92 protein-coding genes and 1 other annotated feature (2 of these 93 running past the window's edge) are annotated in these 115343 nt (G+C 46.5%); of the genes, 26 read left to right on the top strand and 66 right to left on the bottom strand.

Annotation, left to right across the window (positions count from 1 at the left end; genetic code table 11):
* The 11 genes from AC3WU2_RS14520 to xylF form a co-directional block, all read right to left on the bottom strand.
* Positions 1 to 229, bottom strand: the 5' portion of a protein-coding gene (locus tag AC3WU2_RS14520; protein WP_492455231.1) for a YtxH domain-containing protein. It extends 107 nt beyond the left edge of the window; the window shows 229 of its 336 coding nt (coding positions 1-229); the start codon lies at positions 227 to 229; the stop codon falls past the left edge of the window.
* Positions 230 to 247: 18 nt separating this feature from the next.
* The gene (locus AC3WU2_RS14515) at positions 248 to 727 is read right to left on the bottom strand and encodes a DUF948 domain-containing protein (protein WP_492455229.1); all 480 of its coding nucleotides are present in this window, start codon (positions 725 to 727) and stop codon (positions 248 to 250) included.
* Between the two features lie 530 nt (positions 728 to 1257).
* On the bottom strand, positions 1258 to 6417 hold the full coding sequence (locus tag AC3WU2_RS14510) for a carbohydrate-binding protein (protein ID WP_492455227.1): 5160 nt from the start codon (positions 6415 to 6417) through the stop codon (positions 1258 to 1260).
* A 158-nt stretch (positions 6418 to 6575) separates the two neighbouring features.
* Entirely contained in the window at positions 6576 to 8165 is a 1590-nt protein-coding gene (locus AC3WU2_RS14505) for a response regulator transcription factor (protein ID WP_492455225.1), read from the bottom strand.
* Positions 8158 to 9606 carry a sensor histidine kinase gene (locus AC3WU2_RS14500; RefSeq protein WP_492455223.1) on the bottom strand — a complete coding sequence of 483 codons (1449 nt, stop codon included), beginning with the start codon at positions 9604 to 9606 and terminating at the stop codon, positions 8158 to 8160. Before AC3WU2_RS14500 ends, AC3WU2_RS14505 begins: the two co-directional genes overlap by 8 nt.
* 14 nt (positions 9607 to 9620) lie before the next feature.
* Positions 9621 to 10607 (bottom strand): sugar-binding protein, encoded by a 987-nt coding sequence (locus AC3WU2_RS14495; RefSeq protein WP_492455221.1) that lies wholly within the window; start codon positions 10605 to 10607, stop codon positions 9621 to 9623.
* 411 nt (positions 10608 to 11018) lie between these two features.
* On the bottom strand, positions 11019 to 15335 hold the full coding sequence (locus AC3WU2_RS14490) for a carbohydrate-binding protein (protein ID WP_492455219.1): 4317 nt from the start codon (positions 15333 to 15335) through the stop codon (positions 11019 to 11021).
* Positions 15336 to 15428: 93 nt separating this feature from the next.
* Positions 15429 to 16220 carry a helix-turn-helix transcriptional regulator gene (locus tag AC3WU2_RS14485; RefSeq protein WP_492455326.1) on the bottom strand — a complete coding sequence of 264 codons (792 nt, stop codon included), beginning with the start codon at positions 16218 to 16220 and terminating at the stop codon, positions 15429 to 15431.
* Positions 16221 to 16435: 215 nt separating this feature from the next.
* The gene (locus tag AC3WU2_RS14480) at positions 16436 to 17620 is read right to left on the bottom strand and encodes a sugar ABC transporter permease (RefSeq protein WP_492455217.1); all 1185 of its coding nucleotides are present in this window, start codon (positions 17618 to 17620) and stop codon (positions 16436 to 16438) included.
* A gap of 2 nt (positions 17621 to 17622) precedes the next feature.
* On the bottom strand, positions 17623 to 19134 hold the full coding sequence (locus tag AC3WU2_RS14475) for a xylose ABC transporter ATP-binding protein (protein ID WP_492455215.1): 1512 nt from the start codon (positions 19132 to 19134) through the stop codon (positions 17623 to 17625).
* Between the two features lie 70 nt (positions 19135 to 19204).
* Complete coding sequence (gene xylF, locus AC3WU2_RS14470; RefSeq protein WP_492455213.1) at positions 19205 to 20308, bottom strand: D-xylose ABC transporter substrate-binding protein; 1104 nt, start codon at positions 20306 to 20308, stop codon at positions 19205 to 19207.
* Positions 20309 to 21039: 731 nt separating this feature from the next.
* On the opposite strand from xylF, the gene AC3WU2_RS14465 reads away from it, so the two are divergent.
* On the top strand, positions 21040 to 23931 hold the full coding sequence (locus AC3WU2_RS14465; protein WP_492455211.1) for an endo-beta-N-acetylglucosaminidase: 2892 nt from the start codon (positions 21040 to 21042) through the stop codon (positions 23929 to 23931).
* A gap of 161 nt (positions 23932 to 24092) precedes the next feature.
* Here AC3WU2_RS14465 and AC3WU2_RS14460 read toward each other — a convergent pair whose 3' ends face one another.
* The 8 genes from AC3WU2_RS14460 to AC3WU2_RS14425 all read right to left on the bottom strand — a co-directional run bounded on the left by AC3WU2_RS14460 (position 24093) and on the right by AC3WU2_RS14425 (position 30414).
* Positions 24093 to 24356 (bottom strand): YqkE family protein, encoded by a 264-nt coding sequence (locus AC3WU2_RS14460; RefSeq protein WP_492455209.1) that lies wholly within the window; start codon positions 24354 to 24356, stop codon positions 24093 to 24095.
* Positions 24357 to 24440: 84 nt separating this feature from the next.
* Positions 24441 to 25094, bottom strand: a complete 654-nt coding sequence (locus AC3WU2_RS14455) for a helix-turn-helix transcriptional regulator (protein WP_492455207.1) — start codon at positions 25092 to 25094, stop codon at positions 24441 to 24443.
* Between the two features lie 97 nt (positions 25095 to 25191).
* Positions 25192 to 25626: a DUF86 domain-containing protein gene (locus AC3WU2_RS14450; protein WP_492455205.1), complete on the bottom strand. Its 435-nt coding sequence runs from the start codon at positions 25624 to 25626 to the stop codon at positions 25192 to 25194.
* A gap of 159 nt (positions 25627 to 25785) precedes the next feature.
* Entirely contained in the window at positions 25786 to 26073 is a 288-nt protein-coding gene (locus tag AC3WU2_RS14445; RefSeq protein WP_492455203.1) for a Dabb family protein, read from the bottom strand.
* 196 nt (positions 26074 to 26269) lie between these two features.
* A complete protein-coding gene (locus AC3WU2_RS14440) occupies positions 26270 to 26662 on the bottom strand; it encodes a phage holin family protein (RefSeq protein WP_018755865.1) in 393 nt (130 codons plus the stop codon).
* Positions 26663 to 26876: 214 nt separating this feature from the next.
* Positions 26877 to 28202, bottom strand: a complete 1326-nt coding sequence (locus tag AC3WU2_RS14435) for a 6-phospho-beta-glucosidase (protein ID WP_492455200.1) — start codon at positions 28200 to 28202, stop codon at positions 26877 to 26879.
* 220 nt (positions 28203 to 28422) lie between these two features.
* On the bottom strand, positions 28423 to 29394 hold the full coding sequence (locus tag AC3WU2_RS14430; RefSeq protein ID WP_492455198.1) for an N-acetylglucosamine kinase: 972 nt from the start codon (positions 29392 to 29394) through the stop codon (positions 28423 to 28425).
* A gap of 162 nt (positions 29395 to 29556) precedes the next feature.
* Positions 29557 to 30414, bottom strand: coding sequence for a helix-turn-helix domain-containing protein (locus AC3WU2_RS14425; RefSeq protein ID WP_492455196.1), 858 nt, complete (start codon positions 30412 to 30414; stop codon positions 29557 to 29559).
* A 217-nt stretch (positions 30415 to 30631) separates the two neighbouring features.
* Here AC3WU2_RS14425 and AC3WU2_RS14420 point away from each other — a divergent pair, with 217 nt between their 5' ends.
* Entirely contained in the window at positions 30632 to 31240 is a 609-nt protein-coding gene (locus AC3WU2_RS14420; protein ID WP_492455194.1) for an acetate uptake transporter, read from the top strand.
* A gap of 82 nt (positions 31241 to 31322) precedes the next feature.
* Here AC3WU2_RS14420 and AC3WU2_RS14415 read toward each other — a convergent pair whose 3' ends face one another.
* From AC3WU2_RS14415 to AC3WU2_RS14390, 6 genes are all read right to left on the bottom strand, one after another.
* A complete protein-coding gene (locus tag AC3WU2_RS14415) occupies positions 31323 to 31715 on the bottom strand; it encodes a hypothetical protein (RefSeq protein ID WP_492455192.1) in 393 nt (130 codons plus the stop codon).
* A 41-nt stretch (positions 31716 to 31756) separates the two neighbouring features.
* The gene (locus AC3WU2_RS14410) at positions 31757 to 32200 is read right to left on the bottom strand and encodes a helix-turn-helix domain-containing protein (protein ID WP_492455190.1); all 444 of its coding nucleotides are present in this window, start codon (positions 32198 to 32200) and stop codon (positions 31757 to 31759) included.
* Positions 32201 to 32406: 206 nt separating this feature from the next.
* Positions 32407 to 33831 carry a PAS domain S-box protein gene (locus tag AC3WU2_RS14405; RefSeq protein ID WP_492455188.1) on the bottom strand — a complete coding sequence of 475 codons (1425 nt, stop codon included), beginning with the start codon at positions 33829 to 33831 and terminating at the stop codon, positions 32407 to 32409.
* 108 nt (positions 33832 to 33939) lie between these two features.
* Entirely contained in the window at positions 33940 to 34272 is a 333-nt protein-coding gene (locus AC3WU2_RS14400) for a hypothetical protein (protein WP_018755873.1), read from the bottom strand.
* 22 nt (positions 34273 to 34294) lie between these two features.
* Positions 34295 to 34444 carry a hypothetical protein gene (locus tag AC3WU2_RS14395; protein WP_018755874.1) on the bottom strand — a complete coding sequence of 50 codons (150 nt, stop codon included), beginning with the start codon at positions 34442 to 34444 and terminating at the stop codon, positions 34295 to 34297.
* A 173-nt stretch (positions 34445 to 34617) separates the two neighbouring features.
* Positions 34618 to 37227 (bottom strand): GH116 family glycosyl-hydrolase, encoded by a 2610-nt coding sequence (locus AC3WU2_RS14390; protein WP_492455185.1) that lies wholly within the window; start codon positions 37225 to 37227, stop codon positions 34618 to 34620.
* 224 nt (positions 37228 to 37451) lie between these two features.
* On the opposite strand from AC3WU2_RS14390, the gene AC3WU2_RS14385 reads away from it, so the two are divergent.
* Positions 37452 to 38441 carry a LacI family DNA-binding transcriptional regulator gene (locus AC3WU2_RS14385; protein ID WP_492455183.1) on the top strand — a complete coding sequence of 330 codons (990 nt, stop codon included), beginning with the start codon at positions 37452 to 37454 and terminating at the stop codon, positions 38439 to 38441.
* A 64-nt stretch (positions 38442 to 38505) separates the two neighbouring features.
* On the opposite strand, the gene AC3WU2_RS14380 is transcribed toward AC3WU2_RS14385, so the two are convergent.
* Complete coding sequence (locus AC3WU2_RS14380; protein WP_492455181.1) at positions 38506 to 38994, bottom strand: DinB family protein; 489 nt, start codon at positions 38992 to 38994, stop codon at positions 38506 to 38508.
* Positions 38995 to 39137: 143 nt separating this feature from the next.
* Between AC3WU2_RS14380 and AC3WU2_RS14375 the strand changes: the two genes are divergently transcribed.
* Positions 39138 to 39701, top strand: a complete 564-nt coding sequence (locus AC3WU2_RS14375; protein ID WP_492455179.1) for a CGNR zinc finger domain-containing protein — start codon at positions 39138 to 39140, stop codon at positions 39699 to 39701.
* Positions 39702 to 39758: 57 nt separating this feature from the next.
* Here AC3WU2_RS14375 and AC3WU2_RS14370 read toward each other — a convergent pair whose 3' ends face one another.
* From AC3WU2_RS14370 to AC3WU2_RS14345, 6 genes are all read right to left on the bottom strand, one after another.
* Positions 39759 to 41039, bottom strand: coding sequence for a Gfo/Idh/MocA family protein (locus AC3WU2_RS14370; RefSeq protein ID WP_492455177.1), 1281 nt, complete (start codon positions 41037 to 41039; stop codon positions 39759 to 39761).
* 108 nt (positions 41040 to 41147) lie between these two features.
* Positions 41148 to 42815, bottom strand: a complete 1668-nt coding sequence (locus tag AC3WU2_RS14365; RefSeq protein WP_492455175.1) for a response regulator — start codon at positions 42813 to 42815, stop codon at positions 41148 to 41150.
* Between the two features lie 13 nt (positions 42816 to 42828).
* Entirely contained in the window at positions 42829 to 44562 is a 1734-nt protein-coding gene (locus AC3WU2_RS14360) for a sensor histidine kinase (protein WP_492455324.1), read from the bottom strand.
* A gap of 48 nt (positions 44563 to 44610) precedes the next feature.
* On the bottom strand, positions 44611 to 45495 hold the full coding sequence (locus tag AC3WU2_RS14355) for a carbohydrate ABC transporter permease (protein ID WP_492455173.1): 885 nt from the start codon (positions 45493 to 45495) through the stop codon (positions 44611 to 44613).
* A gap of 39 nt (positions 45496 to 45534) precedes the next feature.
* Positions 45535 to 46440, bottom strand: a complete 906-nt coding sequence (locus AC3WU2_RS14350; RefSeq protein ID WP_379349868.1) for an ABC transporter permease — start codon at positions 46438 to 46440, stop codon at positions 45535 to 45537.
* 68 nt (positions 46441 to 46508) lie between these two features.
* Positions 46509 to 48185 carry an extracellular solute-binding protein gene (locus AC3WU2_RS14345; protein ID WP_492455171.1) on the bottom strand — a complete coding sequence of 559 codons (1677 nt, stop codon included), beginning with the start codon at positions 48183 to 48185 and terminating at the stop codon, positions 46509 to 46511.
* A gap of 531 nt (positions 48186 to 48716) precedes the next feature.
* Between AC3WU2_RS14345 and AC3WU2_RS14340 the strand changes: the two genes are divergently transcribed.
* On the top strand, positions 48717 to 49565 hold the full coding sequence (locus tag AC3WU2_RS14340; protein WP_492455169.1) for a chitosanase: 849 nt from the start codon (positions 48717 to 48719) through the stop codon (positions 49563 to 49565).
* Here the strand turns inward: AC3WU2_RS14340 and AC3WU2_RS14335 are convergent.
* Positions 49522 to 50298 carry a glycosyltransferase family 2 protein gene (locus AC3WU2_RS14335; RefSeq protein WP_492455167.1) on the bottom strand — a complete coding sequence of 259 codons (777 nt, stop codon included), beginning with the start codon at positions 50296 to 50298 and terminating at the stop codon, positions 49522 to 49524. The two genes, AC3WU2_RS14340 and AC3WU2_RS14335, sit on opposite strands and share 44 nt — an antisense overlap.
* A gap of 159 nt (positions 50299 to 50457) precedes the next feature.
* On the opposite strand from AC3WU2_RS14335, the gene AC3WU2_RS14330 reads away from it, so the two are divergent.
* Positions 50458 to 51141, top strand: a complete 684-nt coding sequence (locus tag AC3WU2_RS14330; protein ID WP_492455165.1) for a polysaccharide deacetylase family protein — start codon at positions 50458 to 50460, stop codon at positions 51139 to 51141.
* A 73-nt stretch (positions 51142 to 51214) separates the two neighbouring features.
* Here the strand turns inward: AC3WU2_RS14330 and AC3WU2_RS14325 are convergent, their stop codons facing one another.
* The 3 genes from AC3WU2_RS14325 to AC3WU2_RS14315 all read right to left on the bottom strand — a co-directional run bounded on the left by AC3WU2_RS14325 (position 51215) and on the right by AC3WU2_RS14315 (position 53869).
* Entirely contained in the window at positions 51215 to 52096 is an 882-nt protein-coding gene (locus AC3WU2_RS14325) for a pirin family protein (RefSeq protein WP_492455163.1), read from the bottom strand.
* Positions 52097 to 52184: 88 nt separating this feature from the next.
* On the bottom strand, positions 52185 to 52634 hold the full coding sequence (locus AC3WU2_RS14320) for a MarR family winged helix-turn-helix transcriptional regulator (protein ID WP_492455161.1): 450 nt from the start codon (positions 52632 to 52634) through the stop codon (positions 52185 to 52187).
* Between the two features lie 137 nt (positions 52635 to 52771).
* Entirely contained in the window at positions 52772 to 53869 is a 1098-nt protein-coding gene (locus AC3WU2_RS14315; RefSeq protein WP_492455159.1) for an LLM class flavin-dependent oxidoreductase, read from the bottom strand.
* Between the two features lie 487 nt (positions 53870 to 54356).
* Between AC3WU2_RS14315 and AC3WU2_RS14310 the strand changes: the two genes are divergently transcribed.
* On the top strand, positions 54357 to 55001 hold the full coding sequence (locus tag AC3WU2_RS14310; RefSeq protein ID WP_492455157.1) for a transcriptional regulator: 645 nt from the start codon (positions 54357 to 54359) through the stop codon (positions 54999 to 55001).
* Positions 55002 to 55397: 396 nt separating this feature from the next.
* Here the strand turns inward: AC3WU2_RS14310 and AC3WU2_RS14305 are convergent, their stop codons facing one another.
* From AC3WU2_RS14305 to AC3WU2_RS14285, 5 genes are all read right to left on the bottom strand, one after another.
* Positions 55398 to 56261: an IS3 family transposase gene (locus tag AC3WU2_RS14305; RefSeq protein ID WP_492455322.1), complete on the bottom strand. Its 864-nt coding sequence runs from the start codon at positions 56259 to 56261 to the stop codon at positions 55398 to 55400.
* 11 nt (positions 56262 to 56272) lie between these two features.
* Positions 56273 to 56590, bottom strand: coding sequence for a transposase (locus AC3WU2_RS14300; protein ID WP_492455155.1), 318 nt, complete (start codon positions 56588 to 56590; stop codon positions 56273 to 56275).
* A gap of 449 nt (positions 56591 to 57039) precedes the next feature.
* A complete protein-coding gene (locus AC3WU2_RS14295; protein ID WP_492455153.1) occupies positions 57040 to 58728 on the bottom strand; it encodes a type 2 periplasmic-binding domain-containing protein in 1689 nt (562 codons plus the stop codon).
* 86 nt (positions 58729 to 58814) lie between these two features.
* Positions 58815 to 60443 (bottom strand): response regulator transcription factor, encoded by a 1629-nt coding sequence (locus AC3WU2_RS14290; protein ID WP_492455151.1) that lies wholly within the window; start codon positions 60441 to 60443, stop codon positions 58815 to 58817.
* Position 60444: 1 nt separating this feature from the next.
* The gene (locus AC3WU2_RS14285) at positions 60445 to 62274 is read right to left on the bottom strand and encodes a sensor histidine kinase (protein WP_492455149.1); all 1830 of its coding nucleotides are present in this window, start codon (positions 62272 to 62274) and stop codon (positions 60445 to 60447) included.
* Positions 62275 to 62465: 191 nt separating this feature from the next.
* Here AC3WU2_RS14285 and AC3WU2_RS14280 point away from each other — a divergent pair, with 191 nt between their 5' ends.
* From AC3WU2_RS14280 to AC3WU2_RS14270, 3 genes are all read left to right on the top strand, one after another.
* Positions 62466 to 63416 carry an ABC transporter permease gene (locus AC3WU2_RS14280; RefSeq protein WP_492455147.1) on the top strand — a complete coding sequence of 317 codons (951 nt, stop codon included), beginning with the start codon at positions 62466 to 62468 and terminating at the stop codon, positions 63414 to 63416.
* Positions 63417 to 63431: 15 nt separating this feature from the next.
* Positions 63432 to 64304 (top strand): carbohydrate ABC transporter permease, encoded by an 873-nt coding sequence (locus AC3WU2_RS14275; protein WP_492455145.1) that lies wholly within the window; start codon positions 63432 to 63434, stop codon positions 64302 to 64304.
* Positions 64305 to 64443: 139 nt separating this feature from the next.
* The gene (locus tag AC3WU2_RS14270) at positions 64444 to 65013 is read left to right on the top strand and encodes a superoxide dismutase family protein (RefSeq protein WP_492455143.1); all 570 of its coding nucleotides are present in this window, start codon (positions 64444 to 64446) and stop codon (positions 65011 to 65013) included.
* Between the two features lie 37 nt (positions 65014 to 65050).
* On the opposite strand, the gene AC3WU2_RS14265 is transcribed toward AC3WU2_RS14270, so the two are convergent.
* The 4 genes from AC3WU2_RS14265 to AC3WU2_RS14250 form a co-directional block, all read right to left on the bottom strand.
* The gene (locus tag AC3WU2_RS14265) at positions 65051 to 66244 is read right to left on the bottom strand and encodes an MFS transporter (RefSeq protein WP_492455141.1); all 1194 of its coding nucleotides are present in this window, start codon (positions 66242 to 66244) and stop codon (positions 65051 to 65053) included.
* A gap of 36 nt (positions 66245 to 66280) precedes the next feature.
* Positions 66281 to 68308: a DUF5107 domain-containing protein gene (locus AC3WU2_RS14260; RefSeq protein WP_492455139.1), complete on the bottom strand. Its 2028-nt coding sequence runs from the start codon at positions 68306 to 68308 to the stop codon at positions 66281 to 66283.
* A gap of 33 nt (positions 68309 to 68341) precedes the next feature.
* On the bottom strand, positions 68342 to 70696 hold the full coding sequence (locus tag AC3WU2_RS14255) for a glycoside hydrolase family 95 protein (RefSeq protein WP_492455137.1): 2355 nt from the start codon (positions 70694 to 70696) through the stop codon (positions 68342 to 68344).
* Positions 70697 to 70983: 287 nt separating this feature from the next.
* Positions 70984 to 72492, bottom strand: coding sequence for a sulfatase family protein (locus AC3WU2_RS14250; RefSeq protein ID WP_492455135.1), 1509 nt, complete (start codon positions 72490 to 72492; stop codon positions 70984 to 70986).
* Between the two features lie 114 nt (positions 72493 to 72606).
* Between AC3WU2_RS14250 and AC3WU2_RS14245 the strand changes: the two genes are divergently transcribed.
* Entirely contained in the window at positions 72607 to 73464 is an 858-nt protein-coding gene (locus AC3WU2_RS14245; RefSeq protein ID WP_492455133.1) for a helix-turn-helix domain-containing protein, read from the top strand.
* 64 nt (positions 73465 to 73528) lie between these two features.
* Here AC3WU2_RS14245 and AC3WU2_RS14240 read toward each other — a convergent pair whose 3' ends face one another.
* A complete protein-coding gene (locus AC3WU2_RS14240; protein ID WP_492455131.1) occupies positions 73529 to 75061 on the bottom strand; it encodes a 2-isopropylmalate synthase in 1533 nt (510 codons plus the stop codon).
* A 181-nt stretch (positions 75062 to 75242) separates the two neighbouring features.
* Positions 75243 to 75476 (bottom strand) — a binding site (T-box leader).
* A gap of 203 nt (positions 75477 to 75679) precedes the next feature.
* Here AC3WU2_RS14240 and AC3WU2_RS14235 point away from each other — a divergent pair.
* From AC3WU2_RS14235 to AC3WU2_RS14215, 5 genes are all read left to right on the top strand, one after another.
* A complete protein-coding gene (locus AC3WU2_RS14235) occupies positions 75680 to 76330 on the top strand; it encodes a cupin domain-containing protein (RefSeq protein ID WP_492455129.1) in 651 nt (216 codons plus the stop codon).
* Positions 76331 to 76500: 170 nt separating this feature from the next.
* Positions 76501 to 76869, top strand: a complete 369-nt coding sequence (locus tag AC3WU2_RS14230) for a GntR family transcriptional regulator (protein WP_492455127.1) — start codon at positions 76501 to 76503, stop codon at positions 76867 to 76869.
* Positions 76866 to 77567, top strand: coding sequence for an ABC transporter ATP-binding protein (locus AC3WU2_RS14225; RefSeq protein ID WP_492455125.1), 702 nt, complete (start codon positions 76866 to 76868; stop codon positions 77565 to 77567). Before AC3WU2_RS14230 ends, AC3WU2_RS14225 begins: the two co-directional genes overlap by 4 nt.
* The gene (locus AC3WU2_RS14220) at positions 77554 to 78222 is read left to right on the top strand and encodes a hypothetical protein (RefSeq protein ID WP_492455123.1); all 669 of its coding nucleotides are present in this window, start codon (positions 77554 to 77556) and stop codon (positions 78220 to 78222) included. The genes AC3WU2_RS14225 and AC3WU2_RS14220 overlap by 14 nt, the downstream gene beginning before the upstream one ends.
* The gene (locus AC3WU2_RS14215; protein ID WP_492455121.1) at positions 78219 to 78773 is read left to right on the top strand and encodes a class I SAM-dependent methyltransferase; all 555 of its coding nucleotides are present in this window, start codon (positions 78219 to 78221) and stop codon (positions 78771 to 78773) included. Before AC3WU2_RS14220 ends, AC3WU2_RS14215 begins: the two co-directional genes overlap by 4 nt.
* A 72-nt stretch (positions 78774 to 78845) precedes the next feature.
* On the opposite strand, the gene AC3WU2_RS14210 is transcribed toward AC3WU2_RS14215, so the two are convergent.
* The 3 genes from AC3WU2_RS14210 to AC3WU2_RS14200 all read right to left on the bottom strand — a co-directional run bounded on the left by AC3WU2_RS14210 (position 78846) and on the right by AC3WU2_RS14200 (position 82436).
* Entirely contained in the window at positions 78846 to 79157 is a 312-nt protein-coding gene (locus tag AC3WU2_RS14210) for a hypothetical protein (RefSeq protein WP_492455119.1), read from the bottom strand.
* A 125-nt stretch (positions 79158 to 79282) separates the two neighbouring features.
* Positions 79283 to 79771 (bottom strand): SRPBCC domain-containing protein, encoded by a 489-nt coding sequence (locus AC3WU2_RS14205; RefSeq protein WP_492455117.1) that lies wholly within the window; start codon positions 79769 to 79771, stop codon positions 79283 to 79285.
* A 211-nt stretch (positions 79772 to 79982) separates the two neighbouring features.
* Positions 79983 to 82436 carry a glycoside hydrolase family 38 N-terminal domain-containing protein gene (locus AC3WU2_RS14200; protein ID WP_492455115.1) on the bottom strand — a complete coding sequence of 818 codons (2454 nt, stop codon included), beginning with the start codon at positions 82434 to 82436 and terminating at the stop codon, positions 79983 to 79985.
* 279 nt (positions 82437 to 82715) lie between these two features.
* Here AC3WU2_RS14200 and AC3WU2_RS14195 point away from each other — a divergent pair, with 279 nt between their 5' ends.
* Positions 82716 to 83804 (top strand): serine hydrolase domain-containing protein, encoded by a 1089-nt coding sequence (locus tag AC3WU2_RS14195; RefSeq protein ID WP_492455113.1) that lies wholly within the window; start codon positions 82716 to 82718, stop codon positions 83802 to 83804.
* A 121-nt stretch (positions 83805 to 83925) separates the two neighbouring features.
* Here the strand turns inward: AC3WU2_RS14195 and AC3WU2_RS14190 are convergent, their stop codons facing one another.
* The 4 genes from AC3WU2_RS14190 to AC3WU2_RS14175 form a co-directional block, all read right to left on the bottom strand.
* Positions 83926 to 84666, bottom strand: coding sequence for a MerR family transcriptional regulator (locus AC3WU2_RS14190; RefSeq protein WP_492455111.1), 741 nt, complete (start codon positions 84664 to 84666; stop codon positions 83926 to 83928).
* Between the two features lie 122 nt (positions 84667 to 84788).
* Entirely contained in the window at positions 84789 to 84926 is a 138-nt protein-coding gene (locus AC3WU2_RS14185; RefSeq protein WP_492455109.1) for a dockerin type I domain-containing protein, read from the bottom strand.
* A 458-nt stretch (positions 84927 to 85384) separates the two neighbouring features.
* Positions 85385 to 86989 (bottom strand): S-layer homology domain-containing protein, encoded by a 1605-nt coding sequence (locus AC3WU2_RS14180; protein ID WP_492455107.1) that lies wholly within the window; start codon positions 86987 to 86989, stop codon positions 85385 to 85387.
* 312 nt (positions 86990 to 87301) lie between these two features.
* Positions 87302 to 87733, bottom strand: coding sequence for a DUF6526 family protein (locus tag AC3WU2_RS14175; RefSeq protein WP_492455105.1), 432 nt, complete (start codon positions 87731 to 87733; stop codon positions 87302 to 87304).
* Between the two features lie 310 nt (positions 87734 to 88043).
* Between AC3WU2_RS14175 and AC3WU2_RS14170 the strand changes: the two genes are divergently transcribed.
* Positions 88044 to 88934, top strand: a complete 891-nt coding sequence (locus AC3WU2_RS14170) for an ATP-binding cassette domain-containing protein (RefSeq protein WP_492455103.1) — start codon at positions 88044 to 88046, stop codon at positions 88932 to 88934.
* Entirely contained in the window at positions 88931 to 89719 is a 789-nt protein-coding gene (locus tag AC3WU2_RS14165) for an ABC transporter permease (protein WP_492455101.1), read from the top strand. The genes AC3WU2_RS14170 and AC3WU2_RS14165 overlap by 4 nt, the downstream gene beginning before the upstream one ends.
* 84 nt (positions 89720 to 89803) lie before the next feature.
* Here the strand turns inward: AC3WU2_RS14165 and AC3WU2_RS14160 are convergent, their stop codons facing one another.
* From AC3WU2_RS14160 to AC3WU2_RS14150, 3 genes are all read right to left on the bottom strand, one after another.
* A complete protein-coding gene (locus AC3WU2_RS14160; RefSeq protein WP_492455099.1) occupies positions 89804 to 90607 on the bottom strand; it encodes a TetR/AcrR family transcriptional regulator in 804 nt (267 codons plus the stop codon).
* Between the two features lie 105 nt (positions 90608 to 90712).
* The gene (locus tag AC3WU2_RS14155) at positions 90713 to 91447 is read right to left on the bottom strand and encodes a class I SAM-dependent methyltransferase (RefSeq protein WP_492455096.1); all 735 of its coding nucleotides are present in this window, start codon (positions 91445 to 91447) and stop codon (positions 90713 to 90715) included.
* Positions 91448 to 91515: 68 nt separating this feature from the next.
* Positions 91516 to 91824, bottom strand: coding sequence for an NUDIX domain-containing protein (locus AC3WU2_RS14150; protein ID WP_492455094.1), 309 nt, complete (start codon positions 91822 to 91824; stop codon positions 91516 to 91518).
* Positions 91825 to 92081: 257 nt separating this feature from the next.
* Between AC3WU2_RS14150 and AC3WU2_RS14145 the strand changes: the two genes are divergently transcribed.
* Positions 92082 to 92621: an NADPH-dependent FMN reductase gene (locus AC3WU2_RS14145; protein ID WP_018755923.1), complete on the top strand. Its 540-nt coding sequence runs from the start codon at positions 92082 to 92084 to the stop codon at positions 92619 to 92621.
* A gap of 153 nt (positions 92622 to 92774) precedes the next feature.
* Positions 92775 to 93572, top strand: coding sequence for an SDR family NAD(P)-dependent oxidoreductase (locus AC3WU2_RS14140; RefSeq protein ID WP_492455092.1), 798 nt, complete (start codon positions 92775 to 92777; stop codon positions 93570 to 93572).
* 57 nt (positions 93573 to 93629) lie between these two features.
* Here the strand turns inward: AC3WU2_RS14140 and AC3WU2_RS14135 are convergent, their stop codons facing one another.
* The 3 genes from AC3WU2_RS14135 to AC3WU2_RS14125 all read right to left on the bottom strand — a co-directional run bounded on the left by AC3WU2_RS14135 (position 93630) and on the right by AC3WU2_RS14125 (position 98849).
* The gene (locus AC3WU2_RS14135) at positions 93630 to 94712 is read right to left on the bottom strand and encodes a histidine phosphatase family protein (RefSeq protein WP_492455090.1); all 1083 of its coding nucleotides are present in this window, start codon (positions 94710 to 94712) and stop codon (positions 93630 to 93632) included.
* A gap of 243 nt (positions 94713 to 94955) precedes the next feature.
* Positions 94956 to 96623, bottom strand: coding sequence for a M20/M25/M40 family metallo-hydrolase (locus AC3WU2_RS14130; protein ID WP_492455088.1), 1668 nt, complete (start codon positions 96621 to 96623; stop codon positions 94956 to 94958).
* A 387-nt stretch (positions 96624 to 97010) separates the two neighbouring features.
* Positions 97011 to 98849: a UbiD family decarboxylase gene (locus AC3WU2_RS14125; protein ID WP_492455086.1), complete on the bottom strand. Its 1839-nt coding sequence runs from the start codon at positions 98847 to 98849 to the stop codon at positions 97011 to 97013.
* Positions 98850 to 98979: 130 nt separating this feature from the next.
* Between AC3WU2_RS14125 and shc the strand changes: the two genes are divergently transcribed.
* The 3 genes from shc (at position 98980) to AC3WU2_RS14110 (ending at position 102409) form a co-directional block, all read left to right on the top strand.
* The gene (gene shc / locus AC3WU2_RS14120) at positions 98980 to 100869 is read left to right on the top strand and encodes a squalene--hopene cyclase (protein WP_492455320.1); all 1890 of its coding nucleotides are present in this window, start codon (positions 98980 to 98982) and stop codon (positions 100867 to 100869) included.
* Between the two features lie 109 nt (positions 100870 to 100978).
* Entirely contained in the window at positions 100979 to 101509 is a 531-nt protein-coding gene (locus AC3WU2_RS14115; protein ID WP_492455084.1) for a hypothetical protein, read from the top strand.
* Positions 101510 to 101626: 117 nt separating this feature from the next.
* Positions 101627 to 102409 (top strand): arylamine N-acetyltransferase family protein, encoded by a 783-nt coding sequence (locus AC3WU2_RS14110; protein ID WP_492455082.1) that lies wholly within the window; start codon positions 101627 to 101629, stop codon positions 102407 to 102409.
* Positions 102410 to 102419: 10 nt separating this feature from the next.
* On the opposite strand, the gene sigJ is transcribed toward AC3WU2_RS14110, so the two are convergent.
* The 4 genes from sigJ to AC3WU2_RS14090 all read right to left on the bottom strand — a co-directional run bounded on the left by sigJ (position 102420) and on the right by AC3WU2_RS14090 (position 109643).
* The gene (sigJ, locus tag AC3WU2_RS14105; RefSeq protein WP_492455080.1) at positions 102420 to 103286 is read right to left on the bottom strand and encodes an RNA polymerase sigma factor SigJ; all 867 of its coding nucleotides are present in this window, start codon (positions 103284 to 103286) and stop codon (positions 102420 to 102422) included.
* Positions 103261 to 104562 carry a phytoene desaturase family protein gene (locus AC3WU2_RS14100; protein ID WP_492455078.1) on the bottom strand — a complete coding sequence of 434 codons (1302 nt, stop codon included), beginning with the start codon at positions 104560 to 104562 and terminating at the stop codon, positions 103261 to 103263. Before AC3WU2_RS14100 ends, sigJ begins: the two co-directional genes overlap by 26 nt.
* 128 nt (positions 104563 to 104690) lie before the next feature.
* A complete protein-coding gene (locus tag AC3WU2_RS14095; RefSeq protein ID WP_492455076.1) occupies positions 104691 to 108989 on the bottom strand; it encodes a collagen binding domain-containing protein in 4299 nt (1432 codons plus the stop codon).
* Between the two features lie 45 nt (positions 108990 to 109034).
* Positions 109035 to 109643 carry a class D sortase gene (locus AC3WU2_RS14090; protein WP_492455074.1) on the bottom strand — a complete coding sequence of 203 codons (609 nt, stop codon included), beginning with the start codon at positions 109641 to 109643 and terminating at the stop codon, positions 109035 to 109037.
* Between the two features lie 647 nt (positions 109644 to 110290).
* On the opposite strand from AC3WU2_RS14090, the gene AC3WU2_RS14085 reads away from it, so the two are divergent.
* Positions 110291 to 111682 (top strand): MFS transporter, encoded by a 1392-nt coding sequence (locus tag AC3WU2_RS14085; RefSeq protein WP_492455072.1) that lies wholly within the window; start codon positions 110291 to 110293, stop codon positions 111680 to 111682.
* Between the two features lie 82 nt (positions 111683 to 111764).
* Here AC3WU2_RS14085 and gap read toward each other — a convergent pair whose 3' ends face one another.
* The 3 genes from gap to AC3WU2_RS14070 all read right to left on the bottom strand — a co-directional run bounded on the left by gap (position 111765) and on the right by AC3WU2_RS14070 (position 114840).
* Positions 111765 to 112799 carry a type I glyceraldehyde-3-phosphate dehydrogenase gene (gap, locus tag AC3WU2_RS14080; RefSeq protein ID WP_492455069.1) on the bottom strand — a complete coding sequence of 345 codons (1035 nt, stop codon included), beginning with the start codon at positions 112797 to 112799 and terminating at the stop codon, positions 111765 to 111767.
* A 332-nt stretch (positions 112800 to 113131) separates the two neighbouring features.
* Positions 113132 to 113746, bottom strand: a complete 615-nt coding sequence (locus tag AC3WU2_RS14075; RefSeq protein ID WP_492455067.1) for a glycerol-3-phosphate acyltransferase — start codon at positions 113744 to 113746, stop codon at positions 113132 to 113134.
* Complete coding sequence (locus AC3WU2_RS14070; protein ID WP_492455065.1) at positions 113743 to 114840, bottom strand: glycosyltransferase; 1098 nt, start codon at positions 114838 to 114840, stop codon at positions 113743 to 113745. The genes AC3WU2_RS14075 and AC3WU2_RS14070 overlap by 4 nt, the downstream gene beginning before the upstream one ends.
* A gap of 118 nt (positions 114841 to 114958) precedes the next feature.
* Here AC3WU2_RS14070 and guaD point away from each other — a divergent pair, with 118 nt between their 5' ends.
* Positions 114959 to 115343, top strand: partial view of a guanine deaminase gene (gene guaD / locus AC3WU2_RS14065; protein ID WP_492455063.1) — the start only. The gene runs 980 nt beyond the window's last position; only the first 385 of its 1365 coding nucleotides appear in the window; its start codon is at positions 114959 to 114961; the stop codon falls past the right edge of the window.

The following is a 115343-nucleotide window of genomic DNA, read 5'->3' as shown; positions in this document are numbered from 1 at the left end:
ACTCGCGTAAATTGTTCACTTTGTCTTTCGCTGCTTCAACCCAGCCCGATGTATGTTCACCAACTTGCTTGATCACATTAGTCGTCTTCTCACTTACTTGGTGCGCTCCTTCTTTAATGTCTTGGCGCAGCTCACGGCCAGACTTGGGTGCAAGCAGTAGCGCCGCTACTGAACCAACAACACTCCCTACCAATGCACCTAACAGAAAGCTTTTTCTTTTCTCTGACATGTTGTCATCGCTCCTTTATTATGATCCTTCTTTACTCTCATTTGGATTCGCAGCTCGGGACTCCGTGTTAGCTGGGCGCACGGCTTGCCATTTCTCCCACAATCCAAGGCCTAGATCCATCCAATCGAACATATCGCCAATCCGCTCAATGTTATTGGCGTGCGCACGATTGACATGCGTTACGGCAGAGGACGTCAACGCTTCCGTGACCGAGGTTACCGAGGACGTGACATACCGCAGCGCCTCCCCTGTCTCGCGGATGGAATCGCAGAACGGTTCAAAGGCATCTACTTGCCGCTTCACCAATGCCGCTGTCTTCTGCGCATCTTGGACGAAGACGGATACTTCCCGGCCCAGCGCCGCCGTATCTCGCTGTAGCTGAAGAATCGTTACATACGCCTGGAGCACCGTATTTCTTACCGTAATAAGCACGACGATAGCTACGCTGACCAATATGACAAATGCAACCGCCATACTCACAACACTCCATTCAACCATCCACGATCACCTCGATTCACGTTGTTCCCGGGCGAATGCCCATTTTCTAATAACAGTATAAGAAGATTGGGCTTGACTTGACACAGCAGACAAACCAAAATTATTAAACTTTCGTCAAAAGCCTTGTGCGGCGGGGAGCCTTGCAAAAGCTCGACTTTAGTCATAAAGAGGGTATCTAACTGGAAAACAGTCACCATTGAATGTGAAAAAGCAATCAATCCTCCACTAAGGATCGACTGCTTTTTTAGCTGTACCATCCGCTTTACGTTTACTACGAAAGCAATGTAAGCTTGTCGTCGCATGCGGAATAAACCTCGCTATTTGGCTGCTGCCATACCGTGGAACCTCTTCATCTGTGTCTCGTTCCTTTTTTTCTAATATACAACAAACCCAGTACCGGCGTGGTACTGGGTTACTTTTTTACAATTACTGCATTCGTTTTGCAGGGCTACATGTAAAATTTGATTTTCACTGCATTTTTCCAATAATAAGGGAAACCTGATTCTACAAAATAATTGCAAATTAAGTTTTTATTTCAGAATCGCTTTAGCTCCGATTGCAAGGTCTTCAATGTCAACCTTGCCGTCATGATTGACATCCGCTTTCTCAATCCAGCCCTCTTGACCCTGTTGTTTGCCGTATGCTCCTGCAACAATCGCCAAGTCACCAATAGAAATACTTCCATCTCCATTGACATCTGCGGTTATTAGCTTGGTGTCAAACACTTGCATGGCTGCATCCAATGCCGCTTTCGCACTATCCACCTGCTGCTGAGTGGCATTCGAATCGTTTGCTGTCCTGCTAGCCGTATCGATAGCCAACTGCAATTGTGCTTTGGATCCCATCGCATACAGACCGTCCCCGTTGCCTTCCACTGCTGCATTATACTTCGCCTGAGCGCTTGCGATCGACGCATTCAATAGCGACTTATCTACAGGTACACTAGGTATGCTGATTTGTATCTCGCGGGAGGCTCCGCCTACCTGCAATTCATTCCCTTCTCCGTTGGCAATAATGACATTGCCCACAGAAATTGTCGTAGAGGTTGCCTGAGTTACAGATTTTGCTGTAAATTTGAATTTCAACAAATCGCCTTGGGTAAGCACTCCTTGGTTCGCTCCCACGCTGGCAGCCACAATCCGGATGTGCCCCGGTACTACCTCCTTTTGATCGATGATTCGAAATCCGTCTTTAAGTGAAGTAACCGAATCGAACTGCAAATTCGCCGGATCATAGTGAAGCATCAAATCTTGAGCATACATTTGCTGGTATACAGATTGCGTAACGTCAGTCAATCCCATCGTTACATCGAATGTTTGACCTGTGTTCACCTGCTGTAATCCCTTCAATGTAGATTGAGGTATTGTTGGCGCCGGCAGCACAGTCACGCTGATACTTGTTGTCAGTGCTATATTGTTCGGATTGACCACACCTGCTGGCAGGATTATTGTTCCATTCACAGTAAAGGTCTGTGCAGTCCTTAGAGCTGGATCATAGCTCGAAGCTCCTACATTCCATGTCACATCAGCGTTCATATTTCCTGAATTTGTGACTATAACTACTTGCTCAGGCAATCCAAGGGCTAACGCTGTCTTTGCTGTTCCGTTTGGCAATCCTGATATGTCTGTGGGTGCCATGATTTTTGTAATAGCAACACTAACCACTTCAAACTTAAACCAATCGATGTTGCATATATAGTTATTTGAAGACTTCATCACAAGGTATACATTATGAACACCTGTAACACTGGTGGTGATTGGGGTTGAAAGAGACTTATAATTCGTCCATCCGCCAGTATTACTGACATTAAGTGACCCAATTAATGTACCTGTCGGACTATCAATCCTTACTTCAATCGTACCACCTGCATTATTATCTGCAGATACACTTGCAATAAATTTTGAAGCAACATTGTTAAAGTCATAATTATTGTAAGCTAAATAATCGCCGTTTTTAATATAACCCACATTCTTTCCGCCGTCAGGGGTGTTATTTTCGATGGTTGCACTCCCTGACTTGGAATCAAAGGTTTCTGCTTCTATTTGATAGAAAGGGTTTCTGTGCGATAAAACAGTCACACTGACCTCATTCGATGCAGCACCTTCCCCGGCTGTGTTGCCAGCAGTTACAATATAATAGTAATTTGTATCCTTAACTGCCGTGATGTCTGTATAACTATTTCCAGCTAAATTATTCACGAGCACTGTGTAAGGCCCTCCCGGTGTAGTACTGCGCTTTACATTATAGTACATCCCAGCAACTGCAGTATTCCAGGTAAGTTTAACTTGTTTATCATCTGCCGCCGCGCTTAATTTGCTTGGGGCCGCCGGGATCGTATCTTGCGCATTCGAATTCCATACATTCAGCTCATAACACGTCCACCAATAACTGGCATCATTCTTGGTAAGTAATATCTTGATGTACCGTCCCGTTTGAGCGTTAAACGTAATTGTAGTCGTGTCGGTATCCGGATCTCCTTCACCTGATGCAATTTTGCTTCCGAAATTCGTACCGTCAGTTGATACGAACACATCGTACCCACGCGGATTATCTCCAGCCTTGTTATCGAGCGTAATTCTGTCAAAAGTTTTATTCGATTTCATATCGATTAAAAGATAGTCTCCAACTTTCTGAACCCCGGTATGCCAGTTGGAATCCCTACTTCCATCTAAAACATTATTTGCAAGGTCCGGATACGAAAGTGCTGTGGCAGTCCACCCTGTCCTGTCGAGCCTTCCATCTTGCAAAAACTTGATTTTGTCAATATTCATGAGGTTAGTACCCGCGGAGCCGTTAAACTTTAATATGACGTTATGTTGTCCTGTTGTTTTGGTTATTGGGCATGCCACTTCATACCACGCCTGATCACTACCCGTGTTAGGAATGAGGCAAGAGCCAATGACGCTTCCATCGATATTATCCAACACAATATCAATCCTTGACCCGTTAACATTGCTTGCAACATTTGCAACGAAGGTGTTGGAATAGACATCTTTAAAGTCTATGTTATCAAACTTGAGATAACCTAAGTTTTGAACGGATGTAATATACGACAACGTCGGTGTGGCAATGTCTACACCGGACATTTCGTTGGCATACTCCGCCTCAATATCGCTATACGCACTCATTCCTGAAGAACCTTGTAGACCATTGACTATAGGGAACGAATCCATTTTGGTAACCCCGTCAATCGTAACCGACGCGGTGATTGTCGTAACACCCGATTGACGGCCTCCCGATACTTTGCCCGTCGCGTCGACAGTAGCGATTCTTTCATCCGCACTTGAATACGTAACTTTTGCACGGTTAAGATCAAATACTTGTTCATTCGTCATAACAGCTGACAGTTGAGCATTCACTTCAATTTTGGGCACCAATTTTCCGCCAATGAAGGCAGAATAAACCCTCAAGCCTGTTGGAATCGCCTTAACCGTTTTTAATGCTACTTTTAGATCGCCCGTGACCGAAAAATCGGCTTTCAAAGCCTCCACATCATTAGCGTTTTTACCGATCATTACCGAGTATTTGCCGAGAGGGACATAGGTTTTCTGAGACGACTCGTCGAAAAATTTCATATCCTTAAGATCAAGATCAAACGATACAACTCGGGTTTCCCCTGCTTTCAGTTCGAGCTTTTCAAAGCCTTTAAGCTGCTTTAACGGGTATTGAACACCGTCCGCGCCTAGGGCTGACACATAAAGTTGTACTACTTCACTTCCATCCTTATTCCCCGTATTGGCAACATGAGCCGTGATCGTCAACTTATCGTTAACATCGACGTTACTTGAAGATATTTGTATATCAGAATAGGTAAATTGGGTATAGCTTAAACCGTACCCAAAAGGAAATACAGCATTGCCTTTATAATATTGATATGTACGCCCTGGGAATCCCGCACTGCTTCTAATACTATAATTATTGTAGTAACGAGTTATTCCATCCGAACCTTTTACTCCTGTTGTATTCAACGGCATAATCTTAAGATCGTCTGGTGCGTACCATGTCGTGGTAAGTCTACCGGAAGGGTTAGCTTGACCTGTAATAATTTTACCTAGAGCTTCTCCCTGAGTTTGACCGTTATACGATGTCCAGAGAACCGCTTTGGCGTTGTCGATGAAAGGCGATACGTCAATCTGCCCTACCGTCTGCATTGCAACGATTGTTTTCTGTGGATAAGCTTTAGTTACAGCATCCACATGAGATTGTGAGGCCGGCAGTTTGATACTACTTCGGTCATTTGATTCAGAGGAGTCCGAAAGTTCCGTCCCTGCATAAGCTATAATCACATCTGCGGCGTCAAGCTGTTGTTTATATTTATCGATAGAAAAATCATTTAAATAGTTTACTTTTGCATCCGGGTTTATTTTCGCAAGCTCATTGATCAATCCGGCGTAAGGAGTTGTTGTACGAACCGGTGTTCCAGAGTAATCCCCTAACACCATCTTATTGGCCAGAGGTCCGACCAAGGCGATATTTTTTGCACTAGCCGCTAAGGGAAGAATGTCATCCTTATTTTTCAATAATACCCAAGACTCTTCTGCGGCTTTCTCAGCAAAGCGAATATGTTCATTTGTTTCAATAACATCACTTTTGATATCCGAATATTTAGCATTCATATCGAATTCACCGGTGCGCATCCTTTGTAAAAACATTTCGTATACTGCTCGATCCAAATCGTCTATTGACATATAACCGTCTTTAACAGCAGCATATCCATTACTCTGCGACGCAGAACCACAATCCATGTTATTACCGGCTTTAATGCTTTTGGCAATCGTTGCAGATTGCGGTATCTTACTGATGTCTTGCCCTGGGAACAAGGCCTGCTTATAGGCAGCTATGCTATTAAGATCACCGACAGCACCGCAGTCTCCTGTTACATACCCGCTAAATCCCCAATCTCTCCTTAGAAGATCTGTCAAAGTATAGGGGTTAGCCGGTGAGGCGATATAGTCATACAGCGTGCTGCCGTTCCTGGTAACGGTGGTTGTGTTATATGAACTCATAATCGATGCTGGGTGTGCTTTTTCAACAATATTTTGGAATACTTTTCCGTAATTTTCTCTTAGTGTCCTTTCATCCATCACGGAAGATCCTTTTTCTCGTTCTGTTTCACTATTGTTAGCTAAGAAATGTTTGAGTGTTGCGATCGTCTTCAGGTACTTACTGTCATCACCTTGCATACCATTTACGAATTGAATTCCTAATTGCCCCGTCAAATAAGGATCTTCACCGTACGTTTCATCATTTCTTCCCCACCTCGGGTCTCTAGCCATGTTCACGGTCGGGCTCCAGTAAGATAAATTATACTTGGCGTTCTTTCCTCTTGCTTCTGTCGACGTTACATCAGCTGCACTAAAGATTAAATCCCTGTTCCACGTATTAGACATAGCAAGACTGATTGGGAAGCTCGTTGCTTGCCCCTGTCGAGCTACACCGTGCAAAGCTTCACGCCAATAATTGTAGTCATGCACTCCCAAACGCGAGACAGCTGGCGCAACGTTTCCGAGCTGAGCTACCTTTTCTTGAAGTGTCATTCTTGTCACTAAATCGGCTGCACGTTCCTCAAAGGTACGCGTCGTATCCTGATACGGCAAAATATTTTGCGCTGTCTCAGCACGAACTTGAGTCATAGGGAAAATCATTGACAATGACATTAGGACGGCCATTAGTTTTCGAATCTTCTTCATAAATAAGTCAAAACTCCTTTCTCTTTGTAAACTAGTAGCTCTTATGTTTATTTTATTTCAACAAAGTTAATAAATCTTATAGATCATTGTCACGTTCCTAGAAAAATTATACTTATTTGTTTGTTTCCAAAATGCAGTCTCTGCTTGATCTAGGAACCCTACTCCCACGTATTCTTACCTTCAAACAATATTTGACGGTATTCCGTAGGTGTCATGCCAGTCGTCTTTTTAAACATCCGGCTGAAGTAATTGGGATCGTTGTATCCTACCTCAAAGCAGATCTCTTTAAGACTCAGATCGTCATTGCCCAAAATGCTTTTAGCCTCTTCCATTCTAAGTCGGGTTACATAATCAGTGAAATTTTCCCCGGTATGCTGCTTAAACAGTTTGCTTAAGTAATAAGGACTTAATTTCACATACTCTGCTGTCTGCTCCATCGAAATCTCTGTCTTATAGTGCTCTCCTATATAAGCTTTGGCACTCTCGATTACGTGTCGTTGCCTGTTCTCTCGTCCTCCTATCCCCTCTTCAAGAAGCCTCTCCATCTGATCCTCTGCAAACTGGCGCAAAGCTCCTGCTTCTTGGGCGGCGGATATATGCATCATAAAATCAGGAGGTAACTTGAGAGAAATCTGTCTGGCCAACGTTATAAATAGCCCCATTAGCTCGTTCGCGCACCAAGTCGAGTCCCTATCTGCAAAGGGTAGAACCTTCTCCAAAAGATGAGCAAAGTGGTAGCGCACTTCCTGCCTATTGTGACGTCCAAGGGCACCCAGCAATCTTCGCTCTTCTTCTAATACCACCCCTTCCGCATTACAGCTTTGCTTCATGTCCTCTGAATGACGGATCCGGATATCTGCTGCAGCGTTCGTCGCTGCGGCTACAGCTGCTTGGTATGACCTTAGAAGTCCCTCAATTCCATCCTGCACCGGTCCAATTCCAATAACCGGCAACAGCTCCTGCCCAAATTTATCGTTGGCATATTCTAATAACCTCTCCCCCCATTGCACGGCTTTGACCCGCTGGGCAAACCCAGCCGCTTGACGTTCAGCGGGAACTAATATCATCATTTTGTTGCCGACCATCGGACTGACCAGGCATGAAATTTGTGCTTTCGCATACTCCCTCAAACTCTCATGAAGATCCTTACGGACGGCCTGGAACGCCTCCCAACCTTTCTCCTGAAAGGGGAATGAGAGCAGCATTGCATAGCCTTTATCCCATCTAAATTTCGTCAGCTCCCCTAGTTCCTGCAGGGTGGCGTCCTGGATACAATCGGTCATCAGCATGAGAGTTATTTCACTCTCAACCAGGGGCATGAGACGAGAGAGCCGTTCTCTCTGCTCTAGCTCCTCCATCCGCTTGCGTTTCTCCGTCTCTTTCTCATTCATCATGCGGTGAAGCACATCCAGAAGCTCTTCCCGTTTGGCCGGTTTTAATATGTAATCTGTGACTCCGAGAGAGATCGCTTCTTTGGCATATGAAAAGAAATCATGGGCTGTCACCAAAACGATCCGGCAATCTGACAGTCTTAGCTTAATTTCCCTGATCGCTTCAAGCCCTTGAATTCCCGGCATCTTGATATCCATAAAGATAAAATCGGGACGTTGTTCTTCTGCGAGCTGTATTGCCTTGCGTCCGTTATCCGCATGATAAAATATAAATTGCTCCGGCATCATACGTCTGAGCATCATCTCCAGGCCTTCTCGCTCCAGCGCTTCATCATCGGCAATAAGCAACTTATACATAGTTCGCTTCCTCCTTCTGAGGATCGTGACTGGCAACAGCAGGCAAAATAAACCGTACCGTGGTTCCTTGACCAATCTCGCTCACAACCTCAATTTCTTCCTTGCCGTCATAAAATAAATGCAGCCGTTTAAACACGTTTGCCGTTCCAAGCCCGGATGAGCCGCTCGTTCTGCCGGCCATTGGCCGCGTAGCTTCATCCCTTATGGAGTTCAGCAGTTGCAACCTAATATCTTCCTGCATACCAGCTCCATTATCCGAAATCTCAATTCTGACACGCCCCCTGTCAATGTGGATACCTATTTTCAGAACTGCCCCCTCCTCCATCCCCTCGATCCCATGGATCAGGGCGTTTTCCAGTATAGGTTGTAAGGTTAGACAAGGTACACTTTGGTTCATAGCCTTTTCATCATATTCCGTTATATATTTGATGCGTTCCCTGAAACGAGCCTTTTGAATCGCCATATATTCCATTGCATGCCCCACCTCATCCTGAAGGGTTACAGGATGATCGAGCTTTTGCAGATTATAGCGGAGAAGCCGGGAGACTGACACGGTTAAATCGCTCGTCTTCTCTGCTCCCTCGATATAAGCGAGCTTGGCTATGGAATTCAAGGTATTGAAAAGAAAGTGCGGGTTGATCTGGCTCTGCAGCGTCTTTAGTTCTAGCTCCTTTACGAGCCTGTCTTTCTCCATGCTTTTCACATTCTTCTCCATCAGATCCTGGATGTTGCTCAGCATTTGATTAAACGTTTGGCAAAGAATTCCGATTTCATCGAAAGTTCGCAGTTCAGGCGCCTTTGTATCCAGCTTTCCATTAGATATTTGCTTGGCCGTCAATACAAGCCGGCGGATCGGAATACTAATACTGGTGGAAAGCCATAGGGCAATAACGATGCTTAGAATGGCCACGGTAAATACCAGATAAATGCCTAGCGTGTTAATTTGTTTGGTTATTTGCATAATATCGTTATAAATGGGACGGTAATGTTCCAATTCAAGGTCAACTAAGGCTTGCCCGTCTTCTCCGATATATCGAGAGGTTTGCTCTGCTTGGAGATAGGCGCCGGCCATGCTTTTGGAATCCTGCCCCACGCTGGTCAGGAGATCCCAAGTTTGATTCAGGAAAGTATCCATCAAATTGATGTAATTTTGCAGGGGCAACGCATTGATCTCATTCGTTTCTAGTTCGCCAATTTGAATACGAAGTTCCCGTAGTACTTTCGTGTGTTGTTCTAAATTCGGATAACTTTCAGCATCCATCTGAATGACATACCGGTTTAAGTAACGCATTACCTCTTTGCTTTCCCTGTAAACCTGCTTATAAAGAAGAATGCGGTTCATTATAAGGGAGTAGCTTTCCTGTACATTTCTATTGCTAGTGAGTAAGAAGTAAGAAACGAAGCTCATTAACAGCACGAGCATTGGAATAAATATCAGCATTTTTTTGTGAATACTCATGGAGTTGTGCCTCCTTTTACCTTCGATATTCCAATGACATCCGCAGGAGTAAACAGTTGCGAAGGTATTACAAGGCCTTGATAATGGTCATTGAGCAGCTGCACTGCGAGCTCTCCCATTCTGTATGGCTGCTGGACGACCGTCGCTTCGATCTCCCCCTGACGGATCGCCTCCATTGTTTCCGGAAGATTATCGAAACCGATAATTCGAATGTCTTGGCGTCGCAAACTCTTCTTTGCCTGCAGGATACCCAAAGCATCCGTTGCACTGGTACCCACCATCGTGGTAATGTCCGGATGGTTCTGAAGCATTTCCACTGCTTGTTGTATAGCCTCCATCATAGAAATATTTGAAGGCCTTACCTCCTCAATCTGCAGTCCTTTGTATTCACTGATCACGCTTTTGATTCCTTCCAAGCGCTGTAGTTGATTCGCAGCCAAGTCGCTGCCGATAATAACTCCAATCTTCCCAGCCCCACCGGTCGTTTGAACAACCAGCTCTCCCAGTCGTTTACCCGCTTCGAGATTATCCGTGCCGACAAAAGATAATCGCTTGCTACGCGGGGCATCTGTGTCGATAGTCACAACAGGAATCCCCTGCTCCATCGCTTTGTTAATCACTGGCGTAAATTTAGCGTGATTCAAGCCCTGAACGATAATCCCGTCAACCTTGGAGGCAATAGCCTTATCCAGCAGCTTAAGCTGCTCCTCCAAGTTGTTCCGTACCGGGCCGACACATTCAATGGCAATGTTGTATACTCCCGCCGAAGCGAGGGCTCCCTTTTCGACAAGCTCCCAATACGGATGGCCCTGTTCCTGTTCGATAAGTATGATATGATGGGCCTTCTTCGTCTGCCCGGTTTCCTCATGAAGTCGATTTACGATGTGTTGAATTTTAATGGATTGATTGGCAAAGCTGACCATCAGATAAGTGAATACAGCCATTGCAACCAGGCTGCCAACCAACCACTTCTTATCTGTCATTCTTCTCCTCCTCATTCATTGCAACGATTTTACATACTACAGACCCGCTAATGAAAATTCACTCTCTTAGAAATGGAAACGCTATCAAACGATGTTTAAATAGGCATCTTGCCGTCGACACATCATCCCAATGAACCTTCGTAATGAGAATCCTATTCCATGCAATTTCACTTTAGTGAATCAAATTGATTTTGAATACAGGAAAAAGGTACTCTTTCTCAAAAAAATAAGGTTTACGTTTCTCTAAAAAAAGCACTATTCATTAAAATTGTGTTGTTTTTCAAGTCATCTATACCATTAGCTTCAAAATGAGAAAAACCGCCCGGACATCAGTCGTACATAAAAAAGAGAAGTCCAGGAGACTCTCTCCATGAACTTCTCTTTCCTTCACTGTTTAACTGCTCGCCCGTATTAATCGCCAAGAATCAGTCTTGCGACGATGGCCATGTCGGCTATGTCGATCACGCCGTCACCGTTGAGGTCGGCAATCTTATACTGACCCCAATCCGGATCTTTACTGGATATGCCATACCACTTAGCCATAATCGCCAAATCCGCGATCGACACTTTGCCATCCCCGTTTAAGTCTCCCAATATATTGGAAATTTTGGAAGCATTGAACACATCGAGCGCCGCGCTTAGCGAAGCTTTCGCTTGATCCGAATCGGCTTGAGAAGCGTCTGCGTTGTCAGCAACCGCTTTGGCGCTGTTAATTGCCGCTTGAAGCGCAGCTTTCGAGCCGGCCGGATACTGACCGATCTTCGTGCCTTCGACCGCCGCATTGTGCTCGGCTTGAGCGGTTACAATCAGGTCGTTCAATGCTGATTTGTCAATATTGGTAATCGCTATGTTATGCGAAACGCCCTCCAATTGTGTTTCTACTCCGTCGCCGTTTGAAATCGTCACTTTAGATAAGATGATTGCCGTTGCTGCAGATTCGCTGATCGTATTGGCTTTCCAATGAAGCTTCAGCAGATCGCCGTCCGCATTCACGCCCTTAGTCTCGCCTAAGCTTGCCGCAAGCAGGCGGACTTGACCCGCTTTGACGTCTTGACCCACGATGGCGAATCCTTCTTTCGTCGATTCCGCGGACAAGAATTCCACTTTCGCCGGATCGAATTGAATGGTCAGATTCTGGGCGTAAATGGTATCTTTCACATTCTGCAAACCGTAAGTCATGTCAAAGGAGGCGCCGGCATTGGTTTTGTCTGTACCCCTTAGCGAACCAGCCTGTTTCGCGATTGCATTTACAGTAACACGGATGCTTGTTGTCAATGCTACGCCATTAGGATTTTTCACCCTTTCAGGCAAGGTTACAGTACCGTTTACAGTAAAGGTCTGTGCTGTCTTTAATGACGGATCATAGCTTGAAGCATCTACATCCCATGTCACATCGGCATTCATGCTTCCTGCATCGGTTATCAGTTCTACGGTGGAAGGCAATCCGAGAGCTGCCGCCGTCTTGGCTGTTCCGTTCGCCACCCCTGTGATTGGCGCAGGTGCTGTTATTCCCACAAGCTGTTTGTCAGGTTCAACCTGTATGACTATCGCATTAATCATTGCAGTATCCTTAATAGCTGTAAAACCGATACTCAGGAATCCATCGGTTACAGAGTTTCCTGTGAATACCTTTTCAACACCTTTGTTTCCCCCGCCTGCCGCCGTGTAAATATCGAAATCACTTAACTTTGTGACACTGTTTACACTTACGTTGAACACCCTTTTGCCAGCGCCGGAAAAGTACGATTCCGCAAAATACAGCTTAACGGTATAGTTCCCGTTTTCGAGAGGGAATCTGTAATTAAATGTATTGCCATTTCTTTGGGTCTTGAAGGCATTCGGAAAACCATAATTCGGAGATACTGCCGCTTCCGAGGTGTAGGTTGATGTTGTACCTGAATATCCCCAACTACCGAATTTATAAGCCTGATCCGCTGTCAGCCCATCTGCGGCTACACCACCGGTATTCACTGCATAGGATGTCGGTCCATGCGCATAGAACCTGAACCAGTTTACATTAAACAAATATCCGCTCCCGCCGGTGAATTTGAGATACAGATTATGCTTGCCTGTTGCCCCGCTGACGGAACAGGATTGTGTTACCCATGTCTGCCATCCGCCGGTTCCGCTAACCGAGCATGTTCCGACCAATGTTCCGGACAAGCCGTCCAACCTTATTTCAATGTTACCGCCGCTTGCCCCGCTGGCAACTCTTGCTTCGAACCATGCTGCTCCGCTGCCAAAGTCGATATTGTCAAACTCTAAATAACTACCGTTTTGGATAAATCCTACATCTTCACCACAGTCAGCATCATTACTACAAGTTTCTAATTGAGTTCCTGACTGGTTCGTGTAGTCTGGCGCTTTGATTTTATCGAATGCGTTTCCGGGAGCTATGGCAAAATGTATTTTATACGTCTTAACTTGACTTCCTTCTTTAATAAAGCGTACAACAGCCGTGCCCTTCGGATTATCCGCCTGCGAAATACTTACTTTTACATCCTCATCGCTTGAAGAGGCTGTTACTATCGGCGCATCAGTTGTTCCGGCCGGAAGTTTATATTTTTTCTCATAGGTGCTATAATCATCATAAACAGACATTACAAAATTTTCCAATTGAACTCCGTTCACTGAAATACTATTTGTTGCCGGAACTGTTTCTTTTTCTTGGGAATTCTGCACCAGCACGCTTGAGATCTTTGCTGAAGATCCATCATATGAGAAAATACCTACAGTACCGATATCATGATCCTTATTTTGCTGCTGCAGTACGATTATTCCGTTGATGCGGACTGTAATTGTATTGTCTACTTTAGCTATTGAAACGGAAGCAGATTCATTTGTTTTAAATGCATTGGACGCCTTTTTCAAAACTGTCTTCGTGCCGTATAATACGCTGGACAATTCCAGATTACCGTCTTTCAACTGCAGTTCATAATAGTTCTTATCATCTGACTGCAGGAATCTAAGTCCGACAGTACCTTGTGACAGGTTCACATTGCTCACAAATTCATAGTTCTTCCAGTCTTCTCCGATCTTTGAGGTTACAGAAGCAGCATTAGTCAATACAAGGCCGTTACCTACCGTCGGGCTCCCTGCATTGATTTTCCAATTATCTAAACCTGAAGTGAACGTTTCATTCAATAATAAAGATTGTGTAAAGCTGAATTTCAAGCCATTTAAATCACTTATTACGCTCGTGCTTTTGGAGCTAAAAACAAAATATATCCCATGCTTGCCGTCCACCACATCAATAGCTGGAACGGGAACAACCATTTTTGTCTTTTGCTGTGCTGCATCTTTGGAAATATTCAAGGTGCCGATTTTTGTACCGCCTTGCGCTGTCCAGGGATTGTCCAGCATGATGTCAATTGTACCGTCAACGCCCTTTGGTGTAATATACAATTCAAGCTGAGTGCTCTGTCCGTCGACAGGCTTTTCGTTAAAATTAAAATACTTGTATCCCACGATGGAATTATTCTTATTATTGATAACGGGAGCGTCATCTTGCCATGTATCGTATGTGGTTTTTACATAAGAGTTATTTATTAAAAAAGAGGAAATTCCGGCGGAATGATATTCAAAAGGATTTAATCCATGTAATTCAAAACCCTCGGAGGTAACTTCAGCTCCGGTATATTCATTACCTTTGATATCCTTCACAGTTTTCAATCCTGTAATGACTACCTTTCCATCTGCTGTTACATCAACATTTATCGGAGCTACCATTTCCTGACGTGAATATTCGTTAGTACTTATTCTTCTATGATAAAACACATACCACTGGCCATTGACTTCCAGGATACTTCCATGGGTATTTCCGTATGGTTGAGACGTCGTCATTAATCCATTTTGATCAAGTACCGGTCCACGGGCATCAACAAGTGTTCCGCCATAAGTCCACGGTCCCAACGGAGTGTCTCCATAAGCGTACGCCAAAGTGTTATTGGATACGTCAAGTCCATACTCACCGTTATTTGTCTTTCTGCTGTAAATAAAAACATATTTACCCTTGACCTTACGCATCGATGAAGCTTCATAAAACCTGAAGTTGTTGCCGGCTGGCACATTATTGCTGTTGCCTACCATATTGCTTATAACTTGTGTACCAGGTTTTACTGAACTCATTGTGGCCGGATCAAGTTCCGCTGCATTTGATTGCTCAAATCCCCAGTATCCGTACACTCTGCCATCATCGTCAACAAATACAGCCGGGTCAAATCCTAAGTTGCCTACTGTCTCTGTTTTGTTGCTTCCTTCCTTCCAGTTGGTTACCTCAAAAGGTCCATCCGGCCTCTTTGATTTTGCTATCATTGATTTTCTGCCACTTGCCTGATTGTTAGGATATAGATAGTATGTCTTCGTACCATCAGCTTCCTTAACCTCTACAACATCCGGTGCATACAATAAATCTGCCTTCCCATTTACAATGGATTCAAAAATTTTACCATCATAACGCCAGTTATTTAAATCATCTGCCGGAGCAGACCAGGTTACTAGATCATATCCACAGTATTGCGTCTGTATTGTATCATGGGAGCCATAAATATAGACACGGTATTTTCCCGGATTGTCGGGATCTTCAAAAAGGCGCGGTTCTCCGTCCGGAATATGCTCCCACAGCGGCAAATATGGATTTGCAGCTTGCACATTAGCATAGAATCCAAAAAAACCGAATAGCATGACAAATACCATAATCACAGAAAGACCTTTTTTGGTTTTTTTCATTAATTTTTTAACTCCCACTATAAATTAATTTTTTTCTTTCATTTGCTCACCTTTTCTTAGATTTTCAATATCGACTATCTTAAGATGGAGATATTATCGTGATGTCACATCCAAAATGCTATTCATTTTTCTATAATGAAGCGGCGTCACTCCCGAAATTTTCTTAAAGGTGGAATTGAAATGGGTTACGTGCTCGTAACCAACCATATGGGAGATTGTAACGATTTTTTCTTGTGAATTACTCAATAAACTTTGTGCTTTATTAATCCGCAGTAATTGCAAATATTCACGAAAATGCAACCCGGATACTCGCTTAAACATCCGGCTTAAATAAGAAGCGCTTATATAAAACTTTTTGGCTAGTAAATCCAAGGTTACCTCCTCATTGAAATGTTCGTTCAGATAGGCCAAAATATCCTCAATGATCATGTCCATCGGATGGGTTCTCTTTTCTAAGCGACCTGACTCCCCATTGATGTTAGATATTCTTGATATCTGTATCAACAGCTCAATTAACAACAATCGAATGTAGTTCCTGTAGCCTTTCTCTTGCTGGCGGCATTCAATAATCATTTCCTTAAGAATTCGTTCTACCCCCTTCTGTTCCTTCGCCGAGAATCGAACGATAGTAACGGCACGGGTAAAGGGCAGCAGCCTCTCCTCATAAACAGCTATAAGAGATCCTACAAACTCCTTTTTAAAATAAAGAGCGATTTTTTCCGTTTCAACCATCTTGGTGCCTGGGAATCGATGTGTTTGGTTCGGATTCGACAGGACCATATCCCCCTTCTGGAGCAAGTAACTGTTCCCATTGATTGAATAAAATTGTTCGCCCTGGAAGCAATAAAAAATTCGATACTGTTCATGTGAATGTGCCTCCGGCATTTCTGTAGTACAACCTTTATGAACATGCTGGATAGCGAAATGATCTACGTCTATAGCATTCATCATGAAACTCCCCTTTCCAATGGATAACAGGCTCCTGCTGCTAACACAAAAAAACACCTCCAAGTTATCCATATTTCTGACATGGTCTTCTCTTGAAGGTGTTTTGATGGGTCTCACGTTTATTGGCATGCTAAAAAACTAATAAGTTCACTTTATTTCGCAACCTTCTTTCGGTTCGCGATATCCAGCCAAACGGCGAATACTAATATGCTTCCCTTGACCACATACTGCCAGAACGATTCCAATCCCATTAGCGACATTCCATTGTCGAGCGAGGTCATAACCAAGGCTCCTATCAAGGCACCTGTAACTTTCCCGGAGCCTCCCATCAATGAAGTTCCTCCGATTACGCACGCTGCGATCGCATCCATCTCCGCCATGTTTCCCGCTGAAATGGTCGCAGACGATAACCGTGAGGTCAACACTATCGAAGCGATAGAAGCCAAGAGTCCACTGAAGACGAAGACTGTCAAGGTCTTTTTCTTAATATGAATGCCAGACATACGGGCCGCATCGCTATTTCCTCCAATTGCATATATGTGGCGACCAAGTGTGGTTTTGCTTGCGATGAAGGAGAAAATTAATGCTAATAGGATGACAAATATAATGGGAAAAGGGATGCCCTTATAGCTGTTGACTACCATGACGAAGCAAACGACCAAGAGACTGTAGCCCGTCATCTTAAGTAAATCGATACTGAACGGAGCTACAGTAAAGCCATACTTAAGCCTGGATCTGCGTTTACTCACCATAAACCAGACTACACCTGCTATGGCTATAACCGTGAGTATCCAGCCGAATCCTTTGGCAAAATATGCGTTGCCCATCATGGCGAAGCTGGCGTCAGAGATGGAGATTGTCGTCGAATGGGTAACGCCCATCAAGATGCCCCTGAATACAAGCATCCCTCCTAAGGTCACGATAAAAGCAGGTACCGTCTTGTAGGCTACGAGCCAGCCTTGAAGCAGGCCTAGCACAATACCCGCCGTCAAGGTCCCAACGATAACGATTACCGTTGGCAAGCCCCACCAATTGCTGAGTATAGCAGCGATGCCTCCTGTCAGTCCTACGATGGAACCAACGGATAAGTCGATATGTCCAGCCACTATGACTAGAACCATACCAATGGCCAAAATAGCTGTAACCGACATTTGGGTGAAAAGATTGGACAAGTTACGTGGGGTCAGGAACGTATCGTTCATAAGTCCGAATATGAGCCAGATGAGAATCAAAGCACCGATCATTGTATAGGCGCGAACATCTATTTTGCCGAATAACGTTTTTTTTACCGGCTTCAATACTTCGGCATGATCTATTGTTTGTGAATCAGGTTGCATGGTTATTTCCCTCCAGTTGCGGCTAACATAATATTTTCCTGCGTCGCCTCGCGGTAATCCAGCTCATGGACAAATTCCCCCTCACACATGACAAGAATCCGGTCACTCATCCCGAGGATCTCCGGAAGTTCCGAAGAAATCATGATGATAGCCACTCCTTGCTCAATTAACCGATTCATAAGGTTGTAAATTTCATATTTAGCCCCGACATCAATACCACGTGTGGGTTCATCCATAATTAAAATATTGGGATTAGACATAAGCCACTTTCCAATAACTACCTTTTGCTGATTTCCGCCAGACAAAGTCCCAACTGGAGTTTCCAGCGAAGCCGTCTTTGTTTTCAATTCTTGAACATACTGTTGTCCCCATTGAATCTCTTCATTTTCGTTTATTATCCCAAATTTGGAGACCCGATTCATATTGGCTAAGGTCGTGTTCGTTTTGACATCCATGGATAAGACCAATCCCTGACGCTTGCGGTCTTCCGTCACAAGCGCCATTCCGGCCTGTATGGCATCGGATACGCTGCGAATGTGAACCGGCTCACCATTGATCTTTACAATTCCTTTGGATTTGCCTTCGTAAGCTCCGAATAAACTGGTAACGAGCTCCGTCCTCCCTGCGCCCATTAAGCCTGCAATGCCTAATATTTCCCCCTTACGGAGTGTGAAGCTTACGTTACTGATAACCCGCTGATCCGTTTTTTCCTTATGCCAAACCGAGTAGTTTTTCACTTCCAGTACGACGTTGTCCGGCTTGTGTTGCACTCGGGGATAACGCTCCGTCAGTTCCCTTCCCACCATTAGTGATACAATATGGTCATCATGGGTGTCTTTACGATCCACAGTCGTTATTGTTTGACCATCACGGAGGACCGTTATGGAATCAGCAAGACGAAATACTTCTGGCATTTTATGCGAGATGTAAATACTGGAGACGCCTTCAACCCGGAGCTGATCCAAGATCCCCATCAGAATATCTACTTCACTCTCGGTAAGAGCTGCTGTAGGCTCATCCAGGATGAGAATTTTGGTATGCTTGGACAGAGCTTTTGCGATTTCGACCAATTGTTGCTGGCCTATGCCAAGATTCCCGATTTTGGTTTCTGGATTGATATGAAGACCAACACGCTTTAGCCAATCAGAAGCGTTCCGATATAATTCGTCCCATTGAATGATCCCGCGCTTTACCGGTTCGGCGCCTAGAAAAATATTCTCTCCGACAGTCATATCCTTAACTAAGGCCAGCTCTTGATGAATGATGGTGATCCCTGACTGCTCCGCGTCCTTTATTGACCGAAATTCTGTCTTCTGCCCATTGATCTTCACTTCCCCTGTATAAGTACCTACGGGGTACAAGCCGCTTAACACCTTCATGAGCGTTGATTTACCCGCCCCATTCTCCCCACATAACGCATGGATCTCTGCTTGCTTTACCTTCAGATTTACGCCGTTTAATGCCTTTACGCCGGGAAACTCCTTTACTATATGGTTCATCTCAAGCACATACATGCCCCCAGCTCCTTCCGGCAATTGGAATATCATTCAGGAGGACGGCGGGGCCGCCGTCCTTAATCTCCGTTTATTGTTTCGGCCATTGGTCTTTTGGAACGTTCTTAAACACTTCCTCAAGCTTTTGAAAACCGTCTTTAATCACTGTATCAACCAGATTCGACTTATCCACAGCGATAGGATCCAGCAGAACGGATGGAACATCAATTTTGCCGTTGTTGACTTTCTTCTCTGCGTCAGCCACTTCACCACCCTTGGCCAAGGTAATCGCCATCTCAGCTGCTTTGGTAGAAATAGCCTTAATCGGCTTATACACCGTCATCGTTTGAGTCCCTTCCGCAATTCTCTGTACAGCAGCCAAGTCAGCGTCCTGACCGGAGACCGGGATTTTCCCTGCGAGTCCTTGCGCCGCTAGCGCTTGGATGACACCGCCCGCTGTACCGTCGTTTGCAGCGACTACCGCTTGGATGTTGTTATTATTGGCGGTCAAAGCGTTCTCCATGTTCTTAAGAGCTTCTTCCGGTCTCCAATCCTTGGAGAACTGGTCGTAAACAATCTTGATATCCCCCTTATCCTTCAACGGGTTCAAGATGTTCATCGCCCCCTGTTTAAACATAAGAGCGTTGTTATCGGTGTCCGCTCCGCCGATGTAAACGAAATTGCCCTTGTTCACCTTATCCGTGACAGCTTTAGCCTGCATTTCCCCTACACGAACGTTGTCGAACGAGATGTAATAATCGACGTCCGAATTTTTAATTAACCGGTCATAGGAAATGACCTTTATTCCTTCCTTATGGGCCTTATCTACAATCGGAGCCGTCGCCTCTGCGTTATGCGGGATCACCACAAGCACATCAACGCCTTGGGAAATGAGCTGCTCTGCCTGACTCATCTGAGTGGCATCATCTCCGTTTGCGGCAAGCACCTTCACTTCCCCGCCCAACTCCTTAACCTTTGCAGAGAATAAATCCCGGTCTTTCTGCCAACGCTCCTCCTTCAATGTATCCATCGATAGCCCGATAATGAGTTTGCCATCATCTTTCTTAGCCGTCTTAGTCGAAGCAGGCGCATCCTTCGTTTCATTGCCATTGGTCACAGCGCCACAGCCTGTGATAGATACCACCAACAAGATACTTGCTAAGGCAAGACTTGATCTTTTACTCCACTTGTTCATTGAATCGACTCCCCATCACTTTGGATAATTTGATATCGCTTACATTATTCATACTATCAGGCTCCTCTGGGGTTTAATATAACGATTACCCGGACGCAATTGACATATTGCAGGACAATTTTGGCTAAAAATGAAAACGGATAGATTTTTATTTCATTTTCTGCATTTTTTTGTTGTCCGCCATTAGAATCTCAGTAAGCGTTAAACCCAGCCTTTGATATGCCCATTTTTGATAAACTCTTGAAAACGGAAGTTTGAACTTCGACCATTCTGAATTGCCGATAGAGATCAAAACGAGTAAAGGTAAGACACAAAAGTAATAAATGGAAACTAGCTGATGTCTTCAATGGATTCTATAATTAAAAAAATAACAACGATGGCCTAAAAAAAGTATAATGAACACCAGCTGTGAAGAACATTTTCTAGATAGATCCTATGACGCTTCAGTCAACTACCTTTGACGGAAATCTGTATGCGCTTACATAAAAAAGAAGCGATGATCGTCGCTCATCGCTCAAACACCGGACTTGTGGCTGCGGACAAATTCGCTCCAGAAGCTCCAACCTGCCGTAACGGCAATTGAAAAAGAAATCATACAAGAACATGCGTGGTACGCTTCGTAAAAATAATAGCGTATTCCCCTTCCTGATTTGTAAGCGCTTCATTGTATTCCTTGCTATAGAAGCGTCTATCGCTTTTATATAAAACAATCGAAAAAGGAGCATGCGATTATGAATGGTAAACTGAAGAAACGTTTTGTGGTTTTCTTAGCATCCGTATTAACTGTTGGTACGATGCTGAATGCTACTATCGTACAAGCCGGCGGCGATACGTTGCCACCGCGTCCTGGTGAACAAGGTTTCAAGGGGAAAAACCAACCTGTCTATCATGGACACCGCAAACAAAATATTGTGGATTGGACACCTGAAAATGATGAATATTATGACTTTATGAGAGCGAAAGTGCCGCTTCAGAATCGTAATGAAGCTTTTAAACCAACGCAGGCTAATCCTATGTTGGATCAGGAAGTTCAAAGCCTGCTCTTAACAGGTGATTATGGCAACGAATTTTTCAATCCAACGATCTATAATGATCAATTCGCACAATATTTATTTAACTTCTGGCAATATGCGGATTATACGGCATCCTGGCATGGCGTAGTTACCAACCCAACGCCTGATTCTTTGTTCGATCCCGAAGCAGACTGGTGGCAGCGTGAATATGAGTTTGGTGTGGTGAATATTCCAAACCCGGCGTATACCAATGCAGCTCACAAGAACGGTGTTAAATCATTAGGTTGTGTTTTCTTCCCAAGAACAGAACATACCGATGACTTTATTTATAAAGACGAGAACGGAAAATTCCCAATCGCTGATAAACTCGTTGAAATGGCTAAATATTACGGTTTTGACGGTTTCTTTGTGAATGCCGAGGAAACGCTGCCTGCAAGCTTTATGCCAGTCTACCAGGAGTTCCTCCGTGCCATTACATCGCAAGGACTTTATGTACAAGTCTATGCTTCAAATCTATACGGTCAAAACAATCAAAACAAGTGGGGTAAAATTGATTACTATAATAAAGATGCCTCCTTGTTTAGTAACTGGATCAAATCCCCAGGGGATAATACTATTGCTGCTAACTCCTTGTATATGAATCCAGACCCAAGTAAAGCCATGGTCGATGGTTCTGTTGCAAGTATGAAAGCATTAGGCTTAGATCCAAGAGAAACTGTATTTGATACGCTTGAAGCGGGTCAAACCGGATTTAGTGGAATGCGCGGTTCATTATATAACACACTTGATGAAAACTTAGTTCCAAGAACAGGCATTGCTTCACTTGGTGCTTCAACGGTATTTGACCATCTAGATGAGCAGTTGTTTGGTCATTCAGGTCCAAATAAGTACTCTGAAAATAGACGCGGTAACCCAGACTATTACAAATATATCGCGCAAAGAGAAAGAACATGGTACTCAGGTGCTGCAGATGCTCCTACATATAACGAGGGAAAAGGAACTCTTGCTTCAGCTGGTATGACACAGGAAGAATTGCAACAAGCTGTATTAAATGCTACACCGGACCCTGTAAAAACAGCCAATGACCCTAATCGTGCAAAGCCAGACGAGGGTAAGGATAACGAGGGTAAGCCATATAAGACATGGCCAGGTCTAGCGGCATACATTTCTGAAAGATCCGTGATTGACGGTTCAAACTTCTATACGAACTTTAATACCGGACATGGTATGGAATATTACATTGACGGTAAAGTGTCGAATAACAACCAATGGGCGAACATCAACATTCAAGATATTCTTCCAACATGGCAGTGGTGGATCGATACAGACGGCACTCGATTAAAAGTAGATTTCGACTATGGGAAGAAATATAGCGCAGGAAATGATTATACGCAGCTTGGCGGATATCAAGGTGGCAGTTCTCTAGCGATCTTTGGCGATCTAGATGCAACGAACTTTGTTCATTTATACAAAACAAAATTAGATATTAAAAAATCTTCGAAGTTAAACATTACGTATAACAAACCATCAGCTACGGATGCGAGCAGCGTAAAAGTCGGTTTGATTTTTGAAGACAATCCTTCCCAAGTGGAGTATGTTGACATTCCTAGCGGTGCTAACAAAACGACAAAAGGATGGGATCAGAAAAATCTGGATTTATCCAAATATGCAGGTAAAACATTAGCCTCTTTCGGATTAGCTATCACTCCTGAGCAAGGAACGATTGAAAATTATCAATTCAATGTTGGTGAAATTAAGATTACGGATGGTACCATCGCTAAAGCTAGTGCGCCATCCGGCTTAAAAATTGATAAATCCTTTGATACTTCTGAAATGTATATTTCATGGGATTTAGAAAATTACAGCAAGGTACAACGATACAATGTTTATGCAGAATATGAGAATGGCACAGAAATCTTCTTAGGCGGGACTTATGATGACAGATTTTATATTAAGTCTTTGTATGATCCACAAGGTACAGTGAAAATCAAAGTAACAGCTGTTGGTGCGGATGGAAGAGAAAGCAAGGCGGCAGTTGCCCTGAAAGATTTCTCTAAAACGGTGAAAAATATCCATACAACAGAAAATGTTGGATCTATTGATGTCACTTGGGAATCGCCATCCGTTCAATATGCTAACGTAAAACTAGATGTAACCTTGAACTATTCCAATAAAGAAGGATATTCAACGAAAGTAGCAAAAGGAGTAAATGCAGCGAAAATTGAACTTCCAATTACAGATGGAAGCGCATATACCGTTAGAATTTCTTTATTGGACGCGAAGGGTAACGTTGTGAGCTATGCCGATCATACTGGTGTATTAAAAGACGATCATTCCAATGTATATGAAGGCACTGCAACATTGAAAGGAACGAAAGTGAAACTCTCCGGTCCAACATCTGATGACTGGTGGCATTTATATGTATGGCAAGACGGCAAACAGATTACATTCAAAGATGGAAGAACATATGCGATTCGTGGTATTGACGATTTAACATCCATTCCAGTAAAGGGAACTTCAGGTGTTATTGAGGTCGTATTAGAAGACTTTAACGGCAATAAGTCTGAGCCTGTACAAGTTCCATTCGGAACAACTCTTACCAATGAGTAAATAAAGGCTTTATTCTAAGTGATAACAACTCGCTTCCTTTTTATGATTTTATAAACTGGAAAGCGAGTTTTTATTATGGTAAATCGGAAAAAACGCGATCCCCCGGACCGAGGGAATCTCCCCCGTACTCCGTAGAATCGCGTTTTGTGCGAGTACCGCAATTATTTATACTGCTTCCAATCTTGCTTCGTGTTGTTCAGTAAATATTCGAAGTCGTTCTCTTTGCGCTTCTGCTCTGCTTTCCGCGCTTCCTCTTCCTGTTTCCGTTTCGCAGCCTTCCGGTCCTCTTCTTCCTGCTTAAGATCATTGGCCTGCGCTTTCAGCTTCTCGAGTACCTTCGGATCGAGGAGATCCTTCAAGGTAGCTGGCTTATCTTGAGCAGCCGGCGCTTGAGCAGGCCGCGTCTGTTTTGATTTCTTCGCCATCTTTTATCACCTCATCTTGAACATTTCATCGTACTATTATAACAGATTCCATGAAAAAAGAGGCCTCTTGGAGACCTCCTTGCATTAATTAGAAGAATGAATTCGATAAGTGCATCGTAGTCCGCCTTTGGCGAGACATTCGGTTCGTTCCACTTCGGTGCCGAGCAGTTCCTTGAATAAGGCCAGCTCACATTGACAAGCTTGCTGATAGACTTGGGCGACTTGGGTGATCGGACAATTATGCTCATGCAGCAAATATTCTCCTTGTTCCCCCTGCGTGAGTTCAGCCATATACCCATTCGAGCTCTGGATATCCGTCAGCTCTGTAAGCCGTTCATTCAGATCCTTGCCCTCCATTCGCGGGGCATATTTGCGAAGCAGCTTCGCCTTACGCCCTTCGAACAATCGATTCACCATCGCTTGTCCAGCCTCTGGATCCTCGGCATGATTCTCTTCCAGCTCTTGCAGCAGCTCCAGCAATAAATTCTGATAGTTCTTCGGAAAATGATTGTCCGCCAGCTCCGTTAACTCATACACCAAGCTTGGACGACCTATCGATTGCCGAACCAGCGTGCTTCGTACAAGCCCGTCTCGTTCTAATGTATTTAAATGGCGTCTCACTGCCATCTCCGTGATCTGCAGCGACTTCGCTAGCTCACTAACAAGGAGTCCGCCCCTCGTCTTCAACAATGTAAGAACAACACGCCGTGTTGATGTCTCTTGCTCCGCTCTTAACATACGTACCACCTCAGGCGTATTGTAACGTATTTCAGTACATAAGTAAATTAGTAAACATTTATGTATCAAAAATACGTGTTCGCAGTATCCTGCACATTTACGATTGGAACGCCCCTAATTCCCGCTCGACATATTGCCGCACGGATGACGCGAAGGTCTCCAGTACATCAGGCAGTACCGCTAGAAAGGGATGTAGCTCCAAGCTTGGCCACGCATAATATTCTTGCACTAACGGTTTACGCAGACGCACAAGCTCTATTAGCACGGGTGTCAACTCGCGTGGGAATACTTGTTCTTCTGCATTAATCTCAATAATATCCTCATAACTGCTAGCATCGCGCATAATAAATCCATCGATCAGATAGCTTCCAACATCTGTGACGGTCTCAATGGCGAGATGCAGTGCTCGTTCTTGCGCAAGGCCTTGAACCTTGCTGCCATCCCAGCTGACTCCAATCTCACGCATCGCTTCCGTAATCGAAGGAATAAATTGCAGCCGTAATTCAAGTTGCTCACGATTCACATAGTACACGGCAAGTGCCTCCCATTCTCTGGCTTAGGATTGCTTCTTCCGCTTGCCTTTCCATTTCAACCAGAAGAAGATTACGAGGAAACCAACGACAATCTCAAGAACAACTGCAAAGGCTTCCATAACATCTTTCAAATCACTCATGCTGCTTTCCCTACTTTCCTATACTTCATAATCCAAGCTGATGGAGCTCTCGCGTGCTTCAGTCATATGCGCGATAACCTTCTGGTGTTCTGGATGGACGTTATATGCTGCAAGTGCTTCAAGGGAATCAAAAGTCGTCACCAGGGCGATATCGTAAGACCGATCGGAATGCATCACATCTTTCCCCACTTCAATGCTCTTGAGTACTGGGATCTGACCTTCCATGGCTCTTAGTACACTCGCAGTACGCTCCACGCTCTCGGGTGAACGGTCTTTTAATTTAAACAATACAATATGTCGAATCATAACCAATCGCTCCTTTACCTGTTGCAAACTGTGGAATCTTACCTATTATACACCAATCATTTTCCAGAAACACGCACAAAATGGCCCCACAAAGTGGGGACTGGCTTCGAGGTCGATCCAGGTACTTGGTGGGGGACCCCCGGGAACAAAAGAATGACCGCTCGATCAAGGATCAAGCAGCCCTATTGCTTACGTGTCATTTGTCCTTCTGCTTCAAAATCTGAATCATGTCGCGAATCTTCTGAGGCAGTGGAAGCCCTAATCGTCCATAATTTTCTGTAATCGAGATCAACTCGTTCGCTAAGTAGAAATATATCGCACCCGACATAATGATATCGGTCTCTAGCAATAGATCCATCTGATGCCCTAACATAATAATGAAGAGCATGAATACTTTGCGCGCGATCCCCCAGAACCCCGTATTACTATTCAAACCTTGTCCCTCACGAAGCGATGCTGCAACGCCGGTGATGTAATCTACGGTAATGGCGACCAGAAAAAATGTGAGCAATTGGCTCCACCCCCCAAAAGCAAAAGTCACGACGGAACCAACAATGCCGGTAATCGTATTCAGAGCGATTTGGTTCAATCGAATCGTCCCCTTTACTCTGGTGTGCTACGATATCATATGTTCATCTCTATCAAAATGAAACTGATAGTATCCAGTGTCCATCTGCACATTTCCTACTCCCCCCACAAAATGAAGCTATGGCAGCGAAGTAGATTCAGGTACTTTGCAGGGACCCCGAAAAAAATAAAGTCTCTGCACCAGGCAGAGACTTACTAGGAAAGGTAGATGAAGTTTAGGCCTTCGCCTCTTCCTTGAAGAAATTCGGCAAATACTTGCGGTTCGCCTCGAGCATTTCGTTCAGCATGTCTTTCGCAACCGATACGGAAGGTACAAGCGGGTGGTGTACAAGAGCTTGCAACGCAAGACCGCGGTCCCCTGTAATCGCCGCTTCAATCGTTAACTCCTCATACGTCTTCACCGCTTTGAGCAGTCCCTTGATATGACTTGGCACACGCTGCGGCGGAAGCGGAATAGGGCCATGCCCCGTGATCACGCAGTTCACTTCAATACTTGCATCCGCTGGCAAGAAATCATAGATATTGCCATTCTGCACATTCACCGTCTGAATATCCTGTACGTTATTATGCAAGGAATACATGAGGTTCACCGCTGCCTCCGAATAGTATGCGCCGCCGCGCTGTTCCAGCTGCTTTGGCTTTTCTTGCAAATTCTCATCCTTGTACAGCTCGAACAATTCCGCTTCAACACGGCTTACAACCTCGGCGCGGGTACCATTCTTCTCGAGCGATTCTTTTATATCTGCGAACATTTCGTTCATCATGTAGAAGTAACGGAGATAATACGTCGGAATCGCACGCAAGGAGCTTAGGAAATCATAATCCCAATCCATCGCAGTCACGTTCGAAGCCGTGTATTCCTTGCCTCCGTCAATGAGCTCATCCAGTTTATCTTCACCATTGACGTAAGCAGCTGTTACCCAGTGCAGGTGGTTGATCCCTACGAATTCAGGCATCGTCTCATTCTGGTTCACGCCATATTGCTTCGCGAGGAACTTCTGGAAGTTGATCGGCGAGTTGCATAGCCCAATGGATTTGACTTTCGAATATTTCGCTACTGCTTCGGTCACAATCCCTGCTGGATTCGTGAAATTGAGCATCCATGCCTTCGGTGCCAGCTCTTCGATATCACGGCAAATGTCTAGAATAACAGGAACCGTACGAAGTGCCTTCATCATCCCCCCAGGACCCGTTGTCTCTTGCCCAATCACGCCGTATTTAATCGGGATATGCTCGTCGCGTTTCCGTGCTTCTAGCAGACCTACGCGAATTTGGGTCGTGACGAAATCGGCATCCTTGATGGCTTCGCGTCGGTCCAATGTCAAATGCACTTCCGTCGGAATCCCTGATTTCTTCACCATACGCTTCGCTAGCTCACCTACGATTTCGAGCTTGTGTTTGCCTTCCTCAATATCGACAAGCCATAGTTCCCTAATCGGCATTTCATTGTACTTCTGGATAAACCCTTCGACAATCTCCGGTGTATACGAAGAACCTCCACCGATGACTGCAACTTTTAAGCCTTCATTTGGATTACTCATGAAATTATCCTCCTTCGCGCATCCCGCTTGATTTTTTATAGTGCGTGTTCAAAAAGTCGGCATTTCAGCACCGAGAAGGTTGCGAGAACCTGAAGAAGGAGGAACGGAGTTTAGGCGAAACCTAAATGAGTACCGGACTTCGAAGGTGATCGCAAGATTCGATGTTGATTATGCTTCTTGAATGACTTCGTGATCAAATGATGACTTTTTGAACAACCTCTTATAGGAATTTAATTTGATGTAGTTGGTTATAGATCTCATCATGGATGTGATGACCCGCAGAGTCCATGGCACTCATAACAGCCCCTACGACGGGGTCCATCTCAACGCGAACGAAATTCGTATGTGGAGCAACCCGCTTCACTTCACGTTCAATCGCATCAATCATATGCCGACTTGTGCTCTTCGAGAATACGCTGCCGCCGAGAACGACATCGAATACATCCTCTTGCATGTTCAATCTTCGAATGAGCGCATTCGCCGCATTACCGAACTCTGTACCTTCTTGCTCTAGAATACGGATACTTAAGGCATCGCCCGCTGACGCAGCTTCAAAGACAAGCTTCCCTAAGTCCAGCGGCAGTGACTTGCGTCCGTAGAGCATATCTTCGAATAGCTCCTCAACGCTCATACTGCTGGTATGTTTCAAGACCAGCTCTGTTAGCATGGTAGCAGGTCCGCGTTCATCCCAAGCCCGTACCACAGCGCGAAAAGCATGAATCGCTAGATCTGTGCCTGAGCCGTGTCCATCGCCGAACATATATCCGAAGCCGCCGTAATCGAGCTCAGCGCCATCTTTATTCCTTGCCGCGCAGTTAGACCCCGTACCACTAATAATAACAACGCCCGACGCATCTCTTGTACCGGCACGCATTGCGATCATCGTATCGCACACAATCTTATAGCGCTTAAACTTTAGGGCAGCAATCATTGGATTCAGAATTTCGAAGTCCGGAGCCCGATCTGCACCTGCAAGTCCGAAGAATGCAAAATCGATATCTTCTCTCTGAAGACCTGCTGTGAATAATGCTTGTTCGCAAGCGGAACGAATATTATTCTCCGCTTCTTGCTTGCCGGTCTGATGATTACCATTCCCGAACACAATACCTTGCCCAAGCACTCGCCCTTGCTCATCGACGATGAGCGCATGGACCTTGGTCCCTCCCGCGTCTACGCCTAGAAATCTACTCACCCTAGCGCCTCCTGACATTTATGACTGAACGATTGCTTTTTGAATCTATACTGTAAAGGTACACGATCTCGCGTAAACCTGCTACTGCAAACCGATTATAGACCGATACTATCTTACTGTCATTCCACCCCACAAAGTGATGTTTCCGCACAAAAAACGGAGCTACTTACGCAGCTCCGAAGGTGATCTACCCATATAATGACGAAACAACCGATTGAAATTCGATAAGTTACGGAAGCCGCAGCGCGTACAAATATCAATGATTTTGTACTCGGATGTCTCCAAGAGATGTACGGCTGCCCCTAGGCGAAGCTGAATCAAGTAATCCATTGGCGAAGTGCCTACAATCTGACAGAACAAGTAGCTGAACCGAGATGGACTCAGATGAGCCAGCTCCGCCAGCTGCTGCAAGCTCCAAGGCTCAGCAATGTGATGTTCCATCTGTTCGACAACCTTCCGAATCGTCTCAATCCCTTGCAATTTGGCGGCATGCTTCGGTAGTTCCTGCAGTGCGAAGGAACGATGAATGGAAGCCAGAAATCGAATCAGATGTGCCCGTATGATCGATACATAGGAAGGTAATTGCTTGTAATACTCTTCCTCCATATCATGGAGAATACGCCGAAGCTCTTCAATCACTGGGTTGTCCGCATCGAGCAGATTCGAGAAACGCGTACCAATCTCGCGAAATGGTGCAAGAAGCTCAGGGTCATAACGCTGCTCGATGGCCAACCAGGAAGGATCGAACATGACGACCATCATTGTTAGATCTTCGGTCTCGAAGGCGCGATGCAGCTCATTGGAATTAATCAGAATGATATCACCTTGCGTGAAGGTATATTTGTTCCCGTCGATAATGTAATATCCAGAACCGCGTACGATGAGATTGATCTCTAATTCGTTATGCAGGTGTAGTCGTTGAAACAATGGCGAAATGCCCTGACTTTGAGAGATGAGAATGGGAAATGACGGCGGTAGGTCAATCGTGTCGCTCTGAATCGATGAATGAAATTTGTGCATAAGCCGTCCTTCCTTTCTAACTACGTTACATTCGCCATACTACCTCTGAGTATATCATATCTCATGGACTTTCATTTCCAATATCTTCATCCATCAAATAGATACATTTTCAACTTCCCTTTCCGATGAAATCATGTAGAATAGAAAGGTCGTCTTGACGAGGGTTCGTCAGACAACCGATACTATTACCTGAATAAAAGGAGCATTTCGATTCATCATGCAAACACAACAAGTCAAAATGACTACAGCGGATCCGAGCGCACTCGGACTGTTTGGCCTTGCGATGGTTACCCTGGTCGCATCCAGCCAAAAACTCGGATGGACCGACGGTCTATCCCTCATTATTCCATGGGCGATTTTCCTCGGGGCTTTCGCGCAGCTCTTCGCCTGCATACATGATGCCAAGAAGAACAATACGTTCGGTGCTACCGCATTTGGCGGATTCGCTTTCTTCTGGTTCTCTGTTGCACTCTCTTGGCTGTTCAAAATGGGCGCATTCGGTGAGATCATCGCCTCGCAAGCGGACGGCAAACAGCTTGGATTTGCCTTTCTTGGCTACCTGATCTTCTCGCTCTACATGACGATCGGTGCGATGGAGACGCATAAAGTCCTCTTTACCATCTTCGTCCTGATTGATTTCTTATTCTTCGGACTTACATTCGATGCATTCGGCATTGCTTCGCATGTGATGCACAAGGTCGCTGCCATCGCTGAGTTCTGCATTGCGATCTTCTCCTTCTACGGCTCTGCCGCATCCGTGCTCAATGTCCACTTCGGACGTATATTCCTACCCGTTGGACAACCATTCAAAATCTTCAAAAAATAAGATCAGATCACGATTATGACAAAAAGCTATGAATCTCAACGAGGGTTGAAATTCATAGCTTTTCTTAATATTCCAGCATGGTTTACAGAAGTAAATAGAGAAAATAGCCATAGACAGCTTCCAGATCTTTGACCGAAATTCGCAAGGCTTCCGCTTGCTGTTCGAAGGACGATTCCGGTAACTGCTGAATTACTTTAAGCAGCTGCGCCATATATCCGAACGGTGTACACTGAAGATCTGCTTGGAGCACCCGAAATCCGGTTGGCTCAGCAGCTTCGAGGATCCCGAAGCTAATACACTTCTTAATTCGAGAAGAAATATCTGCTGGCGACAGTCGGAGCACCTTACTCAGTTCCGTCACCGTGACGTGGCTTACGTCAGATTCATTCTTTTTCTCCAATATAATGTAAATTAATGTTCTGTACTGTTGGAGTAGATCACCCCAATTGAGCACGGAAGTTTGTCCTTGAATCATCGCTCTCATCTCTCTGTTTCTATGATATTGGTACGATCCTATTATTGCTCTGTATAATCTCGAAAGAAACGACTTACAGATTGATTGAAGTACCTTGCGACCTTATCGGCGTTCTCACGTTTGGGTGTAATGCCTTCGAACACCCACCGTTCAACGGTTCTCGTCTTCAAATTAAGCGCCTGTGCAAGTTCCGGTATAGAAATCTTCGACGCCTCGATGGCCTGGTATAACCGTTCATTGCCAATTTGCCATCGTTTTAATTTACGAAGCGGATACTTCTTGAAACAGTGCTCACAGGTCTCCAGCCCTTGCAGGGGACGGCCACATTTGATACATTGCCCCATCCTAGCCCGCTGCTCTTCAATCCCTTGGCGATTCTTATTCCTTCGCTCTTCACAGCGTATGCATAAATACCGTTCACTTCGATGCTCGCCACATTGTGCGCATACTCCCTGAATGCGACGCCATTGTCGTAACTTCCGCATTGATATCGCTTCATTTGTCATGCTCATCATTCCTTCAACAAAACTTCACTTGATGCGAGAAAAATAGAATGACAACCGGTAACGGCTCATTTTTCACCACTACCAGTATCGTATAAAAAAGGACAAGTTACAACGATAAATTCTGCCAAATCAGCAACGAATAAACCCGTGAAAAAAACCAACCGCGTTAGCCCTGCGATTGGTTCTTAATCTTCCATCATCAATGGGAGAACGATCTCAAAGGACGTCCCTTGATTCAGCTCGCTAGATGCAGTAATGCTCCCACCATGATTCCCAATAATATTATAGCTAATCATAAGTCCAAGACCGGTACCTGTTTCCTTCGTGGAATAGAAAGGCTGCCCGATCTGCTCCAGTTGCTCTACTGTCATCCCGCATCCTTCATCTCGGATGATGATATGTACTTCTTGTCCATATACAACTGTAGATACATATACATTTCCCCCGTCCTGCATCGCATTTATCGCATTCTTCAATAAATTGATCAATACCTGCTTCAATTGATTCGAATCGCCAGATACCCAGATCGGCTTCTGGTCAAAATGTCCCTGAATCTCAACGTTCTTCAGAATAGCTTGTCCATTCATCAACGACATCACATGATCCAGGATCGCAACAATATTCAAATGGTGAAGATGTGCTTGATGGGGTCTAGCTAGGATAAGAAGTTCGTTGATGATACTCTCAATACGCTTCAATTCGGACTCCATAATCTCAAAATACCGCATTTCTGTCGTACGTCCTGTCTGGAACAACTTCATGAACCCATTGATCGAGGTTAATGGATTACGAATTTCATGTGCAATGCCCGCTGCGAGCTGTCCGACGATAGCAAGCTTCTCCGATTGAGCCAGGTATTCTTCTTCCCTCTTACGTTCTGTAATATCGGCGTAAATCCCAAGCACGGCTCGTGAACCCCGATATTGGAAGGATACGGACACCCCTTCAACGTCTTTAAGCTTGCCGGTAAGACAGTGTATGCGGTAACGAGTTGTGCCGATGCGCTGATAATTCCGATAACGTTGCCTTCTCGCTTCAAGCTCACGGTGATAGGAGGCATCCACGAGCTGCGTTGTCGATATTCCCAATACTTCTCCTAGATGTGATGCTCCAATCAGCCTAAGGCCTGCTGGATTCGCGTAGTGAACTGAACCGCCGCGAGTAATAAGGACTGCAAGCGGCAGATCCTCAAGCAGCTGTTCCAATGCTTCTTCGTTGTCGTTCATACGTTGCGAGAGTATCTGTTCCTCCGTCCGGATCTGAAATTGGATCAAAAATGTTGAAATCTCGCCATGTTCCTCTCGAAGCCGAGTGACATGCATGATCATATAGAGAATATGGCCCTTCCGATGTAAGAGGCGGGTAGGTAGCTCTTTCTTCTCAAACGATTGGTCCATCATGGCTTGAATCAACATTCTTACTTCGTCACGATCATCCGAGTATGTAATCTCTTGAGCTGTCAATCTTCTTAATTCATCGATCTTGTAACCCAGCATGCTGCATAAAGAGTGATTCGCGTGGAGAAAATCCCCTTTCTCAGATACATAAGCCATCCCAATGATCGCTTGCTCATATGCCACACCATGCGAATGAACCTGCTCAAGACACACTTGAAATCCCCTCTCGAATGATTGATAGTAAGTAACGTAATTTCATCCGAATAATTCCATACTAACCCAATTTTACATCTACTCCCTATTACATTCAATAGCAACCTTCTACGTATCTCCGATATCCTGCAATTGGTCGAGTATTCGCATCTCTTGCATTGCTTGCTTCGTCTCATCCGTACCGCATTGATAAATTTGCTTATATACCTCTGTTAAATAATGGTCGTACGAATCATTCTCTGGATCAACATGATAAGGATAACCCGGAATATGTGCGCGGAAATACGCCCGATCATCCCAGTTCATCTTCATCTCCAGCAGATGCTGTAATTGGTCCACTTCCTCCTGCGATGCATAGATCTCAAATTCATACGGCGTTGCACCCTGTTCTCTAACAATCGAGTTTGATTGTACAGACACATAATATTTATGCTTTTCCATTGCCAGCCTCCTATTTATCCTGTTATGACTTCATGGAATAATAAATACAAGCCACAATAAATACGGCTATAAGCACAAGATAAGGAATAATAATCCGATTGCGGAACACGGAGTTCTTCTTCATTTTTGCATAGTAGGGCTTCGTCATCATGTCTTTCTCTTCGTCTTTCACCTTGCACCCTTCCTTTCACCTTAGGCAGTATGTCTTCCCCGTTTTCGAACATCCTTATTCTACCCATTGGATGGCAGATCATCCGTAACGAACCATGGATCCCGTACAACACAAAAAGACTGCGAAAGCTCGCAGTCCTCGCAGTCCTATTACCTCAATATTGTGCAAAAAAATTATACTGTTCTTAATTCAATAGCCTTCCCGGAATCAATCGTCACTTGCTCTGGGAACGAAATAGCTCCTGCCTCGATATGATAACATAATGCCTCGTCGCCCAGCAGGATCGATTCGATCTGACCGCCTTCCAGGAAAGGCAAACGCAACGAGGATAGCGTCAGTTCCCCATACAAGACACATAAGGATGCGCCTGCTGCAGACTTACGGAAGATGCCCCAACCTGAATCAAGTGACCAGAAACATTGGAATTCCGCCTCTTGCGAGACAGGGTTGAACCCAATCATCCCCTGCACCATATTGTATTCGAATCCGCTTAATGTCGGGATTAACGCGTAGCTCGCCATAGACCGAGCATAGTTGCTTCCGCATTCGTATTCGTTCCATGGGTTGCGTTTGTATCCGTCAAATCGATCCCGAATGGCTTCAACAATCTCCATCCCTTCATTCACGAGCCCTTCTTGAATCATATGAATCGCAACCTGATATTCAAACCCGTTCATCGTCTCTTGCGCATAGGTGAGCGGTACAGCAGGCTTCTGCGTCCCTTCCGGCCAGTCACAGATCATGACACCCGCTTCGTCATTCAAGCTATAGATTCGACAAGGATTAAATACGTTCTGCATGCTCTTCTTAAAATTATGCTTGTAAATGGCTTGAAGCGCGGATCTCGTCTGCTCCGGATCGAAAATTTCACCAAGACCGCTTAGATTAGCATGCCATTGCGCGACAACTTGATCCACGCCGCATCCGTCAACGATTTGATACTTCATTTCCTGCTTCTCCTCATTCCAATAATGCTTCATCGCACTAGCATCATACGAAGCTAGGATCGATGGATCCGTGACATCCACGATTTGATGATAGTAAGAACCATTATATAAATGCTCATCCGTCCAAGCTTTTCCTCGATGAAATAGCGCTCGATATTCGCTGGCTGTATCTATTTCTCCCAGTGCTTCAGCCATTTCTGCTCCGGCCTTCAACGCACCGAGATAGAAGCCATTCAACCAGGCGTTTGGTCCGAACAACTCCATATCTAACGTATGATGCTGTCTTCCTTCGAGCACGCCGTCTTTATTCGCATCCCAGCGATCCTCATTCGTATCCGCCCAGGCATATTCGATCGAATTCTTCACCGCTTGCCAATTCCGCTTCAGCCATTCCGTATCGCCACAAATTTTCCAATCGCGATAGGTCTTCATGACACCGCCGAATTGTCCATCTGCACACGCTCGGTAATTATTCGCCGCTCTCCCGATGGGCAGCTGCAAACGGAATGACATCCGTCCGTCTTCTCGCTGATTATAGCAGAAGTCTAAATCTCGCATCGACCGTTCCAACGCAGGGAATAAGAATGGCAGCGCATAGGCGTAATTCCAGACATGCGTACAAGAGCCTTCACATGATCCTTGATCCGGTAGACATCCTTCCCAGCCATAAAATGATCCATCGGTTAATCGCAGACAAGTCGGCGACTTCAGGATGGAAATATTCGCAGAGACAGCATCCAGTACCGCAGGCGGCAGCGTAGATGTGAATAGTGCTTCTTTGAACAGTAACGTCTCCTTGTACAATCGATCCCAGTGCTGCAAAGCGTACGTGGCACTCGCGCTGGAATTCGGGAATAGCGTCGCATAATAGTTCGTCCATGCATTATGGACCAATGGATCACAGTTCCCCGCTGCACATGGACATGGTTGCGGGTTCCAATCGTTCACAACATTCGGGAAGCTCCAGCTGAGCACGAACCGCACACTACGTTTCTCCCCCGGGGACAGCTGAATATGCGCTGCGAGTGTACTATGATCCGTTTGCTCTGGGACCGCTTTCGATTGTGCTGCGTCATAAGAGCGATTCTTGAATTTACCTACCGTCGTTAAGTCATTCCAATACATCTCCAAATTATCGAACCAATCGCCGCGATACCAGTATTCCTGGTAACTGGCATCTTCGCAATCCGTCGCCATCGTCATATCGCCATATTTCGGATCATTCGCTGCGAGGCCCGTTGAAGTTAGCTTGATCATATGGAAATTCTGAGTATTCGTATATCGGCTTACTCGCTGCTCATCTAGGAATGGATTCGAAACCGTGAAACAAATCGTATAATCTAGCACTCGTTCTGTGGTATTCGTGATCTCGATATCAAAGAACGCACTCGGAATACTCGAATCCTTATCATTGAGCGGTATGAAGGGATTGAATGCAGTCATGTTTACGTTGCCTGGGAACTTCGGATCAGCAAAAGCAAGCTTCGCAATCGGGAATTCCCCCTGAAATGTCAAGGATTCAAAATGTGGAACGCCGGCTAATGTCGATCGATTTGGCCCGAACCCGTATCCGCCATGATGGCGATAACGAATATTGCCCATATATCCGGGCGGCAGATCGCCATGCAAGACACGTGCATCCAGCAGTTCACCGTCTGCCTCCGTTTTGATCGCAAAATGACTAAAATAGTTATCACTTTGCTTGTTCGGACGGTTATAAAGCTCCCAGTCAATCAATCGTCCACTTCCTGATAACCCTAAACTGCCTGATCCAATACCACCGAGTGGGAACGATATTTCCTTCGCTTGCTCGCCTTGATAGGTGAATCTGCTCATAGGTTCGATCTCCTTTGTAGGTTGAATCCAAATCCAACAATCGAAATGATAGATTTTCCGTTCACGTGCACGGGTTAATTGTAGCAATACTTATTTCGGTTGTAAACCATACTTTTTGAATTCGCAAATCGTTCACACGACTTATACGTTCACGTGCACAAATTGACCAAACTCATTAATTGAGATACGATAAATCCATAATCTTGAGAGGACCGGAGATCGCAATGCAAAAGATAACCAGCAAACATATTGCAGAAATATGCGGCGTTACGCGAGGCACCGTAGATCGTGCCCTTAACAATCGCCCCGGCATCAAACCAGCGACACGGGAGAAAATTCTGAGGGCAGCCGAAGAGCTCGGATACCGTCCTGACTATCTCGGTCAAAGTCTGGTAAAAGGCGAAACCCGAACACTGGGTATCGTCATGTTCGATGTCCATAATCGTATTTTCGCCCAGCTGTTCCATGCCTTTGAAGAATTTGCAAGACAGCACGGGTATTTCATCTACCTTGTCTTATCCCATAAGGACAAGGACGTTGAGATTGAATATATACATAATCTGATCGACCGAAGGGTGGACGGGATTGCCCTAAATCCCATCAATGAGGGAACAGCATTCGAATCCCTGCTGCACAAGACGCGTACGCCCATCCTCACCTTCGGGAATGAGCTGTCTGAACAATTTCCCCACGTATGGATCGACGATCAAGCGGCTATCCAAGAAGCAGTCCGCCATATTGCTGCGAAAGGCTATCAGCATATCATTTATGTAAGTCCTCCGCTCCGATTCAAAGGCGAAGAAAATATCTATGTGCCCGAACAGCGCTATCTCGGGTTTCAGGCTGCTCTTCTACAATTACCTAGTGTCAGCTATACGGTCATCACTGAGAAAGACTATATGACGGCAATACATACGGAGCTGCGGGAGACATGCAGCCGAACGGCTATTTTATGCACGAGCGACGTATTCGCAATGGAGGTATTAAAGTCATTGAAGGATTCCAACGTAGATGTTCCTGGCGAGGTCGGTGTCATGGGATTCGATAATATTGATATGCTGAATTACATCGATCCACCGCTCACGACCGTTGACTATCAGGTCGAGGAGATCGGAAGAAGTCTAGCAGAATCTCTCATTCGCCGTATTCAAGGGGAAGACATTCCATCGCGTACACTCGTTGCTCATCAAATTATGGAACGTAGCTCACTGTAACAAGACGAAAGCTCAGATCCCTTCACACGGAAGAAATCTGAGCTTTATTGCATGCATGTCGTACTTATTGGCGCCATACGCCTAGCTGTTTCCGAATCAATACGATTTGACCTGCATGATAAGCATCATGCATGATCCAGTTCAGTAATTCTTGACCTAATGTTAAGCTTGTTGAAGCATAAGGCGCATCCAGTTGTTCTTCCGTTAATTGTCCAAGTGCTTCACGAAGTCCCGCTGAGATGGTTCTGGCTTTCGTTACCACCGTCTGCCATCCTTCCTCATCCTCCGGATCGATATGGCCTCTGAATGTCTCCTCATTGGAAATGTTCTTCGGCCCTACTTCTTGCCCGTTAAGACGAAGCCATCTCCGCTCGTTGTGGTAATTCATATGATTCAGTGTCTCCCAAATGGAGTTCCCTCCACCTTGCGGCACCCACGCTGCTGAAGCCGCTGGTATCCCTTCTAGTACTGTAGTTACAGGAGCAATCCACTCTTCCTTCTCCCAAATATGATCCCATTGCCATACCAAGCCCTGAACACGATTCTGTTGCACGAAACATCATCCTCCCGGCATAAAGTGTAACTAGCAAAACTTGAATTAACACGTTACAATGCAATTAGAATATACCATAACCTTTCGATATATGTAACTATCTAAATTTAATTTAATAGTTACAACCCTAGCAGGAGGCACTTATGATTCATTCGTTATGGTCAGACTTTTTGAATAGCCAGTGGCATGATTGGCGCGGGAGCGGCCGCTCTGAAGACCGGCTTCTACTGCCAACCTGGCAGACTCGTTATCTGGATACTTACGGCTTATCTGCCCCCGTACCAGCCCATGAGGAGGATATCCTTATGCTGCAGCACTTCCGAACGCAATTGCATCACATCGCGCTTCGTCTATCACAGGGCGGTTCCATGACAGAGGAGAATCTTGATCTTCTAAATAAGGTTCTAGCTCAAGGTGATAATACGCGCAGATTGCTACGTGATGCAGACGGCTTACGCCTTGCATCACTTCCCAACCGGTCCGATTGGCAGCAAGTCATGGCGGAGATTACGACGGATTTCGCCCGCAACATCATCGAAGGTGCTAGCGATCGCATCCGAATCTGCGACAACCCGGATTGCCTATGGGTGTTCTATGATGATACACGGAATCGCACCAAACGGTATTGCGATGACAAGATGTGTGGGAATCTGATGAAAGTGCGGCGATTTCGTGCGAAGAAGAAAGTTGAGCAAGCACGTGATTAAGGTTTGAGAAGCAACAAAGAGGGCTGTTCCGCTTGGAACAGCCCTCTTCTTGTTATTCTACACGCCACTCGTAACCTGTTGATTCGCTATCATATCGGCGAGCTTCATCGGTTGTCCGCCGTTCAATCTGGATTGCTCAGAGGCGAATGCTATCAGATGGCTCTGCAGCGAGGCTGTCGCGGAAGTCAATCCATACGATGGATTATGGTCGAAGCGTCTCACTTCACGCAGGAAGGAGCTAACGAGGCGTTCGTCGCCGCCGCCGTGTCCGTCGCCGCTCGTGTTGCAGTTAATCTCCAGCTTCTCGCCCGTCAGGTAACGGTACAGCGTATAGATACCTGAATCCATATCGCCGATAATCTCGCCGTGCGTCCCCATGATCTGCACCCTACGGGCACCACCTTCGGTCAAGCCTGACATGATGAAGGACGCATTGGCGCCGTTCGTGAACTCCATGTTCACAATCTGGTGGTCCACCACATTATTGTCACAGCGATACACGCAGCGTCCGAACGGACCTTCATGTAGCGCCTTTAGAATCCCTTCCTGCGATAGGTCACTCGTCATGTACCGCGCCCATGGATGATGCGGTGGATCAATATACATCTTAAGTGCCGAGAACGCGCACTCCTTCTCGACTTCGCAGCCGCTAATGCAGCGAGCCGTGGAGCCTACCGGGGCATTCTCCGGCCGGAAATGCAGAAGCGAGCCATAGGAGCTCACACTCGTACATTCCTGTCCCATTAACCAAGAGATAATATCCAGGTCATGGCATGATTTCGCGAGAATCATCGGGCTCGTCTCTTCGGAATTCCGCCAGTTCCCGCGAACATAGCTGTGCGTCATATGACGATATCCAACATTCTCCGTCAATTGAATGGTCGCGACGGTTCCGAGCTCGCCCTGATCGATGCATTTCTTAATGCCTGTCCAGAACGGCGTATAACGAAGTACATGGCTTACGATCAGCAGACGTTGATGCTTAAGCGAAGCCTGCTCGAGCGCAATGCATTCATCCTGCGAAGGAGACATCGGCTTCTCCAATAGGACATGATAGCCAAGTTCCATCGCCTTCATCGCCGGTACGAAATGCATCCGATCGAGTGTACTAATGATCATTACGTCTGCAATTCGCCCTTTCTCAAAAGCTTTCTCCCACGAATCATATACTTGATCTGGTGCAATCTCATGAATTGCCGCGAAATTATTCCTGCGCTCATCATCAGGCTCTGCGACCGCGACGATTTTCAGTTCATTCGGAAATTTTTCTGCATAAGGTCCATAAATATAGCGCCCTCGACTTCCTGCGCCAAGTAGTACCGCTGTTAATGTTTTCAAGTCATTTCCCCCTCAAGTTCACCCTCTGACTTTCATATTAAGCGCAGACCCTTGGTTCAGGAAAGAGATCGTTACTGACATTTCATATACAATTATTGACCTGAAGGACTAGCTGCTCGAGCGCACAATGCGGTATTCTTGCGGTGTCACCTCATTCTGCTTCTTGAAGAATCGGATAAAGGCCAACGCTGAGTTATAGCCTAGCGCGGTTGCAATTTCGCCCACCTTCATCGACGATTTCAGCAGCATTTCCTGGGCAATTAAGTTTCTATAATCGTTAATGTATTTAGAGAGACCGATTCCCGTAATCTGCTTATATAGCCTGGACAAATACGATGGATTTAGCCCGACGTAATCTGCGAGCGCATTCAGAGAAATATCCGTCGAAATGTTCTCTTCGATATAGTGATGGACCTTATTGACGACTTCCGTCGGCAACTGGGTGCCTCGCATCGTATTCCATTCGAACAAATAGTCTGCCAGCTGCCAGAAATATTGAATCATATCCGGCCAGGATGACGCATCTTTCGGCTGAAATAGACGATCCAAATCCAGCACTGTATTGACATAGTCTCGGAACTCCCGATTCTTGTGAATGTAGAACAAGAATACGGCAGACAAGGAATGGTACAACTCCGTCTTCCGCTCATGTGAGGTCTTTGGATCATTCCAGATCGAAGTCAGTTCAACATATAGCTTATTGAACGGTTCCCGATGATTGTTCTCCACACAGGTCATGAGCAATTGAATACGAGAATGATAGAAGCAATCATGGTATGCTCCTGCTTTATCGTTCTCTTCTTCGGATTGCATGTCAATATCCGTCAGAATGACTTCACTAGACAATCCATGGCCGTGCGCCAGCCCAAATTTGATGGAATGGAATCGATCGGACACGTTCTCCCATAGTGTGGGCTCACTTCCGAGCACGAATGACACCGGGAGACTAAGCAATCGCTTACAAGTTCCTTGTACCGTCTCCAGGATACCGCTGGTATAGCGATATGCACGGCCCCAATCCAACGCCTGCAATTCGTTCACACTCGGCTCACTTCTCAGAGGCTGAATTAACCAGACGATTCTCGACAGATCATATACGAAAGAAAAGCTTCGTACTTGCGAAGATAAATATTCGTCGCAAATATTCTGAAATGCGTAAGTCAGAAGTGCTTTATCCGGTGTCGTGAACATTTCTCTCCACGCATCTACCCTACCAATCAGTATAAACACGGGCAGGCTCGCATCCAGTGGGATATCCATTTCCTGAAAAGCACGCGCCAACTGGCTTTGCGTGACCTGCTTACCTTGGAAGAGTCCCCACAAATAATCCTTCTGCAATGACGGCAAAGCCTGCCGCATCTTGGTTTGAGCCCTTGCAATGATTTGCTGTTGATTATATTCGGCCTCTAAGGTTGTAATCGCGCGCTCGACCGATTCGATAATCTTCTCATCGCTCTCAACCTTCAATATATACTCGAAGCCGCCGTAAGTAATCGCGCTTCTCGCATAATGAAAATCATTGTAGCCTGTTAGAAAAATAACCTTGCAGTCCGGCCACTCCGCCTTAATCTCTTGCAATAATTCAATCCCTTCCAGGCCAGGCATCTTAATATCCGAAATAACAATATCAACGCGTTGCTGCCGCATGACTTCTAGCGCCTCTTCACCGGAATAGGCTTTTAATAGCTCGAGTTTCAAATGCTCCGTATGTTCGAATAATTCGAGCAGTCCATCCACAATAATCGGAATATCATCCACGATTAGCAATCGGTACATGCGAGTTCCCCCTCTAGTCTACACTCAGATTGATTTTGACTTGCAGTCCGCCTAGGTCAGAACGCGACGTTGTAATACCATACTCTGCTCCATAACGCAATTGTATTCTTCGATGGACATTTATGAGTCCTGTCGTCTCTTCCATCCGATTAGAAGATTGCCGAAGCCGAAGATTCAGCTGTTCAATCGCTTCATCGGTAATTCCCTTGCCATTATCTTCGACGTATAACGTAAAATCATTACCGCTGCGTTCCATATGAACCCATAGTTCACCTTGCTGGACCATATTCCCAAGCGCATGCTTATAGGCATTTTCGATAATAGGCTGCAAAATTAGCCGCGGTACCAAAGTATTCGGTACCTCCCCTTCAAAGGTGACCTGAATGCGTTCCCCATAACAAATGGTCTGCATATCCACATAGGTGCGAGAATGATTCACTTCAAGTTCCAGTGGGATATCATCCTCGTCATTGCGCGTAATAAATTGAAAATACTGCCCGATATGCAGACAGAATTGATAAGCTTTCTCCTTCTGATGCTCGGACTTGATCAGACGGCATAAGACGAAAAAGCAGTTATATAAGAAATGAGGATTGATCTGTGATTGCAATCGTTTCAGCTCGGAGCGCTGATTGCGAATTTGCTGCTCATAGTTTTCCTCGATTAATGTCTTGAGGGACTGTACCGTGTCATTAAAGGCCTGGTACAAATAGCCGAACTCATCCTGCCCGCGATCAATCGGTATTGGTTCCAGCCTGTTCTGCTGCACGCGCCGAAAGGATTGGACCAGCTTCATTAATGGCCGATAGATGAGTCTCAATAGAAAATAAGAAAAGAAGAACACAATACATACGGCGAGCGCACATGCGCCCCAGAACAACAAACGGTACTTCTGTAATGGGCCTAGCACATTCTCTTCTGGAATGCTCGTAATGGAATATGAATGCCAGAGCTCAGAATACTTATAGACAGTTAAATATCGTTCCCCATCGACATGCAAGGTCACATAACCTTCCTGTGCATTCGAACGCTCTAGTTCTTTGGCGTATGCCCGCATCTCTGCAAGCAGCTTCGGATCATGTGCCCCGGAAATTTCCCAACCGCGATCTACGTTCAACAGCACCGTCTGTCCGCCTCGCGAGTCTCCAATCTGCTCGAGCGTCTCACGGATCTTGTTCGCCGACAACTCCACCCCGACGAGATAGATCGGATTCTTTGCGAAGCTGCTCGGGTACTGCATTGTGATGAACAATCGTTCCTTCCAATAGATGAACGGCTCCTCATACTTCTTCGCGCTCTGCTGCATCGCCTTGTATTCCTGTTGATCCATAGCCGTCTCGAAATTCGAACTTAATATCGTACGGTCGATTAATGGGACATAAGCTCTCGCCTCGCGAATGAATGGACTCGAGTTTTTCATCAGATCCAAGCGGCGCTGAATATCCAGCACCATCCTAGCCCGATCATAATAACTCATCGCTGTGCCTGTTGTCGCAATTTCCATCAAATCTTTGTCCATGACATAATTCGGCAAATATCGACTAATGCGATCCGCTTCCTTGTCTAAGGAATCCATATAGAACCGGGTCGTATTCAGAATCGAGGAAGAGATCTCGGTCCGAATATTGTCCGAACCCCGGTCATTGATCATCCACGTAATGAGCATAAGAGGCAACAAGGCCGCCAAAAAGGCAGCCAACATTTTCTTGAATATGGAGGAGTCCTGTAACATAAATTTACTCTTCAACATCTGTTCTCTCCTCTAATAGTATCGTAGCGAAATGATTCTGCAATACTATTCTTTGACACTCCCCATCACAATTCCTTTAATGAAGAACCGCTGCATGAACGGATAGACGATGAGAATCGGGAATGCTGCGACGAAAATCTGTGCTGCCCGGCTCGTACGATCTGACACTTTGAGCGCCAATTCGATATTTTCCGCCTTAATGAAACGGAAATCTAATTTAACAATGACCGTCTGCAAGAAGGTCTGCAACGGATAATTCTCCGTATGATTCATGTAGAGCATCCCGTCGAACCAGCTGTTCCAATGCCCTACCATCGTGAACAAGCCTGTCGTTGCCAATGCAGGTAATGACAACGGTACATATATTTTCCATAACGTCTTGAAATGTCCCGCTCCGTCAATTCGCGAAGATTCCTCAAGTTCCTTCGGCAGACTGCGGTAGAAATTGAGGAGCAAAATGACGTTGAATACGGCGACAGCTCCTGGTAGAACCAGCGCCCAGATCGTATCGATCATGCCGAGAGACTTAATCGTCGTATACGTCGGAATAAGTCCTCCGCTGAATAGAATCGTAAATACGAATACCCATGCGTAGAATGTACGCAGCCGGAACTGCCTGGAATCTTTGGACAATGGATACGCTGTAATAATCGTGAGCGCCATACTGATCGATGTCCCTAGAACGACCCGCTGGATGGAGATCCAGAATGCACGAAGATATTCTGGCTTTCCGAATACATTTTCATAAGCAGCTGTTGTAAATTCAACCGGCCAGAGTAGGACTTTACCGGCTGATGCCGCCTGTCCGGAGCTGAATGAGATCGCTAGAATATGAATAATTGGCATAAGACATAAAAAGGATACGAATGCCAAAAAGATAAAATTGCATACAAGAAATAGCTTTCTGGACCATGACTTGTTATGATGCATGATGTGTCTCTCTCCTTTCTGAATTACCGGACGAGTGTCTTAGAAGATGCGGTAATTCGCTATCCGATAGGCTAAGACGTAAGAAACCGAAATGAAGATAAAGGATACGATGGATTTAAGCAGCCCCACCGCGGTTGCGAATCCAAACTGTGCTTGTTGGACCCCCATACGGTAGACGAACGTATCGATAATATCCGCACTCTCATAGACCGGCGGACTGTACAGGTTGAAGATTTGCTCAAAGCCAGCATTTAGTACATTACCGATATTGAGTGTGAGCATCAGGATAATGATGGGCATCATCCCTGGCAGTGTGACGTTCAATATCTGCTTGAATCGCCCCGCCCCATCGATCTCAGCTGCTTCATAGAGCGATGGATTAATGCCAGTTAGTGCAGCCAGGTAGACGATCGTCCCGAACCCGAACTCCTTCCATACATCCGATATGACCATCACATAAGGAAACCAGGCATTATCACCTAAGAAGAAGATCGGCTTGATCCCAAATATGCTGAGGAATTGATTCAGGATACCGGAGGATGGGGATAGAATATCAACCAAAATACCGCTTAATAGAACCCAAGATAGAAAGTGTGGCAAGTAGACGAGCGTCTGGAACGTCCGCTTGACCCATTCTTTCCGCAGCTCATTGAGCAGAATCGCTATCGTGATAGGCACAATCAATCCGGCAATAATTTTCATAACCGCAATATAAATCGTGTTCAGAAAAACCCGTCCGATGTCGGGGTATTCGATTAACAATTGAAAGTTCTTCATCCCAATAAAGGGTGATCCGAACAAACCTTTGTTCGGGATATACTTCTGAAAAGCCATCATAATACCAGCCATCGGGTAATAGCAGAAGATCAATACCAAGATTAATCCTGGCAGCAGCATCATATGAAGAGGCCACTCCCGCTTCCACATTCGTGTTAATACATTCATGAATTTCACCTCGCTGTATTAAAAGAGGGGTTGTTATGATTCAACCCCTCAAATCAACCATCATGTGATTATTTGTGGCTTGCGTACCACTCGTTCACTTCTTTGGTAATGTCATCGCCGCCAAGCTTCTTCCATTCTCCGACGAACTTGTCGAATTCATCGACGGACACTTGGTTCATAATGATTTTGAAGTAGATTTCATCACGTTTCTTCAGCAAAATTTCTTGGCGATCCGCCATCGTAGGCGTAGGTGCGCCGTAGAATTTGTTTTGCAGGTACTCTTTGTTTTGCAGGATTTTCGGGTTATGCGATACAGCGCCGTTCGGACCCGAAATCAGCGGTTCCCACCACATATTGATATCAGTGCCATCGATAAATTTCATCGCACGTTCATAACGACCCTTCTGATCTGCGGTTTGAAGAAGGCTAGGATCTTTCGTCCCAATCGCTTTCGGCAGAATCTCGCCGTTGTTATCTAGCTGTTTACCAACACGTAGTGGGCTAAGCAGCCAGTAGTTGCTGCCTTTTTCTTTTTTGTCTTTACCAAACAAAATGGTTTTTTGGTCATCTGTCGGATTCATCGTATTATCCACTACGATCCATTCGTTCAGCAATCGGATTACGCCTTCCGGATGCTTCGCTTGCTTGGAAATCACATAATACTGATCCACACCTAAGCCAATTTGATTCAGTGTCGGTTTACCATCCGCGGATGGGATTGGGTATGCGCCCCACTCTTGCACGACTTTACCGTCTTTGACCGCGCCCTTCACCAGCTGTGCAGGCGTCCAGGATGCACCAAATACAAGACCTACATTATTGTTGTAAAGAAGCTCTGCTTCTTTTTCGGTATCTTTAACGGCGAATTCAGGATCGATTAAACCTTTCTTGAACATATCTTGAAGCGCTTTGAGCGCATCCTTCACTTGCGGCTGGATGTCACTGTTCACGAGATTGCCGCTCGCATCTTCCATCCATAGATTTTCATAGGCATGGTAGCCGTTAAGGAATGCGCGGAGACCCGTTACACCTGTATCGATTTTGAATGGTTCCTTACTGACGGCGATACCGTAAGGCTTGCCAGTGCCGCCAGGGTCTTTCGTCTTGAATGCTTCAGCGATCTTGAGCACGTCTTGCATCGTCTTCGGCTCTGGCAGATTCAACTTCTTCAGCCAGTCTGTACGTACGTACAAGTATTGGAAATTGTACGGATTGTAGGAGCTCGGAATTCCCATCAATTTTCCGTCGATCGTCGCGGTCTTCATCTGCATGCCGCCGTCCATCGTCAGGAACTTCTTCGTATCGTCCGTTGCATTCTTGTCGTACACATCCGTGATATCCATGATCATGTCTGCTTCTGTCAACTCTTTGAGCTGTGTTGCTTCCACAAGCATGAGATCCGGAATATCGTTGGATGCGATCGTCATTTTCAATTTTTCCTTGAATTGCGTGACGTCTGCCACCCATTTATTCGTAATCTTCACGCCAACGTCTTTCTCATACGCGTCATAGACGGCGTTCTTGTCGAAGCTCTCGCCTTCGTCGAATTTCAAATACGGGTCACTTTGCGATACCGTAGATACTTCGATGACTTCGTTTTCTTTTGGAGTTTCTTGTGGCGTTTGCGTCTGCTCTTTCGTTGTTTCTGCCGGCTTCTGTGCTTCCTCTTTCGTGCCGCCGCATGCCGTTAATGCCATGCTGAGGACGAATAATACGATCAAGAGTGATTTACTTTTTCTTTTCATATGAACCCTCCCTAGTGATCTCGAAAAGTGATGTTTGGCTGAGGTGATCAGCTCAATGCTCTCTTCTTAGTTTTAGTATAGAAAGATACGTGCCTATCTTCTATATACTAGTCTTTACTTTCGTATACACCTTTTGACACACACCATATCATTCCATAGGAAAGCAAAAAAGCCAACCCCGTAACCTTGGATCCGGTTAATAGGGCAGGCTTCATAGCACCAACACAACAATAGGGTGTTCTATGTGAACACCCTACACTCGTCTTATTGTTCATATCTTGCCTTCTAGCTCAAAGAAAAACCACTGCACTAGCACTAGGCCTTTCGATACCCCTAGCAGGCTGGTTCTATCATAACGATAATCCTTACCTGTCCAGAGCCTCCCGCTATAGTCTCAACGACCTATATAAGTGAATTTCCTCAAACCTTTAATTTCTGCGCACACGCAGAGTTCCTTCATGATTTCTGGTGTTTATGGAATACTAACCCAAGCTCAAAATCATTCCAACGATGTGACAAAGGAGAACACCTATGAAACGAATTCTTCTTACAACAGTAATGATCGTCATGCTGATGACAGGATGCACGTCCTACTCAACCCCTAAGGAAGCACCCACCAAAGTAAAAATATACAGTGAGGCCGACACTTCCGCGACCTTAACGCCCACACAAAAGTTACTAGCCGAAAAATTGATCAGCTTATTCGAAAATGGGGTCACGACTATTCAATATGGCTATGCCGAGAATCTGCATGATGGCCGAGGCTTTACTTGCGGCCGCGCTGGATTCACGACAGGCACGGGAGATGCATACGAAGTCGTTAAACGGTACACGAATCGCGTCCCTTCGAATAAACTCGCCCCTTACCTGCCCGAACTAAAACGGTTAAACAGCGCTCGGAATCAAGCTGATGTATCACGATTGACTGGATTTGATAAAGCTTGGAAATCCCTTGGCAAAGACAGCACATTCCGCACCGTTCAAGATGAAGTGGTCGATGATTGGTATTATCGTCCTTCCGCTTCCTATGCGAGTACAGCAGGACTGCAGCTTCCACTCTCCATGGCGGTGCTCTATGACACCATCATCCAGCATGGCGACGGGAATGATCCGGATAGCTTGTCCGCTTTAATCAAGCGAACCAATACGGCTGTAGGCGGATCACCTCAGCAAGGCATTGATGAGAAGAAGTGGCTCGCCAAATTTCTCGATGTACGTCGAGAAGACCTGAAGAACCCATCCAACCGCTCAACGCAGCAAGAATGGGCCCAATCAGTAGGACGCATCGATGTCTTCAAATCCATCGCAGCAAGCAACAATTACGCCTTAAACGCACCTATCGTGATTGATACGAGCGAGTACCACGAGACGATAGTGTAGCCTTAGGAATATACTTCGTTACGTATTTTTTATAGTTGCGTACCCCTTGGATCACTTTGACATCCGCTGATAATAACTTTCGATCACTAATCACCCACGTATGCCCCATCGAATTTTTCTCTCGGATCGCTGCAAAGTTATATTTGCTCGCAGAGTAGACACGATAGCCCCGTGCTCTGCTGTCTCGACAGAATTTATCATCCTCCCCATTGCTGCGATCCGGGAACTGAACCTTCTTGAACACTTTCTTCTTGAAGACCAACGTCGCACCCGGGAGGATCGATACATACTTACGTTCATACTGAGGAAACCGAAGGATCAGCTTTTGATTCCCTTTGAGCCACGCATAACATGCGCGTTTGCCAACAATGTCGGCTCCGCTTTTTTTCATCGCCAGCATCGAGCCAGTTAAGTAACTTGGCGCATAATAATCATCGTCATCGAACTTCGCAATCGTATTATACTTCGATTCTTGGACCGCATAGTTCAAACATGCCCCTAGCGAGGTGTCTTCAGGCAACTGATATACGGATACATTGGCATAATCCCGAGCCATTTCCCGATACTCTTGAATATCGAAGTTATCTTTATTCAGAATAATGATCAGTTCTTTCTTTACCCAATTCTGTCTATTGAAATTTTCGAATATATTCTGAATATGATGAGGGCGTTTGGTACAGGTAATAATTGAAATTCCCTTCCCTTTATACTGATAACCACTTCGGGTTTTCACTTGGCGGTCCTCCTTCCAGGGTATTGGAAAAGCGTCTTTTTTCTTTCAAGGAGTCACTATATTAGTATGAAATGTATATAAAATAAAGACGGCGAATCAACTGGTTGTTTCGTGGAAATGGCGTACGAGATTCCTCTTGGAGGGGAGAAGACCGTTCTTATGATTATGAGAAGTAGGATAAAACCGAAGATTAAACCGTTAAAGCATCATAAAAAATCGACAATACGTTCCGACAGCGATCACAGAATCGCCTACCTCACCTTTGATGATGGTCCCAACGAATACACCGAACAAATTCTAGATGTATTGAAGGAATATGATGCGAAGGCGACCTTTTTTATGCTGAAGCCGCATATTCTTGAGCATCCTTACACGGCTATGCGCATCGTTCGTGAGGGCCATGCCATTGGACTGCATGGCGTGACTCACCGCGTGGAGCTCTTCTATGCTTCGAAGGAATCCGTCATCGAGGAGTTCAATGACACACGGAACACACTCCGTGCGGTAACGGGCAAAGACACGCGACTCGTCCGTACTCCTTATGGAAGCATTCCTCATATGAGACCCTCCTATTTTGATGAGGTGGAGCGCTGGGGCTACCTCCTCTGGGACTGGAATGTCGATAGTCGAGATTGGAAATATCGAGATAATCGGTCTGTTCGAGCCGTGAAAAAGCGCGTTCGAAAGCTGCGTCATCGCGGCAGGAGGCCTGTGATCTTGATGCATGATCGCCTGGAGACGGCTGAACTGCTCAGAGATATTATTGAATATCTTCAAGAACATGACTATCGTCTGGATAAGCTAGATGAGACATTGAAGCCGATACGATTGAAAACCCTATGAGATCAAAAAAGGCGATAGTTTCCGATTCCATATCAAATCGAGACATCGCCTCTTTTGTATTTATTTCCTTTTATCAGAAGTTCGGGTTGCCGAACTTACCGATTCGCAAATCGCGGAAGGCCTCAACAATCTCTCGCTCCGTATTCATGACGAACGGTCCGTGCTGAATAATCGGCTCATGAATCGGTTCTCCGCTGAGAACGATCACAAGCGTGTCTTCGGACATTCCTTCGATCAGTATTTCTCCTTGTTCGTTCTTAAAGAGGACAAGTTCAGAGGCCGTAGCGACGGACTCATCATTAATTTTTACTTGACCTTGTAGAACCAACATCGCCGTATTGAAAGATTGCGGAAGCGCAAATCTTGCCTGCCCTTGCTGTTTCAAGGTGATGTCGAACAGATTAACAGGTGTGAATGTCTCCGCTGGACCCTTCACGCCTTCGAACTCACCTGCAATAATACGAACCGTTCCCGCATCATACGGCAGCCCCACATAAGCCATTTGATCTTTCAGCAATTCCTGATATTTCGGCGGACTCATTTTGCTCGCCTGCGGCAGATTCACCCATAGCTGAATCATATGCATGATACCGCCGCGTTCTGCGAACGACTGCTCTTGGTATTCCTTATGCAGTACACCCGAACCTGCCGTCATCCATTGCACATCTCCTGGCCCAATGACGCCATGATTCCCTGCATTATCATGATGCTCGACATACCCGTCATATGCGATCGTTACAGTCTCGAATCCACGATGCGGATGCGCTCCGACACCTCTGGCAGCATGGGCTGGCGGAAATTCATAGGGCGAATTATAGTCCAGCAGAATAAATGGACTTAAACGTTCGATGAATAGGTTCCCGGATGGGAAATAATTCGATACACGAAACCCGTCTCCAACCATTTGAAAAGGTGCGCCTTTGAAAATTCCTTCAATCGAACGAAATGTTGACATATGATCACGACTCCTTTAATTGTTGTTGTATGAATTTTATTTCAATTAAATATTCTTTAATTAAAGATTTTAAGGCGAAGAAAACGGGCTACGTACCATTAGCCCCTTTACCTAATAACTTCAGCATCTCAATCGCCTCTTCCTTCTGCCCTTGGGAGAGTCCACCCATTAACTCGTGGATTCGATCGGCATGTTGAGGAAAGATTTGTCCGAAGAATTCCTGGCCCTGCGCTGTGAGCTCCGCGAAGATGACCCGTCGATCCTCCTGCGATGGAATACGTGCAATCCAGCCTTTCTTCACGAGCTTATCAATGTTATAGGTCATCGTACCACTTGTGATCAGAATTTTCTCACCAATCTGCTGAAGTGGGATTCTCCCCTTCGTAAAGAGTACCTCTAAGATGCCAAATTCGGAAGGCGACAGATCATAGGTCCGAATATCCTTCGATACACTATCCATAATTGTCTTATAAGCCTTGGAGAGGACGACGAGCAGTTTAAGTGATGCAAGCTGTTCTTCCTCGGTATGATTCGCCATCTTCATTTCCTCGATTCTACTGTTTCTTATGTTGCGCTTAATTATCTTGAGTTAAAGATATATTGTTTCACCCCATTTGTCAATATGCTAAAAACTGACATCCTCAATAAGTGGATGCCAGTCTAATATGATTTGTATTATGCTCTTACAGAACTATCTTGGGATTGCTTACGAAGCTCACGATGCACGATTGGAGCAACCTCGGTTGCTAACAGTTCGATCGCAGCAGCGATTCGAGAGAATGGAACGCCGCCAATGTCCATCTGCAGCATATACCGTGTATGCCCGAACATCTTATGCTGCGTAAGAATCTTCTCGGCAATACGTTCTGGACTGCCTACGGCTAACGCCGTATCTGGACCCACAAGCTGCTCGAATGCATCTCGCGTCAAGGTGCTCGACTCTAGTCGGTTTCCGTTGAAATGTGACGTATAATTCGCATAATAAGGATAAAATTCGTTAAAAGCCTGCTCCGTCGTCTTGGCAATATAACCGTGACTCGTGATTCCCACTTGTAAATGCTGAGGATCATGTCCCGCATTCCTACCAGCTTGCCGATAGGTCCTGACGAGGTGCTGCAGCTTCGATGGGTCTCCTCCTAGAATGGCAAGGGCCATCCCCGTACCATAAGTCCCTGCAAGCGCAGCACTAGCAGGTGTTCCACCTACGCCAATCCAGATCGGAAGCTCGGACTGTAACGGTCTCGGCGCAATTTCAGCATCTTGAAGATCGCTGCGGAACGTACCTTTCCAGGTTAACTTGGAATGACGGTTGAGCTCTTGCAGTAATGTTAGATTTTCCTGGAACAAGGCATGGTAATCATCTAATGCATAACCGAATAATGGGAAGGATTCCAAGAAGGCTCCCCGACCCGAGATGATCTCGACACGCCCGTTCGAGAGCAAATCTAATGTTGCGAAATCTTCGAAGACACGGACAGGATCCGCAGTACTGAGTACGGTTGTGGCGCTCGTTAATCGAATACGTTTCGTGGCTTGCGCGATGGCAGCTAGGACAACTGGTGGAGATGATAATGCGAAATCCAGCCGATGATGCTCGCCGACGCCGAACACATCAATCCCTGCTTCATCTGCAAGCTTCGCGGCTTCCACAATTTCATGCAATCGCTGTGCTGGACTGATCTTATGCCCTGTCTGTATATCTATGGATAAATCGCCTAGTGTATAAAGTCCGAATTCAAACTTTGGTTGTACTCCTTCATTTTTCATATTCATGGTTCCCTCCCTAGATGACATGAATCCTATACGCCTGTAAAGATCCATGAACGCAGTTCAGCTCGTACACTCCGATATTTAAAGTATGCTCACAAGACCTCGTTTTTCCTGTACGCTTCGTCCTAAGCACTGCGCCATTTTTTACAAATTCAAATTTAAATATAGATAAAGATTACTTATAGTAAGTAAGTGTATTATAGTAATTTACTATTGTCAACGTTATTGTTAGAGGCACAAAGGCGAATTGAGGAAGGGCTTTTTCAATGTCTACTAAATGGGGGCTTGACCACGGTAACTTGAATAAGGTAATGATCCTTTAGAATGAAATCGGAAGGTTCAAATATTGTATAATTTATCCATAATCGCTATACTAATTCTATAGGTCGTGAAGCACACGCCGCTTCGAGTAACTTTCCCAGACATTCGCTCTGGGTCAGTTCATTCGAGGCGGCTTTTTGTTGCATTTAAAATGGAGGGATGCATCGATATGGGACAGTTTAAAGAACGATATGAACAGTGGCTGCAAATGAATATGGATGAAGAAAAAAACCATAGAAGACGTGAGATTCTCCAAAAAGGCTTAGGTCATGGGACGGTGGAATTTCTACGAACGATATGGTTTCCCGTTGTCGGTCATTTCGATCACTTGTATCCAGAATGGGAAGTGCGAGATTTCAAAAACGGCTACCGTTATCTAGACCTGGCCTATATGCCCGGGGGTGCCAAAGGAGGTATTGAGATACAGGGATATGGACCGCATGCTCGTGATTTGGATGTGAGAAGATTCAAGGATTTATGTACACGGCATTGCCTTCTAGCCCTTGATGGGTGGATGTTCCTACCCGTGGCGTACCCTTCCATTACGGATGAGCCAAAAGAATGTCAGCAGCTCGTTCTTGCTTTTATCGGTAAATTTATCGCGACAGATGTAGCATCTTCCTTGTCTTGGTTAGAAGCTGAGACCGTTCGTTTCGCTCGACGTGTGCTGCGGCCGCTCACACCACTAGAGCTTGCTGCACATTTGAAAGTGAGCGACCGGCATGTCAGACGTATTTTACACCGGTTAGTCGATCAGCAAATATTGCGTGTGGCAAGTGGCCAAGACCGGTTTAGAACGTACATGCTTCGATAAGTACAAACTTGGATAATAGCATATTACATTCGTAGCTTAGAGCTATATACGGACTGTGGTTCCGTTATTCGCTCGGCCCATACCAATCATTCAACGATTGCAGACCGAGGTTCCGTTATTTGCGATAAAACGAATCTTGTCAAAGGATTACATCGCATATAACGGATCTGTAGTCCACAAAACCTATGATCTAAGCGCATTTCTATCAAATAACGGAACCTTGGTCCGCTCACGCGGCTGCAATGTCGACTGCCGCCGTCCGCGAGCAAGCAGCCAAGACCGATTTAGAACGTACATGCTTCGATAAGTACGAATCTGGATAATAGCATATTCCATTCGTAGCTTAGAACTGTCTACGGACTGTGTGCTCCTCTGTCAATAAAGTGGACACACAAATTAAGCTGAATTTCTCTTATAGTAGAGCTGCTCGAAGCGAACCGGCGACATGTATCCCAGCGTACTGTTGGAACGTTTTCGGTTATAAAAGAATTCTAAGTATCGGTATAGTTTCTCTTGCGCCTCTTGCTTGGTTTTAAACTTTGGTTTACAGTAGATCAACTCGCGCTTCAAGATGCTGTGAAACGCCTCAATACACGCGTTATCGTAGCAGTTTCCTTTCCGGCTCATACTGGGTTTCATACGGTACTTCTTGAGTTGCTTGCGGTAATCTTTTGACGCATACTGTGAACCACGATCGGAGTGGTGGATTAGTCCCTTTCCCGGTCTTTTCGCGGCATGAGCTTGCTTCAGCGCATCCAAAACCAAATCTGTCGTCATATTGTCGCCCAATTTCCATCCTACGATCTGTTTCGTGTACAGATCCAAGATACTGGCCAGATACAGCTTTCCTTGGCGACAAGGAATGTAAGTGATGTCCGCCACCCATTTTTCATTCGGCTTTGTTGCTGAAAAATCTTGTTGCAGCTCATTTGGTGCGATGGGCAGTTCGTGTTTGGAATCTGTCGTGCTTACTCTGAATTTACGTGACATACAGGAACGAAGCTCTTCTTCGTGCATGATGAGGCCGACCGTTCGTTCCGATACGGACCAGCCTTCCTTCTTAAGTTCCCGATGAATTCTTGGGCTTCCATAGCGTTCTTCGGAGTCATAGAAGTGCCATATAATGCGTTTTTTGAGCTTCTCCTTTCGTTGGCGCTGCTCAGAAGGGGCTGCCGTACGCCATTTGTAATAACCACTCCTGGATACGCGTAACACGCTGCACATCTTCTCCACGCGAAATTCGGAGAGATGATCTTCAATAAATTGAAACCTTAGTTCTTTTCTTTGCTGAAGATGTGCAACGCCTTTTTTAGAATGGCCAACTCTTCTTTCAATTCATCAATTTCACGCTCTTTACGGCGGTTCTCCGCCTCATTGTCCTTCAGCACTTGCTCGAGTTGCCTGATCTTCTCCGGATGATTAACCGCTTCCTGATCGAATTGCCGATACTGCGCGATCCATTGGTGTACGGTGCCTTTCGGAATGCTGAGTTCGTCACATATTTCGGACAGGGACTTCGTTTGCTCTTGAATGTATTTCACTGTTTGCTTTTTAAATTCTTCGTTATACCGTTGTCGTTGTTCCCCCACAATTGGACACCTCTTCTTTCGTTAAGTGTATTATCTTTTGTTCCTTAACGTTGTGTCCACTTTTTATTCTAGTTACAGTGGTTCCGTTATTCGCTCGGCCTATACCAATCATTCAACGATTGCGGACCGAGGTTCCGTTATTTGCGATAAAACGAATCTTGTCGAAGGATTACATCGCATATAACGGATCTGTAGTCCACAAAACCTATGATTTAAGCGCATTTCTATCAAATAACGGAACCACGGTCCGCTCACGCGGCTGCAATGTTGACTACTACCTTCCGTGAGCAAGCACACTCTCTTGATATGCTGTTCAATCCGTGCAGGTTGATCGCTCCAGTACATCAGTTTGAAGATTTTAGTAACCGTTTCACATACTCGACAAAGAAAAGCTGCCTTACGCAGATCGAGATGATCTGGATAAGACAGCCTTCTTTTAAGACAGTTTATTATTTTGCCGTTGCCGATTTGAACCAATCGTTAACTTCTTTCGTGATTTGATCGCCGCCATTTGCTTTCCAGCTTGTAACGAACTGATCAAATGCATCCACTGGCAATTTGCCGTAGATGATCTTATTGAACGTCTCCATCTCGGATTGACGCAGCAAGTTCCATTTCGTGATCATCGTTGGTGTCGCTGCACCTGTGAAGTAATTTTGCTTACGAATATCCAGTTGCGACATAACAACCTTCGCTGCATACCAGTTCTCTGGCTTGCGGAATTCTGCGATTTGCTTCTCATATGGCGTCTCAGGCTTCGCGCCGTCTGCAAGCTTCACAAGCGTCTTCATGTACAGATCCGGAATACGAGCAGGACCTGTTAAGTAAGGGAAGTCGTTGTTGAAGTCTTTGATCTTATCTTTATTGCTCGTCGGTTGACCGTCTACGACATCCCAGTCATATCCTTTAGCAAAACCATATTCATAAGCACTGCCTGCCTTCGGATTTGCAAGATTATCAAGCAGGTAGTTGTAATAGAGAATGATCGCTTCCGGATGCTTCGCATCTTTATTGATCATGATACTGCTGTTAACACCGGAGTTCTGCCATTTCGTTCCCATCAATCCATCTGGACCTGCAGGAACAGGGTATGCTTTATATTTCGAACCCTTCACATTCTTCAACAAGTCCGGAGCTGGCCAATCTGGAACCCAGTTCGCACCTGCCAAGATGCCTGCTTCACCTTTCGTCCAACTCTCAGAAGCTTTGCCTTCATCCCACAATGCCGCATCGACGTGGATGTAACCTTTATCCATCCATTCTTTCAACTTCGCAAGTGCTTGCTTGGCGCCTGGGTGAACCGAACCGTAGACCAAGTTGCCATCCGCATCTTTATTCCACTGCTCTTCGATCGTTCCATAAGCACCGAATAACCAATCGAGCGAAGCCATCCATGTATTTGTATTACCTTTCAACGACACAGCCAATGGGTAGACATTCTTCGCAGGCAGACCGTCTGGATTCTGGTTCTTGAACTTATCCATAATGTTCTCTAGATCCGCGATTGTCTTAGGCGCTTGAAGGTTCAGCTTCTCCATCCAATCTTCGCGAAGCCATAGGAGTGTATCGTCATTATCGGTATATTCCATGATTGGCAGGTTGTACTTTTTGCCATCACGCGTGAACGGATACCATAACTCTGGATTCTTCTCCGTGTGATCTTTCCAGATTTTATTCGCATATTTATCGAACAGCTCGTCAATTGCGATGAATTGTCCAGAATCGATCAATTGGTTCGTCAGAACGCGATCCGTCGGAACGGGAACGAAATCAGGCAGCTTCTCGCCGGAAGTAACCGCAAGCTGCAGCTTCTGACGATACTGCGCATCGCCAGCCGGATACCAAGTATCCTTATGCTTAATCCCGAGCGTCTCGAGCATCCAGCGATCATGAGCGTTGTTTTCTTTTGTGTCGCCCTTTGTAAATTTCTTCGTCGGCATGAGACTTGTGCTAATCTCAATCGGCGGGTCATATTTTCCTTTTGCAAATGCTTCATCCGCTGCAGAAACCGTATTTGTATCGGTCGGCTTCTCTGCTGCCTTCTCCGTATTGCCGCTGTCCGTTTTCCCGCCGCAGGCTGAGATCACGAGCAGAGCTGAGACCATAAGTAGCAGCAATGATTTTCTGAATTTACCCATTCTGTATTCCCCCTACTGTGTAAGATAGCTACATCTGTAACTTTACCAACGGATTAGGGAGGACATCTATATGACTTTGTTAGTTTTTATAGGACTCTATCATGCGTTTCATGACCGTCTCGATATTCCTGTGGTGTCACCCCGAACTGACGTTTGAACACTTTGATGAAATACGCAGGGTCCAAATATCCGATTTCCTGACTGATTTCATAGACCTTCTTATCGGTCGTCTTCAGCTTGTGACAAGCCCGATCCATCCGAAGTCTTGATACATAATCACTGATGCCTTCCCCTGTCTCGATCTTATATATTTTGGACAAATGCGTCGGATGCAAGTTCACATGATCCGCAAGTGCGCGCAAAGAGACATCCAGATGCAAATTTTTCTCCGCAAAAGCTTGAAGCTTCGATACGTAAGTCGACCGGCTATCCGAGGCTTGATCGGAATTCGCTTCCTGCAGCTTCGTAAGGACACGGAGCGACCAATTCCGCAGCTTGCTAATGGTGGAGAAGGCCTCGCCGTTCTGCATCATCGCCATGTCAGGTCCGATGAGACGCGTCAGACTCTGGCCGTTCCGATGCGCCAAATAAGTAAAGGAAGAACCTATGACGAACCCTGCTTCCATGCAATGCTCCAGCGATTCCGCCCAATCCCGGTCCAGCTCCGCGCATACCGCACTAATCTTTTCTTTGACGGCTTCCCAGCGCCCTGCCTCAAGCAGATTCATGAAGGATGGAGGCAAATAGAGCGCATCGAGCGGCCGCTGAGATAGACTCTGATCCACATCCAAGGCACGCGTAACAAACTCGCGCTCATCCCCAACAATTTGCCGAAAATAGGACGTCGCCTGCAAATACCGCTCAGGTAACTGCTGAGGAAAACGGAATCCATCGGTCATTACGATGGAAATGGAAGATCGCAAGAACTGCTTGACCTTGCATTGCAGTTGGATCGCCAATTTCTCTAGCTTCGCCCCTCGACCTGCCACCGTACTAATCCCTTTGAATTGGAGGACAAAGGCCAAATAGCCATGCTCCTCCTTCACGCCCCACACTTCGCAAGATTCTCCGAGAATTTCTTGCGCCATATTCATCATGGCATATTCTAACAGCTGAGGCCCCATCTTCTTCGTGTAGTCGGACGCCTCTTCAATCCGAACCAGTAGAAGCACCGCCTCTCCTTCATGGAAGGGCAGCAGGTAGTTCTCTAATTTGCGCTCCCATTCTTCATCTGCCATTGGTTGACCTCGAAAAGCATCAAGAAGAAGTTGTCCCTGCAGCAGCGGCAAGTTCTCGCGAAGCGTATGAACCGTCCGTTCAACAGAGCTAATCTGCTCCCATTCCCGGTTCAACTGATCGATGGCGATCCGAACAGCGCCGAATAATTCCTCGTCGGTGGGTGGCTTGAGCAGATAATCTATCGCTTGGTTCTGGAGTGCCTTCTTCGTAAATTCAAAATCCGAATGGCCTGATAAAATAATACATTTAATGCGTCCATCCACGACTCTAACCCGTTCGATCAACTCAAGTCCGGTCATTTCAGGCATAATAATATCCGATATGACAATGTCAATGGGATTTGTCTCTATGATCTGCAGCGCTTCCTGTGCGGAATACGCTCGATGCACTTGTTCAATGCCTAGGGTATGCCAAGGCTTGAACATGGATAAATTATCTACCCAATGCGCTTCATCATCTACTATGATCATCTGCATGCTAGTTATCTCCTTTTTCAGCCTTCTTCAGACGATTTTGTTCATCTGGAGGAAGCTCCCATTGTATCACTGTTCGAAATCCTCCGAGTGGGGACTTCGTAAAATGCAGGAATGATGATCCCCCGAATTGATGCATAATTCGCTGATTGGTATTCCATAGTCCGCAACCCATCTCCTCATGAAGCGGTTCCAGCATTTTACGATTCAAGGCTTCTTCGTCTTCCGCTGTCATCCCCGGCCCGTCATCGTCCACATAGATCGTGCAATAACGTTCAGAGAATTCTCCAACGATTTGAATAGCACCTGATGAGTATGTTTTTCCTATACCGTGAATGACCGCGTTCTCAACAATCGGCTGTAGCAATAGTCGCGGAACATGCTGTGCAAGCATCGGTTCAGGCATGTCGATATGATAGTCTATTCGTCCATTCCGCAATTTCTGAATGTCCAGATAATTCACGAGTAGCTTCACTTCCTCGCTTAGTGTCGCCGTCTCCTTCTCCATGCGGGTCGTATATCGATAATAAGCACTTAAATTATGCGCCATCGATACGACGGCTTCCTCCTCTTTCATTTGGGCCATATTAATAATGTAGCCGAGGCAATTATAGAGAAAATGCGGATTTATCTGGGCTTGCAACTGTTTAAGTGTCGCTTCGCGAGCTCGCAGTTTCTCGTTCAGGACATTTTCGATGAGATCTTGAATTTGACGCGACATCTCATTAAATCGATGGAATAAGAATGAGAATTCACTGCTATCCTTCGAATAAATGCGAACCGTGAAATCCCCTCGCTTCACGCGCTGCAATCCGCCGATCAGCTGTTTAATCGGTCGCTGCACATTTCGATATAGCAGAATAGAAGCTGTGATACCCACGACAAATAACAAGACCATCGTGAAATAGAATAAATCACGACTATACGAAATGGGGCCGAGTACTTGCTCAAGCGCTACGACATCGACCAAATACCAATTGAGATTCGGCGACTTGATGGAACTGAGTAGATAGGATTTGCCATCCAACTGGATCACTTGCTGATTCGTATCCCCAAGCGTCATCTCGTCCAAGGCCGGGATCAGCTCATGAATCAGCTTTTGATTCGCTGTTCGGTTTAAGATTGGTGCTTCACCCTTGTGATAGAACACCGTCTCACGCTGCCCGCCAGCTTTATAGGAATCTAGCATATTCTGAATGTTCTCATTGCTGAAGCTCGCCTCAACGACAAGACTGCTGCCGCGAATGACACCTTGTTGACCAAAATTGTCCGTATAGAGCCAATAGAATGCTTTCGGTTCTCCCGTCTTGGGGGACTGACCGTGCCGATATACCCAATTGCTGCTAACGTTCCCTGTGAGATACGTATCATCGTACTTGCTATCATTGCTGAAGTTGGATATTAAATCTTGATTCTGCTGCGAATATACCGTATACCTAGCCGGCCATATATTGACAAGCCCCGATTGAAGCACCATTTTCTCCTGTACAGCATATCGCGTCTGCATGCGATCATATCGATCCCCCCAGATCTGTAATCCATTAAATGTCTTCACATTAGGATCCTTCGAGAAGGAGATCGTAAAGTCCATCATTTGCTTAATTCTAGATTCAATCTGTCCCGATAGGAATGCAAGCTGCCTTGTATTGGACATCTGGAGTTCTTTACTCACGACATTAAGCGCAACATTATTCGAGTACGAATACATCAGAATGATCGGGATGAACAAAATCACAATCAACAAGTTCATTTTGGCGAACAGACTCTGCCTAGACCCGAATAACCTTCTCCTTATGTAATCGATCCCTCTATGCCATCCCATGCGCAGTCCCATGCCCGAATCCCCCTATTCATGATCCCTAACAAAACCCTATCGAGCCTAACATTGTCATATAGTCTCGCGACATCGCCGCTTGCTACTATTAATAGCAGAGATCCTCTTTTTACACAATTTTATTTTTCTAAGGTCGTTTAAAAAGTTAACTTTTGACTTTTAAACACCAATTTAACGAACGGGAGAGCGCCATGGATATGAATACGACGCAACAAACAGCCCTTAACACCGGCAGTCACAAGATGACAAAACGCAGCAAGAAGCCCACTTGGATATTACATCTAATGGTCTTACCTGCGGCTATTCTAGTTTTTATATTCTCTTATCTTCCGATGTCGGGCATTGTTATGGCATTTCAGGATTATAAAGCCGCTCTAGGCATTACAGGCTCTCCATGGGTTGGCCTGAAGCATTTTCAGTACATGTTCCAGAACGAATACTTCTTGCAGATTACGTGGAATACATTATTCTTCGCCTGCTCCAAAATTGTCATGAACCTGCTCATCCCATTTATATTCGCCTTGCTGCTGAATGAAGTGCGGCATATGGGATTCAAGCGATCGATTCAGACCTTTGTCTATTTGCCTCACTTCTTGTCCTGGGTAACACTCGGCGGGATTCTGATCGACATGCTCGCACAGACCGGAATCATCAATCAGTTCCTCACATCCTTGTTCGGAATCAAGCCGATCTTCTTCCTTGGTGATGGCTTCTGGTTCCGGCTCACCATCATCTTCAGTGACGTCTGGAAAGAATTCGGATTCAACACAATCATCTTCCTAGCAGCCCTAGCAGGTATTAACCCTGCGCTGTACGAAGCGGCTGAAGTCGATGGCGCCGGGCGGTTCAAACAGACGCTATATATTACAATCCCTTCGCTAATTCCGATTACGATCGTTGTTGCGACACTCGCACTCGGCAATGTATTGAACGCGAATTTCGACCAGATCTTCAACCTATACAACCCGCTAATCTACCAACAAGGCGATATTATCGACACGTTCGTCTATCGTGAGGGTCTGCTGACGGGGCAATTCAGCTTCGGAACCGCCGTCAGTCTATTCAAATCCGTCATTAGCTTGATCTTAATCGTGGTCTCATATCGACTTGCATACAAATTCGCAGGGTATCGGATTTTCTAGAAAGGGTGACATCCAATGTATCACAAAACGCTGCCTTACCGGGTCTTCTCCATCTTTAATTATGCTTTTTTGGCCATTATTTCCGTACTCTGCGTGTTGCCGATGCTGCACCTATTAATGGTATCCCTCAGCTCGCAAGCACCAGCCAATGCTGGTCTGGTGAAATTCTGGCCTATCGGATTTACACTAGAAGCTTATACCAAGACCTTCGGCAACGCCAATTTCCTCTCGTCCTTATGGGTATCGGTTGAACGTACGGTGCTCGGAACAGCGCTTGCGATGGTCGTTAATACTGCCGCTGCCTATGCGTTATCCAAAGAAGCGCATACTTTCCGCGCGCGTAATATTTACATGTGGTATTTCGTCGTTACGATGTTGTTCACCGGCGGACTTATTCCGAGTTATATTTTAATCTTGAAGCTAGGACTCATAAATACCCTAGCAGCACTCATTCTTCCGGGCTTAGTCGGGGTCTACAACGTCATCCTGCTGCTTAATTTTTTCCGTGCAGTCCCCAAAGATCTTGAAGAAGCTGCTTTTATGGACGGTGCTGGATATTTGCGATCATTTATTTCGATCTATCTTCCGATCTCTCTGCCCGCGATCGCAACCGTCTCGTTATTCATTATGGTAGGTCATTGGAATGCCTATTTTGACGGATTGATCTACATCAAAGAATCGGAGAATTTGCCGCTCGCGAGCTTCATGCAGACGATTATCGTTCAAGCGGATATGACCAAGTTCGATCCTTCGCTCGTAGCCAACTTATCACAGCGCACGATTCGTGCTTCCCAGATCTTTATCGGCGCACTGCCTATCTTGATGGTCTATCCGTTCCTACAGCGTTTCTTCGTCAAAGGAATTGTCATTGGGGCCGTCAAAGAGTAGAAGATCTATCGAAGCGTCTTTCGATTCATCGTTCTTACGAGGATGCATACATCCATTCTTTCCAGAAGAGGTTTGCTTTTGCCGTTATTGGGAAAAATAGATGAATGTTTGATGCAAAAGAGCGATCAATTGGAGGCGTATGAAATTGAAAAAAACATCTTGGGCATGGCTTGCAGGCGGCATAATTCTTGCATTAACAGGCTGTGATGCACAGCAATCCGCTATGCACGTATCTGCAGCCCATGAACCCTCAGCCAATGTACAACCGATAACATCCGATATTATCAATGGCAAAGGCAAAAAAATCGGAACAGCGACATTCACGCAACTCGCAAAAGGTGTCCAAATTGATGTATCCGCATCTGGACTTAAAAAAGGATTGCATGGTATCCATATCCATGAGATGGGCAAATGTGAAGCGCCAGACTTCAAGTCGGCTGGCGGACATTTCAACCCAACCAGCAAAGAGCATGGATTTAACAATCCGAATGGGGAGCATGCAGGAGATCTTGCGAACCTCGTCGTCGGCTCAAACGGCAAAGGTGAAGTGCAATTCGTCAATACTGCAGTGACGATGAGGAAGGGCGAACCGAACTCCCTATTCAAGGAAGGCGGGACTTCACTCGTCATTCACGCAGATCCGGATGATATGCACACGAATCCTGCTGGCAACTCCGGGGATCGAATCGGCTGCGCCGTTATTCGCTAACAACAACTAACCATTCAAGCATAGCCCCCTCAGGCACCTAACCATGGTGCTTAAGGGGGCTATTGTTCGGTATACGCTTCTCACCAAGCAAGATAAACGTCATCAATGCCAGTGATGTCATTACCAGAGCTGCTGGTATCACGAAAATGGTCGGTTGGTAACCCGGCACAAGGAATGGCAGCACATAGCCGACCAAGGAAGCGGTCTGCGATAAGAAGACATACAGACTTGATCCAAAACCGACTCGCGTATGGAACATCCTCTGTACGTATCCCATGGCTACGCCATACAAAACAGACACGAAGAAGGAATACAATGGTTGAACCATAAAGAAAATAATGAGCGACGGTGACAGAGTATACGTTATGTAGACGACGAGCGCACATAAACTGGCGATGAATATCACCTTTTTACTGCCATACTTTGCAGCCCAATAGCCCGCTAAAGTCATAAATAACAGTTCGAACACTGCTTGAGCACTCCACAAATAAGACATCAACTGCGGCTCCTTGAATTTCTGTACAACAACAAGCGGCAAATAAAGCCCGCGCAGCGCATCACCGCAGGAGAGCAATAGGAGCGCAATCAGCATGACGATCGAGAGCGGCTCCCCCATACTCTTCTGGGATAGCGAACCGACTTCTTCTTCTCGGAAAATGAGCAGCAAAGCTAATAACATAACATAACCGAGTAGATTTCCCCACAAAATCCCTTTGAAATCAGCGAACAAATAGACATTCGCGCCGACCAGCAGCCCCGTGAAAAACCCTACACTATACGTGGTACGAAGCCAAATTTGAGCCATTTCAAAAAACGCAGACGCATGCCGCATGAAGTGATTGCGAGCCATAGCGAACAGCTGCCCCATGATGAGCCCTGAAGGTGCAACGATGAAGATCATGCCAATCAAAGCTATGCCGTATGTAGAGGCCTGCATATAGATCGTAAGACCGATGATACATAACATACTCGCAATAACAGGGAGCGTCTTCTTACTCTTCATTCGATCACTGATCAATCCAACCGCAATCGTCGTGATCATATTCAACAAAAGCGCAATCGAGAAAATTGAGGTAATCTCCCATTTGCTAAGTCCAATACCATCCCTCATATACACCGCATTCATCGGTGCGAGAATGCCCATACCAATACCATAGGCGAACATCCCGATAATTAACGGTTTCGCACCACGAATGCGAAAGAATGCCTTCATATCGGCCAACCACTTCATCTTACAGCCACGCTCCTTCTACTTATCGACTTCTACTTAAGGGCTGATTAGTCGAAAATCGATATTCATAGGCGGTGGGAAGCTCGCCATCGCTTCTTCCAGAATCTGCGGTGTGACTTCCGTGTGTCTTGCATTCGCAAGCTGCTTCGCATGATATTGATACCATAGGTCTACGATCCGAACTTCCCCTTCGCGAATGACAGCAAATTCCGTGTTGAATAGCTTCTCGATGAAATCATGCTTATCCAGTTCCAGTGCTGCCGCGCCCATGATGATCTGAATACGATCGCTTGCAGCGAAACCCGCAGGCAGCGCTTCATAGACATCCCAGGCTTGCTGATAGGCTTGACTTGAAATGAATAAATTTAAATATTCTTCTACAAATGATCGATCCGGGAATCCATTCGCTAACGCATAAGCTTGTTCGTAGAAGTCGAGCGCTGCAGCTGCATCGTCTTGCTGCGTCTTAACAACGGCTAAATTAAGATAGGCCCAAGCGGATGGTGCAATGCGCAACGACTTCTCCCATGCCTCAACCGCTTCTTTCTCGAGCCCATACTCGTATAACATCACACCGTAATGCAGGAGTGAAACCCATGACGGTTGGGCCGTTCGAGCAATGCTTTCCTGCAACAGCTTGAACCAGTCCTCTTGAATCATCCATGAAGATGGAATGCTGTGAACATCCTGATCAGGCAGCTGTCCATCTTTTAGTAGTGCAAGCCACGGATACTGAGGCTCATCGAGTGTGATATCTTCGAAATGGAATCCAAACGGAATACCACGTTCGCCCAGCTCCTCACGACGAACCCGTTCCAGAGCGCCCCAGCCAGATCCTTTGGACAGAAGTCGATCCGGATGCTTCTCGGTCAATGCTTGCAGCTTCAGATGCATATGGTTCACTTCATCTTCACTTAAGACGGAATCCACATGAGCTTGGATGTACTGGTTCGCTTCCACCCAAGGCGTCTCTAAGGATTGAGCTGCATCGACATGTGTAACCCCGAACATTTGCGTAAAATCCCATACTGTATTGGCGGGCATATCGATGCCATGACGCTGTGTTGGTGCAAGCCCACCCTGCACTTCGATGTAATTGCCTTCGCCAGGCTTCGCAAGGAAGTCGCACCAGCGTCTTCCCCCTTGATGATTCCCCCAACAGAACATTTTACGATAGCGAAGCATTGGGGTAGAGCGTTCATAGAATAAACGGCCATCTTCATACGCAACCGCCTCCCACGGTGATGGATGAGCTGCATCGGTCTGGAAGAAGTATTCATTCGAGAAGGGAATTTGCATCGGATACGAGGCGTCAACCTGTGGTGCGGATGGCAAATGAGGCAGATCAGCCAGCCCGAAGCCTTTGACCTCCATATCCATATAGATGACCTTGCTCGTCGACGAGAATACGCGCGCATCATGCGTCTCTTCCACGGCAATGTTGGTCCACCAATACATTGGAACCGGCTGGTCACGATCATTCACCATCCGCACATACACAGCGAGCTGTTCTGCGCCTGGCGGAAGATGACAATCGATATGCCAGAAAATATTTTTACAACGTTCATATTCATAGAGTCGCAGAAATTCGTGGCCGTCCTCATCCTTAACCGCTGCAGCATGAAGGGGGGAGCATGTCGTAAATGTATGGCCTATCTGCCCGATATTCCATTCAATCCCACCTGAGAACCACGCATTGAGAATCGATAGATTGGCAGGCTGAAGGACTAGATTTCGATACAAAATTTCGCGATTTGTTCGCTTATCCTTCAGCGAATAGAGTCGTCCACCGTATTCTGGCAAGAACGTCGCCTTCAGGATATCATTTTCGAGAATAATCGCCTTAAGCCCGATATTCTTGCGGTCCCGTGTATAGCGATCCTGCATCCGATAGGGCAAATAACGCTCCCCCGTCTCGTATCCCAAATATTCACGTTGTTCTGCTGTGAACGTTCCGTTCTCCGCCACGTCACTATGATGATTACGGCTCCTGAACATCGGAAGCGGATTCTCACCTTCTACAGGCGTCCCTTCTAAATACAATGTTGACAAAGTGACTTTCATCGCACTCACCTCACCCATTGATTATTTGCAACTTCATTCCTGTTCCGCCCATGTCAGTTGAACAGCAATACCAGCCTTACAAACGAATTCTTTCACTTTTCCTTGATAACGAACCTTGCATGTGCCGTCTCGATCGGCAACAATAACCGCCTGTGTCAGTTGCCCGGTAGACCATTCCATGCTTACTGTATAACCTCCTCTTGCGCGAAGCCCATGGATATGACCCTGTTCCCACGTGGTAGGAAGGGCTGGAAGGAGATGAATATCCAGCAGGTGACTCTGCAGGAGCATCTCGGATATTCCCGCAGCTGCGCCAAAGTTCCCATCGATCTGGAACGGTGGATGTGCACAGAACAAGTTCGTATAAATGCCGCCTTTTCGATAGTTGAATGCTTGGTCCGTACCGACCTGCATGAAGTTATCTAATAGTCGCAGGGCTCGATCGCCATCGAGAAGCCTCGCCCATACCGCAACCTTCCAGCCCATGCTCCAGCCCGTACCTTCATCTCCCCGCCGCGCCATCGTATTCCGCATCGCTTCACAATAAACAGGATCATGCTCTATTGTGAATTGTCTTCCAGGGAAGATCCCGAACAAATGTGAGAAGTGGCGATGCTGCGGATCGACTTCTTCGTAGTCCTCATCCCATTCCATCAAATACCCTTTGCTGCTGATTTGAAGCGGCTTTAGCCGTGCTAATGCATCTTGACATCGGTTCGTAAACGCTTCATCGACACCCAGCAGTCGACTTGCCTGATCTGCAATTGATAACATTTCCCATGCAATCGATAAATCCATCCCCGATGCTTGGGTCACCGATCGCGGCTGTCTAGTCACTGGATCATAGAAGTGATTCTCGGGTGAAGTCGAAGGGCTCGTTACCAGCTGCCCCTCCTCGTTCTCTATCAGCCAACCTAGCATGAATTCCGCCGCACCTTGAATCAATGGCCACGCCCGATCTTTCAGGAAGCATAAATCCTGACCGAACAAATAATGCTCCCATAAATGCTGGCAGAGCCATGCGCCGCCCATTGGCCAGTAGGCCCAGGTCGCCTCCCCGGTCGGTCCAACATTGTTCGTCCGCCAAATATCAGACATCGTATGCGCGGTCCATCCGTCACAGCCATATTGAATCCGTGCGGTTTTCGCTCCCGTCACGGCTTGTTCTTCAATCAGTTGGAAGAGCGGTTCATGGCATTCTGCCAAATGACAGCTCTCCGCTAACCAATAATTCATCTGTAAATTGATGTTCAGGTGAAAATCTGCATTCCATGGCGGCTGCACCATATCATTCCATATGCCTTGCAGATTAGCAGGCTGCGTCCCAGGCCGAGAGCTCGATATTAAGAGATATCGTCCATATTGGAAGAGAAGGCACGACATATCCAAATCTTTCATGCCTTGCGCCATTCGCTGCAGTCGTTCGTCCGTTGGCAATTGCACTGCATCGCCATTTTCCGCATCGTACAATTCAAAGTCGACCCGATGAAATAACGATTGGTAATCGGCAATATGAGCAGCCTCTAACTCTAGATAGCTCTTCCCCCGTGCCTTCTGCAGCGTATCTCGACATGACGCCACGGGATCAATGGACGTCAGACCGGGGATCTCATCAAAGCGCGAGTAGCTTGTTGCACTCGTATATAACAATGTGGCATAGGTCGCTCCCGTAAGACGAACTCGGTCTGGTTCAATCCGTACCTGTCCATCTGTCTCTGCCACAGTGATCATCGCTGCGAACCGTGTGGATAGACCCTCATCATCATACACAACGGCAGGTTCAATCCCGTTATTATGGTTCTGAACCTTCGTCGGTGCGATTCCCGTCAGCAACAAGCCCTGACCATCGGATGACACCTGATAACGAAGCAAAGAATCCATCGACACCGCTACATCAAATGAGTTTTCTGGTGAACGCTCAAGGTGTATGACCATCACTTGATCGACGGCTGAAATGAACATTCGGCGCGTGTGCTGCCGATCGCCAGAGCCCACCATTGTTGTCGCGATCGCGGTATTCAAATCCAGTTCCCTCGTATACACTTCTTCATCCGATAATCCTTGGAAGTCGAGATAGACATTACCTAGCGGCTGATAAGGCTGCACCCCATGCCCGTCCGTTCCAAGCATATGCTGCTCAACAAGCGATTGTGCTTCTGCAAACTGTTTGGCCGCAATATATTCTCTTGCTGCCGATAAATAGTGCAAGGCATCTGGATTATGCTCCTCCCGAGGATATCCAGCCCATAGCGTATCTTCATTCATTTGCAGCCGATCACGGTCCTGCCCCCCAAAGACCATGGCGCCAATCCTACCATTCCCCAATGGGAGCGCTTCCGTCCACTGCAATGCCGGTTGTCTGTACCACAATTTCGCAGCTTTTTGCATGACCTTACTCACCTCATTTTATGGTTGTAATGTACGATCAGAATCGAAAATATGAACTAAAAATTACAACAATATTCATGAATTCATTGAAATTATATATCACTAAGCATAGGAAATAAATAACAATTCATAACGTCAATCGAGAAACCGGAGTGAAAGATTACAGTCTCCCCGTCGTGATGCATGGCAAAGGGGGGATTGAGCTCGATGATGCTACTACACTTCAGAGGATGATCGCTGGGAAATCTACTGGATCCAATTTTAGGCAGGGGTCCGAGCTCTACGAACTAAGCATGCCAGATGCGAGGCATAGGCATCGGTTCTTTCCCGAGCTCCGCCCATATGTATTTCAGAAGCAGTTCTGATTTTAAAGACTGGTACGCAGGATCATCCCACAAATTGTAGCGTTCTTGCGGGTCCTGTTCGAGATCAAAGATCTCACCATAAGTCTGATTGTAATAGACGGTTATCTTGTAACGCTCATCAACGTAAGTCTTCTGATGAATCGTTGTCGTCTCATGATGGAATTCACAGACCGCATGATCTCTCACGCACACATTGGACCCACGCCAGACCTCACTTTGATCTACCCCCGTCATGATCGGCGGGATATCGATACCACAGAAGCTGAGGAATGTCGGCGCCAAATCTACGAGCGATTGGATCGCAGAAGACTGAACTCCGCTTGGCACATGATCTGGATAGCGCACAATGAACGGCAGCTTAATCAAATCTTCATAATGGAATCCGCCTTTGTGCTGGAGCCCATGCTGCCCAAAGAAATGCCCATGATCGGTCGTGAACACGACGATTGTATTCTCTGTGAGATCGAGCTCATCCAGCTTATCCAGAATACGTCCAATATATTTGTCCATCAGACTGATCATCCCGTAATAGGTTGCAACGATCTGCTTCCGCTCAGTTTCAGGCGTCAAATGCGAATGATAACCATGAATCCCGTTGCCTGTCTCTCGCAAGTGACTAAAATCCGGCCGTTCCTCCTGCGTCTTCGCAAAATGCGGCGGATTCCGATCATGCTCCCCTGGCGATATACTCGGAATCGTTAGCATATCGGGATCATACATCGCATCCCATGGGGCAGGTACGAGATAATCAGGATGTGGATCGAAGAAGCTGGACCACAAGAAGAAAGGCTTATCTTCCGCCTTCGATTGCTCGAGCACCGCATTCGTTCGCTCCGCAATCCACGTATTATAATGAAATCCCTCTGGAATCGGCCACGTGTGCTTAATTACACGATCCATCGTACCCGTAGGCGCCACGAAGTAATCTCGCCAGTTCGTACAACCTTTCTCCTCCAGCCATAAAGCATAATGCTGTCCCACATGCGCTTCATTCGTATGATTCCGAGCCAATTCCACATGATCGAATCCATAGAAAGGCCCCTTATACGAACGCCAGAATTCCATGTCCTGCAATATCGGATAAGCTTCGAGCGAGGGATATTCCTCCGTACCTTGAAGTGGCTGAAAGTGAGCTTTCCCGATCAACGCCGTCGTATAGCCTGCGGCGCTGAAGTCTTCCCCAACCGTATGGCGGTCCTCGAGCAGCATCGTTCCTAACGTCCATGCGCCATGTTGACTCGGATACATCCCTGTAATTATTGAAGCGCGTGTCGGCGTACATGTCGGATTCGGACAATAAGCGCGTGTGAAGGTCGTCCCTTCCCGTACCAGTCGGTCCAGATTCGGCGTATAAATCTCACGGTTAAATGCTCCGATCGTATCCCAGTGCTGCTGATCGCTCGTTATCAACAAAATGTTCGGTCTGCTCACACAACCCTCTCCTTAAGCATCATATTCTTCATGATTACTTAGAAGATTATCTTGTCTCAGCTCATTTGAAAATGACATAATGTATTTAGCAAAATGTTAGGTTGGAGGTGGCTCATGAAAGAACATGCCGTCGAATTCTCGGATCTCTGGCACCACATGCCCTCCAAGGTTGAACGTACCGGAGGCTTCTGGCTTGTCCGCGCGGGTCGCAATCTCGCCAAACCCAATTATCATGTAGGTCCAAAGCAAATTGATTGTTATGGATTGCATTTCATTGTCAGCGGAGACCTCCAGCTTGTTCATGAGGATGAAGTGATTCAATTGCAAGCAGGCGACCTGTTCTGTCTATTCCCTCACATGACCTATGAATATCGAATCGCCTCGCGTGAAGAGCTAAGGATGGTCTGGCTCACATTGGAAGGTCCGCAAATGCGTGAACTGATGCGAGCCATAGGGCTTTCCGTTCATCATCCTTACCGTACTTCGGTTGTTGATGAAGCGGTGATACACTTACTGCAGGAGGTGGAGCAGATCATCTGGGATGAGGAGCCAAAATGGCGACGACATCTCCCCCTCCTCGCTGCACTGCTTCGTCTGTTCGAACAGTTAGAGATTCATGCAGAAGAGCACGATACAATCAAAGAACCACCCAACGTGGATTGGATTCATGAGGTGCATCAATTCCTTCAACTTCATTATGCGGAACCATTGCGAATTGAAGCGATTGCGCACCTCTTTGGCTTTCATCGTTCTTATTTCACACAGCAATTTACGCAAAAGACAGGGCAATCTCCTCAGCAATATTTGCAGCAGCTTCGGCTGGAGCGCGCGAAAGAACTTTTATGCAGCTCCAGCTTACCGATTGGCGAAATCGCATTATCCGTCGGATATCCTGACCTGTATATGTTCTCCCGCGCTTTTAAGCTCCAAGTTGGGAGTTCTCCATCTGCTTATCGCGATGGGACCTGCTAAGTCCGTGTTATGCGGCAAAGAGAAGAGCCCTGGGTTTCCCCGAGGGCTCTAAGCTGTTGCTGATTTAGCTTACCGTCGCATCCAACAGAATCGCATTGATCCCATTCAAGAAAGCAATAGCACTTGCCTTAATGATGTCCGTATCCATCGCACGTCCCGTATAGACCTTATCTTGATAGACTATCCGAATATTGACCCGTCCGACTGCATCTTTGCCGCGAGAAAGACTGTTAATCTTATAATCCTTCAACTCCACATCGAGTCCGACCAACGTCCGAATGACACTATACAACGCATCTATAGGTCCATCTCCTACACTGCTATCGGTTAGGATTTCATCCCCTTTTCGCAATCTAACCGTTGCCGTCGGATGCAGCTCGTTGCTTACCACTTGGAACGATTCCAGTTCATAGAGCTGATGCTCGCCTTGTGCTAGTGTCCGGTGATTCGTCACCAGGTAGAAGACATCATGGTCATAGACTTCTTTTTTCGCATCCGCAAGGGTTAGGAATTTGTTGAACAACTGCTCGAAGTCCGCAGTATCGCTTGTATCGAAGCCCATCTTCTCGACGGCGTTCTTAAACGCATGACGTCCAGAGCGAGCAGTCAAGATCAATTCCATACTCTCGGCTCCTACTTCCTCCGGTGTCATGATCTCATAGACCTGCTTATCTTTAAGCAATCCATCTTGATGAATGCCTGAAGAGTGCGCAAATGCATTTTCGCCCGTGATTGCCTTGTTCACTTGGACATCCAGACCTGTCAAATGACTGACCAAGCGAGACGTTCGTACAAGCTCCTTCGTATTGATGTTCGTCGTGCAGCCATAGAAATTCTCTCTGACTTTTAACCCCATAATGACCTCTTCAAGCGAAGCATTCCCCGCACGTTCACCAAGGCCGTTAATCGTACACTCGATTTTCTGCGCTCCGTTCTTAATCGCACTCAGCGTGTTCGCTGTTGCCATGCCTAGATCATTATGACAATGAACACTTAGAATGACATCGGGATTTAAGTTCTTCAGCCGATCATTGATACGGTAAATCAAATGACCGAATTCCTCTGGAACCGCGTAACCTACCGTATCCGGTACGTTAATCATCGTCGCTCCAGCCTTCACCACAGCCTCAATCGTTCCCCACAAATATTCGAAATCCGATCTTGAAGCATCTTCCGTAGAATATTGTACATTCGGCAACAGTGTCTTCGCGTACTTCACCGCATCAACACCCATTTGCAACACCGCGTCCTTCGAACGGTTGAATTTCTTCTCCACGTGAATGTTCGACGTACCCAGTACGATATGAATCAACGGATTTTGTGCAAGTTTAATGCTCTCATAGACCGCATCAATATCGCCTTTCACGGCACGTGCCAGCGCTGTAATCGAGACCGTATCCCCTACACTGCGGGCAATTTCTTGCACCGCTTGGAAATCTCCAAGGGAAGAGGCAGGAAATCCTGCTTCGATAATATCGACTTGAAGACGTTTTAACTGTTGAGCAATCTCTATTTTTTGATGTAAATTCAATTTCGCGCCTGGAACCTGTTCTCCATCTCGTAGTGTCGTATCGAACACGATAATATTGCGACTCATTTGAATTCCTCCTCTAATTTTCGTACGTTAACCATGTCATGGATGTTCTATATGCGTTAGGTTTGTTGGTTAAACCCGGAATTTAACCAACAAAATTGCCCCACAAAGTGGGGACTTGGCTTCGAAGCCGATTCAGGTACTTTGCGGGGAGCCCCGAAAAACAAAAAACCCCGTCTCTATGTATAGAGACGAGGTTGAACTCGCGGTACCACTCTAATTCATTTCTACTTCAGAAATGATCTCCTTCGATGGCCATCACCATCTATCCTTGTAACGGTGGAATTCCGGCTTACCCTACATCATTCAGGCAGCTGTTCATAGACGAGTTCGAAATGAACGACATTACCGCTTCGCACCTACCAGCGGCTCTCTGAAAAGTCAATACACTTCTACTATTTCTAATCGGTACATTTAAGATTCATTCAATTATTTGTTATTATATGGATCGCCAATTGATTTGTCAACCGTCTTTTTGACATCTAGTCTAACACACATACACCTGCTTGTACTTGACGGCTAATGATGCTATCCCAATTGATAGGCGCAATTTGGCTCATTGTGACATAACCTATTCCATCGGGCTTATGCCTACTACATTCGCGAAGGGCAGGGAACACATTGGCAGTCTCTTATATGGACTTCACGTCTCCAACCGCTCAGTTTACTTACGATCTGAAGAATAACCCCTTTTACAAAAAGGATGCAAACAACTACATTCTCGCATTATCCGTCAATCAACTTAATACGTTGGGGAATGCCTCACTGCTCGACATCTTCCTTAGCAAAGATAATATTGTGGAGCCTCATTACCATCAGAATGCGACGGAATTGGTATATGTTATCTCAGGCTCTGCTGTCGTCTCGATCCTCAATCCGTTCACCAAAGAATTGCTCAATTATCCGATTCAATCTGGCCAAGTGGCCAATGTCCCGCAAGGATGGTGGCACTACGAGGTCGCGACATCAGATAATACACATCTGCTCGCAATCTTCGACGCCCCAGTCCCCGAATTCATTGCAGGTTCGGATATTCTCCGATTGACGCCAGCACAAATATGGGCGGACACGTATTGTCTGGACGAAGCCAAAGTGAAAGAAACGTTCGCACCAATTACGAAGACAGTCGTCATCGGACCACCAAGTGATTGTAAAACAACGTCAACAACGCAGACGCAAGCAGCCAACATCGTCAACCAGCCTGCGAGTTCCAACACGCCACCTCCAACAAGGCAGCGGCAAGTTATCGGTAACGGGCTTAATTTCCAATAAGACAGGACCCACTTCAATTGCTTATTCAATAGTAGTGAAAGACACCAGGGGAATCATCCACTGGTGTTTTTTGTATATATTCGCTAATCACCCATTGACTTCCATTCTTCATTGTATTACTGTATTAATTAATTAACACAGTGGTAGTCATTGCCGGCTTGGAGGCGATCATGGAGTTCAATAAAATCGAACCCATTTATGCACAAATCATTCAAGACATCAGGCTCAAATTGTTCAACGGAACGTATACCCTTGGTCAAGAAATTCCCTCACGCCGCGAGCTAGCCAAGACGCTGGGTGTCAATCCCAATACAATCCAGAGAGCGTACAAAGAAATGGAAGATATGAACCTCATCGTAACGCATCGCGGTCAAGGGAGCTTCATTACGAGTGATGCTGCTGTACTCGCTGCCATCCGAGAAGAAGCATTATACGAGGCCATACACCAGAGCATGGAGCTGCTGCGATCTTTCGGGAAACCCGATTCAGAGATTCTTACGCTCATTCAATCCTATCTTGAGAGGGGAACATCCTCGTGATCCAAGTATCTAACGCATTCAAGCGATTTGGTAACAAATTAGCGTTAAATGATGTATCGATCACCGTCGAAGAAGGTCAAATCATCGGGCTGCTCGGGACGAATGGCGCAGGAAAATCAACCTTACTCAAAGCGATGGCGGGCTTGCTGAAGCTTGATCAAGGCTCTATCACCTTCGATGGTGCCTCGCCAAGCATTGCTACGCGAGCCTCGACAGCATATTTGCCGGATATGGATATCTTGTATCCATGGATGACATTGTCCGACGCCATGAAATACATGCGGGATTTCTACTGGGATTGGGATCCAGAAAAGACGCATCGATTATTAGATTACTTCGAGTTAACCGCTTCTTCCCCTATCCGACAGGCTTCCAAAGGCACGCGCGCTAAGATGAAATTATTACTCACTCTAAGCAGGCAAGCGAGGTACATCCTGATGGATGAACCCTTCTCTGGCATAGACCCCTTCGCTAGACAGCAAATTGCACAAGCGATCATCGATGATTTCATCGAGGAAGGACAGACCATTCTTATTACTACCCAAGAAATAACGGAAACAGAGCATTTGCTTGATGAAATTCTATTCCTTTATGAAGGGCGATTGCTGCTCACGGGCCAGGTCGAGAATCTCAAACAAACGCGTAATCAATCACTACTCGATATCTTGAAGGAGGTTTATGACGGTGCACGCCTTTAAAAGACTGCTGTTAACCGAAATTCGCAATCGGAGAAATGTGTTATGGATTCTGCTATGCGCCCACATCCTCCTGAATATCGCGATCATCTTCCTTACAGCGCATACAAGTTCAGATCAGCTTTCGTATTTGATGTCGCTGAATATCGCACTACTATGCGCCATGCTGATCCTTCCTTTTTTACGCTCCTTCTCCACTTGGCGGGATGAATGGAAGCAGCATTCCATTTACCAACTATTTGTTTTACCCGTTCCTCGCTCCTATCTGCTTCTAACGAAATCCTTCGTTATTCTTCTTGAAGCCTGCATGATCTTCACTATCACAGCGATTTCACTATGGATTCAATACAAGGTTAGCCATGGACTACTATTCCGCGCGGAACCCTTAATCACAATCGATGGTCCCAAACTATTGTTCATCGTTAGCATCGTACTCAGTGCCATTTCTATCGTCCTGCTGTGTGCCATGAGCCTATTCATTGGTCAATGGGTCGGCAAGCTCCCACTCCTCCTCACCTTCATCAGCTTTGTCGCTGGATTACTCTTATGGTTCATGGTATTCTCGTTATTCCCTTATTTCTTCACAGTACTCGTGCTAACGATCGGATTAGGCTGGTTCAGCCATTTTTTACTGGAGAAGAAGGTGTACGCCGAATGAGAAAACCTTCCTTTATCAGAGAATTTCTTAGCCATGCAGGACAAGTGGGAAGCATCATCCCGAGTTCACCGTTCCTAACCCGCAAAATGCTGCCGAAAACGATTCCTTGGCATAAGATGCGGCAAATCGCAGAGCTCGGTCCCGGTACCGGTGTATTTACGCAATCGATTCAGCAGAAGATGCCTGCGCATAGTCAACTCTATTTGTTCGAAGCCAACGCTAACTTTCGCGAAATGTTGGCGCGGCGCTTTCCATCCTGTTATCTGCTGGGCGATGCGCTGCAGTTAGGAGAGGTGGTGAGTGCATCGGGGCGGCCCTTTGATCTCATCGTCTCGGGACTCCCCTTCGCGAATTTCACCGAGACAATAAGAAATCAAATATTTGACGCGATTCATGAATCATTGACACCTAATGGAATCTTTGTCGCCTTCCAATATACCCTACTCCTTAGGCCACAATTCCAGACCCATTTCTCGATGATTGACATTGGGTATACCTGGATGAATGTGCCCCCCGCATGGGTTTTCAAATGCAAAAAGAGATGCGTATGATCGCACCTCTTTTACTTGTATCTTCGCTTGTCGATAGCTTCTCCAGATGCGCTGCGCCGACAACCACTGATATTACCCTTCCGCCACATCCGCCCGTAATTCTCCCGCGACCTCCATCATCTTGGGAATTACGGCTTCATTGGTGCCCGATACGTATAAATCCCCTTGATAATACCGGAATGGGATCATGATATCGTTATAACTCCACATGAAAAAATCTCCCTCAATGGACATGCTGCCGGTAGCGTTTGTTACTGTAAAAACAGATGTATACGAAAAATCAGGTTTGGATGCAAAATACGCTTGGCACTCTTCCAAAGAAATGGTTGGTGCTGTATTGTCATTTTCCTGAAATTCTCTAGTAATGCGATAGCGTTGACTCATTAAAATGCCTCCATGATCATTCATTTTGCTCTCTTGCAACTGATGGTTGAGAAATCTTAACATCCTCATGGAAAATTGTAAAGCTGGACATGTTACATCACCATCAGTTCAATCGATGCACCATCTCATTGGCTGTGCATCTCCTCTTCATTGTCCCCATGAATCAGCGAGCTTGTTCGAACTGCAATCGTCGCTAGTACTTGTTCCCAGTGCAGCTTCATTTGCTCACGTGTATCTGCATCTGCTAGATTCTCTTGATGAAAACTGATCGTTATTCTGTCCGGTTTATCGGATAACAGTCGAATTTGAAGTGTAGACGGGCGCTCCCATACCCTCGTGCTCCATGCCATGCGAAGCTGGTGAAGCGGCTTCAATACCCGCAATTGTCCAGAGATGCCATTCCGGGATTCGAAGAATTCCCCGACTTGCAATTGTTGAAGTGTGTTCTCGTCTCCAATCCATAGCGACTTCCCTTCCGATGAGACGAGATACGCCCACGCCTGTTCTCTCGTGATAGGCAATGTTCGCCTTACACCAACCTGGAAACCGACGCTCGCCGTCTGTCCGACGATTTTACCTGAATTCGAACTTAAAGAAACTTTATGGTCCACCATCACACCTCATCCTTCAATGGATTATTAGCACGAACATAAATGTTCATCAAATAACGAACGTTTGTTTGTATCATAATAAATCTCAAGGAAATTATCAATTATATCCATAGGATTCACTTCATTTCGATCATTGATTATCTTCTATGCGGATTGTGAATAGAAAACGGCAAGCCGCCTCCATGAAGGAAGAGCTTGCCGTTCTTATGCGCAATTAACGATCCACTCGAGTAACGGTGAAACCTGAGGCGAGTGATCGCACACGATTCATCGCCGCTTCAGGCGAAGGACAGTTCGAGTCATACTGCATGCGATAGTGGAATTCGTAGAATCCGCCCACAGTCGCTTTGAAATTGGTCTCCCAATAATTGCTCAATGCCCACACATAGAGATGTCTCGGTTCATCACCCGTCTGCTGGGTATGGACAATCCGCTTGTCATGTGCAAGGGAGCCTAACTGAATCAACGGTGTATCCGGCGTCGCTATGAGCAGTGCCTCCTGATGGCCGTTCTCTTGATTCGTAAGACTGAGGCCCTCCTGAATGCAATAGTAATCGAGACACGTGCCAGGCAGTTGATCTACACCCGGTCGAATTGGCGCACCAGCTTTATCGAGCCAGAGCGTCTCGTGGTCTTTCACACCCAGCGTAAACGGCACCGAGATGTAGAGATTCTCCGGATTCCATACGCTGTCCTTATGCAAGCGAACGGATACGTCCACACGATTCGAATCGGCATACACCTTCAGATGGACCGAATAATAAGTCATGCCAGCGACTTCATAATGCAGTTCAACCGTTGCGAACAATGGCCCTTTGTTGCCTTCCTTCATTTGCACGATTCGTCCAATAGAGCGCTGTACATTCAAGCCTTTACGATTACGGCCCATCTGCCTGCGAACTGCGCACTGGCTTCCCCCATCCCTCGCATCCGCTGCCGGAGTCACCTCATAGATCGGCGTAAACGCATGATGATCACGATCTGCCCGCAGCAGGTCTTCTCCCGTTTCCTTGTTCAACCAGCTTACGATCCCCTCATCGTTCCAGCTGATCCGCACATAATCCGATTCAATCGCATGCCGACTGACCTTAATGCCTTGCTGATCGCCGCCACCTGGATAGATGTCTGCGATATCATAGACTTGATCGGCACCAATCAACTGCACATTGTTCGTTGTTCTCGGTTCAACATGCTTCACGGGCTGCAGATAGAATTCTTGGCTTGCCATTGAATCCAATGCTACATTCACCGTATAGCTCTGATATCCGCTCTTCTGGTGAGGAATGACACTCCCCGTAGCCGCATCTATCACTTCCAGCCCATCCTTGAATCGAACGACTTCGTACCCCTCCAGGTTTAATTCAACGAGTTCACTTGAAGGCGTGGTATTTGTATTCAACACCCGATATCGGAAAGGACGATTTGGATACAAAAGTGCTTCGCCCTGGTTGTGAAGGAGCTTATCCCACGCACGATATGCGAGTGTGCTTGCGTTAGATGCGTAGGCTTCCTTCCGAATGCCAAGCCGCATGACCTGCGAATGCCATGGTTCATAGATCGAAGAATGGAAGCCCCACGTATGTTCCGCATACATGACCAAAGGCTGCTCAATCGCCGCAATTTCTTGAGCCGAAATGACTTCGTTGCTAGGGTCCATCTGCCGAATTTTCCGTAGCGTCCGCTGCGCATCCCGGAACATCTGCGTGTGAAGCGCTGTGGAATTCACACCGTCCGACCACCAATCCGGCCAATCGCCGCGATACACCGGAATATCGATATCGGATTGTTTGACGATCTCGAAGAAATGGCTTAATGTCGTCATTTCGATTTGAACAGAATCGCCATGCTTCGCATTCCACTCATGGATGAACGCCATTAATTGACCGTTCGGAGCTCCATTATCTGTCGCAAGACCCGAGATCATAACAGGGACGAAATCAGCCGGGTACGCTTCCGTTTCCAGCTGCGCCAAATACCGCTGAATCCGTATCTCCGCAATTTCCATCTGATTATCAACGATCGCAGGCGTCACGAGCTCATCCCGAATCATATAACTGCCGACCGCGTCCGGACAGAGGGCGAGCTCATTGCCGAGCATATAATGATCCCCATTCCAGACGAGCAGCTTGTCCCCGCGGGATGTCTCCCACCAGAATGGGGTCTGCTTGCGGCCTAACGGGAACATCCCGTGATGCGTATGCACGCAAGAAAATAAATGCTGTATTCCCGAATCGATCAAACTTTGCGCGTAACCCCAGCTATAACCATTGATATCTGCTGTCATCGCAGAATCCACGTTATGTCCGATACTGCGCCCGTACGTAACCGCCTTGCTAAGAATGCTCCGTAGAAGATGTTCATCCGGCAATTCGGTCATATTCAAATAGGTCCCAGATAGCTCGATATCCCCATTGCGTACTGCTTCTGCAAAATCGGATTGCTCCTGCGGTGTCGCCTGTTCCAAAAATCGTTCCACAGCCCAGAAGGTCTCGCAGCACCATTTGAATCCCTGCCAGGTCGGTTGTCTGCCAGACGATGCATCGCTAAGAATCTGCAAAGCCTGACGAATAAACCCGACATGATACTGCTCGATTTTTTCTTGACGGTCTGTATAACCAATATCGGTATGGGAGTGATGAATCACATAAATTTTCCAAGGTTTCTTCAATGAGATCAATCTCCTTTGTTCTTAGGTAATGCCCTCATTGTAGCGACGATGCGAATGGATGTATTTATGAGAACAAGTCATTTTTTTATAATTTGGAGACATCCCTCGGATCTGGATTTAGATAATAATAGTTCATCATCATATAATCTAAATAGACATTACCCTGATCCTCTGCATCGAATTTGTATTCGATCGTATTGCTTCTACCGGTTATACGTAACTCTATTCCCTGCAAAAGGAACGTTCAAATTGATCCTATGTTGAAAGGAATGACAGACGATGAAAAAGGAACAAACCAAGGCCGCCATCACGGAACTTTTTTGCAAAAAAGTACATAACGACCAGAAAATCCAGCATGCATCTCTAATGGTGCACTCCGATCGGCTCGGCATTCACATGAATTTGGCGGAAGGGCGTGCCGAACATCACACGATCCATCCTGAGCAGCCTTTCTACATCGCAAGTATCAGTAAATTGTTCACGTCCGTACTTATTGGGATGCTGGTAGAAAAAGGGCAGCTCTCCTATGAAGACCCCATCTCACGGTATCTGGACCAAGATCTGCTGCATCAGCTGCACTTCTATAAAGGCAAGGATTATACGAGTGAGATCCAAATCAGGCATTTATTGAATCATACGTCAGGGCTTCATTGCTTTTTCGAGGATCAACCGAAGCAGGGGAAATCGATGATTGATATGATTGTCGATGAACCAGAGCGAACATGGACGCCACAGGAAGCTCTGCTGTGGGCCAAAGCCCATCTACACGGACATTTCCCGCCGGGCAAAGGATTTCATTACTCAGATACGGGCTATCATCTCTTGGGGCTCATCATTGAGAAAGTTACCAGCCTACCTTATCACGATGTTCTGCATATTTATATTTTCGCGCCACTCAGCATGTATGACTCCTATGTTGCACCCGGTAAACCGATGCGCCAAAGTGAATATCCATTAGCGCGTTTATTCGTTCGACACATCGATGTGACGGATTATAACAGTATTAGCTTCATGTACGCCGGTGGCGGGATTGTATCGACCACAGAAGACCTGCTGCGATTTATGCAAGCTCTTGTGGGCCATGAGCTGGTTAGCGTACAGACGATAGACACGATGATGAGGGATTGGGCGAGATTCTTTCCAGGGATTGATTACGGCTATGGAGTGATGCGTTTTCGAGCCATCCCGATCCTCATGCCGGCCAAATACCATGCCTGGGGCAATGCAGGCTCAACAGGGTCCTTCATGTTCTACCATCCCGCTACTGACGCATATCTGATCGGCAGCATGAATCAGTTCCGATACCATCAGAAAGGTATAAGGCTTATGATGCAGACGATCGATAAGCTGCTGAAATGCGATGCCTGAACGGAGCTATCAGAGCCCCTTCTCATCAGAAAGAGCTCCGCGTATCGCAGAGCTCTCGATGTTTATCTAGACTTTCCACTCGACAAACTCGTCCGGATGGGATCGAATATACGAGCTAATGCTACCTAGGCTCTATGCAGAAGGACGCTGCAGCTGCTGCAAGATAATAAGCCAATCCCGTCTGCTGATCTTCTAACATTTGAAGATGGAAATCATCCGTTAAGAAAAACTGGGTCTGCGCAGCAAAATCAGTCGGCGTTATCGTATGCCCGTGTGCGTTCAGAAAATCAAGATGACTGCCTATTCGCAGCCGTATCTTCTCATCGTGATGCTTCACGCCATTCCTTAGCGATTCCGCCATTCCCGCCATAAACGTCATCGCTTCCTTGGCTTGTTCATTCATCTCCGGCACATCGATCGGACCCGCTTCATGAAGATCATAATCATAGGCTTGCTTCAAGTGCTGCCGCTGCGCATCCAGCGCCTCTCTCCAGGCTTCGTCGCTCTCAAACCCCCGGAATAATTCTTCCACATCCGTTCGTGTCCCATCCTTAGATTTACGAAGGGTCTGAAGAATACGTTCCAGCCTTTGCTGACGTGCCTCAAGCAGCTTCTCCTGCTCAGCCAGAATTTGAATACGATCGGGTTCGCCTTCAAGCAATTGTTTGATTTGTTCGATCGAGAACTCCAATTCACGATAGAACAATATTTGCTGCAGACGCTCCAGCGCTTTGGTTCCATATAACCGGTACCCCGCATCGCTGATCTCTATTGGGATGAGCAGGCCCATTTTATGATAGTGATGTAAGGTTTTGATCGTTACATTGGACATTTTCGATACTTCGTTGACCGTATAATGCATGTAAATGCACCTCCTTTGCTCAGTGTAAGGTCTCCCCTTAGGTAAGAGTCAAGTCATGAAATTCTCAGTTAAAAAAGCACCCATTCATCCCGAATGGGTGCCTTGCTTCCTTAAATTCCCGTTTACTTCACAATCAACTTCGCGATAGCCGCCAAATCCGCGATATCAATCTTACCATCGCCGTTGAGATCGCAAGCCTTAATCGCCGCCCTGTTTGGATCTTGGCTGGTCCGGCCATAATTTGCCGCCGCGATGGCCAAATCGCCGATGCTGACCTTACCGTCACCGTTAACATCGCCAGATTACCCGGTGTAACGACAGTCACTTGAATCGACAGCGATGCGGCCCTAATGCTTGCTTCCGCGCCTTGATCGTCTGCGACAAGCGCATTCGATACGGCAATCGTTTCCGTTATCGGCGCCGTCACATTCTCGGCCCGGCTTCAATACGTTCGCTTTATCGCGAACCCCATGCGCTGCCCGTTGAAGTTCTGCAGACCAACCCGTTAGCGCTTTCAAAAGAGAAGAAAGGTTTTCCCGGGTAATACTTCTGAAAAGAGATTTCGGGCCCGTGCTTCCGCATGGATTCATGATAATGGGGGATTTTAAAGGAAGGCAAGTAACCAGCAACATAATTTGAGAGATAGACACACGAAAAAAAGACCCTGTCCGGAATGGACAAGGCCAATTAAAATATATATCATTCCACATTTATTCTCTTAATACGATGCATAACGAATGGCATTGCTCAAGCTTGTCCAGATATCGTCGGTCTCCGCTCCTATATACCAAAACGCAAAACCCGCTACCCCTCGCTTGGCTGCCATCATCGTTTTTAGTCCTAGGGAACGTCCGTCTTCCACCCAGATCCGGTGCCCGCTCCCTTGGCGGATGTAACTGAGGACATACTGCCCTAGGTCCGAATCCCATGAGCGGTTATAGGCTACGGAGCGAATGCGATAACCCTGCTGAATCAAAGAGAGCTCTTCGGACGACGCCCCGCCCGGCTGAAGCGTCCAATCCCTCGTATAAAACGGAAGCGCCAGAATAGTTTTGGAAGCCGGAACGACGGAAAGTAGCTGATTTAAGGCCGATTGAACCCAAGGGAACGAGGATACAGAACCCGCCACGGGATCGCCGGCCCAATGCTCGTCATACCCCATCAATACCACATAATCCGCATATCTTCCAAGCGCTTCATAGTCAAAGGCTTCGGTCCAATCTGTACCCAGGTCCGGGGAAACATCAATAGTCAGCACCGCCCCTGCCTTCCGCAGGCTCGTTCCAAGTTCGGAAATGAATGCCGTTAGCGACAGCCTGTCCTCTGGACTTACGTTCTCGAAGTCCACGTTAATTCCGGATAATCCGTATGTCTTCACATAACCGGCAAGTTTCTGAATGACAGCAGCCCGCTTTTTTTCATCCGACAGGATCTGATGCGTCAATGCTGGATCCGAATGATTTCCGAGCATAGCCCATACCTTTTTGTTGTTCTGCTTGGCCCAGCTAGAGAGGCTGGCATCTGCATAGTTCGAAACAGGGTTTGATGCATTTTCCAGGAAGAACCACCTTGGTACCAACGTATTTACGTTGCTGTTCTTCACCTGCTCCTTAAACTGGGATGTCGTTAATCCGTTTTGCCAGCCCAGCTGGATGCCTTCATTCGGCTTCTTGTGGATCGCATTGTACCAAACCTTGTCCTTCAGAACCCTGGCGAGTACCGCAGCCGTTTCCTCGCGACTCATGGCATCCGCCGGACGGAACTTCCCGTTTGCTCCATCCATAAGGCCAAGCGTATGCGCGGCTTGTACATAAGGAGCTGCCCAAGGTGCGATTTGATCCGCATCTGTATATGATAGACTGCTACCGGAATCGTTACCGGGATCAACCTTCAGCGCCCTGACGATCAGTACGGCGGCTTCCTGTCTCGTAATTCGAGCCGACGGCTCGAACGTACGCTTGCTTTTTCCCTCTGCGACACCGAGTTGAACAGCAGCTTCAATCCAGCCGTAATACCAGCTTTTCGCAGCAACGTCGCTAAACGTCGGCATATCGGCAGCTACAGGCGCAAGCTTAAGCAAACGGTCGGTCATGGCCACAAATTCGGCGCGTGTCACGTTTTTTTTCGGTTCAAATTTCCGGTTGCCCGTGCCGTTTACGACACCTTCCTTGATAAGTTCTATAATTTCGTTCTTGGCAAAACTGCCGGCAATATCGTCAAACGGCAAAGAGGTAGACGCAGCCGCTGCCGGTGCGTTGGTAAAAGCGCCGAACGCCATGGCCGCCGCCATCCATACAGCTAAAATTTTGTTACGTATCTTCAAAACAAATGCCTCGCTTTTTGATTTTCATAGAATAGATTCATAACCCATAACTTCTATCCTATCAAAAAGGGCACGGAAGGTGGACGACCAAATCATGGAATGATGAGCGTAATGATGGATGGGGAGCAATAAGTCGCTAGGTTGGGCTGATTTCACCCTTGGGGATCTTCGTTATACCGGAGCAGCTGGGGTTATCAGCGGAAAGCATGCCGTGGCTTACTGTCCCCGATGGCATTGGTGAATTGATCGGAGGGCTGGTGACGTTTATGCTCGCCTCCAGCCTCCCTCCTCGCTTCATGTTATTGATGATATTCACACTCTGAAATGATCTGCTCTCCATTTCGTGATCGCACTCTTGATCGCGTCCGGCTGCATCCCCGTCTCCGCCGCTTTCGAGCATAGCGCTGGAAACTCCTCATCCGCTGCGAACCGAAGCGCGATGATCTGCTTCATGGTCAGAGTTGGATCTATTGGCTTCCCGGTTAGGCGATAGTACCGGAAATTCTCCTCTTGACGAATGATCCGGTCCTGAATCTTGGTACTGTAAATCCGCAGCAGCACAGTAAGCAGCAAGATCGCAATCGCCATACCCAAGAGCAGGACAGATGCGTAGCTGAATGCCTCTTGAATCGCATAAACGATGGACGCGATCAGCACAATTAGCACAATCAGGCTCAGCGCAAAATGATACATCGGGTCCACTTTCTTATGGTTTTGATAGGTTTGTTGACTCGGTTGACTCATCAATAAATCTCCTCCATTTCAATAGTTAAGACTTTAGCATTTGGCTCAACAAATATCTTGCTAGTAATTTCATTCGAGCAAGGCGTTCAGGTTCCTGCTGCTAGACTCTGGATTCTGTGATAAATCTTCTATTCATTCATCCATGATCCGTTCGTTACTACCGCTAACATATCCGTGAATGCTAACGCACAATCTTCCTCATCAGATGGGTTTACCGATCCCAGATATTTTATAAATAAGGGTTGCACATTTAATTGTGTATACTATATACTGATTACATAATACACAGTTAAGTGAAGGGAGCACGACCATGCGAAAATATGCGATTGAAGTAAAAGGACTTCGCAAGACGTTTGGCAGCCAAACGGTACTGAATGGGCTCGACCTAACGGTCTCAACTGGAACGATCTATGCATTGCTTGGGCCTAATGGAGCCGGCAAAACAACGCTAATCAACATTCTGTCGACCCTGGTTGCACCAGATGAAGGTTCTGTGCGTGTTGCGGGATATGACGTGGAGAAGGAGAAGGACGGCGTCAAACGTTCCATTAGCTTGACCGGACAATTTGCTGCCGTCGACGATATCCTGACAGCGGAGGAGAATCTCCGCATGATCTGTCGGCTCTCGGGTCTATCGAAGGAACAATCCCAAGTTCGAAGCCAGCAGCTGCTCCAGCAGTTTGATCTTACACCATCAGCACACAAACGCGTCAAGACCTTCTCCGGCGGGATGCGACGGCGTCTGGACCTCGCCATTAGTCTCGTAACCAGCCGATCCATTGTATTCCTCGATGAGCCAACGACAGGTCTCGATACGATCAGTCGACGCGCCTTGTGGGATATCATTCTTGGGCTGCGAGACCAAGGCATCACGATCTTCCTCACCACGCAATATTTAGAGGAGGCCGATCAACTAGCCGATACAATTGCCGTTATCAATGACGGACGCGTTGTTGCATCCGGAACCCCGGCAGAGCTTAAATCCCGCATCGGTGGCGAAGTCATTGAATTGAGCGACTCGAAGGATCAAGTCATTCGCACCATCCCTACGTATGGCAATATTCACGATGTCAGTCGAACACTACAGGAGTTATCGCACACACTGCCGAAGGACACCCAAATGAGCATTCGCAAACCAAGCATGGATGATGTATTCCTCGCTTTAACGACGAAGCAAGAAATGAAAGGAGCCATCTCATGATCACATCTCAACCTACAGTCAAATCCGCCTCTTTATGGGTAACCAACAGCGTCTTCATTGGACGGAGTCTTCGCCACAGTATTCGTAATACTGAAGCATTAATTATGGCCATCATGCTCCCTGTGATGCTCATGCTGCTGTTCACCTTCGTCTTCGGCGGCGCAATAGATACGAGTGGTAATTATGTGAACTACGTTGTACCTGGTATTATCCTGCTCTGTGCAGGCTTTGGATCATCCAGCACGGGGGTCGATGTCTCCAATGATATGACGAATGGTATCATTGAACGCTTCCGTACGATGCCGATTCAAGCGATTAGCGTCATTACCGGCCATGTGGTCGCAAGCCTTGTTCGCAATCTGCTCGCCACAGGTGTCGTGATCGCCGTCGCATTGCTCGTCGGGTTCCGTCCCTCTGCGAACGTATTGGAATGGCTTGGCGCATTAGGCGTCATCTTCTTGTTCATCCTTACTTTTACGTGGTTATTCGCTGCAATCGGCATCATCGCCGGCAGCCCTTCCGCTGCATCCGGGTATGGGTTCATCCTGCTGTTCCTACCCTATCTCTCCAGCGCCTTCGTTCCAACCGATACGATGCCTTCATGGCTGCAAGGGATTGCCGATCATCAGCCGATTACACCTGTTATTGAGACCATTCGCGGGCTACTCACCGGTACACCGCTGCAGCAGCAAGGTTGGATTGCGATCTGTTGGTGTGTAGGGATTCTACTCATCGCATTTCTATGGAGCATTCTGGCTTTTCGCAAACGGGCAGGTCGAAGATAGGTTCGTATCTCGTCCATAACCAAAAAAGAACAGCGGTTCGATCTGCATCGAATCGCTGTTCTTTATTCTTATTAAGGAAATGAACTATTTAGAATCCGGTTGGATCGACTTTTTGGATTCCAAATAATGCTCAATGCTATCCAGAATGCGTTCCAATCCAAACTCGAAATCGTCCCCGACATTGTTGTCCTGCTCATTTTCTCCCGTATATGCACCCGATGCAATGACAGGGTAGAGGTCCGGATACTGCTCCGGCTTGACTAACTGTTGCAGCGCTTCGCCATAATTCACACCACTGAACTTCTCTGGTGTGGATCCCGCTTCAATCGCTCGGTCCATATCACGAAGCAGCATGCCGCCTGATCTCGAATAGCTGCTCAAGAGGAGGATGAACGACATTTTCTCGAACTGATTTAACGGCAAATGACGCATCGATCTTAGCGCCCAGTCGATCACCTTAAGATTATAAGGTGCGAGTGGAATGCCCATGATGGGAATATCAACGTACCACGGGTGGTCACGAAATACTTGAATACAAGCCCTGACATAGGCCCGTAAATTCTCACGCCAATCCGGCGACTCATCCTCCACATCCGGAATAGGGATATGACATACAGCATCCTGCATCAGATACAACAGGTCATCCTTACTCGATACATAACGATAGAGTGACATGGTCGTAAAACCAAGCGATCCAGCTAGACGACTCATCGATAAAGCTGCGAGTCCGTCTTTGTCAGCAATGGCAATCGCTGCCTCGACGATTTTCGGGATACTCAATTCGCCTTTTGGTCCTCTTGTAGGCGGTTTATTCAATCCCCAGCTGAGCTTCGCTCCGTTGGGCAGATCTTTTAATACATCTTTATCTTCGGGTCGATTGTCATGCATGTACGATAGGGCCCCCATTCAAAACCAAAAAAGTGTTTATTATATACACAGTATACCATCATTTGGACGGGATATCGAACGCGATTCCTTTATCCATGTGATGTCTTACCGTTTCACGGCCGAGATAATCAGGAACATTGGTCGGCGCAATTCATCCCGCATCCCTTCATATTTGTCTAGCAGTTCTACCGCAGGCTGCGGTTCACAGAGTTCCGTGATCATGAATCCAGCGCGAATAAGCGAGTTCAGATATGTGGCAACGGTTCGATGGTATTTTACAACCTCTGTCTCCAAGAAATTCGCATACCGTGGGCCTTCGCTCTGGTAAACGTCAACAGGCCAGTGCAGGCGTTCGCCCTCTGAACCAACATGCCAATCCTGTGCAGCACGCGCCGTAAAAATCGGATGTTCAAACGATAGAATAAAAGTCCCTCCAGGTACGAGACAATGGTGAATTTTCCGGCAGACATCTTCAAGATCCTCGATATAATGAAGCGCAAGCGAGCTGATCACCACGTCGAATTCCCCTTCAGCGAAATCGATATCTTCCATCGCGATCCGGCGATATTCAATGTCGGAATCCTCTGACAGTTCTCTTGCACGCGCTAACATATTCTCCGAGAGATCCACGCCTACCACGGACCGTGCCCCTTGCTCGCGCGCATAGCGGCAATGCCATCCGAAGCCGCAGCCAAGGTCTAACACCCTTTTATCCTGAAAATCGGGGAGCATCGCTCGTAATGCAGGCCACTCCCCGGCCTCTTTTAGCCCACCCGTGGAGCGCGGCATCTGACTGTATTTTTCGAAAAACCCTTGATCATCGTATTTATTCTGTTTCATGTCATAGGACTCCTTACTTCTCGTGTTATGTATTCCATGCCATAGATCATGGTCTATTCCTATTTCGATTATACATGGTTCGGAGCGGAAAACGTCGTGATCCAAGTACACGTTGGATTGTGGATGAGATTTGCCAGGTGATCTTGAAGAACTGGCGGCAGTACGTTATGTTGTTTGATATTTTCGGTGAAAACGACCGATGTCACATGCACGTCTAACTCTTCATCAAGTTCTCTTCGCAGCGCATTTTGTGCGCCTTCACCAAGCTCGATACCGCCGCCAGGCAGGAAAGCATGTGCTCCCTTCATCCGTGCAATTAATAGTTTGTTCTCATGAACGATGACTGCTCGAGCAATATGACGAAACTGGATCTCCATACGACCCACCTCCAACTTTTTCCTGATAGATCTAACAAATTTATATCATATCAAATGGATATAGACTTTGGGAAAATCCTTGCATTCTATCGATGCAGTGATGTCGAATCACGCTAACCAAATGAAAGTACATTGCTTTTGTTAATTTAATATGATATTGTTATTTTATATCAGCTTAGATTTTCACGGTTAGTGCAGTCTTAAATGGGTATTCTAGAAAATGATTTGGGAAACATAACCTGAGGAGGTAATAAGTAATGTCCAAATTAAACATCGGAATTATTCTAGGTAGCACACGTCAAGGTCGATTAAGCCCACAAGTTGGTGAATGGATTAAGAAAATTGCAGATGGACGCGGAGATGCGAATTATGAGATCGTAGATATCGCAGACTTTAAACTGCCACTACTCGGAGAAGTAGATGCAACCGAACAAGCAACAGCTTGGAATGAGAAGCTATTCACGTTAGACGGCTTCGTATTTATCGTTCAGGAATATAACCACAGTATTACAGGCGCACTTAAGAACGCACTCGATTATGCGCGTGAAGCGTGGAACAATAAAGCCGCAGGGATCGTTAGTTACGGTTCTGTAGGCGGTGCTCGTGCAGCTGAGCATTTGCGCGGCATCCTCGGCGAATTGTCTGTCGCAGACGTTCGCGTTCACCCAGCCTTATCCCTGTTCACAGATTTCGAGAGTGGATCTGTCTTCAAACCAGCTGACCTGCATTTAACAAATGTCAATGCCATGCTCGATCAAGTTCTTGCATGGAGCGGTGCATTGAAGACTTTGCGATAAGATATAGGACTGCCCCTGCCCTTGCAAATCAAGGGCAGGGGCCTTTTTGTTTTTTTATAGGATGAACCGTGAACCGTGACACGTAATACCGCAATCGAAAAGAAATCTCCACCCGTGCCATATGCTAGGATAATGGAAAAAGGAGGAGTTGTCATGTTATTAGCCAATAAAACGGCCGTCATCTATGGAGGCGGTGGAGCGATTGGTAGCGCGGTTGCCCGTGCTTTCGCCCGCGAAGGGGCAGCTGTATTTCTCGCTGGTCGAACTCTATCCAAACTAGACAGCGTTGCGAGCGATATCGCTGCTGCAGGAGGAACCGTAGAAATCGCACAGGTTGATGCGCTTGATGAGCGGTCCGTCGAGAATCATGCAAATGAAGTAGCTGCGAAGGCAGGCAGTATTGATATCTGCCTGAACGCTGTTGGGATTGATCACATTCAAGGCACGCCTGTTATGGAGTTGTCTCTTGATGACTACGAATACCCAGTTCAAGTCTACACACGGACTCACTTCATCACCTCCAGAGCTGTAGCTCGGCATATGGCGAAGAACGGTACAGGTGTCATACTCATGCTTACAACGCCTGCGGCGCGTATGCCGGGTCCCGGATTTATGGGACACAGCGTCGCTTGTGCAGGAATCGAAGCCATGACCCGTCATTTGGCAGGGGAACTCGGTTCCTACGGGATCCGGGTTAACTGTATACGTCCTCACATGATCCCCGAAGCGGAGGCCATCGGCTCCCATAGTCAAGATGTCTTCCGCCGTGTCGCAGATCGGGCCGGCATCACCACGGCGCAAATGCTGGAGGGGGCAGCAGCAGGTACACTGCTGAAACGTCTCCCGACCTTGTCTGAAGTTGCGAACACCGCAGTCTTCCTTGCTTCCGATCATGCTGCTTCCATGACAGGCACCGTGATAAATCTCAATAGCGGCGTGATGTTGGATTAATATACATAAAAGGACGTAGACACATCATGTGTTCACGTCCTTTTTGCAGTCCATTGATCATTGAGCCTTAACAATTTCCATTCCATATTTACTAAAAAAATCAGCTTGCCACTCCACATACAACGCCGTTTCTTGATGAGTTAAGGTAGATCGTAGATCACTTGCATCGACTAACTTTACCTCGCTAATCTCCTGATCGCATGGTTCTAGTTCGTCGGGATGCCCGATAAATTCAACAAGGAACATCGTCGTCTCTTGCCGCTCATACCCTGTTTTCTTCTTCAAATATTCACCGAAAGTAAACTCGATCTTCTCAGGAAGCTCCTCTCGAATCACATACTTGTCCGAACCTGTCTCCTCGAACAATTCACGTAACACTGCGTCTTCCAAGCTCACATCGCAATCTTCGACACCGCCTTTCGGCACATCCCAGACATCTGTATGATTCTCGTTCGTATTCAATACTTTATGAACTAAGATCACCTTATCCCCGTGATATGCGATAGCTCCAACAGCTTTCCGTACTGTTTGGTAATGTGAAGTATCTCCATGCAACGCAATGGTACACCCAGCATCTGCAAACACAACTTTGTTTAATGCCGTAGGATGAATGATAGGCGGAGACCATAACTTATCCAACGTATCGCCTCTCAAATAAGCCATAATTACTTTCAAAGCAATTGCGTGTGTAACGATGAGAATATTGCCGCCTTGATGCCTTGATACAATCTCTTCTAGAGCAGGTATGATTCTTTCTTGTAACTGTACGAAAGACTCTCCTTCGTTCATAGGTGTAAATGAATGAGGCATATTCCAAAACGAATGATACGCACCAAAATGAGCATTCTCAAGATCAATCCGCTTCTGCCCTTCCCATAAGCCCAAATGAATCTCTCTCAGCTGATCACAGCCTATAATATCTAATTCGCGTTGCCCTCGAATAATCTCAGCTGTACGGTATGCTCTTGTACTTGAGCTTGAATATATGGCATCAAAATGTACGTCCTCGAGAGACTTCCCTAACCAGCTTGCTTGCCGTTTTCCTAATTCCGTTAAAGGTGAGTCCTGATGACCTTGTAGTCTGCCCTCGACATTCCACTCCGTTTCACCATGCCTGGTTAGATATAAAGTAGTCTCCAATACAAAGCCCCCCCTTTTTTTCATAAAAGCACTTGTTGCCTGTTAACCAATGACTTCGCTAGAAATACGATAAAATCCTTTCACATTTAACTATCGAGTCTTTCGTTGTAAGTATCGTAATTCCACCCACGATATGAGCTTGATCCCTTCGCTCTTCAGAAAACACTTCATCTCGGGGTCCATACTCCATTTCAGGTGTACCCCCTCGAAGCATCGGAGGAGGTACTGCCTGACAATAGGTTCTTAGGAATGCTTCCGTACGCTCAGCCGCTTGCTGAACACAGGATAGATTAAGGTAGACGCAAGCGCTACCACCGTCATTAATGCGCCTGCCATATTCAGCGTCATCATCATGTACACGAGATAGAAGATCGGGGTGATTAACACCAATCCCGGTACCGCGAATAACGCTGCAAGCCACTTCCATCGTCCTTCACTGCACCGAAAAGAAATATTTATCCCGATGAGACTGAACACGAAAGGCCAGAACATGAGATAGCTGCCGCCCGGCAGCATGAATGCCGTCGCCACGCCAAACAGTAACCACAAGAACAAAATACTCGCCCATACATTCTCCGTACGGACATAACGCGAGAACCAGCGATACAAACCAATGGTGATCAATGCCGTTACCGCGAGCAACCCGATCAGATAATACACACTAATATCAGATTTCGTCAGAATATCCATATATCGATCTCTCGACAAATTCGACGGGATGAAACGCCATAGCAAAGGAATGACCCCATAAACGAAGCCCAGACTGCCTATTGGAATCAGGATACCGCCGACCATCCCCCGAAGTGTTAATCGATGTTGTCGGAACCCGTGCCATAAAGTGAATACATACAGTAAGACACCAAGCGCAATGAATCCAATAGCCCAAGACTGAGGATAGCTGACCATATGCCAGCCGAACACATTAAAATAAACCCGATCCTCTTGCCGCACATTGCTTAAATCAAGCTGACCGAAGTGACGGGATAAGTTCAACATGTATTCGCCATGATGCTGAAGGCTGCTACGATCCAAGTTCTCGGGCGTATCCGTAGGACGATGGTACGCATCCAACCCCATCCCGAAAGCAAAGTTCATGCCAGGCAATCCACCCTGCTTAAATACCGTAAGGTCGGTGTCGTTGGGCATTAGCTTATATACGTTATATATGAGCGAATACGCAATAGGCTGCGGTGCAGCTTTCATGAATTCTTGGATGATCCACCCGTTCTGTTCACTCGTCTCGAACATAAAGACCGGGCCTTTATTTCCCCTTGCCTCAAAATTGAGTACTAAACCGACATCTTGAACCCATGGATGATCCTGAATAAATGCTTTGGCCCCGAGCAGCCCCATTTCCTCCCCATCCGTCATGAGCAGAATGAGGTCATTCTTTAAAGGTTGCCCTGCTTGAATCGCTCGGACCGTCTCCAGCATCGCCGCAATCCCGGCGCCGTCGTCTGCTGCTCCAGGACCCTCAGGTACCGAATCGTAATGCGCAGCAATCATTAATGCCTTGCTGGAATTCGTACCCGGTATGCGCGTAACGATATTCTCAATGTTCCCCGATAAATCCGTGGCTATATCCGAACTCACCGTAGCCTTTTGTATTTCAGGTTGGTATCCCAACTGACGAAGCTCAGAAATCAGATAATCTCGAACCTCCGTATGACTGGCGCTTCCGATTGGATGCGCATTCTTCGCGATTACCTTCAACTTCTCAAGGGCCCGCTCCGCCGAGAATTGATCTGCAGGCGCATCGTTCCCAACCGGCATCGGCGCCTGAATTTGCAGCATGCCGACAAATATCGAAGCGGCGATCAACACGAAGACACTTATACGCCTGAACCATGTAACCCATCGAATATGGGTCTGCTGTGAAATCACTGGAGAGATTAGTTGATTCGAATTCACACAACGTCCTCCTCATGTAAATAATGGAAAATATTTCAACGATTTTATCATAGCATGAATTTAACATCTATAGCGTGAATTTCAGCGTTAGACAAGTGAAAAGGACAGGTTCTGTCGTTCACGTCCTTTTTGTAATTCATTGATCCTAACGAACCCAGACACTCTTATTTGACCTAAAAATAGCGTTTTTCACATGTAACGAATCTCATTAACGCTATTTAACGTATAAGGCGGCAATTTTGCCAAAAACCAACGTCATAACGCTGGTACGGTTCGTTAGCGTGGAGGAAGCGACATTTTCGCAGGAATAAGAACAAAAAAGGACTCAAGCACATCACTGCGCTCAAGCCCCTTTTTAAACCTAACCAATTCAACGGATCTCTACGATTACTTCATTCCTACCCCGCCCAGACTCGCACCTTTCACGAACAATCGCTTGATATGCTCCTCTACCCTAGGGTCTGGAATCAACGGTGGTGCTTGATGCGGCTTCGAACGTGCGTCAATGATGACATTATCGCATCCCCAATGCTTGAACTCATTGAAGCTGTTCACCCCGTAGATATCATGCGATGGATTGCTGCGCGTGAAGGTAACCCAGAGGAAATTATCCAACTCCGCACTCAAATAATCACTGTCATCACAGAAGATGATCATCGGACAAGTCGTCAGCGGCCCTCTGGAACGGATCGCATCACAGAGCTCATTGATTTGCTGTTCCGCTTTCTTGTAACTCGTAAACTGCGGACCAGAAATTGCGACGATCCCCGGCATGACCAAGCTAACCTGCTCGAACCCTGGAAGCCCGCGCAAAAGTTCAGGAACCTCGGTGCACAGCTCTCTCTTCTTCTCACCCGCCGCAGCGAAAATGACCTTACTTCCGGCGTTCAATCCCGTTCCCGAATAGTCGAGCGTATCGATCGTCGTATTCGTCTGGAAATGAATATCCCGGTGCAGATCGATCCGCTCCAGCATATAACCTAAGAAATCCTCGATCTGATGCGTACTGACTTCCCGCTTCTCTTCGGCCGCAATGAATAAGAACTTCGCGAGACTCAGCTGTCCGGTCCCTAATATCCGATTCGCCTGTGTAAGAATCTCAGCCGGCTGCTTCACCTGCTGGTACGGCGTATACCGCTCGCTGCCTATCGCGAACAGCAACGGATGAACACCCGCCGCATCGATAGCATGTACTTCTTTTACCCCTCGAATCTCATTTTGAATCGCTCCGCCCGTCAATCGATGGATTAACTCGCCGAAGGAAGTATCCTCCTGCGGCGGACGCCCAACGACTGTGAATGGATAAATCGCATTTTCTCGCGCGTACACTTTGTGGACTTTCATCACCGGGAATGGATGGATTAAGCTGTAATACCCCAAGTGGTCACCAAAAGGTCCCTCAGGCTTTGTGTCCCCCTGATGTATTTCCCCCGTAATAACGAAATCCGCGTCCAGACTAATGCAGTAACCATCGACATACGTGTAACGGAAATGACGTCCAGACAAAAGTCCCGCAAAAGTTAACTCACTCATTCCTTCCGGTAATGGCATAATGGCGGATAGTGTATGTGCCGGCGGGCCGCCAATGAACACACTTACCTTGAGCGGTTGCCCCAGCTTATTGGCCTTGTCCTGATGGACTCCAATTCCGCGATGGATCTGGTAATGGATGCCGACTTCCTTATTCACTTCATAGTCATTGCCTGTCAACTGAACACGGTACATCCCCAGATTGGAGTTCATAATGCCCGGCTTCTCCGGATCTTCCGAATAGACCTGTGGCAGCGTCACAAAAGCCCCGCCATCGCCTTGCCAATGTTGAATCAGCGGCATATCCGAGATTTGAATCTCCTTAAACCCCGCCGGACCGCTGCTCATTTTTTTGAGCGGCAATGCTTTTCTCGCTGCAAGCCCCGTTCCAATGTATTTGAAAGGATTTTTGAGCGCCTTCACCGGATCATTACGTAGTCCAATGACGTTCTGCGTCGAATCCCATGTATCTCGGAAAATAAACTTGCTGCGCTCCATCGTACCGAACAAATTAGAAACCGCGCGAAATTTTGAACCTTTCACGTTCTCGAACAATAACGCCGGGCCGCCCGCTTCATAGACTTTCATATGTATCGCAGCCATCTCCAGGTGCGGATCAACCTCTTCAGCGATCCGAACCAAATGGCCATGTTTCTCTAGATCAATAACACATTCTTCTAAATTGCGATATCTCATAGGATGACTCCAATCTCTAGAAATATAGAAATAGATAAAACAAGTACAACTTCTATTATGTGAAAAAAGAAACGAAATCACAAGGTGCTGTCATATATTGATGAAAATGACTATCGGAGGTACGACGTTCATGCGCAATTTATACAGCCAAATCGATCAGGAAATTCAGCGACTCACCATGAACTTGATTCATGAGCAGCAGCAAGACGGGAGCTGGCATTTTTGTTTTGAGAATGGCATCCTTATCGATGCCCATCTGATCATTCTCCTTCGAACACTGAATATGCCGAGCGAAGATCTGATTAAGCGACTGCATGAACGCATTCTAGCAGAACAACAGGCTGACGGGGGGTGGAGATGGTATACCGATGAGAAGGGGGGGAACTTATCCGCCTCCGTAGATGCCTATTATGCGCTGCTCTATTCGGGGTATAGTCAAGAAAACGATGAGCCTATTGAGCGGGCTAGGCGTTATATTCAATCCAAGGGTGGACTTGAAAAAGTGACGAGCATCCTGACCATAGCTCTTCTCGCCGCGACAGGACAACGCAAATGGCCCGCATCCATTACTTCGATCCCGCTGGAAGTAATACTATTGCCCGCATCTTTTCCGATCAGTATTTATGATTTCTCGGGGTACTCCAGGGTTCATCTCGTCCCTCTGCTGATTATGGCAGATCGTAAATTTGCTATGAAGACAGCTGCTACACCTGATCTCTCAGACCTTCGTGTCGTATCTACACAGGCGGAGGAATCTTTCACAAGAGAATTTCAGGATATACTTGCGGGCATCCAGTCCGGACTAGGCCAGCTTATAGGCACCCCTCGCTCCCTGCATGAAGCCGCCACAACCAAGGCCGAGCAATTCATGATACAGCGGATTGAATCCGATGGGACCTTGTATAGCTATGCAAGCTGTACGTTACTCATGATCTTCGCCTTCCTTGCACTCGGCTATGATTCGAAGCACCCTCTGATCACCCATGCCGTTCAAGGCTTGATCGCGATGCAATGCCTCTCGCGTGGAAGAACGACGATCCAGAACTCCCCTTCCACCGTCTGGGATACAGCGCTGCTCACCTACGCCCTGCAACAAGCCGGGATGTCCGATGAACATGAGACGATTCAGCGTGCGACGAAGTACCTTTTAGCTATGCAACAGCACAAGACAGGCGATTGGCAGATTCATAATCCGAATGCGCTGCCAGGTGGATGGGGATTCTCGGAGACCAATACGATCAATCCCGATGTTGATGACAGTACGACAGCCTTACGTGCCATTCATAGCCTATCCCATCGCGATCCTACCTACCGTGACGCATGGAATCGCGGCATCCAATGGGTCATTTCCATGCAAAATAATGATGGGGGCTGGCCGGCTTTCGAGAAAAATACCGATAAAGAAATGCTCACCTGGCTCGCCATACCAGGGGCCAAATCCGCAGCCACCGATCCTTCCGAAGCGGACCTTACAGGTCGCACCCTGGAGTATCTCGGGAATTTCGCAGCGCTTGACATCAAGCACGAGTTCATCGGGCGGGGTACTCACTGGCTCATCGAGCATCAAGGACAGGACGGATCATGGTACGGCCATTGGGGAATTTGTTATATTTATGGAACGTGGGCAGCATTAACCGGGTTGACGGCTACGGGCATTTCACCGGATCATGCTGCGATACAAAAGGGAGCAAATTGGCTGCAAAGCATTCAAAATCCGGACGGGGGCTGGGGGGAATCTTGCCAGAGCGACCAGCTCCGGCATTATGTGCCTTTGGGAGCAAGCACGCCTTCGCAGACCGCTTGGGCACTCGATGCCCTTATCGCGGTTCACGCACAACCAACGCCTGCGATTGATCGAGGGATTCATCGACTAATCACATTGCTTCATGAAGACCATTGGGCAACCACCTATCCGACCGGCGCGGGCTTGCCTGACTTTTTTTACATCCATTACCACAGCTATCGAACGATTTGGCCGCTTCTTACATTAAGTCACTACCGAAGTAAATATAAGAAATGAACCATTCTCCGCACGAATCGGAAAAATCTATCGTCCTCGCCTACACTTCCATGATATAGTGTTATAAATAAATTTATAAATTTTACCAATTTTGCAAAGGAGGGGTTCCATGGACTACGTACGCGACTATGTCATGTACGCGGCTATTTTTGGCATGTTTAGTTTTAGTTGGTTCGGTTGGGCACAGGAGAAACCGCGGGCAAGCTGGCGCATCTATATTGGCATCGCTTCAGGTATCGCACTACTCGTCTGTCTATTCGGTGTATATTTAAGTGTGACGCACTGGGATGCCTTTTCCGCTCTGAACGATAAGACCGCCTTCGGTAATTATTTAATCTCCGTGTATGTAGAGTTTTTCCTTGCTGCCGTCGGAGCCGTCGCACTCATTCGATGGAAGCGTAAAGATTATGTTGCGCCTTGGATCGCTTTTATCGTCGGGATCCATTTCATTGGGCTGAAATCGGTATTCGACGATCCCAGTCTGTTCGTCCTAGCTGCCCTGCTGGTTATCGTCTCCATTGTTTCGGTATTCCTAGCTCCCAAGCTAAAGGTAGCAAACAGTGCGATTACGGGAATCGGTTCGGGTACGGTGTTGTTCGCTTTTGCAGTCATAGGATTAATTCGATACTTTTCGGTATAACGCTAACGAAAAAGAGCACCCAGACCATAAGTCTGGGTGTTCGTCGTTCCAGCATCAAATCGATATCGTCATCCTTTGTCTGTCGCCATATGATAATCACATAAGGAGGAATGCTGAATGACTGACCTGAACGCTCTATTTCGCCAGCGGATTGGATTACCAGAGGAGGTGGAGATCACATTTGACCTTCTGGATGAGATTCTCGTGAGCGCAGCCAAAACCATCCCATTTGAAAATTTCTGCATTGTCAAACATAGACCCTATCCCATTACGAGAGAAAACTTGATTCGCAAGATACTCATTCATCAAGAAGGCGGGCTCTGTTATGAACTGAATATGCTGCTCAACTTCTTCCTAATCGAGCATGGATTCCACATGACACCTATGCGTGGCATTGTCTTCAATCATGAAACGCAAGCCTATCTCCCAATCGGAAGGACGCATGTCACCTTACTCATGACGCATGAGCACCAATCCTATGTCATCGATACGGGTTTTGGAGGAAATTTACCGCTGATCCCTGTTCCTCTAACCGGTGAAACCGTCACTTCCGGGAATGGGGAATTTCGAATCACACCAGGAGATGGCGAGCACGGGAACTATGTTCTTGAAATGAAAATGAAGCATAAACATACGGATTGGCGAATCGGTTATGCCTTCGACACCCAACAACCGATAACCAACCTATCGGAATTGAACACGGTCCAACAGATTATCTCGGAACACCCTGATTCAAGATTTAATCGATATCCATTAATTACAAGACGTACGGATCAGGGCCAAATCACCTTAACCGATACCTCCTTTACACAATGGGAGGATGGCATCATGACCAAAGAGCCTATAGACCGCATACGGTTCGAAAAGCTGTTAAGTCTGCATTTCGGACTCGTTTACTGAAACGACATCACTACACATGCCTTAACTTCTCTGGATTGGCCACATTATAAATCGCTTCAATTTGCCCTTTACGGAAACCGAACGAATAAATATAACGAAGCCCATCGTCCAACGTCAACTGGATACCCGGCATCCCATTCACGGTAATGTAGGCAAGGTTGAACTTCCCTGTATACATCTTAAGCAGATTTTGAAGTAATAGCACCACGTGATTGGACCCCGTAACGGGAACCTGAGCTGCATGCACTTTACCGCCACCATCCGAGTAGAAGACCACATTTTCACTCAATAGCTCTAACAATCGATCCTTATTCCCCTGTACGAGAGAGCTAACGAAATCTTTGATCTGCGACTCAGCAACCGAAATCGAAGGCACCTGATCGGGATCATAATGAATGCTACGCTGAGCACGATGGAAAATTTGACGGCAATTGCTACTTGTCTTTCCCACCATCTCTGCAATCTCATCATACGAATAGTGGAAAATCTCACGCAGCAGGAAGATCGCGCGTTCAACGGCATTAAGCTGCTGTAAAAGTAAAAGATAGGCTGTCGATATCGATTCATGCTGCAAATAAATATCAGAAGGATCCGCATCCTGGTTGCCCTGATCGATTAACGGCTCGGGAAGCCATGGGCCCACATAGAGTTCTCTCTTTTTAGCAGAAGAGCGCAATAAGTCCAGACAGCGATTCGTTACAACTTTGTAGAGGAACGCTCTTACATTCTGGATTTCTTCGGGATTTGGCAATTGATTATATGCAATAAAGGCTTCTTGGACGATATCTTCCGCATCCATCACACTGCCTAGCATTCGATAAGCCAGCGCAAACAGAGGCTTTCGATAGGTTTTATACAATATTTCTGTGGTTATCACCCTGTACCCTCTCCGTTCCCTCGTGCGCGAGAATATGTTGTACCGCTCTCTTGGCACTTGCTGTCGCCGCATCGACCAATAATTCTCCATGGGAAGCCCATTCCCCTGCCGCATACAAACCTTTGATTTCAGGTACAGCAGGACCTGGGTCAACTTGACGCTTCATATGTGCAAAATCATAGCATACCGGAATTTTAGGAAGATACTGTTTGTCTACAAGCTCATTCCGCCAGCCTGGCTGTATTAAGTCCAAAGCATGCTCTAAATCATGCAAATCCTTTTTCGCATCCTTCTCCGCTCCTTGGTACTTCATCAGGGATAAGACTTGCGCTTTGTCTTCATTCATCAATGCTGCACGCGATTGATTGCTGAGAAAGACGGGATAATCCAGCCCATATACGAACTGCTGCTTCGGCTTGGGCAGACGACGCAGCACCACATCCAGACAAGCTCCTGTGACCTCAATCGCTTGCTCTTTCCAGGTATGAATCGCCGTAGCTTCAGCACGAGGCACCAACTGATGCAGAACCGCCGGCGGTGTCGTGACGATCACATGCGTCGCTTCAATTTTCGTCCCATCTTCGCATAAGACATGACGCACAATCCCTTCACTGTGTTCGATGGAGACGACCTTGCTCTTCGTGATGATCTGCACCCCCAGCTTGGAAGCGACCTGCCGCAATTCTTCAACCATCGATCCCCAGCCGCGATCAAGGTACAACACGCCACGGAGAGCACTCTTGAATTGCCGCAATACCGGTCCTGCCGCTTGGAGATCTGGCGCCATCACATAACTCGCCGTACGAAGCAGGGAATAGAAAATATGACGGACCATCGGGTCTTGTATATGTCCCTCAATCCAGTCACGAAGACTGATTTTGTCATAAGCATGCGTATCCAGCTTGCCAAATTTGGCGAGCCAGCCCGCGAATTCCACTTTCCCTCTCCATGAGAGTAGCGGCGTTGTCATTAAAGAACCAATCCCTGTCGGCAGCACCTGAAGCTTATCCTTCCAGATGCCAAACGCATCAATCGAAGGTTGGTTTCCTTGCAGACGTAATCCAAACTCCCGGAACGTCTCATAGGCATCACTTTGATACAAAGCATGCCCGCCTAGGTTAAAATACGTTCCATTCTTCTTGTTCGTCATCCCCCGACCACCTAAACGCTCTTGCTTCTCAATGAGTATCGTGCTCTTCCCTGCTCTTCCAGCATAAATGGCTGCGGTTAACCCCGCTATCCCTCCACCTACAACAGCCACGTCCATTTTTAACATCCGAACCATCCCCTTCGCGTTTTATATCCGTATGACGGGCAAGCGAATCCAGATGTGACAAAACACCCCTTAGAAATTCATTGGATAACTCAAAAAGTTCTCCAACTTCTATCTAAGGGGTGATGTTTTTAGGAATGAATCCGTTTTTTCTTAAACACAAGCAGGGCTACACCTAGAAGCATCACACTTAGTCCCGCGAGTTGCATCGGAAGATGACTATCTTCCCCTGTCTTCGGCAGGTATTGACCGGTCGTTCGGTCATCGTCCTTGTGTCCTGTTATGTGGTTGCTATGATCTTCTTCCTTGATAGCTGGAGGCTGTTGATCTTTACCCCCATGGTCCGTCGTTCCTGCATCAGAACCGCCATCTGACGTACCCTCTTGTCCTTCCGTCGATTCATCCGATGTATCCGTATCAGGTTTAGAAGGATCCTCTGGATCTACCGGATCAATAGGTTTGGTTGGATCTGGCGACTCAGGAGGATTTGTCACATGGTTATCCCCGTCTTTTCCCCCGCTAACATAGCGATCATTCGTAACAACAACTACGGTTTCTTGCCCTTTCACCACTTGAAATGAGGTATAACGATCTTTGATCGTGTATCCATTCGGTGCTTTTGTCTCTTCGAAGTAGTATGTTCCAGGTCTGAGATCCGAAATTTTCACTTCTCCGTTACGATCCGTTATGAACAGCTTCAGTTCGTTGCCATCTTTATCTTTCACAGGGTTCTTATCTGCATCCAACAGCCTGAACATTGCATCTTGCAATGTTTGATCCAGCCGTCCTGATTCCACCTTCGTTAGCTTCACAGCACCTGGCGTCTTGTTGTTCTCGATACGAATTTTCACTTGGTCTTCGCTCTCGATTTCGAACGGTACAGGATCTGTTAGCGCATCATAATCAGCTAGAGGTGTCACCTCTACGAATTGGTAACGTCCTGCCTTTAGGTCATTCATTGTGATTTTGCCGCTTGAATCAGTCTTCAGATTGGATTTCACAGGCTGACCAAATGCATCCTGTAGTTCGAACACCACGCCCTCAAGCGGTGCAGCATCAAACCCATCCACCTTCGTCAACTCAACAGAGCCATTATCGATCACACGGTTCGTCATCGTATATTCTTTGATCACTGTCTGATTCGGATCAATCGTGAAGGGGATTGGCGTTAGGTCCCGTTTGTATCCCTTCGGTGCCTTAATCTCCGTGAGCTGGTAGTCGCCGACATCCAAATTAGCCAAGATGACTTGCCCTTTATGATCGGACGTCACGGCTTCCATACCGGTAACGACATGCATGCCGCCTGCTTCCTTCTTCTCCAATTTAAAGACGGCACCTTCTAGCGATCGCGAGGGCTCTTCTTTTGCAACTTTCGTTAAAATAAATGCTTGCTTGATCTTTTTATTTTGAATCACCAACATTTGCGTGGAATCCTTCGCATCAAACTTCACACTTATCCACTGCGTATCAGCGACATACCCTGTTGGGGCGACGATCTCCTTAATCTTGTAATCGCCTGACTTGAAATCCTTGAATTGTACTTTCCCATCGCTATCCGTCAAGTCTGAAGTCGCCAGAAGCTTGTCCCCTGCCGCATTATAGAGTTCAAACTTAGCGCCTGCCAGCTTATGATTCGGGTCCGAGAAATCTTCTTTCACGATCGTGATATTCCCTTTCACCGCATGGATTGCTCCGCCACCGGCACCTGAATAATCAGCTACAATTTCCTGGTTCGCAGAATCTCCTATTTCTTTTGCGGTCTTCCCGGCAAACGATACGCTATTCGTTACCTTCTCGAGATGCACCGCATTCATATAGGTCTGATATTCCAGGACATACGCACTTTCGAGCGCTTTGTGGAACGTAATCGTAAAGGTGGGATCGCCCGCTGCAGCGTTATCGTTAAATTCTAAGGTATAATCCTTTGGATCAACCTCTCCCACTTTACTGAAATGCTCATTGGCATCTGCTTTCAGCTTGTAAAGTCTAAACGTATCCTTTAGCGGGATTTGATTCGGCGACATCATATCTTCTAAGACGGCATTTTCTGCAATATAGGACTGGCTGCGATTGATATGGATCGTCCAATACGCTTGATCGATATCATTAACCGAAGTCCCCTGTCTCCCTTTTTTATCGATAGATTCGCCACCATACACAGGAACGATCGTTTTGGATTGTTCAAAAAGCTTTGTGCCCGACCCCCCCGTATGGTCATACAGCGTTGCATGGTTCGAGTATTCACGCTCTACAGGCAAGGATTTTAGGCTTGTTTTATACTTAATTCGGTACGATGCATCGATCGGACCACGGAACGTTATTTTGAACCCCTCCGAGGTACCATCCTGCGTTTTCGTAAATTCAACATCATAATAATCTACTTGCTCCCCAACAACGACTTGACCTTTGGCATCGATCGAGGTCTTATTGATCACGAGTGAATTCTCAACGAAGGTCTGCGCACCCTTTAGCTGATCCGTCACGACAGCATTCTGAATCACATGTTGGTTGTAGTTCATATCAATTGTCCAAGAAATCGATTTGTCTTCCGCGTTATAGGAGCCTGTTTTATTTCCGTTATTCTGCATATTCAATATTGGCGTCACATAAGCCGTCTTACCAATGGACTGAGGTGTACCCGACGTATCCTTCCAGGTCATATCCACTCGGTTCTTATAGGTTTGGACGTTCTGCGTATCATATGCCGTTGAATCGAATTTTGTTGTGTACGTTATGGTATAGTGCTTGGTCACAGGCTTCGTGAACGTAATCTGAAACCCTTGCGTGTAATCTGGATCAGGCGTCACGGTGTACGTCTGATCTGATTCAAGCCCCGTAATACGCAGGCTTCCTTCTACATAAGTCAGCCCTTGGCCCGCAAACGTATCCTTAAGAACCACTTGATTCATCGTCTGCGAATCACGATTCACCTGTAGAGTCCACTCGATTTCTTTATCTTTGTAGCTCGTGATCTGTCCCGTTTTCGATAGAATGACTTCTTGAATATCCGTCGAATCATGGCTTTCTTTGCCATCATGCATAACGACAACATTAGATGCTTTTCCGTTCGTATATACACGATCTTTCAGTTTTGTCTGATAACGAATGTAGTAGCCTTCACGAATATCTTGGTTGAAGCTTAATTTGAACTGTGAAGCTGACTTATCCTCTTGCAGTGTATAATTCACCACTTGTTCAATCGGCGTCGCGCTGCCATCCGGATTAATGCGTACTTTATAGACCTCTATAGAGTCCTTTACAAGCTCCTGTGCTGGAGTGTCATACGTATCGATCAGATATGCTTGATCCTTCTGGATCAACTGTTCATTGTAATTGTATTCGATCGCCCAATTCACTGTTTGCGTCGAAGGGTCATAGGCTCCTGCTTTTTTCGTCAGCGATTGGCTAAAGTTCACCGACACCTTGCCCGTACGATCCATCAGAGGCTTTTGGCCATGATCGTCGTACCCTTCAACCAGCATCGCATGATTGCTATAAGTCGCCTGATCGGTCTTGCTGATCGCAGTTGAATAGCTTATGCGGTAAGCATGATCTATATTGTCATGAAAAGTAAGCGTGAGCCTTTGCTGCTTCTTTCCATCAGCCGTCATTTCTTCCGTTAATTGATGCGAATAATGATGATATACGCTGTTCGTTACACTAACCGTGCCATCCAAATGGACCTGCAGTGGTTCAACCTTAATGGAGGCTTCATCCAACACCAATCCCTCTGGGATGATATCTTCCATGCGCGGCTCCCGAATGATACGCTCATCCTTGTTCAAATCGACGATCCAATCGATCTTGCTCGGATTGAAGGCCTTATCCGCGATCCCAGACTTGTCCATGGCTGAACCCTTATTTTTGAAATGCACGGATACATCCTTGACTTCGTCTTTAAACGGAAACAGGATTTTCTGCTCCGTTCCTTCCTCCAATTTTGATGAATCGAATTTTCGCCATACATAAAAATACCCATGTAATTCAAGGTTATTTTCAATGCTATCATTAAACAGCAAGGTCACTTTACCTTCTGGCGTTACTGTATATGTACCTACTCCGCCCGACAGATCGCCTGATAGTGGCTGACTCAGAGTAAACTTGTCCGGCAGATCGAATGTAAAGCTGGAATTCGCCTTGTACCCATGGTTAGCAGGGAGTGCCCAATCCAAATATATCTTCACGCGTTCCCCTGTATCCAATCTCACCTCTGAAACGTCTTGTTCATGTCCCTCTTCACCGACCGTCATCCTGACGCCGGTAATCATATTATGTGTAACCTCATACACAGCCTCCGTTACACTGCTTCCTCCGGTTCCAACTGACTCCTTCGAAAGATCAGCAGCATAAGCCATCGGCATCATGACGTTCAATAATAATGCAATAACAAAAAATATAGATAGTGTTTTCTTCGTTTTCCTCGTATTCAACCTTTTCACCTCTTCTGCGACATCTAGATCGAGATTTCGCGGCTTCTAATCTAATAATTTTCCTTTGATAATTAATCGATGTGTCGGATTAACCATCGGTTCACAAGTCACAAGCGTTATTTCTTTTTCGATACCTTCCGGTTCCAGCACCCATACATCATCTGGCTTCACAGTCATTTTTTCGGTGACGACATATTGGTACTGCTTATTCTCCGTCTCAACTTCAATAATGTCGCCATGCTCCATTTCTGCGAGTCGGTTGAAATTTCTGCCGTACATTCGGTTACGGTGACCAGCAATCGCCATATTTCCCACCTCACCCGCCTTACCTGTCTTCTCAATCTGGGCCACAGAGGTTTTCATATTTTTGCTCGTCGCCCCATACAAGATCGGTAGATTTAAATCGATCTTGTCAATTTTGAGAATACCTTCTACGTCAGATGTGCTAGATTTCAACGATGCGGCATGTTCCACATCATCTGATGGATTCAACCCCGCAGCAGAATCGCCTGGATCGATATTTAGCAGACTTGTCTGCCATTCCGCCGCCAATCGCTGCTGCTGCCGATCTTCCATCCATTCGGATAGGCCAGGATAACAGAAAATAAATAGGCCAATGACAATGAGGAGGGGAGCCACCACTTTGCTTTTCATTCACATTCCTCCTTCACTTGATACGAATTTCTTATCCCTCGCTGGTAGATTACCGTACCAACTTCTGCGCGTTAATCATCCTCAGGCCATGGCAAAATAATCAGTATCTGCTTACTGACTTCATTAGAAATGCCTTATTACGGGCCAGTAAAAATCAAAAAGCCCTATTCATCCATAGGGCGCGAAAAACAATTCAATTAGGATGATACGATGTAAATCTACTTACCACTGCCATGCCAATGACAGATTCTACATACATCACTAAACGAAGTCAAGGCGGCTTTTGTAACCAATTGAGGTAAACACGTCAACCGCGATGGTCCATGCTACATTGGTAATTTTTTCTTATCAGCATCTTGAACGAAGACGGGACCCCCAACTTGGAGAAGCAAATCACAGACCGGGCGAGACCCGGTTCCAGAATCGAAAGCCAAACGTGGCTATCAGTATGAAGCGGATAAGTTCGGCATCGCGTTTTAACAAAAAAATACAAAAATCTGTGCGATAACGTATAATGGATAATGAACTTGATTCATATCATTGATGATTAATTAGGAGGCATATTCATGCGGCAAACAACGCTTATATGGGTACAAAAATTAGGGGAAGACGCATCATTGACCCTATAAACTGCGCAATTCCCCTTGATGTACGAAGGGGCTATTTCTTTGAATTATCTAAAATCGATCGCATGGCTTAGTTTTCTTGCTTTCTTCAGTGTGCTTAACGAGACCATATTTAACGTATCTCTACCTGATATCGCTGTACAATTTGGCATTTCACCCGCAGCGGCGAACTGGGTCAATACGAGCTTCATTCTTACGTTCGCCATCGGTACAGCTGTGTATGGGAAGTTATCCGATATATACGGCGTCAAGAAGTTGCTTCTGATCGGACTGCTGCTATACGTGACAGGATCGATTGTTGGGGTTGTGTTCCATGTCTACTATCCCGGCGTGCTCGCCGCAAGATTCATTCAAGGCGCAGGAATCTCAGCGGTTCCAGCATTAATTATGGTCATAGTGGCGCGTTGTATCGAGCCGAATCAACAAGGAAGAGCCTTTGGCCTCATTGGTTCTATGGTGGCCTTCGGCGAAGCCATCGGCCCGGTAATCGGTGGGATGATTACGAATTATTTGCATTGGTCCTACTTGTTCATTCTACCGATATTGTCGCTTATAACGCTTCCGTTCTTTATTCAGACGCTGCCTGGCGAATCGATAAGAGAAGGAAAGACGGATGTCCTCGGAGCAATGCTCTTATCTCTTGGGATTCTTACGTTTACTCTCTTTACAACGATGTTTCAATGGTCCTTCCTAGCAATCAGCATATTGTTGTTTATCGGGTTTACTTGGCGGATTCGACGTGCAGAACAGCCTTTTATTGAGCCCTCTTTGTTCAGCAGGAAAACGTTTATCGTCGGTGTACTTACTGGCAGCATCCTGTTAGGCACAGTCGCAGGTTACGTAGCGATGGTTCCTTACATGATGAAAGACGTATATCAGATGCCCACCAGTTTAATTGGTGCTGGTATTCTATTTCCGGGGACTGTCAGCGTGATCCTATTCGGCTACCTCGGCGGGATCTGTGTCGATCGACGCGGGAATCTATTTACAATGGCGATTGGTATTGGGATGATCACCGTAAGCTTTCTTAGCGTTGCACTGGTCACAGATCGAACACCCTGGCTCATCACCTGTGCCATGATCCTAACATTCGGTGGACTTTCCTTGGTGAAGACCGTAATTTCCACCAGTGTTGCAGGGTCGCTGCATTCCGAGGAGTCTGGCTCTGGAATGGGGCTGCTGAACTTCGCCTGTTTCCTGGCCGAAGGCATGGGTGTGGCCATCGTTGGAGGACTACTCACGAAACCTTGGTTAGCTGCTTCCTTCCTCCCAACGGTAAGAGATGCTGCAGCATTTCTGTACAGCAATATGATGCTGCTCTTCAGCACAGCAATCATCATAGGAAGCATCGTGTACTTTGCCGTATACGGTCAACTGCCAAGCACGTCAGAACAATCATCAACATCTGAGTGAAACCGAACATTAGGCAAAAAAATAGCCTTCATCCCTTACGTTATCGGATGAAGGCTATTTTCACTGCAACTTCAACTGTTCGTTACGATGTTACCGTTTCTTTATAGGGAATGCTCATTTCATGGCTGATCATGTGCTGCGCCAAATCAATAACTCTAGAGGCATACGCCCATTCGTTGTCATACCATGCCAACACTTTCACTTGTCTGCCGCTCGTCATAATCGACATGCCGTCAATAATCGAAGATTTCTCGTTCCCGACGAAATCAGAGGAGACGAGCGGTTCATCGCACAATGCAACATAAGGAGCATATTTCCCTGCCACCGCCTGCTTAAATGCGTTACGCACTTGCTCAGATGTCACCTCATACCGTGTCTCCACAGTCAAATCGATTAAGGAGACATTCGGTGTCGGGACACGAATGGAGATGCCTTGAATCACAGGAGCAAGATGCGGAATGACATCGCCTAACGCTTTGCCTACCCCTGTTGAAGTCGGAATAATAGACTGCGCGCACGCTCTGGCACGACGCAAATCTTGGTGTGGATTATCCAGATGCTTCTGATCATTCGTATAGGAATGAATCGTCGTCATCCAACCCGTCTGAACTTGAAAAGCGTGGTCTAGAATTTGAAGCACGGGCGCTAAGCAATTCGTTGTACAAGATGCGGCGGATACAATCGAGTGTCGATCCAGATCATAGTTGTCCTCGTTGACTCCCATCACAATCGTGATGTCGACACCCTTGCCCGGTGACGACAGGATCACTTTGGACGCCCCAGCCTCTAAATGCTTCGCAGCTTGTGACCGTTCTGTAAATTTCCCTGTCGCATCAATGACCGTATGGATGCCAAGCTGCTTCCAAGGCAGGAAAGCTGGATTCGCCTCACTTAATACCTCAATCCGTTGCCCTTCAATAATGAGCGCGTTCGGTTCCACCTTAATGTCTCGATCCCATTTCCCATGCACGGTGTCATATTTCAATAAATGAGCAATCGTCGATGCTGGATACAGACAGTTAATTGCACGCAATTGCCACGATTCCTGTGGATGTTCGAATACTCTGCGGACTAGCAAACGTCCGATTCTTCCCATACCGTTAATCCCGATCAACATGAGTTAGACCATCTCCCTGTCATTAATTCCATTCGCACCTAACGGGATTAATGTATCACATTAACTAATGTTACACAATATTTATTTGATTATTTTATATTTATTGTACAACATATACTTCACATTTTAACAAAATCGTCAAAAAACCTGTTATAAACCTCTATTAACTAGCATTTATTTCTGAATTATTATATATATGACTCATAATAGCTATAACATCGCGGAAGCCGTGAAGAAAGGCAGATCTATAAATCGGTGCCGTCCTGGTTATTCAGACCGCAACGTCGTTCTATGCTTGGACACCTCACCGACTTACGTCTCTATGGTGGAGCTCACTTTAGCTTCACGCTCTTCTTCAGCCATGAGGCCAATTCCACCCGATGGGTGTAAACAAGAATCGCGAAATTTCCAAGCCACACGAGCAGAATCGATGCCGAGAACATGTTGAGAAGCAAATAGATGAACACAAACAACAACCCGCTTACCACCTGCAAACCGTCCGCCTCCGCGGATCTTGGCTTGTTTTTGTTGATCCAGAAGCTCCCTGCCTTCATAACCGCCAATATCATCGCATATACCAAAGAGACCTCGAAGCCTGTAAGCCCGCTCCAGACCCCAAAGGTTACCGCGATCGCCTTTCCTCCCTTGCCCCGTAGAAACGGTGAGAAGGCATGCCCTGCAATGGGAGCTAGCGCAAGCGGAATGATGAGATAACCCGGGGCGTACCCGCTTGAGATCCCCCATATCACAGGCACGTAACCTTTAGCAAAATCCAACAAGATACCAAAAATGCCGACTTTATAGCCTCGAGCCTTCCATAAGTTCATAGCACCGGGGTTGCCATCGCCCACAGCCTTTAAATTTTTGCGACCCGCTAGACCCAGCCAGTACGAGAACATGAGTGATCCCGATAGGAAAGCACAGGCGATCCACAATAATATCATCATCGATTTCGCCTGCCCCCCACTTGGACGAGCCTACCTTTCCATCTGACCTCCCCTAGGACAACAACCTGATACATCGAATACAACATGATGACGACGAAAAACAGAGAAGCAATCACATGCAGTACCGGAATCAGCAACCCGAACACACCAACATATCGAATGAAATAGAAGAACTGAGCCATATATAGGATATAACCTAGGAACAATGGCAAGGCCCAAGACGTGTTCGCAAAAACAAATGCAGTATCTGATACAAGGAGGCCAACCACCCAGACCGCGATCGGGATAATCGTCCTTGGACTTAATGTCGACGTGCTTAAAATAGCCCCTTTACTAAAACCTTCAATCTCACTTCGGATCCCTTGCGGGTACATCCGGAAGGAGACCATCCCATATCCGATAAAATTGGTGACAGGAATACCTGCTTCTACGAATTTCGATCCGATGAGCAAATCATCCAATACTTCCGATTTAACGCTCTCATGGCCTTTGATCATCTCATAATCCTCGCGTAAAGCAAGGATACAAGAGCCGTACAGACCTTTCTTGGGATTCCTCTTCTCAAAGACCGACGTAAACGTAAAAATACCCAGCATATTCATGACCAGCGCGAGCTTCTCGTACAGCTTCTCCGTATGATGAAAAGGAACCACTGAGATGACACCCTTCGATCGTTCACGTGCCTTTATCAAGGAGCCCAATGCGTGGGGCGCCATTCGGATATCCGCGTCCAAAAAAGCGAAAACATCGCCGGAAGCATGCAAATAACCATTCCATACTGCCCAGCTCTTCCCTGTCCATCCCTCCGGGAGCGGAGTGCCCGCAATTACCTTGACGCCTGCATAGCGTTCAGCGATTTCCCTCGTCCGATCCGTCGAGAAATCATCCACCACGATGATCTCGTAAGGTAGGGTGGTCTGCGACATCAGCGAATCGAGAAGATAAGGCAAATTACACTCCTCATTTCGAGCAGGAATGATAATCGAGAGCTTATGCGAGCCTCGATAGGGCACATCATCGGGAGTTAAGATATTTTTTCTGAATAGTATGAATCCGCAGAGACATCCGGCAACCATTAGCATTACAATCCACATGTCCGAATTCCCCCTTCTGGCTCTATGTATATGAGGAATTGCGAATAGACATTACATTTCTGATCCCCTATAATATCTAGTATCATTCAACAAAAATACGAACATTAAGGTGCATATCATGACTAAATATTCGCAAATCTTTCTAGGGACAGCTTTTTCTTCCAAATCACCAAAAGAAGTACACATCTTAAAAGATTATCTTTTCTGTATTAATTCGGATGGGATGATCGAACAAATCGTTGCCCCCGAAGACAACGATTATCAAACGTTATTGGATACTTATCAACACCAAGCGAACTTCCATCGACTTGCTGAAGGCCAGTACTTCTTGCCTGGTTTCATCGACTTGCACGTTCATGCCCCGCAATGGGCTCAATCCGGAACGGCGCTCGATATCCCGCTCTATGATTGGCTTAACACCTATACCTTCCCGTTAGAATCGAAATTCGCAGATTTGGATTTTGCCGAGAACGTTTACCAAGACGTCGTTAGCACACTGCTTG

It is taken from the genome of Paenibacillus sp. EB106-05-06-XG162, assembly GCF_058791655.1.
This window is presented reverse-complemented; position numbering and strand designations above follow the sequence as displayed.

Bases quoted from the DNA above. Each gene is read 5' to 3' on its own strand.
- AC3WU2_RS14515 (WP_492455229.1), bottom strand. From the start codon at position 727: ATGGTTGAATGGAGTGTTGTGAGTATGGCGGTTGCATTTGTCATATTG.
- AC3WU2_RS14510 (WP_492455227.1), bottom strand. From the start codon at position 6,417: ATGAAGAAGATTCGAAAACTAATGGCCGTCCTAATGTCATTGTCAATG.
- AC3WU2_RS14505 (WP_492455225.1), bottom strand. From the start codon at position 8,165: ATGTATAAGTTGCTTATTGCCGATGATGAAGCGCTGGAGCGAGAAGGC.
- AC3WU2_RS14500 (WP_492455223.1), bottom strand. From the start codon at position 9,606: ATGCTGATATTTATTCCAATGCTCGTGCTGTTAATGAGCTTCGTTTCT.
- AC3WU2_RS14495 (WP_492455221.1), bottom strand. From the start codon at position 10,607: ATGACAGATAAGAAGTGGTTGGTTGGCAGCCTGGTTGCAATGGCTGTA.
- AC3WU2_RS14490 (WP_492455219.1), bottom strand. From the start codon at position 15,335: ATGAAAAAAACCAAAAAAGGTCTTTCTGTGATTATGGTATTTGTCATG.
- AC3WU2_RS14485 (WP_492455326.1), bottom strand. From the start codon at position 16,220: ATGCCGGAGGCACATTCACATGAACAGTATCGAATTTTTTATTGCTTC.
- AC3WU2_RS14480 (WP_492455217.1), bottom strand. From the start codon at position 17,620: ATGCAACCTGATTCACAAACAATAGATCATGCCGAAGTATTGAAGCCG.
- AC3WU2_RS14475 (WP_492455215.1), bottom strand. From the start codon at position 19,134: ATGTATGTGCTTGAGATGAACCATATAGTAAAGGAGTTTCCCGGCGTA.
- xylF (WP_492455213.1), bottom strand. From the start codon at position 20,308: ATGAACAAGTGGAGTAAAAGATCAAGTCTTGCCTTAGCAAGTATCTTG.
- AC3WU2_RS14465 (WP_492455211.1), top strand. From the start codon at position 21,040: ATGAATGGTAAACTGAAGAAACGTTTTGTGGTTTTCTTAGCATCCGTA.
- AC3WU2_RS14460 (WP_492455209.1), bottom strand. From the start codon at position 24,356: ATGGCGAAGAAATCAAAACAGACGCGGCCTGCTCAAGCGCCGGCTGCT.
- AC3WU2_RS14455 (WP_492455207.1), bottom strand. From the start codon at position 25,094: ATGTTAAGAGCGGAGCAAGAGACATCAACACGGCGTGTTGTTCTTACA.
- AC3WU2_RS14445 (WP_492455203.1), bottom strand. From the start codon at position 26,073: ATGATTCGACATATTGTATTGTTTAAATTAAAAGACCGTTCACCCGAG.
- AC3WU2_RS14435 (WP_492455200.1), bottom strand. From the start codon at position 28,202: ATGAGTAATCCAAATGAAGGCTTAAAAGTTGCAGTCATCGGTGGAGGT.
- AC3WU2_RS14425 (WP_492455196.1), bottom strand. From the start codon at position 30,414: ATGCACAAATTTCATTCATCGATTCAGAGCGACACGATTGACCTACCG.
- AC3WU2_RS14420 (WP_492455194.1), top strand. From the start codon at position 30,632: ATGCAAACACAACAAGTCAAAATGACTACAGCGGATCCGAGCGCACTC.
- AC3WU2_RS14415 (WP_492455192.1), bottom strand. From the start codon at position 31,715: ATGATTCAAGGACAAACTTCCGTGCTCAATTGGGGTGATCTACTCCAA.
- AC3WU2_RS14410 (WP_492455190.1), bottom strand. From the start codon at position 32,200: ATGCGGAAGTTACGACAATGGCGTCGCATTCAGGGAGTATGCGCACAA.
- AC3WU2_RS14400 (WP_018755873.1), bottom strand. From the start codon at position 34,272: ATGGAAAAGCATAAATATTATGTGTCTGTACAATCAAACTCGATTGTT.
- AC3WU2_RS14390 (WP_492455185.1), bottom strand. From the start codon at position 37,227: ATGAGCAGATTCACCTATCAAGGCGAGCAAGCGAAGGAAATATCGTTC.
- AC3WU2_RS14385 (WP_492455183.1), top strand. From the start codon at position 37,452: ATGCAAAAGATAACCAGCAAACATATTGCAGAAATATGCGGCGTTACG.
- AC3WU2_RS14375 (WP_492455179.1), top strand. From the start codon at position 39,138: ATGATTCATTCGTTATGGTCAGACTTTTTGAATAGCCAGTGGCATGAT.
- AC3WU2_RS14365 (WP_492455175.1), bottom strand. From the start codon at position 42,815: ATGTACCGATTGCTAATCGTGGATGATATTCCGATTATTGTGGATGGA.
- AC3WU2_RS14355 (WP_492455173.1), bottom strand. From the start codon at position 45,495: ATGCATCATAACAAGTCATGGTCCAGAAAGCTATTTCTTGTATGCAAT.
- AC3WU2_RS14350 (WP_379349868.1), bottom strand. From the start codon at position 46,440: ATGAATGTATTAACACGAATGTGGAAGCGGGAGTGGCCTCTTCATATG.
- AC3WU2_RS14345 (WP_492455171.1), bottom strand. From the start codon at position 48,185: ATGAAAAGAAAAAGTAAATCACTCTTGATCGTATTATTCGTCCTCAGC.
- AC3WU2_RS14340 (WP_492455169.1), top strand. From the start codon at position 48,717: ATGAAACGAATTCTTCTTACAACAGTAATGATCGTCATGCTGATGACA.
- AC3WU2_RS14330 (WP_492455165.1), top strand. From the start codon at position 50,458: ATGATTATGAGAAGTAGGATAAAACCGAAGATTAAACCGTTAAAGCAT.
- AC3WU2_RS14325 (WP_492455163.1), bottom strand. From the start codon at position 52,096: ATGTCAACATTTCGTTCGATTGAAGGAATTTTCAAAGGCGCACCTTTT.
- AC3WU2_RS14320 (WP_492455161.1), bottom strand. From the start codon at position 52,634: ATGGCGAATCATACCGAGGAAGAACAGCTTGCATCACTTAAACTGCTC.
- AC3WU2_RS14315 (WP_492455159.1), bottom strand. From the start codon at position 53,869: ATGAATATGAAAAATGAAGGAGTACAACCAAAGTTTGAATTCGGACTT.
- AC3WU2_RS14310 (WP_492455157.1), top strand. From the start codon at position 54,357: ATGGGACAGTTTAAAGAACGATATGAACAGTGGCTGCAAATGAATATG.
- AC3WU2_RS14295 (WP_492455153.1), bottom strand. From the start codon at position 58,728: ATGGGTAAATTCAGAAAATCATTGCTGCTACTTATGGTCTCAGCTCTG.
- AC3WU2_RS14290 (WP_492455151.1), bottom strand. From the start codon at position 60,443: ATGCAGATGATCATAGTAGATGATGAAGCGCATTGGGTAGATAATTTA.
- AC3WU2_RS14285 (WP_492455149.1), bottom strand. From the start codon at position 62,274: ATGGGACTGCGCATGGGATGGCATAGAGGGATCGATTACATAAGGAGA.
- AC3WU2_RS14280 (WP_492455147.1), top strand. From the start codon at position 62,466: ATGGATATGAATACGACGCAACAAACAGCCCTTAACACCGGCAGTCAC.
- AC3WU2_RS14275 (WP_492455145.1), top strand. From the start codon at position 63,432: ATGTATCACAAAACGCTGCCTTACCGGGTCTTCTCCATCTTTAATTAT.
- AC3WU2_RS14270 (WP_492455143.1), top strand. From the start codon at position 64,444: ATGAAATTGAAAAAAACATCTTGGGCATGGCTTGCAGGCGGCATAATT.
- AC3WU2_RS14265 (WP_492455141.1), bottom strand. From the start codon at position 66,244: ATGAAGTGGTTGGCCGATATGAAGGCATTCTTTCGCATTCGTGGTGCG.
- AC3WU2_RS14260 (WP_492455139.1), bottom strand. From the start codon at position 68,308: ATGAAAGTCACTTTGTCAACATTGTATTTAGAAGGGACGCCTGTAGAA.
- AC3WU2_RS14255 (WP_492455137.1), bottom strand. From the start codon at position 70,696: ATGCAAAAAGCTGCGAAATTGTGGTACAGACAACCGGCATTGCAGTGG.
- AC3WU2_RS14245 (WP_492455133.1), top strand. From the start codon at position 72,607: ATGAAAGAACATGCCGTCGAATTCTCGGATCTCTGGCACCACATGCCC.
- AC3WU2_RS14240 (WP_492455131.1), bottom strand. From the start codon at position 75,061: ATGAGTCGCAATATTATCGTGTTCGATACGACACTACGAGATGGAGAA.
- AC3WU2_RS14230 (WP_492455127.1), top strand. From the start codon at position 76,501: ATGGAGTTCAATAAAATCGAACCCATTTATGCACAAATCATTCAAGAC.
- AC3WU2_RS14215 (WP_492455121.1), top strand. From the start codon at position 78,219: ATGAGAAAACCTTCCTTTATCAGAGAATTTCTTAGCCATGCAGGACAA.
- AC3WU2_RS14210 (WP_492455119.1), bottom strand. From the start codon at position 79,157: ATGAGTCAACGCTATCGCATTACTAGAGAATTTCAGGAAAATGACAAT.
- AC3WU2_RS14205 (WP_492455117.1), bottom strand. From the start codon at position 79,771: ATGGTGGACCATAAAGTTTCTTTAAGTTCGAATTCAGGTAAAATCGTC.
- AC3WU2_RS14195 (WP_492455113.1), top strand. From the start codon at position 82,716: ATGAAAAAGGAACAAACCAAGGCCGCCATCACGGAACTTTTTTGCAAA.
- AC3WU2_RS14190 (WP_492455111.1), bottom strand. From the start codon at position 84,666: ATGCATTATACGGTCAACGAAGTATCGAAAATGTCCAATGTAACGATC.
- AC3WU2_RS14175 (WP_492455105.1), bottom strand. From the start codon at position 87,733: ATGAGTCAACCGAGTCAACAAACCTATCAAAACCATAAGAAAGTGGAC.
- AC3WU2_RS14170 (WP_492455103.1), top strand. From the start codon at position 88,044: ATGCGAAAATATGCGATTGAAGTAAAAGGACTTCGCAAGACGTTTGGC.
- AC3WU2_RS14165 (WP_492455101.1), top strand. From the start codon at position 88,931: ATGATCACATCTCAACCTACAGTCAAATCCGCCTCTTTATGGGTAACC.
- AC3WU2_RS14160 (WP_492455099.1), bottom strand. From the start codon at position 90,607: ATGCATGACAATCGACCCGAAGATAAAGATGTATTAAAAGATCTGCCC.
- AC3WU2_RS14155 (WP_492455096.1), bottom strand. From the start codon at position 91,447: ATGAAACAGAATAAATACGATGATCAAGGGTTTTTCGAAAAATACAGT.
- AC3WU2_RS14150 (WP_492455094.1), bottom strand. From the start codon at position 91,824: ATGGAGATCCAGTTTCGTCATATTGCTCGAGCAGTCATCGTTCATGAG.
- AC3WU2_RS14145 (WP_018755923.1), top strand. From the start codon at position 92,082: ATGTCCAAATTAAACATCGGAATTATTCTAGGTAGCACACGTCAAGGT.
- AC3WU2_RS14140 (WP_492455092.1), top strand. From the start codon at position 92,775: ATGTTATTAGCCAATAAAACGGCCGTCATCTATGGAGGCGGTGGAGCG.
- AC3WU2_RS14125 (WP_492455086.1), bottom strand. From the start codon at position 98,849: ATGAGATATCGCAATTTAGAAGAATGTGTTATTGATCTAGAGAAACAT.
- shc (WP_492455320.1), top strand. From the start codon at position 98,980: ATGCGCAATTTATACAGCCAAATCGATCAGGAAATTCAGCGACTCACC.
- AC3WU2_RS14115 (WP_492455084.1), top strand. From the start codon at position 100,979: ATGGACTACGTACGCGACTATGTCATGTACGCGGCTATTTTTGGCATG.
- AC3WU2_RS14110 (WP_492455082.1), top strand. From the start codon at position 101,627: ATGACTGACCTGAACGCTCTATTTCGCCAGCGGATTGGATTACCAGAG.
- AC3WU2_RS14100 (WP_492455078.1), bottom strand. From the start codon at position 104,562: ATGTTAAAAATGGACGTGGCTGTTGTAGGTGGAGGGATAGCGGGGTTA.
- AC3WU2_RS14090 (WP_492455074.1), bottom strand. From the start codon at position 109,643: ATGAAAAGCAAAGTGGTGGCTCCCCTCCTCATTGTCATTGGCCTATTT.
- AC3WU2_RS14085 (WP_492455072.1), top strand. From the start codon at position 110,291: ATGTACGAAGGGGCTATTTCTTTGAATTATCTAAAATCGATCGCATGG.
- gap (WP_492455069.1), bottom strand. From the start codon at position 112,799: ATGTTGATCGGGATTAACGGTATGGGAAGAATCGGACGTTTGCTAGTC.
- AC3WU2_RS14075 (WP_492455067.1), bottom strand. From the start codon at position 113,746: ATGATGATATTATTGTGGATCGCCTGTGCTTTCCTATCGGGATCACTC.
- AC3WU2_RS14070 (WP_492455065.1), bottom strand. From the start codon at position 114,840: ATGTGGATTGTAATGCTAATGGTTGCCGGATGTCTCTGCGGATTCATA.